Here is a 115,343-nt window from a genome sequence, read left to right as displayed (position 1 = left end):
GCTACGGTCGATCTGTCTGGTGGTGGCGAACTGTTTGCTTACGAGTGGGTCAGTGGTGGCGTTGGCGGCACCCAAGATATTTTGGCGCAACCGAACACCTATGCTTTGATCCCGACCATGGCGTCTGATTATTCTGCTACCGATCGTACTTATAGCGGCAGTTCAGCGGGTGTCGATGTTGGTCAGAGCATTTACATTACGGGTGTTGCCGGTATTCCAACAGGCACCTATACATTAATGCCTGCCAGATATGCATTAGTACCAGGTGCTTTTATTGTGCAGCGCAGCGATGCGGCTTTAGTCCGTGGCCAGACCTCTGCCATGCAGGATGGCAGCATGCTGACCACGGGTTACATGTCTGATTTGAGCACGGGTGCTAAAGACGCGCAGTGGTCTACCTTCCGTGTGATTGACGGCAGTGTGCTACGCCCTGCTGAGGGCGCGGTTTCAAAAGCGCCTTCACAATATGTGGTGACCAATGCCAGCACTTATTTTTCTGACCCGCTGCATACCGGTGGCGCCGATGTCAAAAATACCCAGGATGCAGGCAAGCTGACCTTGCAGGCACAGCAGCTGGCACTGGAGGGAACTGTGACTGCCCGCAAAATCACAGGCGCAGATGGTCTGATGGTTGATATCAGTGCCAATAGCATTCGTGTTGTCAGCCACGTAGATAGTAGTGATCAAAGCAGTTTGCAGTTACAGGCCAGCCAGTTAAATGCGCTGAACGCGGACAGTATCCTGCTGGGGGGCGTACGTAGCCAAAGTAATAACACGACCAATATTAATACCATTGCCAGCACGGTCAGTATTGAAAACGATGCCAGCCAGGTGTTACATACCGTGGAGTTTATGGCGACTGCGCGTGACAGCGTCAGTATGGCGGCTGGGGCACAAATTGATACCGGCACGCGCAATGCGAACGCTAAAACGGTGAATATCAATACCAGTGGCGACGGTGCATTTTTCGGTGCATCTTCGGTGAATCAGCTGCAGTACACCCGCACCGGCACATCAATTAACGCACAAAGTGGCGTATTGAATATTGCACAAAATGCACAGATTTCTGCAGGTAATTCGTTAGTGATGGATGGCAGCCAGAATGTCAGTTTTGCTGGCAATATCACCTTGGCTGATGGTGCCAGTGCCACCCTGGGCTCTAACCGCATCCTGATTGGCGATGCACCAGCCGGGGAGTCAGGCTTGCATGTGAATGACCAAACCCTGTCGCAACTGGATAATGTGGCTAACCTCACTCTGAACAGTTACAGCACCGTCGATACTTATGGGGATGTGACGTTTGGTAATGACAAACTGAACCTCACCGTAAATGCAGCGGGCATTGCCGGGCATCTGGCAGACGGTGAAACGACGGCGCCTGTGGGGAGTACGGTGACTTTTAATACCAAGACCTTCACCCTGAAAAATACAGTGGATGCCAATTATGCGGGTGTGGCTGATCCATCGGGCAGAACCTTGCAGATCAATGCGGAATCAGTGCGGTTGGAAGGCGACCCATCAGGTGTGCTTGAAAATAATGCCATTGCCAGTGTTGATAAAAATACCATCGGTGGTTTTGACGGTGTGCAGATCAACGCCAAGACCTTAACCGTGGCCGAGCGTGGCGCACTTGACTTGCAAGTGAATCAAACGCAGTTGAATGTGGGCAGAATCACCACTGAGGGTTCTGCCAACTACACCGTGGCGACGGCAGGCACGTTGACGACGACGCAAGGCGATACGACAGGTCTCACAGCCAATAGCAATATCGGCGGATCGCTGACCTTGCAAGCGGATCAACTGCATGTGAACAGCCGTATCGAAGCCTTGTCTGGGCAAATTAATCTGCAGGGTGGCAGCCAGTTACAATTGGGTAGCCAGGCTGCGGTGGTTGCATCGTCTTCGAGCAAAACCTATGCAGATAAAACCACGTATATTGATGCTGGCAAGGTACAGCTCAGCAGTGGTGGCAATATCGTTGTCGATAGTGGTGCCGTGGTCAACGTGAGCGCACAAGGTGATGCGGATGCAGGCAAAATCAGTTTGTCAGCGACTACCGGCAATATCCAGTTGCAAGGGCAGTTAGATGGCCGTGCACTGGGCACCGGGCAGGGTGGGGCGCTTGAAGTAGATGTTGGCACATTACCTTCTGTTGTTGCGGTTGATCAGCAGGCACAAGGCTTTAGTCAAAGTCGCAGTTATCGTGTACGCACCGGCGATGTCAATGTTGACGGTACTGGTACACAAGCACTCACGGCCAAACAGATTAGCGTGACGGCAGACCAGGGGGCGATTAATGTGTCTGGCACAGTGAATGCCAACAGTGACAAGCAAGGCAGTATTGGATTGTATGCTGCAGGTGATTTAACGCTGGAAAGCACGGCACAGTTAACCGCTAACTCATCAAAAGCCGGTGCAGAAGGCGGCAAGGTGGTGCTGGCAACTAGCAACGGTGCGCTCAATTTGAATCAAGGCTCTAGCATACAGGTCGCTGGCGGTAGCAATGGTGCCGGCGGCACTGTGAATTTACGCGCGCCGCGTACGGGGGCTGGCTCTGGCACAGGGGTGGCGGTCAATAGTCTGGATACCACGATCACCGGTGCACAGTCTGTGGTGCTGGAAGCATTCAGGGTATTTAACAATGTGACTACATTGACCACAGGCAGTGGTAATGGCAGTACTTTGGGCTATACCACCCTGGCAAACGATGTCAGCAGTTTTATGGGCAACCAGGCCAGCATACTGGCCAGCCTTGGCAAAACGGGGGATAGCAGTTTCCATCTGCGTGCCGGTCAAGAAGTTCGTTCTAACGGTAACCTGACTGTCAGTACCGACTGGAACTTGTATTCAGATTCCCGCACCGGTAATGAGCCGGGCATTCTCACCTTGCGTGCAGCCAACAATCTCACCTTGAACGGCTCGCTCAGTGATGGCTTCGCTAATGCGGCGACCACGGCCACCATCGGTACAGGTGACTCCTGGAGCTACCGTCTGGTGGCGGGCGCTGATATGACGTCGGCCAATGTGATGAATACAACACCCTCTACCATCGGTATCGATGGTAATAGTGAGTCAGGCAATTTGACGCTGGCCAGTAACAAGCTGGTGAGAACAGGCACTGGTGATATTGAGATCGCCACCGGTGGCGATCTCGTGATGGGCAATGCCAGCGCTGTTATTTATACAGCCGGGGTTGAAGCGGCTGCGTTGCCCGGTTTCACGCCGCCAGTTGTCGCACAACGTCCGTTGTACCTGGACAATGGGGGTGATATTACGCTGAATGTTCGCGGTAATATCAATGGCTCAGAAAACGATAGCCGTCAGGTGATTAATCAGTGGTTGTTCCGCCAGGCGGGTAACACTCAATTGAAAGATGCCTCCTGGTGGATACGCAATGATCAATTCAAGCAAAGCCTGGGTGCGCTGGGTGGTGGTAATGTGACCATCAATGCTGGCGGTAATATTGCAAATTTCTCAGCCTCTGTGCCGACCTCTGCTCGTTACGATAACTTCGGTGACGGCGCTACAGGTAATAGTGTGGTGAATGGTGGCGGCGATTTGCATGTCACGGCAGGGGGTGACTTGTATAGCGGTGTCTATTTTATTGGCAAGGGTGAGGGGACCATCAAGGTTGGAGGCAGTATTACTGCGCAACCAGATAAACTCTATGGCACCGTGCTGGCGATGATGGATGGCAAGTTTGATGTGAGTGCGGGTAAAGATGTACGTATAGAAGCCACGTTTAATCCGACGCTATTACCGCAATCAACCACCAACTCACCGAATAGTGACAGTGCTGCGCACAACAGCTATTTCAATACTTACAGTGAAACAGCGGCAGTCAGTCTGACTGCGTTGACCGGTAGTATCAGCTATGCAACACAACTCAACGATTTGATTGCAGCTTCTACAGGACTGCGGGCCAATGTCTTCGGTGGAGTCAGTTTGAATCCGGGGACGGTATCCATGGCTGCACATAACGGGAGCATTACGTTGGGGCAGGCATATCTGGTCTCGGCCAGCCAGGGCAATCTGTCATTGTTGGCAGATCAGAATATACAGATTGGCCGGTTGATGATGTCTGATGCCAATGTTAGCGACTTGCCTACAGTGAATACCCCTGTTAGGTCTTCAGACTTAAATGACGAAACGAGATTGTTGGCGAATGATCTGCCTTACTTCAATAACCATGCCAATAGCCTGTTACATGCTAACGATTTTCAAACTTCTCTGATCGTCACTAAAACAGGTGATATTAGTGGATATGACAGCCTGATTCCTGGGTTGGTTTATTTGCCAAAAGTGACTCAGATTGTGGCTGGCCAGGATGTGACACGCCTGAATATTGCGCTGCAAAATAACCGTAGCAGTGATATCAGTGTGATTGCCGCTGGCCGTGATGTGAATACCAAAAATGTGGTGATTGCTGGTCCTGGCGAGTTGCTGGTGCAAGCTGGCAGAAATGTGGACCTGGTTTACAATGATGTGAGCACTATTCAGGCAGTAGGCAGTACGGGCACCAGCAATGGCGACTTTGAGTTTACCCCGGCTTACCGTGCCAATACTTTACTGCCTACCACAGGTTCGTCTATCAGCCTGTTAGCGGGGGTAGGGGCGGGTGGCAAAGTGCAAGACTACATTGATCGCTATATCGCACCTGCAGGCGCAGGGCCGGAGGTGATTGAGGATGATGCTAGCGCCCTGGCAACTTACAAAGAAAAAACGGCCGCGTATTTGCTGGCGTTTATGAAAAAACTCACCGGTAATAATGACTTGACGCAAGCACAGGCTTACACGCAGTTTAATGCGCAGTCTACAGCGATTAAAACCGTGTTCGTCAACCGTCACCTGACGACTGAGCTGATTAACTCTGCCCAAAACTTTGCCAAAACGGATAGTCATCAGCGTGGTTATGATGCCTTGGATACCTTGTATCCGACCAAATATGCTGGCGATATTTTGTTGTTTAACTCCAAGATTTCAACGAACAGTGGCGGCAGTATTGATCTGATCGCGCCTGGTGGCTTGATAAACGTCGGGGTGCCAGGACAAGGTGGCGACGATATTGGCATCATTACCGAAAAAGGCGGTGAGATTCGTGCGATTGCCGATGGTGATTTCTCTGTCAATCAGTCCAAAGTGATTACGCAGTTTGGGAGTGACATTGCCATCTGGTCTACAAACGGTACGATTGATGCAGGGCGTGGTTCCAAAACAGCCACCTCCGTGCCTGAGCGTATCGTGCAGACCGATGTATACGGTAATACGCGGGTAGAAGTCAGGGGCGTTGCCTCAGGTAGTGGTATCCGCGCACAAACCTATGACCCGGATGGTCCAAATGGGCCGGAGCAGGCACCGACGCAAGGCAATGTGTATTTGACAGCGCCTATTGTTGATGCGGGTGAGGCAGGTATTCAAGGCATTATCCAGATTGTTTCACCTGTGGTGCTCAACGCAGGCAATATCCAGGCCGGTAATGGTTCTACAGGCATTCCTGTCGCCGCCACAACGGCGATTGCAGGGCTCGGCACCACCACTAACCCAGATAGCGTGAATGCGGCAAGCCAGGCGGTTGCACAAAATGTGGCCAACTCGGCGGTCAATAGCGCTTTGGTCAAACCGGTGTTGCCATCTATTATTTCGGTCGATGTGCTCGGGTTTGGTCGATAAAGCTAACAATAACAACAGTTCATCATTTCCTCTTAACGCCCACCTCTGGTGGGCGTTTTTATTGCTGCCAGATTAATGTCTGGCTTTGAAAGCATCGAAAGCCTTGCGCAGTTCAGCAATCGCAAACACTTGTGCTTCCCTGGCTTTGGCGACTACATCAGCCATGCCAAAAAACTCATGTACCACGCCATCAAAATGGCGATAAGCCACTGGTACGCCATCGTTTTGCAGCCGTTCGGCAAAGGCTCTGCCTTCTTCATATAAAGGGTCGATTTCTGCCGTGATGATAGTCGCAGGAGGTAACTCTTTCAGTGACTGTGCTTTATCGGGTAGCGCATAGGCGCTTTCGGCCTCAGCAGGTTGGCTGTAGTGTCCAAAAAACCAGTACATCATGGCGGCATTCAGTGGTTTGGCATGGGCATTATTTTCATAGGATGCATTCTGCGTGTCGTTATTGACTAACGGATAAATCAGCAGTTGATGTAAAGGCAAGGGTACATCCTTGTCTCGCGCCATGAGTGAGGTCACTACGGCAAGATTGCCCCCTGCGCTTTCCCCGGCCACGGCAATGCGCTGGCGGTCACCATTTAACTCTCCAGCATGTTGACGCAACCATTGGTAGGCTGCAAACGCCTCATTAGGCTGGGTCGGAAATGGGTGCTCAGGTGCCAGATGGTAGTCGACTGACACCACAATCGCCCGCGCGCCTTGTGCCAGGGCAATGATGGATGCCTCATAGACTTTACTGTCGGCAAGGACAAACCCACCACCGTGAAAATACAGGATAACTGGAAAAGGCCCTTCGCCTACTGGCGTATACACATGTGCAGGCATGCTGCCTAGCGGGCCACCCGGGATGCTGATTTCGTGGCTGGACACTTGAGCGGTTGCCGGGAACCGGCCTTGTTGCTGTAGCACGCGCTTGACGGCATCTGCTGGTGTTGGCTGCTGGCGGGCTTCAGTGGGTGACAAGGTTTCAATTGGCTTGCCACCCAGCGCGGTCAATGCATCAAGTACTAATTGCATGTCCGGGTCTGCCTGCGGTGGTTCAGGCAGCGGAGGCATTATTTCAGCCAAAGGGGCGGCGCCCTCAATGCTGGGTACCATGGCCACGACTTTGTCGAGTAAAGATTCATGTGGATGTGTGTTCGCCATTTTGCGTCCTTTCTTGGTCTCAAGCTTGTAAAAATAAAACTTTAGACCAGCTTGTGGGGCATGGCTGTCCGGTATGGGAGCAATCTGATGTAGGACAAGCCATCCGGCACAATGTTGGTGCATGTGACTAGTGAACTGCTCTGGTCATTGACCAAAAACTGTACCAATTGTGGCTGGTTTTCTAGTCCGACCTGCCTAGTGCATTGGTATGAAACTTAATATTGACGGCAATCTAAATTGCTAAAGTGTTCAGGCTTTTATCGAGTTAAAAAACTTCGGAGTCCTGAATGCAATTAAAAAAAATCCATTGGGCACTGGCCTGGCTAGGCCTGTCTTCCCTAAGTCTTCCTGTCTATGCCGAGGTGGTCATTAGCCAGATTTATGGCGGCCAGGGCAGTGTTTATAACCAGGACTTTGTTGAGTTATTCAATGCCGGTGCAGCCGCGGTGAATATCAATGGCTGGTCGGTGCAATATGGCAGTGCGACTGGCAACGGTAACTTTTCTGCTAACGGTGTGACCACGCTATCAGGCGTGTTGCAACCTGGCCAATATTACCTGGTGGGTTTGCGCAGTGCCGCCAATGGCCTCGTCTTACCAACCCCTGACGTGGGCAATAACGCCACCGACATGAGCGGCACCAATGGCAAAGTGGTGCTGGTCAATAACAGCACTGGCCTGGCCTGTAATGGCGGCTCTGTGGTGTGTAGCCCGGCCCAGTTAGCACAGATTGTGGACCTGGTCGGCTATGGCACAGCGAATTTTTTTGAAGGCGCGGTGGCACCAGCTATTAACAGCAGCACAGCATTATTACGTAAAAACAATGGTTGCCAAGATACCAACCAGAACGGCAGTGATTTTGCGACCGGTGCCCCTGCACCACGCAACAGCGGTAGCGCTGTCAACGTGTGTGGTGGCGGTACGGGCACTAATCAGCCGATAGTCACCTCTTGCCCGGCAGTCACATTGCAAGTGGGCGAAGTTGGTTCAGTGTTATTGCAAGCGTCTGACGCCGACAGCATCGTCAATGCGGCCACGCTGTCTGCCTCTGCGCCAGCCGGGGTCAGTTTGAGCAACTTTGTGGCTGCCGGTAGCGATGGCCAATCTGCCAGCACCAGCCTGCAACTCGATGGCAGCTTGCCCGCAGGTAACTATGCGGTAGATGTGCAGTTTGCCAACAATGAAGCGCAAACCGCCACTTGCAGTGTGAATGTCACGGTACAAAGCAGCAGCATTACCCGTATTTTTCAGATTCAGGGCAGTGAGTTGGGTGTGAGTTCTGTCAGCCCGCTCAATGGTCAAACGGTGACCACCGAAGGCGTAGTCACCGCCGTGTTCCCTGGCTTGAATGGTTTTTACATGCAAGATGTCAGCGGCGATGGTAATCCACTGACTTCTGACGGTATTTTTGTCTATCTGGGCACTGGCGTGACACCAATGGTGAGTAAGGGCCAAAAAGTCCGCATGACTGCCAGCGTAACTGAATTCAACACCATTACCGAGCTGATCAATATCAGCGGCTTGCAAGTACTCAGCAGCAACAATGTCATTCTGCCCACAGACATCACGCTGCCAGAAGTCACAGAAGGTGATTTAGAAGCCTACGAAGGCATGCTTGTGCGCATCACCACGCCAATGACCGCTTCACAGAATTACTTTCAGGGTCGTTATGGCCAGGTGACGCTGTCTGCCGATGGCCGCATGATCAAGCCAACCAATCTGTATGCTGCAAACTCTAGCCCGGCGGCGCAACTGGCCGATGAAAATGCCCGTCGCCGTCTGGTGTTGGATGATGGCAGCAGCGTACAAAACCCTAATCCTATCCCGTTTATTGGTGAGGATGACACCTTGCGCGCTGGTGATGTGGTGGAAAACCTGACCGGTGTGATTGACCATGGCTTGATTACCGCCTCTAACCCAGGGCCACGTGACTACAAATTGCATCCGACTGAGCCGGTGACTTTCAGCCGCGAAAATGTGCGTACTTCAGCGCCAGGCAGCGTGGGCGGTAACTATAAAGTGGCCAGCTTTAATGTGCTCAACTATTTCACCACGTTTACCAATGGCGCTACCGCCAGTGGTCAAACCAGCCAGGGTTGCCGTTTAGGTAGCAGCACTTCAGCTTCGAATTGCCGCGGTGCCAACAATCTGGTGGAGTTCAACCGTCAGCGTAACAAGATCATCCGTGCGCTAACTGCGATTAACGCGGATATCGTTGGCCTGATGGAAATCCAGAACAACGGCACAGTGGCGGCACAAAACCTGGTCGATGGCCTGAATGCGGTATCGGGTGCTAATACCTACAAAGTGATTGCGGACCCAGCCAGTGGCACCGGTACCGATGCGATCAAGGTGGCCATGATCTATAAACCAGCCAAATTGACACCCACAGCGGCGGCCTTGTCAGATACCAATAGCATCAATAACCGTCCGACGCTGGCACAAACCTTTGAGGCGGCTAATGGTGAGCGCTTCTCTGTGCTGGTGAATCACCTGAAGTCTAAGAGCTGCTCTGATGCAGCAGGTGGCGATGCTGACCAGGGTGACGGGCAAGGCTGTTACAACCCGCAGCGTCTGGCACAAGCCAACCAGTTGGTGCAATTCATCCAGACCGTTAAAAACCAGGCCAATGATCCAGATGTGATGGTGATTGGTGACTTGAACGCCTACGGCAAGGAAGACCCGGTGCTGGTGTTGGAGAACGCCGGTTTGCAAGACCAGATTGCACGCTTTAATGGTCAGGCCGGTTACTCCTATGTGTTTGATGGTGAGTCAGGTTACCTGGACCACGCACTGGCAAATGCTGACCTGGCGGCGCAAGTCACTGGCACCGTGCACTGGCATATCAATGCAGACGAACCGTTTGTCATTGACTACAACACCGAGTTCAAGCCACAAGACCTTTACACCGACAGCCCTTACCGTTCTTCTGACCATGACCCAGTGATCGTCGGCTTGCAACTGGTGAAGTCTGTGCAAGGCAGTGGTCAGCGTGACACCTTAATCGGCACACCTGGGGATGACGTGCTGACCGGTGGCTTGGGTGCAGACACCATTACTGGTGGTGCAGGCCGTGACACCTTTGTCTACCAAAGCATGCGTGATGCGACTGACACCATCACTGACTTTACGCCGGGCGAAGATCAACTGGACATCGCTGAGCTGCTGCAAAGCATAGGCTACAGCGGTAGCCAGCCGTTTGCCGATGGCGTTGCCCGTTGGGTGAGTGTGGCCGGTGGCGTGCAGTTGCAAATCGACACCGACGGCACAGCGGGTACGGCGACCGCCAAATCGCTGGTGACCTTAAAAGGATTAGCCATGAATCAACTGGATGCACACAGACCAGAAATGCAAGGTTTGGTGCGCTGGTAATTCAATATAAGTAGTTAAGCAGTATCAATCAAACCATAACCAATCAACAACTTGTTTTTAAATATCCAGTGAGAGGGTAGTTTTATGAAAAAAATCAGTTTAATCGCAGCGTTGCTGCTGTCCAGCCAAGCCAACGCGGCGCTGAATGCCGGTGACATCATGTTCACGGCTTTTAATGCCGACGAAGATGGGTTGTCCTTTGTGACCTTTGTTGACATCGCCGCCAATACCACCATTTACTTTAGCGATAACGAGTGGACCGGCAGCGCCTTCAATACTGGCGAAAGCTATAACCAGTGGGTATCCGCTGATGTGGTTGCCGCAGGTACTGTGGTGCGTTTCTCTGCTTATGATAAAACCACGCTGTCAGCTTCTGCAGGCGTGTTGTCCCGTGTGAGTGTGTCTGGCAGCAGCAACTGGGGCATCTCTAACAGCAACGAAACTGTATACGCCTACCTTGGTTCTGGTGCAACAGCACCAACCACGTTCCTGTCTGCCATCACTAACGGCAAATTTGTGAATGATGGTTCTTTGGCCAACACAGGGTTGACAGCCGGTGTCAATGCCATTGAATTAACCGCCAAAGCCGGTGCTTCCAGCGAGCCCGACTATGCCGAATATAACGGTGTGCGTGATGGCCTGAACAATTTTGCCGATTACAAAGCGCAAGTGGCAAACGTGAACAACTGGAACGTAGACACTGTAAATAACAGTGTTTCTACCGCGTTGGTGCCTAACACCACTGCGTTTACCGTGGCTGCAGTGACCCCTGTGCCAGAAGCGGACAGCGTAGGCATGTTGCTGGCTGGTTTGGGTGTGTTGGCGCTGGTACGTCGTCGCCAAGCACGTTAATCAGACACGTTAATACTTGAATGAATGCGTGCCGTGATGCGTCACGGCACGGCATGGAGAAAACAATGTTTAAACTGAAACAATTAACCGCTTGCGTGGCACTGGCATTAACCGCCAGCGCCGCCTGGGCTGAGGGTGTGACGGTGTTGCACGTGGGCGACCAGGAAAGCTGGTTGTTGTCTGCACAAGGCAACCTGCGCGATAACGCTGGTCAGGCGATTTCTTACTATGGCGGCATAGACCGCCTGGCGTCTGTGATTAAAAATGCCGAAACAACAGCCGTTGGCCAAGGCCGCACCGTGCTGAAATTAAACGCTGGTGATGCCTTTTTGCCTGGCCCGCGCTTTACCGCCAGCCTGAATAACCTGTCGAATAGCTACAGCGATGGCGGCCAGGACTTTTACGATGCAATCGCTTTGCGCCAGATTGGCTTTGACGCCATGGTGTTTGGTAACCACGAGTTTGACCTGGGCCCGCAAGTGGCTGCCCGTTTTGCCAAAGTCTCTGGCAGCACCTATCTTTCCAGCAACCTCAACTTCAATGCGACCGCTGAATTCAGCGCCTTAAAGGCTAGCGGTAAAGTGGCGCCTTCTAAAGTCATTACAACCACTGCCGGTCATAAAATTGGCCTGGTGGGTGCAACCACCCCTTTGTTGCCTAATATCTCCTCACCTGGTGCGGTGAATGTGATTGGCTACGACGCTGGCAATACCGAGGCACAAAACCTGCAAGCCCTGATTCCGCTGATTCAGGCAGAGGTGAACCGTCTACGCAGTGAGCAAGGCGTGACCACGGTGATTTTGATGAGCCATTTGCAAAATGCGGCCAATGAAATCAGCGTGGTGGTGCCGGCCTTGACTGGCGTTGACCTGGTGCTGTCCGGTGGTGGCCATGAGTTAATGGTCGACCCAGATGATGCCTTGATCAACGGTGGTGTCGCCGCGACTTACACCTCTCACCCAGTGAATGCCACGGATGCGCATGGCCGCACCGTGCCAGTCCTCACCAGCCACTTTGGTAACCGTTACGTCGGCCAGGTGAATTTCACCATAGACGACGCACACGGCACGTTTGTGGCGATTGAATCGAGCAAAATGATGCGCGTGAGCGGTGCTGCTGCGGATGCAGACCGCGTGGGTGGTGACGCCACAATTCAGGCGCAAGTGGTTGCCCCCGTGCTTAACTATATCTCTGCCTTAAATGCGCAAATCATCGGCACCACCGCAGTGAAATTAAATGGCCCGACCCATACTACGTGTGCCGCATTACCTTGTACCTTTGTGGCCGGTGTGCGTAACGCTGAAACCGGCCTGGGCAACCTGGTGGCTGACGCGATGCGTTTTGCTGGCAAAACCGAGGTCGCAATCCAGAACGGTGGCGGTATCCGTACCAACATTGCGACAGTGGGTAATGTCTCTATCGGTGACACCTTCAATGTGCTGCCATTTACCAACCTGGTCAAACGCGCACCAGAAGTGAATGCGACGCAGCTGAAAGACCTGCTGGAACACGGTTATGGCGACACCAGCCCGACCGGTCGCGCCAATGGCCGTTATCCGCAAATCTCCGGCATGCAAGTGGTGTATGACAGCCGCAATACCGCCAGAACGACCCAAGGCACAGGTAACCGTATTCAACGCGTGGTGCTGGATGACGGCACCGTGCTGATTGATCACGGCGTGGTGGTGAACAATAGCCGCACCTTCTCTTTCACCACGATCGACTTTACTGCCGCAGGCGGTGATGGCTTCCCATTCGTGCCCAATGCAGTTGTGTTTGAAGACAGCCCATTCACCATTACCTACCAAGAGGCATTGGCTAATTATATTCAGTCACCTAAAGCCGAAGGCGGTTTGGGTCGCTTGAATAATGCCGATGGCGACGAAATCACCGGCAATTTGTACGGTCTGGAAAACCAGTACGACAACGGTGGTCGTTTGATCGATCTGGCCATTGCCGCGACCACGCCTGGCGTGACGCGTAACGGCACTGCCAGCCGCGATGTGCTGGTGGGCACAGCAGGTGATGACGTGATGAATGGTGGCCTGGGTGTGGATACGCTGACCGGTGGTGCTGGTAATGATGTGTTTGTTTACAGCAGCATGCGCGATGCCGGTGACACCATCACTGACTTCACGCCTTATGCCGACAAATTACAGCTGACGGCCTTGCTGTCTTCACTCGGTATTTCTGCCAACACGGTATTAACAGGCGGCTATTTGAGCCTGGTTGATGTGACTGGTGGCGTACAGGTAATGGTTGATACTGACGGTGCCGCAGGCCCGGCAGCCGCCAAATCATTAGTGACTCTCAAAGGCTTGACCGCAAAACAAGTGTCACCAGCCAGAGATTTCATACTTTAATGTTTACTAAAGGAATTTTGCAATGAACACATTCATGAAAAAAATCACGCTGGCAGCCTTATTGGCAGTGGTCATGCCAGCCCAGGCAGCGATTCAATCCCTGCAGTTTGCAGGCCAGGTCGAGTCCGGTTATTACAACGGGACCAGCTACCAGGGCCAGTTTAGCTTTGACGATGCCGGTTTGCTGGCATCAGGCACTGAGCTGATCAACCTGAGCAGCTTGAACTTTAACTTTGGTGGCAGCCTGTTTAACCTGGCCACCCCAGCTTTGGCTGATGCGACTGCTGTGTTTCAAGATGGCGTGTTTACTGGCCTGGAATGGTCTGTAGACTCAAGCAGCCCAGCCATCGGTTTTAGCCTGATTGCCGGTTATGCCGATAACTCAGATGCTTTCTTTGCTTACGACACCGCGTTGGGACTGTCTGGCACCGGTAGTCTGGCCTATGCCGCTAATGTGCCAGAGCCGACACAATCCGGCCTGATTCTGGCTGGATTGGGTCTGATTGGCCTGATCGCTGCCCGTCGTCAAGCATAGTGACATCAGCGTTTATCGCCCAATGACAAGCCCGGTTCGCCGGGCTTTTTTGGTCTCTGCCAGCAATGTTTCAACACATGATAGTCCGACTAGTCCGATCTTAATTTGTCTGCAACATTCGCTCTATAGACTTGCTGCTCGAATTAACTCGTCAGCGAAGCTATGAAGAAAACACTTGGTTTATTGGTTGGATTATTAGGGCTCAGCCTGTCTACGACAGTCATGGCAGCATGGAATGCCGATTGGGCGACACAACAAAAAATTTCGATAGAAACCGCCAATATTAAAGAGGCAGTGAATCAGGCGCCTGTATTAATCCGTTTGCATTCTGGCAACTTTGATTTTACCGGTGCCAATGTAGACGGCGCTGACCTGCGTTTTATCGCCGCAGATGACAAGACAGAACTCAAGTTCTCACTTGAAAAATATGATGCTGTCAACGAGCTGGCCGTGGCCTGGGTTGTGCTGCCGCAAGTGTCTGCCGCTAATAAAGAGTTGGCGATCAGCTTGTATACCGGTAACGAAGGTGCCAAATCGGTCAGTGATGGTCAAGCCCTGAATGATTCGGCTTTACTGGCCCGCTTTGCGTTTGCCGATAACGCGTTGCTCAAAGACAGTGGTCCTGCCCAATTGACCGCAAGAGGCAATGCAGTGGTGCAAAAAGCGGGTTTGATTGCCGAAAGTGCCACTTTAAGCAACAGCCCGTTAACGATTGCCTTGCCAGCTGAACCAGTCTTGGCCAATGGCATGACCTGGTCTGTCTGGCTGAAGCCGGCCAATTTGCCACAAACTGCTGAGATTTTCAAAAGTGGTAACGTGAAGTTAACCCTAGAAGGCAGCGCCCTGGCGCTACATGCTGGTGCTGCCAGCACCCAAGCTGGTGAGTTGAAGGCTGGCCAGTGGCAGCATCTTGCCGTGGTATTCCAGGCGGGTCAGGCTATTGTGTATGTCAATGGTCAAGTGGCTGGGCAAGTGGAAGCGAGCGATGCGCAGGCGAACGCGGAATTCACTTTAGGGCAAAACTTGAATGCAGAAGTAGATGAGTTGCAACTGGCTTCCACGGCACGTAGTCCCGCCTGGCTGACTCTGGTGGCTAAATCTCAAGGCGCAGATGCCAGCATGGTCAAAGTCATCGCCGCCGATGGTGAAGAAGAGGGCGAGGGCGGTGAAGCTAACTACATGGGCATTTTGATCGACAGCCTGACGATGGACGCCAAGGTAGTGATTGGCATTCTGGCGGTGATGTTTTTTATCAGCGTATGGGTGATGTTTAGCAAAGCGCGTCTGGTGGTGTTGACGGATAAAGGCAACGCCTTGTTTCTAAAACGCTTTCAGCAAGCCTCTGCACAGGACTTATTAGACCTGGACAAGAGCGGGGCTTATGCAAACTCCAACCTGTTCGGTTTATACAAAGCTGGTTTACGTGAAATCAAAAAACGTGAGCATGACGGCAAGGTGCAGTTGAGCGGTGCCTCGATTGATGCGATTAAAGCGGCCGTGGATGCTGACCAGGTACGTGAAACGCAACGCCTGAACAGCCTGATGGTATTGCTGACCATTGCGATTTCTGGGGGGCCTTTCCTTGGCCTGCTAGGCACGGTGGTCGGCGTGATGATTACCTTTGCGGCGATTGCGGCGGCAGGTGACGTTAACGTGAACGCGATTGCGCCTGGTATTGCGGCGGCTTTGTTAGCGACGGTTGCAGGTTTGGGCGTGGCGATTCCGGCCTTGTTTGGCTACAACTACCTGGCTAGCCGCGTCAAAAACATCACCATCGCCATGCAGATTTTTGTCGATGAATTCATTACCCGTACCGCCGAATTGTACGGTAAGGAATAAGGCTTAAGCGATGTCAGAAGGCGTCAAAGAAGAGAACCAGCTATACGATGAAATCAATATTACGCCCATGCTGGACCTGGCGTACGTATTGCTGGTGATTTTTATCATCATGACCACCGCGTCAGTGCAAGGCGTCAAAGTCGATATGCCGCATACCGTGAACTCTGCCGCGCTGGCCAAACCGCAAATGCGGGCCATCACCGTCACCAGTGATGGCAGTGTTTACCTGGATGCGTTTCCGGTCGACATGGCACAGCTGGAGCAACGCTTGGCCGCTTACAAAAGCAGCAACCCCGAGGTGCCGGTGGTGCTTAAAGGCGATGCCGCTGCGCATTATGAAAAGGTGTCCGAAGTGCTGGAAATCTGTAAACGGCTGGACATCACCGAAGTCGGCCTGGTGACGAAGAAAGTGGTGGAGTAAGCCATGCAGGTTCAAAACGACGCCCAACCTTACGACACCATCAACATCACGCCCATGCTCGATCTGGCCTATGTGCTGCTGGTGATATTTATTTTGATGACGACCGCGGGTGTACAAGGCCTGACCATGAATTTACCCAAGCCGTCTAACAAACCCAGCACCGAAAAACACGACATCAAAATCGTGCAGGTGCAGCAGGGCGGCACGCTCACCATTAATGGTGTGGGCGTGAGCCTGGCCGAGCTGGAAGCACAGCTTAACCAGGCCAAGGTCATGGACCCGAAGTTCAACGTCATGATCAAAGGCCAGCCACAGGCGCCATATGCTGGCGTCATCGGCGTGATTGACCTGGTCAACCGTCTGCAAATTGAAAATGTCGGTTTAGTGACCGGCAAGATAGGGACATAAGCATGGCATTGCATGACATGGATGCCATGGCAGAAGAAACACCGGTGTCTGCCACACGCTTATGGACGACACGCATTGCCATTGCGTTACTGGTGCTCGCCGTGTTGGCAGGCATTGGCTATGGCATTAAAAAAATGTTTTCAGGCGGTGCGACGCATAAAAAGCAAATCACCACAGTGAAGTTATTGCCAGATACACCACCCCCGCCGCCACCCCCGCCGCCAAAAGAGCAGCCTAAGGAAACGCCCAAAGAGCAGCCTAAGGAAATTAAGGCCCCTGAGCCAAAACCAGCAGAAACACCCCCGGCCGAAAATCTGAAAATGGAAGGCGCGGCCGGGGATGGCCCTAGCCCGTTTCAGGCCGGGGCAGTAAACAATGAGTACAAAGGCGGTGCGGTGGCAACGATAGGCTCAGATGGCGGCGTCAAGTTTCGTTGGTATGCGGGGCTAGTGAAGTCACAGATTGAGCGCGCGATTGAGCGCGATAAAAAGCTGACTCAGGGGCAATACAAGATCGTGGTCAGCGTTTGGTTAAAACCCAACGGGCAATTTGAACGGCTGTCTGTTGAGCAGTCAGATACGACGCCCGAAATTGAGCAAGGCATACGGGAAGCCTTGAATGATTTACCGGCGATGCAGGAAGCACCGCCTGAAAGTATGCCTATGCCTATCCGGTTGCGGATTACGGCAAAGAAAATGGGCTAATTCATGAATACACATATCAATGTGACAAACCATAACACTGTGAGTGAGGATATGCAGACTCTCAAACCATCATTAAAGAAAATGACACTGGCTATCTGGCTGTTGTCGCCCTTACTGGCCGCGGGGAATCTGCAGGCCGGAGAGCGCGAATCGCTGGAGCAATTGCGGGCCACGACGACCAACCTGATCGAACTGCTGGTACAAGAAGGCGTGTTGTCCAAGCAAAAGGCCGATGCCTTATTGCAACAGGCCAAGGCTGACGCCACCAAGTTAGAGGCGACCAGTGCCGAGGCTAAGCAAGCCGATTTGCAAGACAATGTGAAGTCTGAAGTGAATAAAGCACTGGATGAAAAAACCGTGCGCGTGCAATATATTCCACAGCATGTGAAGCAGGCCATGCGCGAGGAAATTGAGCATGATGTGATGGAGAAGCTCAACTATAAAGCAGGCGAGCGCCTTGGCGTCCCTGAGTGGATTGACCGCATCAGCTTTCACGGTGATATCCGTTTGCGTGGCCAGGCCGATGAGTTCCCTGGCGATAATGCCGACTTCCAGGCGTTGAGCGACGACCCTACGCGCGCCATGAACCTGAATAACTCCAGTGAAGAGCGCCGCCGCTCCAGGATACGTGCGCGTTTGGCTGCTGATGTGCGTATTAACGATTGGTTGACGGGTGGCTTGCAGTTTGTCACCGGGCAGCAAAATACGCCTGTGACACCGAATCAGACTGAAGGCATTGCACAGGGCAAATACCTGTTTACGCTCGATCGCGCCTTCTTGCAGGCAAAACTAACCGATTGGGCAACCGTCACTGGCGGCCGTTTTGGCAACCCGTTTATGTTTACCGATATGTTGTGGGATCCTGACTTGGCGTTTGATGGTTTTGCAGCCACGTTTACACCAAAAATCAATGAACGTTGGTCTTCATTTACCACGGTGGGCGCATTCCCGATTGAAGAAGTCGAGTCTTCTTCAATCAACAAGGCAAAAGATAAATGGCTGTATTCGGCGCAAACCGGCATTAAGTGGACCGCGGATAACAAATCCTCTGCAAAGATTGCAGTGGCCTATCACGATTTCACCAATGTTGAGGGTAGACCGAACCCTGTGACCGGGGAAAACTATTACGATGCGACTGCACCGATTTGGCGTCAGCGTGGTAACAATACCTTTAATATCAACGAGTCTAATGGGGGCACCTCTATCATCGGCCTGGCTTCCAAGTTTGAGCTGGTTAACCTGATGGCGCAAGTGGATTTAATGAACTTTGACCCGGTACATGTCACGCTGACTGGTGACTATGTGCGCAATATTGGCTTTGACCAACAGGAAATTCTCAAGCGGACTGGTAATCTCTATAAAAAAGAGAATGAAGGCTATAACTTCAGGGTTGATGTGGGCAATAACAGTTTTATGGGGCCGTACGTGCAAAACGTGATGCCACATGAGTGGCAAGTGTCAGTCGGCTATAAACGCCTGGAGGCAGATGCGGTCATGGATGGCTTTACTGATTCCAACTTTAGGTTGGGCGGCACCAATGCCAAAGGTTGGTATGTGTATGGTAACTATGCCATTGATAAAAATGCCTGGATCAGCGGCCGTTACATGAGTGCAGATTCGATTAGTGGCTTGCCTTTCTCGGTCGACGTGCTGCTATTAGATTTGAATGCTAGGTTCTAGGAGGCATGATGAAACAGATTCTGGTGATCATGATGGGTACTATGCTGTTAAGCGTGCACTTGAATGCCCCTGCCGCCGAAAAGCAGGACAAAGCAGCCAAACGGGCGGCGATCTTAATGCAAAAGATGAAACAGGATCTGGAGGCTGAGAAGTCGGCGCTGCAAACGCAGTTTGAGCAGGAGAAACAAGGCCTGTCTCAGGCACTGGATCAGGCGCAGAGCGCGCAAAAAACGCATTCGGTGAAGCTGCAAGGCCAGGTTGTACGTAATCAACAGTTACAGACGGATAACCAGAAGCTGGCGACAGAAAAAACGGCTTTATCTGCACAGTTGCAGCAGTTGCAAGCGCAACTGGCCGCGCAATCCCAACAGCTAGAAGCCACCGAGCAGCAGCTGAAAGTGGCTAAAGCTGACCTCGACATGAATGACAACCAGCGTAAGGGGTTGGTGGCCAAGGTGGGTACGGCGCACCAGCAATTGTTGTCTTGCGAAGAAAAAAATAGTCGCTTATATGCTTATGGGCATGATTTGGTCGGCCTGTATGCAGATGCCAGCGCTTATCAACGGGTGATGCGTGCCGAGCCGTTTTTTCAGCTCAAGCGGGTCGAGCTAGAAAATATTTTGCAGGCTAAGCAGACGCAACTACTGGAAAATAAAGTTGATACAATAGCGTCACCTTGACGGTTTTTAAGTCAGGCACTTATGCTTTTTGAGAATAGGCTGGCATGATGACTGCGTTATTGGATTCCTGGTTTACCCGGCACGAGCGTGCCCGCATTTTTCCGTTCGTCGGTTTTATTCTGCTGTTGGCGCTAGAGCCATGGCTGGCCGCTGCATTGACCTGGTTGGGTGCCGGTGCCGAACCGACTTATTTGCTGCGCAGTGTGTGTGCACTGTTGCTGTTACTGTATTTTCGCCGCGACTACCTCGAGCTGCGCGTCACCCCCACTTTTAATCAGGCATTGGCTGCGTTGCTGGCTGGCTGGCTGGTATTTTTACTTTGGATCATCCCTTACCCTACCTGGCTGGGGGGGCATGACGGGCGTATTGTCGCTGCGATGCCCATGCAAAGTAGTGCTGATGTGTTCTGGTTAATGTGCCGCTGGAGTGGCTCGGCATTGGTGGTGCCGGTGATCGAAGAGTTGTTCTGGCGTGCGTATTTGATGCGCAGGCTGGATAGTGCTGACTTTATGTCAGTGGTGCCTGCTACCGTCACCGCTTATGCAATTGCAGTAAGTAGCGTATTATTTGCAGTGGAACATCAGCTCTGGTTAGCCGGGCTGTTGGCCGGATTGGTATATGCCTGGTTATACCGTCGATTTCAGGTGCTCTGGGTGTCAATACTGGCCCACGTGACCACCAATGCCGTGCTTGGGTTATGGGTGGTGTATGGCGGTCACTGGCAGTACTGGTAACCAGAGTGTGTTAGCATGTGTTTTGAATTTTGGAGCAATGAGTGCTCAAGACTCGTCGCAAGTAAGCCGTAATGAGTGGGGCGTACTGTCGCAACAGAACACAAAAAATACCAAAATATTTAAAGGGTGATGATGAAAAAAATCGCATTAATTGTGCCAGCACTGATGCTGGTGATGGCCGGATGTAGTAAACATGATGACGCTGCCAAAGCAGGCTCGCAAGTGGTGGCCAAGGTCAATGGCAGTGAAATTACCGTGCATCAATTGAATTTTGCCTTATCCAAGCTGGGTAAGCTGGATCAGTCACAAATCAAGGCTGCGTCTGAAAAAGTATTGCAGCAAATGGTCGACATGGAGCTGCTCAAGCAGAAGTCTGTCGATGAAAAGCTGGATCGTGATCCGAATGTATTGCAGGTGCTGGAAGCCACCAAGCAGCAAGTGTTGGCGCAGGCTTACATGCAAAAGATCGCAGCCAAACAAGCGGCACCATCAGCCGATGACATCAAGAAGTTTTACGATACGCATCCTGAGTTATTCAGTGATCGTAATGTGTATGTGATTCAGGAGTTTGCTGTTAAAGATGGCAACCAGCATGTGAGCGAGATTGAAGCTGGTATCAGCGCTGCGAAAACGGCCGATGATTTAGCCAAGTGGTTAAAAGACAATAACTACCTGTTTAGCGCAAATGCCAGCCGCAAAGCCGCAGAACAATTGCCATTAGAGCTGCTGAAAAAACTAAATACCTTGAAAGCGGGCGATACGCTGGTGGTGAAGAGCCCACAGGCGCTGGTGTTGCTGTTCTTGGCCAAGGTTGATCGTCAACCGGTGGATTTGGAAAAAGCTAAACCAGTGATTCAACAGTTTTTGGTGAATTCTAATCAGCAAACGGTGATTAAAAACGAAGTGTCTACCTTGCGTAAAGATGCCAAAGTAGAGTTTTACGGCGACTTTTCAAAACTGACGCTGGATAGTGGCGCAACCACCGCGCCGGTAGCGCCTGCTGAGGCCAAACCGGAATCAGCTGTGGCTTCACCTGTGTCTGAAACCACCGAGCAGCCAGCGCACCATAATCAGGCGATCGAAAAAGGACTGTCTGGTTTGTAATTCAGGCACTGTTCTTGCGAAAACCCCGGCGATGCCGGGGTTTTTTATTGCAAAAATAATATGGGCTGTAGTGCCTATGGCAACAGCGTTATTGCTTTAAACACATTGCTTAAACGCGCTGCTTTCTGCGCCAGCTTAGCCAGCCTGCCCATAACAGCATGGCTGGCAGACCAAATTGAAAGCTGTTAAACAACACCATCAGCCAGGTTTGCGTGGCAGGCAGGGCAATCACGCTGTCTCGTAACGGGGGCGCGGCCAAACTCACACTCGGCTGATTATTGACAACCCACTGCAGGCTTTGCATGCCGAGCGCCAGATTGCCACCACGCTGTAACTGCGCATTGGTGAAAAACTGGCGACTGCCTATGATCAGCACCCGTTGCCGCTCGCCGGTTGCACGGTCTTTTTCTAATGCCAGCATGACGGTGGCCGGGCCCTGGGTGTCGGTTTTCGGATTAAATAGTGCTTGGCTGGCTGGTTGCATCGGCTGGTAAGCTGCGCTGACCCAGCCATGGTCAGCCACTGCGACCAACGGTAGTGTGCGCCATGCGTCGCCGGCCTGGCGGGGGCGTTGAATGGCATGTGCGCTATCAAAAAAAGTGCGCAGGGCAAAGTCCTGGGTCGGGCCTTGTGAGGCATAGCGCTGGGTGCTCAAGGCATGCAGCGGAATATCAAACTGGCGATTGGCGGGGTCAATAATCAGCCCTGGGCTAAGCGTGAAGCCTAGCTGTGTGGCCAGGGTGTCTAATCCTTGTTGTTGCGGCGTGTCCAGCAGCCAGACCAGGTTGCCGCCGTGATCAATATGCGCTTGAATCACCTTGTTTTGTGCCGCCGTATAGGCGTGGGTTGCCCCGGCCAGCACCAAGGTGGGCAACGATGCCTGTTGGTTAGGCAGTGTTGTCAGCGATGTGGCGCTGAGCGTGCGTAATCCGGCGGCTTGCAGGGCTTGCCCCAATTGGCTGGCGCCTTGCGGCGAGCTGTCTTGCAAAGCGGGCTCACCATTGTCAGCAGCAAAAATGAGCGGTGCACGCGCACCGTGTTGCAGTTGCAAGAGCACGTTGGTGAAGGCTTCTTCGGTGTAGGGTAAGTAAAGGTGTTGCTGTTGTCCGCGATAGCGAATGACCATTTCGCCTTCTTTTTTGATCTGCCACTCGCGCGCCAGGGTGGGCGCGCTGGCCGGGTCTATAAATTGCACTTGCAGGTTGGGGTGCACAGATTGATAGCGCTGTAGCAAGGCGCTAATCGACTTTCTGAAATAGCGGCCTTTGTAGGGGCTGTTGCTGCAAAATGCCGTGACTTCTATGCGGTCTGGCAATTGTTGTAGCACCTGTATGCTGGCTGCTGACAACGTATTGCGGTGATTATGTGTGGTGTCGGCCATGACCTTAAACTGCCAGGCCGCCGCCCCTAGCGCTAAGGTCAATAGCAAGAGTGCAGGCACGGCTAGCCGATGGTGCCACCAGTTTGCCAGGCGCTTGAATGCGGTGCGTGCGAATGACAGGCGGCGCGCCTGAAGAGTGTTAGCCATAGAGTCGGTCAGCATGGAGACGGCGAATAGAAAGCAGCACAAAAAACACGGCAAACAGCACAAAAAATATCAGGTCGTAGCTGTCGAGAATGCCCAGTGCGAATTGGCGGTAATGCTGCATGAGTGACAGGTTGTGAAACAACGCCTGGTGATCGTCACTAAAAAACTTGTCCAGCAACAGGCAGATGGCCAGCGCCGTCATGCTGCAAAAAGCGGCCAGAATCGGGTTGGCGGTTAGGCAAGAGACATACAGCCCGAGTGCACTGCTAGCCACCATCAGCAGCCACAGCCCAAGCGCATGTGTGAGCAGATACGGCAGGTCAATTTCGGCCCACGGTAACAGCATGGCAATCATGACCACCATGCTGGCAACCAGCAGGCTCAAATAGCTGACGATGCCCAGCAGTTTGCCCAGAATCAGCTCGCTCATACTTAAAGGGGCGCTCATGAGCAGGGCCATGGTCTGGTTTTTACGTTCTTCGCTGATGAGTTTCATGCTCACCAGTGGCACCACAAACAGCATTAAGACTGCTGCTACGCCAAACACGCCTTCGGCCATAAACTGGGTAATGCCTATGCGCTGCACCTGCCATTGCGCACTGTGCATGATTTCAAAATACTGGTTAAAACTCAGGCTGTAATAAGTGCCAACAATGGCTTGAAAAATGGCCAGCACCAGCCAGCCCATGGGGGTGGCAAACAGGCTGCGCAGTTCTTTGCGGGCGATGATTAAAATCATGATAGGCGCTGCCGCTACAGGCCTTTGATAATGCCAAAGCGCACGGCAATATGGACCACCTGGCCAGTGGTTTCTACCCCCAGCTTTTGCCTGACACTGGTCTGGATATTAGCTACGGTTTTATAGCCGATATGCATGCCCTTGGCGATGGCTGCCAGCGCTTCGCCCTGTGCAATCCGGCGGAATACCTCAAACTCGCGCGGTGATAGTTTCTGGATCGGGTTTTCCTGGCTCTCTAGATGGTACATGGATAAGCTTTGCGCCAACTCGTTGTTAATGTAGCGCCCGCCCTTGAGGATTTTCTGCACCGCCTCCAGCACCACTTCTGGTGGCTCAGTTTTGGTCACATAGCCGCGCGCACCGGCCTGAATGGCGCGCGTGGCATAGATGCAGTCATCATGCATGCTAAAAATCAACACCCGCATCTGCGGCTTGCGATGCAATATACGCTTCAAGGTTTCCAGACCACCTATGCCGGGCATGTCGAGGTCTAAAATCAACAGGTCAGGGTGGTTTTTTTCAACCAGCAGGCAAGCCTCTTCGCCACTCAGCGCATCCGCTGTCACTTGGTGATTGGCTTGCTCCAGCATGGTGCGCAGACCTTGCCTGAGCATGGCGTGGTCATCGGCGATCATTACTTTTGCCATCGGTTTGCGTGCGCCTTACTTTTTATTAGCAAAGGTGATGTTCACGCATTTGTCATTGGCAAAGGTGAGCTCGGCGGTATTAAAAAACTTGCTTGGCGCATATTGGATTTTGCCGCGGTAATACCACATTTCAATCTGCTCGCCAGCGCCCGGTGCCGCTTGCTGTTGTGCCTGCAAAATCTGATCGGCATTGTGCGGTTTGACTGCGACGTCTTTTTTAACTGGCTTGCCTAGTTGTTCTTCGACAAACTGGCGCGATTGACCACTATAGGCTTGTAAAAACAGTTGTTCTTCTGTTTGCAGGTCTTTTGCAAGCAGTGACAACGGCGCCGCCAGTAAAGGCACAACAAGTGCAATCAGGCTTAACCATTTAGGGTGTTGCATAGTCGTTCACTCCCGGGTCTGATAATAAAGATGAGGCAGGGCGCGCCTGCTTGCTCAAGTTGAGTGGCAACAGGCCGGTAATCAAGGTGCCTGCTTGCACGCCACTCATGAGTTTGAAGCTGCCTTGCAGCGATTCTATGCGTTCGCGCATGCCGACCAGCCCGACGCCTTCGGTGGCTTGCGTGGTATCCATGCCTTGTCCGTTGTCACGGATTTCAATTTTTAGCGTGGCTTTATCAAGGCGTTTGATGATGTGAATATCTATCCAGACTTCGCTGGCATGGGCATGGCGCGAAATATTGGTGAGCGCTTCTTGCACGACCCGAAAGGCAACAATATTGGTGTCTTCGTTCAAAGTCTGTTCGCCTGTGTCTAGCGCCAGGTGGCAGTCAACAGACACATTGAGTTTTTTCCAGTCATTAACCAGGCGCTCAACGGCGCCAATCAGCCCCAGCGAGTCGAGTGCCGGTGGCCGCAAGTGCTTGATTAACGCACGTATGGACTGCTGCACATGCTGGGTATTAGAGGCAATTCTCACCGCAATCACATGCGCCTGATCGGGGCTGCTTTTTTGCAGGGTGAGTGCATCCATGCGGATGGCGGTCAGGTATTGGCCAGTTTCATCATGAATTTCGCTGGCAATATATTTGCGCTCTTGCTCCTGCATTTGCATGGCGTGGCGGGCCAGCACGCGGTTTTCTTTGAGCGTGCGCTCTAAGTCGAGCTCCACCAGGCACTGCTCGGTCATGTCTACCAGGTAACCATGCAGTTGTGCCGGTTTGCGATCTGCTGCCGGCACATGCACAAAACGCGCGCCGACAAAGCAGGGCAGGCCATCTGGCCGCCGGATTTGCAGCTTGTTGAAGTTGAGCTCCTGGTGGTATTGCAGTTGCGAGACAAACGTTGGCCAGTCGAACGAAAACAGCCCGCAGGCGTTTTTATGATCGCTGGTCGGGCGGCAGATACGATCAAACGCACGATTGTGCATACCAATATTGCCATCAATATCCAGCACGACATTGCCGGTCAGGTCGCCGTCAAACAATGTTTTATAGAGCTGCTGGCTACTGCTTAATTGCGCCTCTGTGCGTTGCCGACGCTGAATTTCGGCATGAATCTCCCGCATGCGGCGCTGGCTGAACCACACGCTCAACAACACAAATACAAACAAGGTGAGCGGTACTTCGTCCAGTTGTGCGTATTCATAAGTTAATAGCCAGGCATTGACCCGCTCGGCCAGGTCAAATTGCGACGAGCAGGCAAATGTCAGCGCCACGCCCGTCATCACAATGAGCGTGTCCTGACTGGCCCGGCTTAATTTGCCGAGTTTGTGAATAGCAGCAATGACTGGCATAGATCGTTGATAAGAATGCATGACTGGAGTGACTAAACGCTTTATGAAGCTTTGTTGCAGCAGGCACATTGCGCCCGCCCTGTGTAAACCTGCGTCACTATAGACCACATCCCTTTTCAATACGACGTGAAAGATTCCCGTTGTTGGCTAGTTTGCACAAATGAATTCTTGAACCAATGAAAGGGAATCTTTCATCTATTACCAATGTTACAAATTATTAACAATTTCGGTCGTGCAGTGGGGCATTCGGGGGGATGTCCACGACACCACGTAAAACGCATTCTTGAGAGATTAGGAGATCCTATGAAAGTAACATCATCTAGCGCCATTCTTGGTGCTTTGGTCGGAGGCTTGTTTGCAAGTTTTTCTGGCTTAGCCATGGCAGATGCGGACTTGGACAAGCAGGTGAATACCGCCGGTGCTTGGCCAATCGCAACGGGTGGCTATTACAGCCAGCACAATAGCCCACTGGCACAAATTAACAAATCCAACGTTAAAAACGTAAAAGCGGCCTGGTCATTTTCTACCGGTGTATTGAATGGTCACGAAGGTGCGCCATTAGTCATTGGTGACATGATGTATGTCCACTCTGCGTTCCCAAACAACACTTATGCTCTGAATCTTAACGATCCAGGCAAAATTGTTTGGCAACACAAACCTAAGCAAGATGCTTCAACCAAGGCAGTAATGTGCTGTGACGTGGTTGACCGTGGTTTAGCTTACGGTGCGGGTCAAATTGTTAAAAAACAAGCCAATGGTCACTTGCTGGCGTTGGATGCCAAAACCGGCAAAATCAACTGGGAAGTAGAAGTGTGTGATCCAAAAGTGGGTTCAACACTGACACAAGCGCCTTTTGTGGCGAAAGATACCGTGTTGATGGGGTGTTCTGGTGCTGAGCTGGGTGTACGTGGTGCTGTGAACGCATTCGACCTGAAAACAGGTGAATTGAAATGGCGTGCATTTGCTACGGGCTCTGATGACTCTGTGCGTCTGTCTAAAGACTTCAACAAAGACAATCCACACTATGGTCAATTCGGCCTGGGTACAAAAACCTGGGAAGGCGATGCCTGGAAAATTGGTGGCGGTACAAACTGGGGTTGGTACGCATACGATCCTAAATTGAACCTGTTCTACTACGGTTCAGGTAACCCTGCACCATGGAACGAAACCATGCGTCCTGGTGACAACAAATGGACCATGACCATTTGGGGTCGTGACCTGGATACAGGGATGGCGAAATGGGGCTACCAAAAGACGCCGCATGACGAGTGGGACTTTGCTGGTGTGAACCAGATGGTACTGACCGACCAGCCAGTCAACGGCAAAATGACGCCATTGCTGAGCCATATCGACCGTAACGGTATCTTGTACACCCTGAACCGTGAAAACGGCAACCTGGTGGTGGCTGAAAAAGTGGACCCAGCGGTTAACGTATTCAAAAAAGTGGACCTGAAAACCGGTACACCAGTACGTGATCCAGAGTTTGCAACCCGTATGGACCATAAAGGTACCAACATTTGTCCATCAGCGATGGGCTTCCACAACCAGGGCGTTGATTCTTACGATCCTGAAAGCCGTACTTTGTATGCTGGCCTGAACCACATTTGTATGGATTGGGAGCCGTTCATGCTGCCATACCGTGCTGGTCAGTTCTTCGTTGGCGCAACATTGGCGATGTACCCTGGCCCTAACGGCCCAACCAAGAAAGAAATGGGTCAGATTCGTGCATTTGACCTGACCACTGGTAAAGCAAAATGGACCAAGTGGGAGAAATTCGCGGCTTGGGGCGGTACTTTGTACACCAAAGGTGGCCTGGTTTGGTATGCAACGCTTGACGGTTACCTGAAGGCTTTGGATAACAAAGACGGTAAAGAGTTGTGGAACTTCAAGATGCCTTCCGGTGGTATCGGATCTCCAATGACTTACTCCTTCAAAGGTAAGCAGTACGTTGGCAGCATGTACGGTGTAGGAGGCTGGCCTGGTGTTGGTCTGGTGTTTGACCTGACAGACCCAAGTGCTGGTTTGGGTGCGGTTGGTGCGTTCAAAGAACTGCAAAACCACACACAAATGGGCGGTGGCCTGATGGTGTTCAGCCTGTAATTTCATGCAGTGAACCTGTTGATGTAAGTGACCAGGATGGCCGTCAACCGCAAGGATGGTCGGTCATCCTGTTCTCTAGCACGGAGAAGAGAGCAAATGTTTCCTGAAGTGAAAGAAAATCGTCGTACGTGGTTAACCCTGTGTTTATCCGTGGCGCTCAGCGTTTTAGCCTTGCCTGCGCTGGCGGCCAATACACTGAATATTTGTGCCGGTAAATCCGAGCTGCCGTTTTCAAATGACCAAAAACAAGGCTTTGAAAACAAGATTGCAACGGTGATTGGCCAGGCCTTGAATATGCCTGTCAATTACTTCTGGTGGACCAATCCGCTCACGCTGCAAAAAGACATGGAAGAAGGTAAGTGCGATGTGCTCATCGGCACAGACCCCCATGATCCACGCGTGTTGGCAACCAAACCTTATTATCGTTCTGCCTATGTGTTTATCACCCGCCAGGACCGTGAGATTGATGTGACCGCCTGGGATCATCCTTATCTGAAAGAAAAGAATTTCCGCATTGGTGTGATGCCGGACAGCCCGGGCAAAAACATGTTGCTGCAAATTAATCGCTTTGACGACATGTTTGATTACTTTACTGAAATCCAGAATTTTCAATCTACCCGTAACCGTTACGTCCATGTCGAGCCTTCTCGCCTAGTAAACGATGTGGCCAATATGCATTTGCACATGGCGATGTTATGGGCACCAGAAGCAGCGCGCTATGTGCGTGCATCTGAAGTGCCGCTCAAAACAGTGATCGTAGAAGACAACGCACAAAAAACCAATGGCGAAAAAATCCCCATGCATTACAACGTGGTGATGGGGGTGAACAAGCAACGCCCTGAGTTGGTAGAGGCGCTGAATCGTGTCATTGATGCAAACGGGGCTGAAATTACTGCCATCCTCAAGGATGAAGGCATCCCTTTGCTTCCTCTTAATTAATCAAGTGTTTGGAGTTTGAATTGAAAGAATCTCAACAACCGCAATCGCGCCGCCTGAAACAACAACTTGCCATGGCTTTGGGCGTCTCTAGCCTGGTGATGGCGGCTTTTCTGACGGTGGCCTGTGCCAAAGATGAGTCTGCTGCTAACGCCGATGGCGCTGCCAAGCAGGCACCGGCGCAGCTGGCGCTGAAAGACGGCCCGGCAATCGAGTTCCGCGGCACGCTGTCGGGCGATGTGCTGGACCTGGCGCCGATGGAAGGCGAAACCTTTACGCCGGAAGCGAAGCACTTTATGGCCACCGGTGAAAATCCATACAAAGGCAACGATGCGGAAATCAAAAAAGGCTATACGATTTTCTCGACTGCGTGTTCCGGTTGTCATGGCCATCTGGCCGAAGGCAAGCTAGGCCCTGCGCTGGCGGATGATTATTGGACCTACCCTAAAAACGAGACCGATAAAGGCATTTTTGAAACCATTTATGGCGGTGCTGCCGGCATGATGGGCCCGCAACAAGGCCGTATGACCGTGGACGAAATTTTGCATGTGATTGCCTGGATTCGTCATCAGGCCGAAGAAAACCTCAAAAACGGTGGCGCTGCGCCACACGGTTAATCCCATTATCGGATTGTTAGGCTGGTGGGCAATCCGTTAATTGAAAACAATACACCAGCTAATGTGGAATGAAGGAGAAAGTGATGAAACACGTATTGGCATTACTGGCAGTCGCCAGTGTGTTTGCAGTGTCCAATCAGGCTCTGGCTTACGACGGTCAAAACTGTAAAGAGCCAGGTAACTGCTGGGAAGCCAAACCCGGCTATCCGGAAAAAATTGCGGGTTCCAAATATGACCCAAAACATGATCCGGTAGAACTCAACAAGCAAGAGGAGTCCATTAAAGCGATGGACGCACGCAATGCAAAACGTATTGCGAATGCAAAATCCAACGGCAATTTCGTGTTTGACGTGAAGTAATCTTAATTCCCCCCAGGAAACTGACATCGTTTCCGGTGTCAGTTTCATTTCCCTTGTTGATGTGGCAACCCGGTGCCGACTGTGAACAGTCGGTAGTGGCTTGCTTCATTCTGAATCATGGATAGTGTATGCAAAAACAAATAGAGTTGTCGGTGTGGCGTGAGCGCGCGCTGGCGTTTGAGCAGGCCTTAAACCAGGTCGTGCTCGGCATGCCCGAGCAGGTGAGAGCACTCACGATGGCCATTTTTTCGCGCGGCCACGTGCTGCTCGAAGGCGATGTTGGCGTTGGCAAAACCACGTTGTTGCGTGCAGCGGCGCAACTGTTGGGTGGTGGCTACCAGCGTATTGAAGGTGCCATTGACCTGATGCCGAGTGACTTTCTTTATCATGCCTATATCAACGAGCAAGGGCAGGCCGCCGTTAAACCTGGCCCTTTGTTGCAGCATGATGAGGCACTGGCAGTGTTCTTTTTTAACGAAATTAACCGTGCCAGGCCACAAGCACATGCTTTGTTTTTGCGCTTGATGGCCGAGCGCTCAGTCAATGCGTTTAACCGTGAATATCATTTTCCGCATTTGACCGTGTTTGCAGATAGAAACCGCCTGGAGCGTGAGGAAACGTTTGAAATTCCAGCAGCGGCACGAGACCGCTTTTTAATGGAAATTTCGATTCAGGCGCCGGACGCGCGTGATCTGCAACGCGCACTGATGTTTGATACGCGCTTTTACGATGTGGATGCCCTGATTGGCGAGTTGCCTGCCGGGCTGACCCCTTATGACCAGCTCAATGCAGTGGCGGCGACGGTGCAAATTACGGTGCGCGCAGAGCTAGCCTTGCAAGACTATGCAGTAGAGCTATGGCGTTGCCTCAAAGACCCGCTGGCGGCAGGGATTGTGCTGCCAGACGTAGATATGAGCCGTTTGTTGGCCGGTGGGGCCAGCCCGCGTGGCATGGCGATGCTGATGCGTAGCGCCCGCACACGTGCCTGGCTGGAAGGCCGCGATTATTTAACGCCGGACGATATTCGTGCGGTGTGGCCATTTGTGGTAACGCACCGCGTGTTTTTTAATGGTGCTTATGCCTTGCAGCATGCGCGCTTGGCGCCGTTGTTGCTACAAGCGGTGCTGGATAAGGTCTCTGCGCCTTAATGGATGCTTAAGTGATGGTTTCTAGCAATTTATTGCAGCAAACGCTGCCATTTGAGCCGCGCCAGTTTTTTTACAATATTCACTGGCGTGCCCGCACCTACCATGCCGGGGCTACCCTCACTGCGCATCATGGCAATGGCAGCGATTTTGCCGGATTTTCTTCATTGCTGGCCTGCCCCGACCCGAAGCGGATTGATATTCGTGCCAGCGTACGCAGTGTGCCCAGGCAGTGGCTGGTCAGAACCTATTTAGAGCGTGCCGCGATTCACGTCTATGCCGTGCTCGATGTCTCCAGTTCATTGTTTTTTCAGCCTGCCACCGCGCAAGCCGCAAATAGTATGCGCCAGCAAATCACCGAGTTTGTGGCCTCACTCGCCTGGTCAGTGACGCGGCAAGGTGACGCGTTCGGTTTGCGCGCCGCCAATGATAGAGAGCAGGCAAGTTTATTGAGAATGCCCAGTGTGCAACCTGGCACTGCGCAGCAAGTGTCGCAGCAATTGGGTGCTTATTGGCAGCAGGCCTTGGCGCAAGGTCAGCAACAAGGGCAAGGCGCGACGGCGATACCTGCCGCGATTGAGTCTATCGGCGCACAGCGGGCACTGGTGTTTTTGATCTCTGACTTTTACTGGCCAGAAGCCTTGTTGCAACACACACTCAAAGCCGCACAACCACACGATGTGGTGCCGGTGGTATTGCGCGACCGCGCCGCTATGCAAGACTTGCCTGCCTTTGGCTGGGCCAGGTTTCGCGACATGGAAAGCGGCGCGGAGCGTAGCTGGATGTTGCGTCGCGGCTTGCATCAACGCATTCAGGCCCATGCCCAACAACAGCAACAGGCCTTGAATGCTTTGCTAGTGAACGCCGGGACGCGTGCGCCCTTGTGGTTAGGCCCGGACTGGCGTGCCGAAACGGTCAGCCGACATTTGATGGAGACAATGGCATGACGGCGCTAGTGAACGTTTTGTTGCACACACTATTAGTGTGTGGGGGATTGAGCGCATCGGCCATGGCGGCCACTGCCGAGCATGTTCGCGCTGAAAGCGTCACCCGCGAGGTGGATTACACCCTGGGTAGCATTGCCAAACAGCATGTGACCGTACATGTGCCACCAGGCTTTGAGCTGGACCCTGCTAGTTTGCCCGCCCCGGCACAAAATGAGGCCATCGAGCTGCGTGAAGCGCATTGGACCAGCGAAGACGTCAATGGCGAGCGTTTGGTCCGGCTAGACATCGACTGGCAGATTTTTGTCGCAGGCGACAGCGTCAAAATCATGCCGCTTAAACAGCTGCATCTGGTGTTTAAACATGACCAGCAACAGCTGACGGTGGATGTGCCTGCCGACAAAGTGATTGTATCCAGCCTGTTGCCTGCGCGCATTGATCAAGCGCATGTGCAGCTCTACCCGGATGTAGCCATGCCTGCTTGGCCGCTGGCGCCACAATTATGGTCACTGGCTGGCTGGGTTGGTTTGCTGTTGCTGGCTTTGGCTTATCTGGCTTGGGTGGCGGGCTGGATTCAGCTGCCACAAGAAAAACGCATGCCTTTTCGCCTGGCCTGGCGGGCGATGCGCACGCTGGATGCGGCACAACCTGCGGCAAGTTTGCAGGCCATGCGCCTGATTGTACATGCCATGGACCAGTTTGCAGGCCATGCGGTCACCGCTGAAAACTTGCCGCGCTTACTCTTTGCTACGCAAGCCCTGTGGCCTTATCAGCCAGCATTAGAGTCGTTTTACGGTGAGGTGCAACAGGTTTTCTTTGCCGGACAACCAGCGACGCTGTCACTGGTCTCTCTCAGGCAATTGGCCAAACAATTGAGTCAGTTGGAGCTTGCTTAACCATGTGGTCAGCGTGGGGGCAATCCCTTTCATCAGCCACCGGCCTGGGTACTTATTGGGGCATCAGCCAAGGCTGGCCGTTGTTGCTATTGCCGTTGGCATTATTGCCCTGGGTGTTGCGCGGGCAACAGTACTTGTTACACCCGGCCTTGCAGGGCTTGCCGCAAGACCCGCTGTCAGTCTGGCTGGAACGCACCTGGAAAATTGCCCTGAGTCTGCTGATTGTGGCTTTGAGCGTTGCGTTGGCAAAGCCGTTTTTGTACGCGCAAATGGTGGAGAAGGTTGGTCGCGGCGCCCATGTCATGATTGTGCTCGACCGCAGCGCCAGCATGAATGAGCCATTTGTGAGCAAGGGGGATGCGCAGACACGACAGCCAAAAATGCAGGTGGCACGAGAGGTGCTGAAGTCATTGGTGACCCAGGGGCGCGATGATTTGATGGGCATGGTGACCTTTAGTACCTCGCCCATTTTGGCCGCGCCATTGGGTAATGACCGCGTTTACGTGCAGGCCGCGCTGGACGCCACTGAGGCGGGCGGCATGGGCTTTACAGCAGTGGCGCGCGGGGTTGGCATGGCACTGGATTATTTTGCCGACCAGCCGGTGACGGGCGCGCGCGCCATTGTGCTGGTGTCGGATGGCGGCGCTCACCTCGATGGCAAAACACAGGACATGTTGCGCGCCATGTTTATGCGCCAAAAGGCTGCGTTGTACTGGATCTATCTGCGCTCTGCCAATGGAGTGAGCCTTAAGCAGAACCTGGCCGACGGTGAAAATATTGATGCCTACCCAGAAGTGGCATTGCATGAGTACTTTCAGACCCTGAATGTGCCTTATCGCATGTATGAGGCTGAAAACCCGCAAGCGGTGAAGGCCGCCGTGCGCGATATTGCTAAATTAAAAAATAAACCCACGCGCTATCTTGAGCCGGTTTCACGACAGGATTTAAGTCAATACGCCTATTGGCTGGCATGGCTGGCGGCGTTCATGTTGGCGGGCATGGTGCAACTGGAGCTCAAACAATGGCAAGCCTGAAGATTCCCTTAACCACGATGATGCGTCGAGGCTGGCCATGGGCCGTGCTGCTCGCATTGCTAGCGGTCGCCATGCTGCTCAAACAGGCTGTCAGCCTTTATCAATCGGCCGTGTATCGGCATAGTTTGGCGCCGCATGTGCTGGTAGAGCACACATTCTTAGGCGCCAACCAGACGCCACAAGCGCTGTTTGCCAATGCGGTATTTTATGACCGTCAGCTCAAGTCAGACCTGGCCTTAACGCAGTATGCAATATTGATTAGTCAGTTGTCAGACGACAATCCGCTACGCAAGCAGGTCTATTTTAATTCTGGCAATGTGTATTTACGCACGGCGATTCGCTTATTGGAGCAACGTGGCTTGCCCGCCTGGGATGAAGCCGGGCCGTTGGTGGCGTTGGCCAAAGAAAGTTACCAGAAAGCGTTGCGCATAGACCCCTATTGGTCTGAGGCAAAATACAACTATCACCTGGCATTGCGATTAGCACCCACCACGCATGGCATGTCTGGCCCGCAGCAATATGAAGATGAGCAGATTAAAGCCGAAGAGCAGCCGAGTGGCTGGCCTGCGATGCCGGGCAACCCGAGAGGCATGCCTTGATGCAGCATTGGCGTTTGAAAAATGCGCAGGCCTGGCGTAGGCGCAGTGTGTTGCTGTTGTGTGTGTTGTTAACCGCGGCTTTGTTTCGCCCGCATTTGTCGCTGCCTAATCGCGTCTATGACTGGTATTTTGTGGTCGATATCACGCAAAGCATGAATGTGCAGGACTATACGATACAGAGCTATACGACCGCAGGCAACAGCCACAGCCGTTTGCAAATGGCCAAACAAAGCATACGCCAGGCATTGTCGGCATTGCCTTGTGGCTCGCGCGTGGCGCTGGGGATGTTTACCGAGCGGAATACGGTCAATGTGGTCAAGCCGGTAGAAGTGTGCAGCCACTTTGCCGCGCTGGACCAAACCGTTGCCAGTATGGATTGGCGCATGGCCTGGGCGGCCGACTCATTTATTGCGCATGGCTTATACAATGCGCTGGAACAAGCACCTGCGTTAGGTAAGCAGATGCGGGTGATGTTTTTTACCGATGGTCAGCAAGCCCCGCCAGCCAACCCCACCTATATGCCCAAGTTTGCCGGCAAGCCAGGCCAGGTGCAAGGCTACCTGGTAGGGATGGGTAGACCAACGCCCAGCCAGATTCCTAAGCTGGATGAAAAAAATGCGGTGGCTGGCTATTGGGAGCAAGAAGAAGTGCAGCGCTTTGGCAATTTTGGCATGGCCGAGACCTTGTCAGTGCTGGCCATGGAGCAAGGGCAGCATGATCGTAACGGCGGCCATGGCCCCGGCAATGCATTATTGAGTAACGCGCATTTATCTGCGCTGGATGAAGGCAATCTGCAACGCTTATCTGCCGAAACCGGTTTGCCTTATGTGCGGCTTGAGCAGGGCAAACAAGGCGCTGACTGGGCAACCAAATTGGGCATGACCGCCTGGCGCTGGGCAGACACTGACTTGCGGCCATGGCTGGCTTGTGCGGCGAGTGGCTTATGGCTGGTGTTTTTGTGGCTGACATTTGCCCATCACCCGTGGTTAAAAAGGTTAAACAACCGTTGGCAGCAGTGAGCTGCATGCGCAACGGTCACCCTCAGTTTTATTCAAAAGGAGTCAACATGAAGTGGTCTTTATTAGTCGTGACAATGCTGTTAAGTGCGAATGCGTGGGCACATGGGCCTACACCGCAAAAAACAGATGAGTCTATACAGGTGAATGCAACGGCTGAAGCCATTTGGCAGCGGATTAGCGCGCCTTGTGCCTTGGCACAATGGCATCCGCAAGTCACGGCCTGTGAGGCAGTCAACGACAAACAGCAAAAAATTACCCTCAAAAATGGCAAGCAACTGCTACAAGAGATTGATGAAGTGTCTGCCGCAGAGATGACTGTGGCTTACCGTTTGTCTGGCGAGATCGACCTGGAAGCACTGCCTGTGAGCTCACTGAACGGCAAGATCAAGGTCAGCGCCGATGGCAGCAACGCCAAAGTGGTATGGACTGCGCGTTATTACCGTGCGTTTACCGGTAATGAGCCGCCAGCCGGGCAAGATGACGAGTCCGCCAAACGTGCGGTGGATAGCTTTGTGAAAGACGGTTTGCAGGGCTTGAAAGACGGCCGCCAGAACGCGGCTGCCAATCAAAGCGGTTGGCGCAAAAAGGTCTGTGCCAGTTTGCGCCCGTTGTTTAAACGCATAGGGTCCACCTTGTGCGCCTGACCCTGCGACTGATCAGTGTCTGGCTGGTATGCGTGAGCATATCTGCCATTGCTGCCAGCGCAGCAGACTGGGTGACCTTGAGTGAAAGTGACGACAGCTTGTGCCTGGCGCATGGTGGCCAGCTGGTTTCGCTGCAACTCACAGCGGCGGCCATGGCTGATCAGACTGGTGACATTGAGGTGTGGGTCGATCGCTGGTTTATGCAGGTACAAACGGCAGACCATACCCGCCATGTGCTCAGCGCGCAGGTGCCAGAGGCCGAGTTAGGCTGTTCGCAGAGCATGGCCGGCCCACAGCATTGGACACTGAGTGTGATCAAACGCCTGCCATAGGCAGGCAACCGTTTTTAGGATATGCCATGAATACAAACAATCTCCATGCCATTGATAGCCAGGCTGCGTTTAACCAGCAGGTGGCTGACCATGATTTTATGATCGTGTTATTCACCGCTCAATGGTGTGACCCCTGCCAGACATTTGCGCCGCTTTTTGCCGACATTGCAGCGCAAACGCCGGCTATTGTGTTTGCCACCGCCGATGTAGACGTGGCGACAGACCTGGCGGCTAATTTTCAGGTCACGCAAGTGCCCGCGCTGATGGTGATACGTGAGCGCGTGGTGGTGGATATGCTGCGCGGCGCCATGCTGGCGCACGAGCTACAGCATCATCTGCGTATGTGGCAAGCCCTGGATATGTCAGCAATTAATGCCCATTTTTCTCAAAAAATGACCGCTGCAAGCTGATTGCAAGGCTTTGTTCCCCCGTTTTTTATGCACCGGCGCACAGTGAAAAAATCCCTGCTAGTTGCAGGAGACTGTCTCACGCCCTGAAGCAGATAAACCCCTATAGTTGATCATCGCTTAAGAAACATACCCTGAGAGTGGAGTGCTGTTTTGAGGCTGTTAAAAATTGCGTCGGCCTTGTGGTTATTGAGTATCAGCTTATGTGTGCAGGCCGCAGAGCTCGCTTATATCACTAACCAGGGCGACCATACGGTGTCGGTCATCGACCTGCAGCAACACACGGTGCTGACTACCTTGGCCGTGGGCAAAGCGCCAGTTGGCGTGGCCGTTGATCATCATCAGCAACAGGTGTATGTGAGTAATGTTGAAGGCCGCTCGTTGTCTGTGATTGATATGTTGAGCCAGCAGGTCACCCGCACGATTACATTACCCATTGCGCCAGTGGGCCTGGCCGTGAGTAACACCGGTCAGCATGTATACGTGGCAGACTGGTATCACGATCATTTGCTGGTGCTGGCCGCAGCTAGCGGGCAAGTATTGGCCAATATACAGGTAGGGCAAGCGCCGGGCGGCTTGCAGCTAGGCCTGGATGGCCGCACCTTGTATGTTGCCAACCGCGATAGCAACGATGTGAGTGTGATTGATACCCGTACCAACAAAGAGCGTTTGCGGGTCAAGGTTGGCCAGCATCCGTTTGGGTTGAGTTTAAGCGCCGACGGCCAGCAGTTGTTTGTAGTCAATGTGTACTCTAATACGGTCAGCGTGATTGAGACGCGCAGTCATCAGGTGGTGGCGACATTGCCGGTAGGCGCGCACCCGTATTGTGTGACGGAAGACGCTCGTGGCCAGCGCTTGTTTGTGAGTAACACCGGTGATGACAGCGTGAGCGTGATTGACCTGGTGAGTCGGCAAACCATACGCAAGATTCGTGTGCCGGGCACGCCGGAAGGCATTGCCTTTGACGCGCAGCACCAGCAAGTTTTAGTCGCCAGCTGGATGGATAACGTGATGGCGGTGATCGACAGCGAGCGCCTGGTGCTCAAAACAACGATTGCCGTCGGGTCACAGCCGCGGGCGTTTGGTGCATTTATCGGGCAAAGCCGCTAAAAACTGCTGGTGTCAGGAGTTTATCCTGATGAAATCGGGAAGGCTGCCGCTATTGATGCCGCCGTAGGATGTTTAAGATGCAACTGTCAATTTAAATTGCTGAATTTTAATTGATTTGCATAAAGTATATCTCCATGTTCAGGCCAGTTGTTGCAGCAACTGGTCGATTTTTTTGAAGGACACTCTATGCAACAAACACTGCAACAGCTCCTGTTCGCAGTCGCTTTAGCGATTGCCTGTTCCCCTGCTTTTTCCCAACCTTTTGCCTATGTGCCCAATGAAAAAGATGGCACGGTGTCGGTGATTGATACGTCCACTGATGCGGTGGTCAAGCGCTTGCCGCTCAAAGGCAAGCTAGGCAATAAAATTCAGGCGGCTGCCATTCATCCCAGTAATCAAAAACTATATGTGGTTGTGCGTGATAAAAACGCGGTGGCGGTGATTGATGTGGTGCAGGGCAAGCAAACCGCATTGATTAAAGTCGGTGACGAGCCTGAAGGCATTGATATTTCCCCGGATGGCAAGTTGCTGGCCGCCTGCCTCGAGGAAGAAAATGCGGTGTCACTGGTGGATCTGCAAAGCAACAAGTTAAAACATACCATCGCCACCCAGGGCAGAAACCCCGAGCATTGTGTTTTTTCACCTGATCAGCAATGGTTGCTGGCCAGCAATGAAGAAAGTAACGATGTCGATGTGATTAATCTCAACACACTCAAGTCTGAACATGTGATTGCTGCGACCAAACACCCGCGCGGCGTCGGCTTTAGCCCCGATGGCAAATGGGCGTATGTCGCGAACGAAGCAGCCAGCTTGCTTGAAATTGTGTCCACCGCGGATTGGAAAGTACAAGCCAATATCAAGGTTGGTTTGCGCTCTAACGGCGTTAAAGTAAATGCCGATGGCAGCCGGATTTATGTCAGCAATGGCGGCGATCACAATATCAGCGTTATCGACACGGCCAGCCGCCAGGTGATTGCAACCATTGCCGTCGGGCAGCGCCCCTGGAACATGGCGCTGACGCCGGACGGCAAAAAACTCTATGTCGCCAATGGCCGCAGCAACAGTGTGTCTGTGATTGATACCCAAACCAATCAGCGCTTAAAGGATATTGCCGTAGGCAACTTGCCTTGGGGTGTGGTGATCCACTAGTGCAGGCGATTAAGGCTGTGTAGTGCGTGTTTAAGTCTAGCCTCTTATAATGTCCTGGCACGCTTGGGCATGAATCGGGAAAAATTCCCGACAGTTTTTGGTGAATCGACTTTAAAATCCACACAGCATGATGAAATCTCTCAGCCTTCAGTTCAAACTTAACCTGATTATCACTTTGTTATTGCTTGGGTTATTACTCACCTGGGCGGTCTCTGTGATTAAAAATGCACGTGAAGACGTGTTGGCCGAGGTCGACTCCAGCACTAATTTGGTCATGCATTTGCTGGATGCTGAAATCGCGCATTACATGACGGATTTTGGCTGGTTGAACCCGAATGAAAAAGGCCAGACTAATCTGTTCAGGTTGGATGAGTTAACTAATATCCGCCATTTGAAAGTGGATTTTTTTGATATGCGAGGCCATTTGCGCGAGTCTAACCGCTCGTCGCGCATGGCGCATGCGGGTGAAGATCCGCCGACCTGGTTTGTGCGCCTGCTGGATATTTCCAGTGTACTCAATGAGCCCAAACGCAAAAATATCATTTTGAATGGGCGCTTTATTGGTGAGCTGGTGATTACGCCTGACCCCAGCTTTGAGCTGCGTGAAATTTGGGATGATACCTCTGGCTTGCTGGCAATTGTGGGCTTGTTCGGCCTGAGCGTATTGCTGTTTGTGTATTGGACAGTGCGCGCCACCTTTAAGCCAGTCAAACAGATTATTCATGGCCTGAACCAGATTGAGCGCGGTGAGTATCAAAGTCGTTTGCCTGGTTTTGAGCAGATTGAATTGAGCGAAATCAGTGACAAGTTCAATAGCATGGCCAGCACGCTGGAGCAAAGCATACGCAACAACCACCGTTTAACGCAGCAGATTATTCATCTGCAAGAAGAAGAGCGTAAAAAACTGGCGCGCGACCTGCATGATGAAATTGGCCAATATCTGACCGCCGTGCATGTGGATGCCAGTGCGCTGGTGGCGGCAAAAAAACTCAGTGTGGCGCGTGAGAGTGCACAGGCAATTGCGCAGATTACGCGGCAGATGATGGTGACTATCCAGGATATTCTGGCACGTTTGCGCCCGCGGGTGCTTGATGAGTTGGGGCTAAGCCTGGCGCTGGCCGAGTTGATTCATCACTGGCATGACCGTAACCGCGGCATCATGGTGGTCAACGCGATCTCCAACCACCTTTCGCAACACGATGAGGCTGTTTCTGTCACCATTTACCGTATTTTGCAAGAGTGCCTGACCAATATCAGCAAGCATGCGGCAGCCACTCGCGTGACCATAGAAGTGACAGAGGGCGAGCAAGGTCTTTATTTGATGGTAGAAGATGATGGACGTGGTTTTGATACCAGTGTGCAAAGTCGCGGCTATGGCCTGGCTGGCATGCAAGAGCGGGTAGAAGGCTTGATGGGTAGCATGAACATTACCAGTGCAGCAGGGCAGGGCACGCGTATCGAAGTCCGTTTTCACACAACAGAAGCATTTCAGAAAGCAGTGACATGACAGTCAAAGTAGTGTTGGTGGATGATCACACCGTGGTTCGTTCGGGGTTGCGTCGCTTGCTAGAGAGCCACAAGTCGATTGAAATTGTGGCCGAGGCCGATACCGGCGAATCTGCTTATCAGGTCTATGGCGAGATATTGCCGGATGTGATGTTAATGGATATTTCTATGCCTGGCATGGGCGGGCTCGAAGCCGCCAAACGTATTTTGCAACGCTATCCGCAGGCAAAAATCGTGATTTTCTCCATGCATGAGGCGGTGTCGTTTGCGGCGCAAGCGCTTAAAACCGGCGTCAAAGGCTATGTGACTAAAACCGGTGTGGCAGAGGATTTGGTGCAAGCTGTGCTGGATGTGGCGAAAGGCCGCACGTTTTTGAGTCAGGACGTGGCGCAAAAGGTGGCCTTGCAAACCTTGATTGGTGAAAGTAATCCTTTACAGCAACTCACCTCACGCGAGTTTGAGGTGTTCCGCTTGCTGGCAGAGGGCAAGCGTGTAGAAGAAGTCGCCGATATGCTCAAAATCAGCCAGAAAACAGTGGCCAATTATTACACCTTAATCAAACAAAAACTGTCGGTGAATAGCCCGGTGGAAATGGTCAGGCTGGCCATGAAACATGGCTTGATTGATGCCTCGTAATCATCACTAAAGTACTTGCGCCACTCATCATTGCTAAAGGGCTTGCGCTATTTCTTTATAACTAGAGGGCTCGCGCTAACTTGTTATTTCTACAGGGCTCGCGCCACTTCTTCAATCAATGACCGTAACCAGCGGTGCGCCGGGTCATGCCGGTATCTGACGTGCCAGGCGATATCGACCGGAAAAGTGCCAAGGTCGACTGGGGTAGGCAAAATCTTCAAGCGGGCATCATTCGCCAGGCGGCGGCAAATCTGAATAGGCAGTGTGGTGCAATAATCGGTGACGGCAATGACTTCCGGCACCGAGAGGAAATGTGTCACGGACACGGCTACCTCGCGCTTTAAACCATGCCGGTCTAATGCTTGAAACAACCCCGCGCGCGTGCGCCCTGGTGGCAATACATTGACGTGTTTGAGTTGTTCATATTGCGCTTTACTTATTTCAGTGCCTATTGTCGGGTGGTCCGCCCTGACCACGCACGCCAAGCGATCATCCATCAAGTGTTGCACAATCAGGTTGTCTGGCGGGTCGACGAAACGCCCCATGACCAGTGCCGTGCTGCCTGAGATGACGCCGGTTTCAGCCAGGTCATTGCCGTAAGGGGTAATGCGCAGCTTGATGCCAGGCGCCAGTACCCGTAATTTTGCAACCACCGCCGGAATCAGCACGTATTCAACATAACTATTGGGCGCAATGGTGAATAACAGGTTGGCGCTGGCCGGGTCAAAGGCCTGCTGTTCCAGCACGATTTCGTCCAGCTGGCCAATTGCTTGCATAATCACAGGCGCCAATGCCTCCGCTTTTTGCGTTGGCTGCATGCCATAACGTTCGCGAATAAAAAGCGGGTCGTGCAATATGTCCCGCAGGCGGTTTAGTGCATTTGATAGTGCTGGCTGCGTAATCCCGAGCCTATCCGCGGCGCGCGTCACGCTGCGCTCTTCCATCAACGCAATAAATACTCTTAATAAATTCAGGTCGTAGCGCATTTAACTATTCATTATGTGAATAACTAAAATATACATAATAAATTTCAAAAATGGAATCAAAGCGTTCATGATGGCTACACCAGATCACTTAATTTTGAAGGAGCGTTGAAATGAATATTCTGATTGTATTAACTTCGCACGATACGCTGGGTAATACCGGCCACAAAACCGGCTTTTGGCTTGAAGAGCTGGCAGCGCCTTATTATGCGTTTAAAGCAGCGGGTGCGCAGTTAACGTTGGCATCGCCCAAAGGCGGGCAACCGCCGCTGGACCCGAAAAGCAATGACCCTGCTTTTCAAACCGCAGACACAAAACGGTTTGAAGCCGATGCAGAAGCAGGCCAGGCCTTGGCGAATACCGTGCCATTAAGCGCGGTGTCACATGAGGCGTTTGATGCGGTCTTTTATCCAGGTGGCCACGGCCCGTTGTGGGACCTGGCGGAAGATAGCGATTCCATTACCTTGATTGAGTCGACACTCAATGCTGGTAAGCCCGTCGCGCTGGTTTGTCATGCGCCAGGCGTGTTGCGTCATGCCAAACAGCCTGATGGCAGCGCCTTAGTCGCAGGTAAAAAAGTTACTGGGTTCACCAACACCGAAGAAGAGGCTGTCGGCTTGACCAATGTGGTGCCTTTTTTAGTGGAGGATATGCTGACCAATCATGGCGGCCACTACTCAAAAGGGGCTGACTGGCAGCCTTATGTGGTCGAGGATGGCTTGTTGATTACCGGGCAAAATCCAGCATCGTCTGCCTTAGCGGCTGCGTCGCTGATTCAGTGGTTGCAAAAAAATAAATCATGAGTGCCTATGTGGTCATGCTGCGTGAGCAGACGACGAACCAGGCCGACATGGAGACTTATGCCAGCCATGCCCTTCTCGCCCGAGAGGGGCATGCGGTGACGCCGCTGGTCAGGTATGGCGCGTTGACTATCCTCGAAGGGCCGGCATTTGAAGGCTGTTTGATACATCGTTTTCCGACGGTTGAGGCCGCCGAAGCCTGGTATCACAGTCCGCAATATCAGCAGGCTGCCAGACATAGGCAGCATGGGGCGCAATATCGGGTCTTTATTGTTGAAGGCATTGATGACTGAGGCTGTACTTTATGGCGTTGTAATGTGAAGATGTGACCGGCGCTGGCATGTTGCCTGGTTGCAAGCGTGTCGGCACTGAATGCCTTGGATTGTATTGAGAACATAAAATGAGCAAGAGTAAAGTCTATTTGATGGCCATCATGGCAGCGATTTTCTGGGGAGCCAACTTTAACCTGGCGCGCCCGGTGATTGCTGAAATGGGGCCTTATATCGCAGGGGCTAGCCGTTATGTGCTGGCTGCAGTCGTCATGATTATCATCGCGCAGATCAGAAAAGACAGGATTCCTGTGCGCCATTGGCAAGCCTATTTAACGCTGGGGGTGGTCGGCGTGTTTGGGTTTAACCTGTTTTTCTTTTTAGGCATGGAAACTTCCTCTGCCATCAATGGCGCCCTGATCATGGCCTTGAATCCGTTGTTAACCGCTGTGCTGGGCTATGTGATTCTGAGAGACCGGCCAAGCAACCAGCAATTAATCGCTTTTCCAATCGGTATTGCGGGCGTGGCGATTGTGGTTTTGGGCGCAGGTGCGCAACTGACTATTTCGGCCGGGGATATTTATATTTTGATTGCTTCGCTCAATTGGGCGCTCTATAACGTATTGGTTAAAAAAATGATGCCAAAAAATGTGAGCGGTATTGCGAATACTGCAGGCATCATGAGCGTTGGCGCGCTGGCCTTGACCCTCGCGGCATTATGGCATGGCGATCATTTCGTGTTGCCGACCGTGCATGCAGGGGCCGCGCTGTTAATGATGTCGCTAGGCGGCGGGGTGCTGGCTTACCTGTTCTGGAACGCCAGTATTTCAACGCTGGGGCCCTCAAAAGCCGCCATTTTTATGAACCTGGTGCCAGTCACCACTATGGTGATTGCTGCATTTGAGCATATGCCACCTAACCATGCGCAGCTGATAGGCGCCATGCTGGTCATCAGCGCAGTCACCTTTAGCTCGGTGTCACTGTCTAAAGCTGCTGAAAGATGGCGGGAGTAGTCCACCTTTAACGGCGCCTCGGTCCATTCTATGTATGCAAGATAACTATCTGCAAACCATATATTAATTCTTTACATCCGCTATTTTGTATGCATAATGTATTGTATGAGGCACATTAATTTTGCAAATCAATTTAAAGCACAACGCATTGCAGCTGGTCTTACTCAGGAGGATATGGCTGAGAATGCACACGTCACAAGAATGAATGTGCATGATTTAGAAACGGGCAAGAACGTTGGTTTTCACATAGTGGCTAAGATAATGGCGGCTTTAAATCTTGAACTGACTAAAAAGAACACGCTAGAAACAGTAGAAAAAGCCAGGTTAGGCGCAATAACGAAGAAGAGAGTAAGAATCCCCAGGGTTGATGGCACAACGTATCCTCAATTGCGCTTATTGTTATGGGACAGGAGTAATAAAAATCTGACAGAAAAGGAGGCTTTTTATATCTATGAGAAGAATGCGAGATATTTAGAGCATGATACGCTCACGCCTGAAGAAGCAACGTTTTTAGATAGACTTACCCATAAATATGGCAACGGAGTCATGCTATGAAGCTCGTGCGTCATCATCATATAAGAATCATGTCTGTTCTACAGAGTTTCAATACTGAAATCATGCGCGCTGCAGAATGCTACTTTGGCGGTGGAACTGCAATCGCACTCATGATTGATGAGTATCGGACATCCGTTGATATCGATTTTTTGTGTTCAAGCCGGGAGGGATACTCCGACCTTCGAGAGTTAGTCCATCAAAAGGGCATAGAGGGTTTGTTCCTTCAGGACACCCCAGTGCAGTTGCGAAGCCCTCGAATAGATAAAGAGGGCATCCGAACTATATTTGAGGTTGAAGGCCAACCAATAAAATTTGAAATCGTTTCAGAGGGAAGAGTTGATCTAAAAGGTGAAGCATCAGATCTTCCACTGCCGACGTTATCAAAAGCGTGTTTGTTTGTAGAAAAGTTAATGGCTAATGCGGATCGGGGAATGGATAAGTCTGGCTTAAGTAAAGACTTTTTAGACTTGATTATGATGCAGCACAAGTGGGGTGAAATACCAGATAGCGCTTTGCTCACTGCGAGAAAAGCCTATAAATCAGCCGTTGCCGATTACTATGAAAAGGTTTTTAATTTACTGGAAAAGGACAGGGCACATTTGGCGTATTGCTTTGATCGGTTAGATATTAATGAAAAGGGAGTAGAAATAATCTCTGATTATTTTATGAATAAAGACAACGCTAATTATATAAGGCGAAGACTGCAGGCGATCGATTCAACGCATCCAATGTGATTGGACTTTAATGCGGGCATATTCATTTGCATGAGGCGCGTTTCATGAAATTCCCTAAACCCTGTTCATGATCCGCAATAGCAGGATTCTTTGTGCCTGGGCCGATAATACATTCACACGAGCCAGACATGGGGTCGGTTCGGGGAAACAAACAAGGAGATCATTATGTGGACTAAACCAGCTGCTACCGAAATGCGTTTCGGCTTTGAAGTAACCATGTACGTGATGAACAAGTAACTTCGTTCATCTGTGTTCAGAAAGCCCGGCAGCCTAGGCCGGGTTTTTTGTTGGCTAATTAAAAAAGAAGGTTAGTCAGCCTGGCAGATTCAATATTCACTTGGCAATCATTAACAGCACAAGCAAAGCAAAGATTACCATTGAGCAGGTATACTGTTGCGCTTTCAACGGATGAGTGTCGCATGGATTGGATACAACTATTTTTTGAGCAATATGCTTTGTTTTGCCTGATCGGCGTGATCGTTGGTGTATTGTCAGGCTTGCTCGGTATCGGCGGCGGCATTGTGCTGGTGCCTATGCTGCATGCCATGCTGGTTGCTAAAGGTTTTTCGGCCGATGCGGCGTTTCATATGGCGCTGGCGACGTCGATGGCGTGCATTGTGTTTACTTCGCTCTCCAGCATCCTCGCGCATCATAAAAACCAGAATATTGTCTGGCATTATGTCTGGGCCATGGTGCCAATGGCGTTTATGGGCTCTTTACTGGCAACGCTGGTGGCGATTCACCTGGATGCGTTTTACTTGACGCTATTTTTTGCCACATTTACTTTTTTTGCCGCGACTCAACTGTTTCTTGACCGTAAACCGACTCAGCACAAAGTGCCAGGCAAGATTGAAATCAGCCTGGTGTCATTGTTGATTGGTATGGTGTCTGCGCTGGTGTCGATTGGCGGCGGCACGTTGACTGTGCCTTATCTCGCCATGCGTAATGTGTCGGTCAAGCAGGCCATTGGCACCTCAGCTGCGTTGGGGTTCCCGATTGCATTGGCGAGCACGGTGAGTTATTTGCAAGACGCCGTCCGACAGTCTAGCCATGCGCCCGATACTTTTGGTCTGCTTTATTTACCTGCCATTATGCTTATCACCCCGCTTAGCGTATTGTTTGCCCCAGCGGGCGTGGCCTTGACCAAGCGCTTGCCGGTCAAAGTCTTAAAGCGCATTTTTGCGGTCTTTTTGATGGGCGTGAGTCTTAATCTGTTGTGGTCGCAATTTGCTTGATCGCTGATAAGGCAGGCAACAAAAAACCGCCGAAATTCGGCGGTTTTTTGTTCAGCGCAATCTTGTGACTTAACACAAAACGCTGATTATTTGTTCATAACGTACATTGTCACTTCAAAGCCAAAACGCATTTCAGTAGCAGCTGGTTTAGTCCACATAATAATCTCCTTGGGTTGTTTGGGAGTACATCGTGTGATGCACTTGTATGACTCTCACTATACGCCGCTGTTGCAAAATGACCCTGAAGTGAATCCGTAAAAACGGCTCATGATTTTACGTAGTTTGATGACGCGTAAAAGATAAAAAGTGTGAAGGAATCGGCACAATTGCAAAAAAACTGACATGAATTTGTAATACAATCGAAGCAGTCCATTAATACAAAAGAGTGTGCTTGCATGTCGATTCAAACTGTCGCAACCAATCCCTTTTCTGACCAAAAACCAGGCACTTCGGGCCTGCGTAAAAAAGTACGGGTGTTTCAACAGCCGCACTACCTGCAAAACTTTGTGCAGAGTATTTTTGACACGCTGGAGATCCCGGCGAATGCCGCGCTGACCCTGGGTGGTGATGGCCGCTTTTTTAACAAAGAGGCGATTCAGGTCATTATTAAAATGGCGGCTGCCAATGGCTTTGCCAAAGTGCTGGTCGGGCAAAACGGTATTCTTTCAACGCCTGCGGCCTCCCACATCATCCGTAAATACCAGACCTTTGGCGGCATTATTCTCTCGGCCAGCCATAATCCAGCCGGGCCAGACGATGACTTTGGCATCAAATACAACACCAGCAACGGTGGGCCGGCGCCAGAAAAAATCACCGACGCCATTTTTGCCAACAGTAAACAGATTACGCAATACGCACTGGCCGATTTACCTGAGGTGGATTTATCCAGCATAGGCGTGACCACGCTGGATGGTTTTGTTGTTGAAGTGATTGATTCGGTGGCTGACTACGCTGACCTGATGCAAAGCATGTTTGACTTTGCAGCGATTAAGCGCTGGCTGGCGGCAGGCCATAGCTTGCAGTTTGATGCCATGCATGCCGTGACCGGGCCGTATGCCAAAGTGATTTTGGGCGAGCGTCTGGGCGCACCGGCCAGCAGCCTGATGAATTGCGAAGTGTCTGAAACCTTTGGTGGTGGTCACCCGGACCCCAATCTGACCTATGCTGAAGACCTGGTGAAAATTGCTTACGGCACACAAGCGCCTGATTTTTCGGCCGCGTCTGATGGTGACGGCGACCGCAATATGATTTTGGGTAACCACTTTTTTGTGACCCCTTCTGACAGCCTGGCGCTGATTGCCGCCCATGCCAAACTGATTCCGGCCTATGCACAAGGCTTATCTGGCGTGGCGCGCTCCATGCCGACCAGCGGCGCTGTAGACCGTGTGGCGGCCAAACTGGGGATCGACTGCTACGAAACACCGACCGGCTGGAAATTTTTTGGCAACCTGATGGATGCTGGCCGTGTGACGCTGTGTGGTGAAGAAAGTTTTGGCACGGGTAGTGATCATGTGCGCGAAAAAGATGGCTTGTGGGCAGTGCTGTGCTGGCTCAACTTGCTGGCAGTGACCGGTGAAAGCGTCGAGTCATTAGTGCGCAAACACTGGCAAACTTACGGCCGCAATGTGTATTCACGCCATGATTACGAAGGCGTGCCTACCGAGCCTGCCAATGCCGTGATCGCGCATATCAAAGTGCAATTTGCCAGCTTGCCGGGTCAAGTGTTTGGCAGCTATACCGTGAAAACAGTGGATGATTTCAGCTATACCGACCCTGTAGATGGCTCAGTCAGCACCGGCCAGGGTTTGCGTATTTTATTCGCTTGCGGCTCGCGGGTGGTGATTCGCTTGTCAGGTACTGGCACGGAGGGCGCAACGATTCGTGTGTACCTTGAAGCGTTTACTGAGGATGCCGCCCAGCAGCAGCTAGATGCACAAGAGGCACTGGCTGAACTGATCACCGTCTCACACCAGATTTCGCAACTGCCGCAGCTCACCGGCAGGCAGCAACCAACGGTAATCACCTAACAATAATAGCCGCGGGGAAATGGCTGCATGACAATGATTAAAAAAAGTATTCTTTGCCCGGTGGTGTTATCTGCAGGTTTACTGGCCTGTGGCGTCAATCCGGTGACTAAGGAACGCGAGTTCCAGTTTGTGTCGCAAGACAAAGAGATTCAGCTCGGTCAGCAAAACTATAGCCCGGCACGGCAGTCGCAAGGTGGCGATTACACCCTGGACGCAGAACTGACCCGTTATGTGCAGCAAGTTGGGCAAAAGCTGGCCGCAGTGTCTGATCGACCTGATTTACCTTATGAGTTTGTGGTGCTGAATGACTCGGTGCCCAATGCGTGGGCGATGCCAGGTGGCAAGATCGCTTTTAACCGTGGTTTGCTCTATGAGCTGCACAGCGAAGCAGAGCTGGCGGCGGTGCTAGGCCATGAAATTGTACATGCCGCTGCGCGTCATGGCGCCAAAGGCATGGAGCGCGGCATGTTTATGCAAGGTGCCATGCTGGCGGTGGGCTTGGCGACGCGTGACTCTAATTACGCCAATCTGGTGGTGGGTGGGGCGCAGCTGGGGGGACAATTGATCTCCAGCAAATATGGTCGTGATGCCGAGTCAGAATCTGACCACTATGGCATGAAATATATGAAACTGGCCGGTTATGACCCGGCTGCGGCCGTTATTTTGCAAGAGACGTTTGTGCGCTTGAGCGAAGGCAAGCGGCAAGACTTTATTGCTGGCTTGTTTGCCAGCCATCCGCCGTCACAAGAGCGTGTGGATGATAACAAGAAAACGCTGGCAGAACTGGGCGCTGGCGGCGACATGGGCAAAGAAGTGTACGCGCAAAAAATCGCCAAACTGATGGCGACGCGTGAGGCTTATAAAGCCTACGATGAGGGCAAAGAAGCCTTGCAAAAAGGCGATGCGGAAAAAGCCAAAACCTTGGCCAAAAAGGCGATGAGTCTGGAGCCGCGCGAACCACGTTTTCAGGAGTTGCTGGGTGATATTGCGCTGACCAAAAAGAATACCACCGAAGCACTGGCGTTTTACGATAAAGCGATCCAGATGCAGCCTGACTACTTTAAGCCTTATGTGCAAAGTGGCATAGCCTTGTTTAATGAGGGTAAAAAAGCGCAGGCCGAACCTTTCTTGAAAAAAGCCAACGCCTTGCTGCCTACTGCGCCAGGCTATGCCTTGCTAGGCCAGATTGCCGAAGGCCGCGGCGAGACCTCGCTGGCCTTGCAGCATTACCAGCTCGCTGCCAGTTCGGATTCCGAGATTGGCAAAGAGGCCGCTGGCCGTGCCATGCGTATAGATTTACCACGCAACCCCGCGCGCTACCTGCCTTCAGGGCCGTTGGCAGATAACACTGGTATGGTGTATGCCGCGGTGCAGAACAATAGCAGCGTGCAGGTTGGCCGGGTGCAGGTACGTATGTTGCAATACGATAGCCGTGGCCGCCTGGTCGACCAAAGCCGCTCTATGCTGATTAATGGCGGTATCGCACCTGGCAAGCGCGGCTCGGTGGCGACTGGTGTACGCATTCAGGATCAGGCTGCATTGCAGTTTTTCCGGGTGGTGGTTGAAGGTGCCGAGCTGGCGAATTAATCACCGTTCTGATTTTTAAGCGAATATTTTTACTTCATGGCCACGTCAGATACCTGCTGTTCAGTTTCCCCTTATTTTGAAATTCACCCTGGCAAGGCTGATGCTTTTCGCGCCATCTGTGAAAAATATGTGGCATGGTCATCCCGTGAACCGGGCTGCTTATACTATGGCTTTAGTTTCAATGGCGACCTCGCACACTACCGCGAAGGCTTTGAGAATGCGGCGGCTTTGTTAGCGCATATTGAAAACCTGCGCCCCATTTTGCATGAGATGGGTGAGGTCTCTCAACTGGTGCGTATTGAGGTGCATGGGCCAGAGGCGGAGTTGGCAACGCTACGTATAGCGCTGGCTGGCATGAGTCCGCAGTGGTTTGTGCTGGAGTATGGTATTAGAAAGTAAGGCTGCTCAACATGGCTTTGCCGCTCAAAATCTGCTAATGTCTCGCTCAATTGGGTTAACCAATTTTTACTTAATAATTTGAAAGAATAAGAATGAATATAATAAAAAAAATCGCTAGCGCCGGTTTAGTTGCGTTAGCAATCACTGCCTCTGGTTGTTCAACCATGCAAGATGTTGTCAAAGTGAAACAAAGTGGTGCAGAAGGGACAACGCAAAATTATGCTGTGACCGAAGCGCAAGCTTGGGAAATTGCCAAAACAGTATTCAGATGGGAAGGGGCTGATGCGATTGAAGAGCATAGAGACCAGCATTACATGCTCACCAGTAGCGGTGTGAACCTGGTGTCATGGGGTGCCGTCATGGGTGCCTGGGTAGAGCCGGTGAAAGATGACGACACCAAAGTGACTGTCGTGACCAAGCGTCGTGTCACAGTCAACGTGGCAACCACATTAACCGAAACGACTTTTCATAAACGTTTTGCACAGGCTGTGAGCATCATCAAGCAAGGTAAACCATTGCCTGCTGAAGCGCCTTAATCTTTGCGTGCGGGCAACTGGGTTGCCCGCGCAAATCACTTACTTTTCTGCTTCTCCATCCCGTATCGTCATCACTCCTCGATACAACCTCACATCCATCCTGCCCAAGAAACTCATGCCGAGCAAGGCATCGCCTTCTAGCCCCGGCGAAATGGTAGCCGCCACATCCTGCGCGACAACACCCCCCAATTGCACGCTTTTTAAGCGCACCAGGTAAGACACGGCATTGCCATTGGCGGTGTGGGTGTTAATGGCATCGCGGCTGACTAGCCCTAAACGGTCAGCGACATGCTGTGAAATGGCGACGCCGGTGGCGCCAGTGTCGACCAGTACGCGCACGCGCTCGCCGTTAATCAGGGCTTCGGCGCTGTAGTGGCCATCGGGCCCGCGTTTGAGGCTGACGACTTTTGGCTGGCCGATTTGCTCTAGCGTGTTGGGGTGTTGTACGCGGTCAACCAATAGCCACACCAGTGCGGCCAGGCCTAACCAGGTGAGGGTATATAGCAGACTGCGTCCGCGTGAATAGAGTCTTTGAGTAGCATGGCGCATGCTCATTCAATGGAGGCTTAAAAAGGAATTTTCAAGTCTGGGTTGGCCTGGCTTAATACTTGTTTAAACACTTGTTGAATACGGCTTAATGCGGCCTCGCTGTCTGCTTCAAAGCGCAGCGTGAGCACCGGTGTGGTGTTTGATGCGCGGATCAGGCCAAAGCCATCGGTATATTCCACACGTAAGCCATCAATGGTGATGATGTCTATGGCATCCTCGAACTGGGCTGATTGTTGCAGGGCGGCGATAAAAGTGTGCGGCTCACCCTCTTGCATGGCAATCTGCAGTTCTGGGGTGTTAATGCTATCGGGCAAGGCTTCGAGCACAGCGCTGGCATCGGGGCCACGGCTGACGATTTCGAGTAATCTGGCTGCGCTGTACAGGCCGTCATCAAAGCCAAACCAGCGTGGCTTACCTTGTTTGGCATCGTTAAAAAACAGGTGGCCAGAGAGCTCGCCGCCAATGGCTGCGCCGGTTTCTTTTATTTTGGCTTTCATTAATGAGTGGCCGGTTTTCCAGATTACCGGTTTGCCGCCGTGCTCGCGTATAAACGGCGATAAACGGCGGGTGGACTTCACGTCAAACACCACCTTGCTGCCTGGCTGTTCTATCAGCACGTCTTCAACAAACAGCATCAATTGGCGGTCACTGCGGATGATTTGGCCAGACTTGGTGACGACGCCCAGACGGTCTCCGTCGCCATCAAAAGCGACGCCGATGTCGGCATCGCCCGCCTGTAATGTGTTAATGACATCTTGCAGGTTTTTTGCGTCGACCGGGTCCGGGTGATGGTTAGGGAAGTGGCCGTCGACCTCGCAAAACAAGGGCTCAACCTCGCAGCCCAGTGCTTTAAATAAGGCCGGAGCATAGGCGCCAGCAACGCCGTTGCCGCAGTCGACCACCACACGCATTGGGCGTACAAGTTGGATGTCTGACACAATGGCTGCCTGGTAGGCCGGATAAATATCGAAAAATGATTGCTTGCCCGGCGCTTGTGGCGGCACAAACTGCTGCTGGATAATGCGTTGCTTGAGTGCCTGAATAGCATCACTACTGAGTGTTTCGCCAGCAATGACTATTTTCAGGCCGTTGTATTGTGGCGGGTTATGGCTGCCAGTCAGCATGACACCACTGCTGGTTTGTGCCAGATAATGCGTCGCAAAATACAGCATGGGGGTGGTGACCATGCCCAGGGCAATGACGTTGGTGCCAGTGTCTGCAATGCCTTCAGTGAGCGCGGCAGCCAAGGTGGGGCTGGATAAGCGGCCATCGTAACCGACGCACAGGCTGTGCTCACCGTGCGCTTGCGCCAATGTGCCCAGCGCCAGCCCAATCTGGCGCACAATCTCTTCTGTCAGCGTGTCACCGACGATGCCACGGATATCGTAGGCTTTGAAAATGGACGCGGGCAGAAAAGTGGTCATTTACTCGGCTTCTTCTATCCAGGCCAGTTGAATCGCTTCGAGGATTTTTTCACCGCAATGCGCAGCCTCATCATCAAAGCCATCGAGTTCCAGCACCCATTGCATCAGGTCAGTAAAGCGGATGGTTTTCGGGTTCACCTCGGGGTATTTGTCATACAGGTCTTCAGCAATCCGCTGGCTGTCGGTCCATTTCATTGTCATCACTCCATTTTTTAAGGACATTAGCATGTTAAGGGTATTCGTCGCCTTATTATAACTGACAGCCAGCGCCGGATTTGACAGAATCCACCTACGCGCGTGTCAGACTGGCGGGACTGGTCAGGCGCTAAGATCAACGGCATGATGGCAAGTTATGAATGAGACCGAGATAACAACAAAAAAATCTGCAACTGTCACCAAGTGGGTCGCTGGTAGTTTGCTGGCGCTGATACTGGCTGTTGTCACCTGCGAAATAGCTGGCTGGCCTTTTTTGCGTCAACCTTTGCAACAGTTGTTGCAAGATAAGTTGCACCGTTCGGTGCAGATTGAACGGCCGTTTCACTTGCAATTGCTGGGTGGCATGCGCTTGCAGGTAGGCGGGCTAACCCTCTCGGCACCAGCCGGCTTTGATGCGCCTTATTTTGTGAACGCGCATGGACTGGATTTATCCTTGCGCTATCGTGATCTGTGGTCGTTAAAAGAAGGCGATCCTTACCGCATCCAGGCCATTCGTGCCGATCAACTCAATGCTTATTTAATCCGCCATGCGGACAAGCAAGCGACTTGGGATTTTGAGCTGGAGGATAAAAGCCCGCCACGTCCTTTTCCACTTATTGAGCAACTGGCTGTGAACCAGGGGCAGGCTAAGGTAAATGATGCCGTGGCCAATGCACAGCTGGCCGTGACCTTTTTTACCGAAGAGGGGCAGCATCTGACAGCGCCTGAATCTAGCGTGAAGGTCGATGGCAAACTGCGCAAGTTGCCTTTGCAAGGGGCACTGGTCACGCAGGGCTTTTTGCCGGTTGCCACACAAGGCAAAGACTCAGCTCCGATTAACTCACAAGGCTGGTTAAAGTATGGCGCCGTGAATGTGAAGTTTCGTGGGGCAGTGGCTGACTTGTTTGGCACGCAGCGCGTCAAAGGGCAGGTGGATGTCAGCGGACCTTCGTTGGCAGATGTGGGCGATTTGCTGGACATGACTTTTCCGCGCACTTCTGCGTTCAAGGTGAGCGCAGAGGTTGAAAAGGGCGTCGATCAATGGCGGGTCAATATTCCTTTCGCGCACATCGGGCATAGCCGGTTATCCGGGCAGTTTGTCTATGATCTGGCCCCTGAAACGCCCATGCTGAGTGGCAAGTTGCAAGGGTCACTATTGATGCTGGCTGACTTGGCGCCTGCCTTTGGCGCTGCCCAAGACCATACGGCTAATGCCCACCCTGGCAAGCTGTTCCCGGATGAATCGCTGGATTTTAGTAGCTACGGGCGCATGAATGCCGATATTGATGTGCATCTGGATGCGGTGGATTTAGGTCACGCGTTTAAACAGCGCATTGCCCCGTTGAAGTTGCGCTTAACGCTGATTAAACATAAATTAAGCTTGGCTGAACTCGAAGCCAGTACAGCGCAGGGCACGTTATCTGGTGCGCTGAGTATTGATGCGCATGACTCCAGTAATGCTGATTTATCGCCGCCACCGGCACCAGAGTGGGATATTCAATTGGCGGTGCGTGATATTCGCCTGGAGCAATGGCTTAAAGTGACACCAGACGCCAAAAAAACACCAGGCAAACAACCTTCGGCCCAGCAATCGTCAACCAACCCGGCACCGGCGTATATCTCAGGTAAGTTAAATGGCAAAGCTAAGTTACAAGGGCGCGGGCGCTCCACGGCAGCGTTGCTTAAGTCACTGGATGGTCAGTTGGCGCTGATGGTGCGTCAAGGTGAAATTTCACATTTGGTGGTAGAAGCTGCAGGCCTCGATATTGCGCAAGCGGTTGGCGTGCTGATCAAAGGCGATCAGCCCTTACCCATGCAATGTGCGGCGATGGGCTGGCATGCCAAACAAGGTGTGCTAACGCCTGATGCGGCCTTGATTGACACCCCAGTGACCACCGTTACGGTGCAAGGCGAGGTAAACCTGGGGCAGGAGCAACTTAATCTTAAACTACAGGCTAACCCTAAAAATTTCTCACCCTTTACCGTGCGTTCGCCCATCTTGGTGACCGGGCCCTTTGTTGACCCTCAAGTATCACTCAGCCCAGGCCCGATTGCTGCGCGTGTCGCTGGTGGCGTGTTGCTCGCGCTACTTAATCCTTTTGCGGCAATTCTGCCGTTTCTTGACCCCGGTAGTGCATCTGAAGTGGCCGATGACGGCTGCCAGCATACGCTGCAACAGCTTAAGACGCGCCAGCATTAGCTTTGGTCGGCGCCATAAAAAAAGAACCCAACCGAAGTTGGGTTTAGGGAGCGATTTTGGAGATATACGCTTACGGTTACTACTAAGCATAAGCTGTGCCATGTTTTGTAATTACATTTAAATCAATAAGATAGCTTGTTTTTTAAGTTTTTATACCTGCTGCTGGTTCAGCAACTGTTTGATTGTTTGCACCGATTTGGTGCAGTGCGTGCAATGCTGGCGCATCTATTCTTTGTAGACGCCCAATGACTGTTTCTATCACCAAAAAAGAGTATGTCTTTCGCTGACTGACGCTAAAGGTGCATGCCATGGTCGCCTCATGGTAAAATTACGCTTTATTGTTATTGATACGGAAACTTGATCGTCATGTTTAGCTTTTCAAGAAACTTAAGCGTTGCAGACCCAGCTTTGGCCACAATGATTTCTTCCGAAGTCGAACGTCAGCATCAACATATCGAGCTGATTGCCTCAGAAAACTACACCAGCCCGGCGGTGATGGAAGCGCAAGGCTCGCAATTGACTAACAAGTATGCAGAAGGCTATCCAGGCAAGCGTTTTTACGGTGGCTGTGAGTTTGTTGACCAAGTGGAGCAATTGGCGATTGACCGCCTGAAAGCGCTCTACGGCGCTGAGTATGCCAACGTGCAGCCGCACTCTGGTTCACAAGCCAACCAGGCCGTGTATTTTTCTATTTTGAAACCAGGCGACACCGTGATGGGCATGAACCTGGGCCACGGCGGTCACTTGACGCATGGTTCACCTGCTAACCTGTCCGGTAAGTTGTTCAACATTGTGCCTTACGGCCTGAACGACAAAGAAGAAATCGACTACGACGAGATGGAGCGTATTGCCATCGAGTGCAAACCAAAATTGCTGATTGGTGGCGCTTCTGCTTATGCGCTGCGCTTTGACTGGGCACGCATGGCCGAAATCGCCAAAAAAGTCGGTGCTTATTTCATGGTCGATATGGCGCACTACTCTGGCCTGATTGCCGCCGGTGTGTACCCTAACCCGGTGCCACATGCTGACTTCGTTACTTCTACTACGCACAAAACCTTGCGCGGCCCACGTGGCGGTATCATCATGGCTAAAGCCGAGTTTGAAAAGTCAATCAACTCCAACGTGTTCCCAAGCTTGCAAGGTGGCCCGTTGATGCACGTCATCGCCGGTAAAGCGACCGCTTTTCTAGAAGCGGCACAGCCTGAGTTCAAGGTGTATCAAGAGCAAGTGCTGAAGAACGCTAGCGCAATGGCCAAAACCCTGGCTGCACGTGGCCTGCGCATTATCTCTGGCCGGACTGAGTCACACGTGTTTTTGGTCGACCTGCGTCCTAAAGGCTTGACCGGTAAAGCGGCTGACGCTTTCCTGGGCCAGGCGCACATCACCGTCAACAAAAACGCGATCCCTAACGATCCTGAAAGCCCATTCGTGACTTCTGGTATCCGCATTGGTTCGCCAGCGATTACCACGCGTGGCTTTAAAGAAGCTGAAGCCGAGCAAGTGGCTAACTTGATTGCCGACGTGCTGGACAACCCGGAAAATGCAGAAGTGATTGCCGCAGTGAAAGCCAAAGTGCACGCCTTAGCCGACCAGTTTCCGGTATACGGCAAGTAATCTCTACGGCCATTTTTAGCCATGAAATGTCCTTTTTGCGGTGCTGACGATACGCAGGTGGTGGATTCCCGACTCAATGAGGAGGGAAACTCTATCCGCAGGCGTCGTCGCTGCCAGGTCTGCGATAAGCGCTTTACTACCTACGAAACGGCAGAGTTGCATCTGCCGCAAGTGGTTAAGCAAAATGGCAACCGTGAAGAGTTCAAGCGCGAAAAGTTGCGCGTGTCATTCACACGTGCGCTGCATAAGCGTCCGGTGCCTACCGAATATGTGGATAAGGCCATGGACAGGATTATTCAAAAAGTACTCGGCTTGGGCGTGCGCGAAGTGCCTGCGCGCCTGCTGGGTGAAACGGTGATGCAAGAGTTAAAACAGATGGATCAGGTGGCGTATATCCGCTTTGCTTCTGTGTATAGAAGCTTTTCGGATGTGGATGATTTCCATAACGCTATCCGTGACCTGGATGTAACCGATAGCGATACATAATCCGAAAGGCGGCGGGGGCATGAAACTGATCAAGTTGTCTGCAATTGCGTTAGCGGTATTCACTGTGATTCTCACCATTGTGTTTTTTACCTGGTGGGCGTTTAAAGATCAAGCGGTGTTTGGCAGTGACAAGTTTGAGCAGACACGCTGGATGGAACTTGCCAATACGGTGCAAAAAGAATGCCGCCGCGGTGATATGGCCTACGATCTGAAAAACCACATTTTGATCCGTGGCGCCAAAAAAGAAGCGGTGATGGCGTTGCTGGGACGCCCTAGTCTTGAAGATGCCAATGCCCTGGAGTATGACCTTGGCAAGTGCATGCATGTGTACCATGCCTTGCGCATTTATTTTGACCAAGATGGGCGTTTAACCCATAGCCAAATCTCATCTCACTAACCGCATGTTAAGCGTAGGCAGGCGATGAGGCTACAGTAGCTGTTGTCGCTTTATAGCGCTGACGAAATGTCTGCATAAATGCCGCCAGCTGCTCAGCGGCTGCAATCTCTAATCCGTTATAAATCGAAGCACGGATGCCACCTATGCTGCGGTGGCCATTCAAGCCTGAAAAGCCAGCCAATTGTGCTTGCTGAAAAAACGCTTGCTCAATCTCGGCGGTTGGCAAATTAAACACCACATTCATCTTAGAGCGGTCGGCCACGGCCGCACGTCCACGGTAAAAGTCGGCGTGGTCGTCCAGTACCTGATACAAACAGTCTGCCTTGGCCTGGTTGCGTTTGGCCATATTGTGCAAGCCGCCCATTTCATCACGTAACCAGCGCGTGACCAGCAAGACACTATAAATCGCAAACACCGGTGGCGTGTTGTAAATAGAGTGCGCATCGGCTTGGGCGTGATAGTTGATAAAGCCTGGTAAATCATCAGGCAGGCTATTCATAAAGTCATCGCGCAGAATCACCACGGTGACCCCGGCCGGGCCGATATTTTTCTGCGCATGGGCGTAGATCATGGCGTAGCGGTTAAAGTCACCAGGCGCAGACAACAGGTCTGACGACATATCACAGATGCGCGGCACGTCGTCGCGGCCAGGCACGCGGTGAAACTGCAAGCCTTCTACCGTCTCATTCGATATGTAGTGAAAATAAGCGGCATCTTTAGAGAGCTGTAACTCGGCATCTGTAGGCAAACGGCCAAATTGGTCCGCTTTACCGCTCCAGGCCAATTGCAATTTTCCGGATTTCTCCGCCTCATTAATCGCCTTGCCGCTCCAGTAGCCACTATGGATGTAGTCTGCCGACTGCCCATGGCGTAGCAAACTCATCGGCAACATCGAGAATTGCTGGGTGGCACCGCCCTGCATCATCAGCACGCGCGTGGTTTGCGGCAAACCCATTAAGTGACGGATATTGTCTTCCAGCTCATGTACCACTTGCGCAAACCATTCAGAGCGATGGCTGATGCCTAAAATAGACAAGCCGACTTCTGGCACACACAGCATAGCGGTGTGCAATTGTTGTAACACGCTTTCAGGCAGGGCACCAGGGCCGCCAGAAAAGTTGAGTTGATTGGCATTTAGTTTCATCATGCGCTCTCCAATAAAGGTTGCGGCTGTAATGCATATAAATATTGCTCAAAGGCTTGCTGTAATTTGCCGATCTGCCCAGCTTTAAACGGGAACAGGCTGGCAGAGTCCATGGCGTGGACGGCCATGATGTGGTCGATTTCAAATACCAGTAATTGGCCGTCTTGGGTTTCAGCGCAATCTATGCACAAGTAGTCGAGCTGCAAACGCTGGTAAATGGCGGCTAGCGCCGATTGGTGGCGCGTGGCAAAGCTGGCAAAATTTTGCATAAATGCGCCTTCTTCCGCCCGCTTGTCGGCAGAGTCGTACATGCCGGCATTGACGTAATGCACCATCCAGTCACTCGAAATCGCCATGTGGCAAATAAACGGCTGGCCGCACAGCATGGCAATACGGTATTTACGAAACTGGCCATCCTGGCTGCTGTAATCGACAAAGCGCGATACAAAAAAGGCAGTGCTTTGGACTTGTTTTAAATAGTCTGCCAATTCGGTAGGCTGTGTGATTCTGGCGAGGTCATTACCGGCCTGCGAACCCACCGGGCGAATAATTAATGGCAAGCTAGGTAAGGCATTCGGGTCAGCTACGTCTACTGGGCGTTGCATGCTCAGACGCGTGACCACCTGGCTGCGGGTCAATTTGTGTGTGCGTGGCATATCCAGGCCGGTGATGCCTTGTAATAGCTCACTTAACTGGTCGCGGTTGACGTTAGGCAGCAGGTGCGGCGGGTTAATCACTGGTCGTGCATGATCAAGCAGGCTGGCTTGTACCGCCAGCAACAACGCGCGGTTGGCCTGGCTATCTGAGAGGGCGACCATCACCGCGTCATGCACAGGCATAGGGGATGGCAAAGGCTGCTCGACCGACGCGTAGTAATAAAGTAGCTCGACCGGGCTGTTTTCCAGCAAACAATCAATCGGGGTGTTTTCAGACAAATCGCCTGGCGTCATAATCATCAGCAAGCGGAAGCGTGGCGGCTGACAGTTGGCCGGGCGGCGGTATAGCCGTTGCAAGGATAATGCTTGTTCCTGAATTGCGAGGCCCATGTCGCGCATTTTCAAGCATAAAAAGCCAATGGCCAGGTTCATCCACAAGATGGCATTTTCCTGATCCTGATTGGCCTGTACCAATAGCGATTGTGCATGCGACCGCAAGTCTGCGCCGTTGAGGCTCATGCGTAGAAAAGGCGCGAGCCCTTGAAACGTATGGCTTGCATCATTATGAGCTAAGGCTTCAAGCAAGTTTTGCATGTAACGCTTTTTTTCGCTGGTACGGGGCGACGCCCAGAAATCATCACTGCGATAGACCGGGCTGCCGCCAATTGTCAGCTGCATGTGGTATGGCTGCCCCAGTAATTCTGTATGCACATAGGTGGCAAAGCACTCGGCAAAGTCTTCTTGTACATCCATGCTGGCGTATAAGGTGGGAAACGACGTTCTGGCCAGGTCACGGTACAGGTCTAATGCCTGGCTTGCGTGCAGTGTCGGCTGGCGATAGAAGCTGATCTTCTCCCGATGCGGAAAATTTTGTTCTGGCCGGATAGCCTTGCTGCCACTGGTTTGCCAGCTTAGCTTGCTAAAGTTGCCTGCCAGCTTGGGTAACGAGAATGACCAGTCCTGCGGACAGAGGTCCGTCATCGTGGCCAGTATATGGCCGAACTCATGCAATAGCAGAAAGCGCAGTGCCTGTATGCGATGATCGTTTTCCGGCGCGGCGATCTCTACACTGATTTGAACCTGCGGGTCTGCAATAAAGGCTGAGTTTTCTTTCCAGCTGGCCCAGGCATTTGCCGAGGTATGCGCAAATGCCTGACTGTCGAGCACAATAATAAAGCCAATATTGTTACTGCCATCCCCTAGTGCAACCATGTCGGTAAAGCCCGAAGCATCCAGGCCGCTGGCAAAGAAAATACCGAGTATGGATTTGCTCAATGTATCCAGCAGGCTCTCAGGGAGCGGTGCCAGTGCCTGCGCAAGGTCGTTCTGCCAGTCTGTGCTTGAGGCCAGCTCCACGGGTTCAGCTAGCCCGTGCGTGCGGCCATATTCTGAGAGGAAGTCTTGCAAGTCAGTGGTGGGCGGGCTCAGGCGTGTATGCAGTGGTTGCGCATACAGGGCCAGCCATGGATTGGGATCGGCGATATAAATCATAGCCCAGTGTAGCGCCCTCACGCGCGCGGTCTAAGCTTAAAAAAACTGGCAAATACCACGGTATTCGACAGTTCGCGCTTGTGCGTGAGTCTAGGTGCTCAAAAAAAGCGGTGTTGTGTACAAAAAAACCGCAAGCACGGGATTTTTTGTATCATAGGCAACCTATGCAAGTGACTTCACAAGATATTGAATGGATGACGCGCGCGTTGCGACTGGCTGCGCGGGGCCTGTATACAACGACCCCTAATCCGCGTGTGGGCTGCGTGATTGTCAGCAATGGCCAGGTGGTCGGCGAGGGCGCACACCTCAAAGCCGGTGAGCCGCATGCCGAGGTGTACGCCTTGCGTGCGGCTGGTGAGCAGGCGCGTGGCGCAACAGCCTATGTGACACTGGAGCCGTGCAGCCATTTTGGCCGCACCCCGCCTTGTGCCGATGCCTTGGTCAATGCAGGCATCAGCCGGGTAGTGGTGGCGATGCAGGACCCTAATCCGTTGGTGGCAGGCAATGGCATTGCCCGCTTGCAGGCGCAGGGTCTCGCGGTGACTGTCGGCGTGTGCGAGGCACAGGCTCGCGCCTTGAATCCGGGCTTCATCCAGCGCATGACGCAGCAGCGGCCTTACGTCCGCCTCAAGGTAGCTGCCAGCCTGGATGGCCGGACCGCGCTAGCCAATGGTGACAGCCAATGGATTACCTCGGCGGCGGCCCGCAAAGACGTGCATCACTGGCGTGCGCAAAGTTGTGCCATTGTGACCGGTATTGCCAGCATATTAAAAGACAACTCCTCCCTGACTGTGCGTGAGGTTAAAACGCCCAGGCAACCGTTGCGCGTGATTGTTGATAGCCAGTTGCGCATCCCGATTGATGCTAAGGTGTTGCAGGATGGTAACGCGCTGGTAGCTTATGCACAAGGCGATGCGGCCAAGCTGGAGGTATTGCAGGTGATGGGCGTACGCACCTTGCATGCGCCAGATTTACTGGCGCCCCAAGCACAGGTCGATCTTGCTGTGCTCATGCAGGCTTTAACGGCCTTGCCATGCAATGAGGTGCTGATTGAGGCTGGAGCCACGTTAAGCGGCGCGTTTCTGCAAAGCAGGATTGTTGACGAGTTATTGCTGTATTACGCGCCTAAACTGATGGGGGATACTGCCCGTGGCATGTTTGCTTTGCCCGAGCTCACGCAGATGTCCGCGGTGCGTGAGTTGAATATGCTCGATGTGCGCCAGTTCGGCCAGGATCTGCGTATCCAGGCTAAATTGCAATCTTGATTTTCAATGCTGATAGACACCCATTGCCATCTTGATGCCAGCGAATTCGATGCAGATCGCGACCAGGTGTGGCGGGATGCACAAGCGCAAGGCGTGCGTGCCGTGGTCATCCCGGCGGTGACGCAAACGACTTTTCAGCCCATTATGCAGTGGTGCGCACAGCACCCGCAGGCTGGGTTTGCACTGGGCTGGCATCCCATGTATGTTGCGCAAGCGCCAGAGGATGCCTTGCAGCAGTTGCAGGCGGTCGTTGCGTCGGTACTGGCAGGCCCGCAGGCGCATCAATTACTGGCGATTGGTGAAATCGGCCTCGATTTTTACCTGACACGTGATAACGAAGCCAGACAAATCGCTTTGTTTGAAGGGCAGCTACAAATTGCCAAACAATTTGAGTTACCTGTCATTTTGCATGTGCGCAGCGCGATAGATAGCATCCTCAAATACTTGCGCAAGCATCGCGTGCGTGGAGGCATTGCGCATGCGTTTAATGGCAGCATGCAGCAAGCGGCGGTTTTTGAGCAGCTAGGATTCAAGTTAGGCTTTGGCGGCGCCATGACCTGGCCGCGCGCATTAAAAATCCGTCAGTTGGCGGCAGAGTTGCCGTTGGAACAGCTGGTGTTAGAGACGGATGCCCCTGATATTCCCCCGGTCTGGATCGGCCATCAGGGGCGAAACAGCCCGGCACAATTAAAAAGAATAGCGGCGGAATTATGCCTAATTCGTGGCTTGGAAACTTCGCAACTCCTTGAAATGATAGGCAAAAATTCTACACAAGTTTTACCGAAAATAGCCCATTTATGCACATGACTTAAAGTGACACATTAAGAATGTGTCGAAAGTGTTTCAATTATAGTGGTGCATTGTAAGTTATTGATTTTATTGAATAAAAAAATAGATTAAAAAATGAACTTTCGGAAAAAGTCCTTTTAAATTGGTAAGTTACGGAATTAAGACACAGCAATCCACAAAGTTATCCACAGATTTTGTGGATGGAAAAATACGGTGTTTGTCCTACAGGAAAAGCAAGGCCTTTTACAACTTTTACAATTAATGGCGACTCGTCAGTAAACTCCTTTTTATGCGTATCAAACAACAACATTTTCGTACCATCTGGCAACAAGGCGATGCCGTCTGCCTGATTGATCAAACCCGTTTACCGTTTGAGTTTGTGACGCTTGACGTGACAACTCTGGCACAAATGTGTCATGCCATTCGCAGCATGCAAGTGCGTGGTGCGCCTTTGATTGGTGCCGCCGCCGCTTACGGTGTGGCGTTGGGGATGCAGCACGCTACCAGCGATGCGCATCTGCATGCGGTCGTTGCTCAGTTGTGTGCGACCCGGCCAACGGCAGTGAATCTGGCATGGGCCGCGCGACGTATGCAGCAAGCGTTGCTGGCATTGCCTGAGGCTGCACGTGCGGCCGCTGCCTGGCGACTGGCACAAGCGATTGCCGACGAAGATGTGACACAGAACCTGGCCTTGGGCCAGCATGGCAAGGCGCTGATTGCGGCGAAGGGCACGGTCAACGCGCAACAGATGGTGAATATTCTCACCCATTGTAATGCGGGCTGGCTGGCAACGGTGGATGGCGGCACTGCGCTGGCGCCGATTTATGCGGCACATGATGCAGGCCTGAAGGTGCACGTGTGGGTAGACGAAACGCGTCCACGTAACCAGGGGGCAAGTTTAACCGCCTGGGAACTGGCGCAACATGGCGTGCCACATACGGTGATTGCCGATAATGCTGGCGGCCATTTAATGCAGCACGGGCAGGTGGATATGGTGATTGTGGGCGCTGATCGCGTGACGCGTGAGGGTGACGTGTGTAACAAAATAGGCACTTATTTAAAGGCGCTGGCGGCGTTTGACCAGAACGTGCCATTTTATGCGGCGGTGCCTACGCCGACCATTGATTGGCAACTGGCGCGTGGCGCGGATATTGAAATTGAAATGCGTGATGCCGACGAGGTGGCTTATATGCAAGGGCAGGCTGTGGATGGGCAAGTGCAGCGCATACGCGTGATTCCGCATGAAAGCACGGCCCTTAACCCTGCATTTGATGTCACGCCGGCCCGGCTGGTGACCGGCATTATCACCGAGCAGGGCGTGTTTACCCCTGAACAGCTAGAACGTCTGGAGCCATCATTATGAGCACGCCTACCCCCGCACAACAATTGCTGCATACCGCCCAGCAGATGGCACAGGCTGGGCTCAATAAAGGCAGCTCTGGCAATGCCAGCATCCGCCTGGATGATGGCTTTTTGATTACGCCGTCTGGCGTGCCTGCGGAGCAGCTCAGCAAGGACAGCATGGTGTATATGGATTGGCAGGGCAGGCCAGAGGCTGGTAAAAAACCATCGAGTGAGTGGCGTTTTCATAGCGATATTTTGCAAGCACGGCCAGAGGTGAATGCGGTGCTGCATTGTCATAGCATGTTTGCGACGACTATTGCTTGCATGGGGCGCGCTGTGCCGCCATTTCATTATATGATCGCCACCGCTGGCGGTGACGATATTCGTTGTGCGCCTTATGCCTTGTTTGGCACACAGGCCTTGTCTGATGGGGCGATGGCGGCGTTGCAAGACCGTAAAGCCTGTTTACTTGCGCATCATGGCATGATCGCTATAGGCAAGAGTTTGCCGCAGGCACTGGCGATTGCAGTTGAGGTAGAGGGTTTGTGTGAGCAGTATTGGCGGTTATTGCAGTTTGGTGAGCCAACACTGTTAACACCTGAGCAAATGCGAGCAGTGCACGCCCAGTTTAAAGGCTATGGCCAATGGGCCAGGTAGCCGTTACAACTTGGGAAACAGCCCCAGCGTGCTCAAACGCAGTAATCGTGCGGGGTCGCAAATGAATACATTGTCTTGCATCGCCAAAATGGCCTCCGCTGGCGCATAGCATTTGAGCAGCACACCACCGGAATCTACCGCATTGAGGCCTTTGGCATAAGTCGTGGCGATGTCCTCCGAGGCGGTCCAGCAAAAACCAATCTGGTCATGGTCAAATAAAAACCAGCTTTCACCGCGATATAAGGTCCGGCTATCGCCGTGATACCCTGGTAATGCGCGTTTGAGCACGGCCAGCACCAAGGCATCCTGTTTGATTTTTGCGCGCAAGTCGCCGCCATATTGCGCCCACAAGGCAGCAATCGCGCTTTTATCAAACACGGTGTCGTCTTTGCGTTTGGCAAGGTACTCGAAGGTTTCTCGCCAGAGCGACGCATCTACCGTATTGACATACGCGCCCAGGCAAAACTGCTTGGCGAGTGATTGTGGCGTATATTTCATTGTTGATTGCAGCGCCCATGCATGGCTGCCATGGTTAGCATTAGGCGACCCACTCGCCATCCACCAGTTTTTCTTGTGGCTGAAACTGCTGCTTATAGGCCATTTTCTGGCTGTCGGCGATCCAGTAGCCCAGGTATAAATAGGGGAGGCCTAGTTGTTTGGCCCAGGCGATTTGCCACAGAATGCTATAAGTACCGTAGCTGGCTTTGTCAGTCGTGTCGTAAAAGGTGTACACCGCAGACAAACCATCCATCACGATGTCGATCACACTCACCATTTTGAGGGTGCCCTGCGCATCGCGAAACTCCACCATGATGCTTTCAACATTGCTCTGACACAAAAACTGCTGATACTGCGCAGCGTCGTCTTCCTGGTCTGCAATATGGTCCGGGCCATGGTGATGGCGCTGTTGCTGATAAGCTTGATACAGCGCGAAATGCTCAGCCTCATAGCTGGCTTCAACAATGGTTACTTGCAACTCAGCATGTTTTTTAAAGGCACGTTGCTGGCTGCGGGTGATTTGAAAAACATTGACGGGCAAACGCACTGAGATGCAAGCACTGCAGTGTTCGCAGTGCGGGCGGTAAGCAAATTTGCCGCTACGCCTGAAGCCCTGTTGAATCAGTCCACTGTAGACGGGGCCATCGACCAGGTTTTGCGGCGTGGCAATCAGGCTTTGCGCCAGTTTTTTTGACAGGTAGCCACACGGGTAGGCCGTGGTGACATAAAACTGCAGCTTTTGTAGTGGAGCATCGTTAGGTAACGTCATATTGCACCAGCGCGTTTAATTGCGCGATAAATCGGTCTCTGGGGATTTCATACGCGCCAAAGCTTGCCAGCAGTGGCGTATGCATCTGACAATCAATCATACCGACTTGTTGCGTGTTTAACCATTGCACTAAATGCGCAAATGCGACTTTAGACGCATTGCTGACATGGTGAAACATGCTTTCGCCATAAAACATGCGGCCAATTTTCACGCCATAGCAGCCACCCACCAGTTGGCCGTGTTGCCAGGCTTCTACGCTATGGGCATAACCTAGCCGATGCAATTGGTGATAGGCATCAATCATGTCGTCAGTGATCCAGGTGCCAGGCTGGCCGGGGCGCGGTGTGGCCGCACAGGCTTGTATCACGCCTTTAAAGTCTGTGTTAAAGCGAATTTCAAAAGCATGTTGCTGTATGACTTTGCGTAATGAGCGGCTGATTTTTAAGGTGTCAGGAAACAACACCATACGTGGGTCTGGGCTCCACCAGAGCACGGGTTCGCCCGGGCTAAACCAGGGGAAAATGCCTTGCCGGTAAGCAGCCAGCAGCCTGTGTGCAGTTAAGTCGCCACCAATCGCAATGAGCCCGTTGGGCTCGGTCAATGCCTGCTGCAATGGTGGAAAAGGCGTCTCTGTATCCAGAATGAGTACTGGCCCGCCGGGTAGCGGGTAGTAATGTTCGCGCATAAACGTTAGTTAAATTGATAAGGATCGTGCTTGCTTGCCCATTCTATTACCTTGTTGCCTGGCATGCCACGTGAAATGCCAAAGCCTTGTGCGTAGTCGCAGCCCAGCTCGGCCAGAATATGCGCCTGCTCAGCTTTTTCCACGCCTTCTGCCACCACTTTACGACCAAAGTCCCGGCACAGCGTGACCACGCCTCTAATCACAGCCAGGTCCTCCTGGTTGCTTAGCATATTGTGTATAAACGACTGGTCGATTTTGATAATGTCTACCGGCAGGCGACGCAGATAAATTAATGAGGAGTAGCCTGAGCCAAAGTCATCAATCGAAAAGGCGACACCAAGCGACTGACATTGTTGAATCACGCGGTTGACGCGGGCAAAGTCACTGATGGCTGCGCTTTCGGTAATTTCAATATGCAGTTGTTGCGGTTTGATGTCGGGGTACTTTTTAAACAGGCTCGCCAATTGGTCGGTAAACTGTTTATGCATTAAATGTTGTGCTGCAATATTCACTGATACCTGGGTGTGCAGGCCCTGCGTTTGCCATTCTGTGAGTTGTCGCAGACTTTCTTCAATCACCCAGTGACCAATGTCAATAATCAGGCTGGTGTGTTCAACCGCGTTAAGAAAATCATTTGGATACAACAAGCCGCGCAACGGGTGCTGCCAACGCAGCAAGGCCTCAAAGCAAAACAGTTTGCCCGATTGCATACACACTTGTGGTTGGTAAACCAGCCTGATATGGCTGTTTTGAATGCCATTGAGCAGGTCGCGCAATAGTAGTTGCTGTTGCTGCGATTGTTGTGCCGAGGCCAGGTCAAACAAGTGGAACTGATGTCCGCCATGTGTTTTGGCGTGATACATGGCATGATCCGCATGCCGCAGCAGGGTGTCAGGCGGGTTGTGGTCAATCGGGTAAAGCGTGTAACCAATGCTGGCTGAAATCGAAAATTTGAATTTATCAATCGAAAACGGTTTTTCAATCGCGCTCAGCAATTTTTTGAGTAAGCGGGTGTATTCGGTTTGCGTGCGGCCACCACACAACAACATGGCAAATTCATCGCCGCCCAGGCGGGCCAGTGTATCCTGCGGTTTAAGGATGCCAGTGAGACGGCCCGCCAGTTGCATCAGTAGTTTGTCACCAAACTCGTGTCCGTACTGGTCATTCACAATTTTAAAGTCGTCGAGGTCTATGTAACAAATTGCCACCAGCGATTGTTGACGCTCAGCCTCCAGCAAGGCTTGTTGCAGGCGGCTCGAGAAGAGTACGCGGTTAGGCAACTGTGTTAATACATCATGATAAGCCAGGTGCTCCAGCATGTTTTGCTGCTCTTTGGCACGCGTAATGTCTGAAAACAAACCTACATAATGTTGAAACCCGCCCGCCTGGTTCATTACCGGTGACAGCTCGAGCTCTACCAGGTAATCGTGCCCTTGATGATGCCTGTTCCATACCTCGCCTTGCCATTCTTGAAACGCATGCGCCCCGGTATACAGGTTTTGAAAAAAGTCAGGCTGTTGGCAGGCCAGGCCTAATGCCGCAGGCGATTGGCCAATCGCCTCTGCTTGCGCATAGCCGGTGACGACACTAAACGACGGATTGCATTGCACAATCAGGCCGCGTTCATCGGTAATAAAAATGGCATCGTGCGCATGGTCAAACACACTGGCAGACACTTTCAGCCGATTGGCACTGGCTTGTATCTGGCTCACCATTTCACGCAGGCGCCGCCGCATTTTGACCATATTGGCGATCAGTGTGTCTGGTGTGGCCGAAATATGGTCCTCGGCAAAATCGCCACTTTCTATGCGCATCAATAGCAATTTTGCCGTCTCTGGCTCGCCGCCCAAAGGGTTTAAAACAAAGCGTTGCAGGCCACTGATCATGGCGATTAACACCACCAGGGTCAGAATTAATGCGATGATCATCACCGGTGACAGCGCACCCAGTGCCGACCAGTAAGCCTCATTGACGGGATACAATATATTGATCTGAAAGTCCCACTCAGGCACTTCTTTAGTGACTTTTTTCCAGCGCTGCTGTTTGTCCTCCAGCGCCGTCACTGCTTGCAGTTTGCTAATGCCCCCGGTTAAAAAGCGAATCTTGCCATGGCCATCGGTGATGGCGACAAAGCCTTTTTCTAAAAACCCCCATTGGCGGATCGCCTGGTCAATAGCATTGAAATCCAGTTTATAGCCTACATACCAGGCGCCAATGACGTGGCCTTGGTTGTCGTGCATCGGTTCATAGCGCGATAAATAAGCTTCGCCCAGGATATCGACCACACCATAGTAGGTTTCATTTTTTTGTAGTTTTTCTATCGCCTTGCCATAAGGGTTTAGCTCGGTGCCAAAGGCGTTGCTGCCGTCCGCTTTTTTCACGTTGGTGGCAATGCGCAAAAACTGCTGGCCGCGTTTAACAAAAATGGTGGCGGTGCCACTGCCAATACGCGTCACCGAATCAACCATGATGGTTCTGCCGGTTTGCGGGCTGTCACCAAAGCGCAAATCTGGCACCTGGGTGCCCAGCATATCGGTGACACCATGTATATTTGGTGCGCCCTCTACCGAGGCGTATTGCTTGAGCAAAGCCATGCTGGAGAGCACATGCTCACTGACCAGTGTTCTGGCCGTGACTAACAGGTTGGCCAGTTTTTGGGTTTCTTCATTGGCCTTGGCTTCAATGTTATTAAGGTGGTGGTTAAAAATAAAGGCAAATGAAATGAAGCCGATGAGCAAGCCAAAGGCTGCTAAAGGTAATAGAATTTTTTTGAATAACGTGTAATGCTTCATTGTTAATTTAATAATTATTATGTAAAAAAATACCCCACATTTGATCATGGTTATACAGGGCTTTAACTATCGCTGCAATCACAAATACACCTGTTAAGCGCGAATGCCTGTCTTTTTGAACTGAGCGTCTGATTCAGCACACAGTTTGCCTGGCGCCATGCATTTTTTATGCAGGTGCATGCATTTAGCGGCTGTTGTGATTGTGGCTAGCTTGCCGTCTCATTATTTTTGAGAAAAATGATTTCAAATCAATCAATTAACGCGTAAAATGCGCAACTCTCAAGCATTGCTGGTCACCCGCGTGGAAATCTATACCTCCCTTATTGCCAAACCTGTTAACAGCTATCGCCCGTATTGGGCCAAACGCTTTGGCACGGCACCTGTGCTGCCAATGAGCCGGGCAGAAATGGATGTGCTGGGCTGGGATAGTTGCGACATTATTTTGGTGAGCGGCGATGCCTATATTGACCACCCAAGCTTTGGCGCGGCCTTGATTGGCCGCTTGCTGGAGGCGCAGGGGTTTCGCGTAGGCATTATTGCGCAACCTGATTGGCAGTCGGCAGCCGCGTTTAAGGTGTTGGGCAAACCCAATCTCTATTTTGGTGTGACCGCTGGCAATATGGATAGCATGGTTAACCGTTACACGGCAGACCGTAAAATTCGTTCTGATGATGCCTACACGCCCAATGCCGATGCGAACAAGCGCCCGGACCGTGCAGTGCTGGTGTATTCGCAGCGCTGTAAAGAGGCTTACTCTGACGTGCCACTGGTGATTGGCAGCATTGAGGCCAGCCTGCGCCGCATTGCACATTATGATTACTGGTCAGACAAAGTGCGCCGCTCAATACTCATCGACTCTAAAGCCGACTTGTTGTTGTATGGCAATGCTGAACGTGCGATTGTTGAGGTGTCACACCGTATTGCGCGCGGTGAGCCGATACACGAAATTCAGGATATCCGCGGCACTGCATTTATCCGCAAACAGGTGCCTGCAGAATTTGTAGAAGTGCCTTCAACCCGCTTGGATAGACCGGGTGTGGTCGAAAAACATGAAGACCCTTATGCCATGAAAATGGGCAAGGGCGATGCCAGTTGTGCGACCGATGACAAGGCAGCGGATGCGGCGCCTGTTGCGCCAACCATCAGTTTGCCATTGCCACTCAAGGCGGCTAAAGTGCCGCGTGACCGCCAGGTCATCCGCATGCCCTCTTATGAAGAGGTTGTCAGTGACCCGGTAATGTATGCGCATGCTTCGCGCGTGCTGCATCTGGAGGCCAACCCTGGCAATGCGCGGGCGCTGGTGCAAAGGCATGGCAGCCGCGAAGTGTGGCTCAATGCGCCGCCGATACCGCTCAGCACCAAAGAGATGGATTACGTGTACGACCTGCCTTATGCGCGCACTCCACATCCAGCGTATAACGGCGCCAATATTCCGGCATGGGAAATGATCCGTTTTTCAGTCAATATCATGCGTGGCTGTTTTGGTGGCTGTACGTTCTGCTCGATTACCGAGCACGAAGGCCGCATTATCCAGAGCCGTTCTGAAGATTCTATTTTGCGCGAGATTGAAGAAATCCGCGACAAAGTCGATGGATTTACCGGTGTGATTTCAGACCTTGGCGGGCCAACCGCCAATATGTATCGCTTGTCTTGCAAGTCTGAAGAAATCGAAAAAAACTGCCGCAAATTGTCTTGCGTTTACCCTGGCGTATGTGAAAACCTGAATACTGACCATTCGTCGTTGATTCAGCTCTACCGCAAGGCACGTAACCTGCGTGGTGTTAAAAAAATTCTGATTGGCTCTGGCTTGCGTTATGACCTGGCGGTGAAGTCGCCGGAATATGTCAAAGAGCTGGTGCAGCATCATGTGGGTGGTTATTTGAAAATTGCGCCTGAGCATTCTGAAGAGAATGTCTTGAGCAAAATGATGAAGCCGGGCATGGGCGCTTATGATGAGTTTAAGCGCATGTTTGAAAAGTTTAGCGCCGAGGCCGGCAAAAAGCAGTATTTAATTCCCTACTTTATTGCGGCGCATCCTGGCACCACCGATGACGATATGATCAACCTGGCATTGTGGCTGAAGCGCAATGATTTCCGCCTCGACCAGGTGCAAACTTTTACGCCAACACCGATGGCCATGGCAACCGCCATGTATCACAGTGGCAAAAATCCTTTGCGTAAGGTCACGCCTGATTCAGAGACGGTGCCGGTGGCTAAAACCGGCAATATCCGTAAATTGCATAAAGCGTTTATCCGTTACCACGACCCGCAAAACTGGCCCATGCTGCGCGAAGCGCTCAAAAAAATGGGCCGCGCCGATTTGATTGGCAATGGTAAGAAGCATTTGGTGCCAGCCTATCAACCGGCGGTATTGCAACAAATTGTGCAATCAGATGGCAGCCGTTTTCAAGCCAAGCCTTTGCCCAAAGGCTTTAACCAAACCAAGAATCCGGCTTATAAGCACAAAGCCAAAAAGCCGGGCGCGAGCCGCTAATAAGGCAAGCCCAGCACTTGATAACCGAGTGTTGGGCTAACCAGCTTTTGCGCTCCGGCCGCCAGGTCATTCGTATTCGGGAAATCGATGGTTTCATAATGCCAGTTGACCCACACCTTGTGGTCACCGCCTTCATGCATGCAGGCGTAGTTGCGATGGAATAAAAAGCGATTGCCTGCTGCGTCTTTGCGTATTTTTGCCGACAATATGCAGCCTCCGCCCAGGTCTATGTCTGGTTGCTCTATGCTTGAGGCAAGCCTGATCACCGATTGCTCTATGCTAAGTGGTGGCGGGTGCACAATGCCAGAAGAAATCAGTTGTACTATATTGCCCGTGCCAGACTGCTCGCGATAGGCGCCGCTGGCCGCCACATGCACATCGCCAGAAATAATAAATACTTTGCTTGGTGTTTGCGCCTGCAAGGCCGCTTGAAACTGCAGCAAGCGCTGCAAAATGCTGCACATTTCATCGTAATGCGTGCTAAAACGCCAGTGGTCCGCCATATCGTCATAGGCGTCAAACTGGATGCTGAGGCGGATATTGCGGTCGCTTTCAGAAAAGTGCCGGTATAGAAAAGGCACGCCACTCAAGACCAGCAGTTTCTGACCGGCTTGCCAGCCTGCTTGTAAATCAGCCAACCCCTGAATGAAGTCTTGTTTGCCACTGCCCATAATGTTGTGCAAAGTGCGTTGGCTGCGATTGTCCATCACGAGCAAACCGTAGTCACGGAAACGCAAAGTCATGCCAAAGTGCGCAGATGCTGCGTTGTTCTGTTGCAAGGCACGGTTGTTCCCCCTTACTTGAAACAGCGTGAAATATTTTTTTGCGCTGTCAAACATGGCCTGGTAAGTTGGGCTGGTTTCCAGCCGATAGGGCTGTGAACCCCAGCCGTCGATAATGTCGTGGTCATCCCACATCATGATGGTGGGGATGCTGGCCAGGCAGTAGCGTAAGGCCGCAGATTTCGTCCAGCTTCTGATATAGGTGTCGAGGTAGAAATGATCTATACGCTGCCTGAGTGTGTCAGAGACGGGTGCCGATAATTGTTCTTTGAGTGGCTTGAGAGACCAGGCATACAAAGGCTGTTTTTCATTGAAAATCGCATCTGCATAAATCTGGTCACCGCCCATAATGAGCGCCGCATAAGGTGCATCAACCACTTCTTTATAGGTTATAGCAGCCATATGCAAAACCTGTTGCTGTTGCATGCGTTGCCACAGGTAGTCGATAGGCGCCGGATGCTGTGCGCGTAGTTTGTCGGATGAAAAGCCATTGCATGACGCGAATGCCAGTTGTACGCGCTGATTAGCCGCCGGACAGAAAAAGGCCCAGTCAGTGACCAGGGCGTTGCGCGTTTGTGCATCACTGGCAGGCTGCGCATCTATTAATATCTGGTAATGGCAGACCTGGTCTCGCTGTGCCAGCGGAATAGTGATTTCTGCGCGCCAAAACTTACCGCGATTGAGGCTGCTGATGAGGGTGAACTCGCTCTGCAAGCTTTGCTGGTCTATGCGATAAGAAAGTGTTGCGGCATCGACATCGGTTTCTGACAAAAAGCAAACACTGTAGGTGGTGGCTTTGTTGTGCTCACCTTCCAGCCCCAGTAAGGGTCCTAAGACAATATTGTGTGATGACATGCGTGCTCCGTGTGTCAGTGATGACTTAAGTCGTACTCTCCAGCAGGCCTGGTAATAGGGCTTGTATCTGTTCGGCTACTATTTTATCCGTATGATTGGCAGGCAGCTTGAGGTTTTGCGCAATATGCTCGCCTAGTCGGCGATAGCTTTCAAACTGTGATTCGCTAAAAAACTGGTCTACCGTGCTATGGTGCGGAAAACTCGGTTCTTGCAGTTTGAAGTTGATCAGGTCGCTAGGCTCATCGCCAGTCAATGAACTTTTAATATAAACCAGATAACCCATATGCGCCGGGTTGCCATCGCCCAGGTAATCAATACTGCCAATGGCAAAGTGACGTGTGCCGCATTTAAACAGGCCATATTTGCAATCGTTAACCGGCAGCAAGTGATTAATGTCGAGTTTGATGGTGATACCAAAGTCGACCTTGCATTTACGAATAGCATTGCCTAAGTCTTCAAATTCATAGCAACCATCAGCACCAGCATCCACCGCCACGATCAGTTTGCAGCGGCGGCGTACCAGTTCATAAATGCCCAGGTTTTCAAAATGTCCGCCATCAGATAAATACAGGTAGCCAGAGGTAGAGCCGGTGTTGGTGATCAGCTCTTTAATCAGGTAAAACAGGTTCCAGAACGGTGATTGCCGCTGCGGCGGATTACGCAACCGCAGCTTGCACTGCATGCGCATTAATAGGCTGTTAAAGTAATTTTCATGTAGCGGGTTGCCAAACCAGCGACCAAGCCGTGCATTAAAAATAGTCATAATAAAGCCCATGACCGGGTTGGTGTGATAGCCCATATTGGGGCTGGCCGCTGCACCGCTGGTTGAAATCAGGCTGCCTAATTCTGGCCCGCCTTCGCCAGTGTAATGGTGGGTGTCATACCAGACTTCGTTGTCTGGCAGTTTAAAGCCACAATAATAGGGGCTAAACATAAAAGAGGCCGCTTTACGCTGCTGCCAGGCCAGTTGCGATCCATCGCTAATATTAACCGCCGTATTGACGATGTGTGTTGGTCGTTGTCCGCGCAATGCAGACATGGCGACATCATCATTGTTATCAAACCCGGTGAAGCTGTTTGGTTTGCGGTTGTTATTGGTTGCGCCCAAATAGCAGCGCGTCAGGCGGTTACGATAAAAGTTGTGCAATGAAAAAACGTTAATATCAATACGCCAACTGCCTAGCACCACGATGAACAGAGCACTTGCAAACCAAAGATGGCGGTAGGGTGAAATATACAGGCTGAAGCTCAGGTAGCCGGATACCAGTAAGATCAGTGCCACCACCATATAGGGGAGCAAATAGGTGAATTTGCCTTTGAGGCTGCTTGGCGGCTCTGTCGCCGTGGCCCGGCTTTTGCCCAGTCTGGCGGTCAAAAAAGCCAGTAGCCACGAGCTGAGCCCGGCCAGGCTTTTTCCCGTGTTGCCCAGACAGTCCAGCAAGTGATGAATGAGGTAGGGAATATAGAGCGCGCAACTGAACAGTGCTAGCCAAATGACGCAAAAACCAAGGTTAATGCCACCAATGCGATGCCACCACTCACGGGTGCTTACCTCAATGTCGCGCCCACCCAGCCCCATGAGTGCCACCAGCCCGGCCGAAATCAACAGTGAAACCACAGGCACACCGAGTCCTATGCCGTAATTAGGCGTGATGGGACTGCCCTGATTCGCTGTCTGATGGGTGATGAATAGCTGTTGCCAGTTGTGTAGCGGAACCATCCAGAACAAGAGCATGATGCCAGCGACGCCAGCAAGAAAGGCCATGATAGGGTAGATGGCGTGTGATGCGCGCAGGCAGGGCTGGCGGCTAAAGTAAAAGGAAGTGGCCAGGCTGAGCAGTGCCAGCACGATGCCGCTTTTGCCGCGTGTTGTGCGCCACGCATTTTCAAACATGTGCAGCAGTAGTTCGCTGTTGAATGTAAAGCTTGGCAACAAGCTGCCATAAATGTCGGAGTGGCTGAAAAAAATGACCGACATCATCAATGTAATCAATACACAGAGCAGCAACACCTGGTTAAGCAGGGTGTTTGCCATCCATTGTGCCAGTGCAGCCAGGGTGTCGCCGGTGAATAAGCCGGTTTTTGGCGTCAGGTAGTTGCTGTAACTGCGTAACCAGAGAATGGCTTTTTCGGTGGCTGTGAGTTGGCGCGACGCACTGCCTTGCGGCTGGGTTGATAGCACCAACTCAGCCTGCACAGTATTGACATGGTTGCTATGTTTAACCAGGCTGGAAAACCAGGCGCCAATGTAACCGCCGCCAGAGACGGTTGAAAGATAGTCAAATTGATTGAGCAGGCCTTTTTTTGCCAAGCCTTGCAGAATGCCGAGGTTAAGCGTGGCGCTGCGGATGCCGCCGCCAGAGAACGCCAGCCCAATCAGGTTTTCGCGATGCATTTCTTTGCGCAAATGCGACATGCCACGAATCTCCGCATCCAGCACTGCTTCAAAACAATGCGTTTTATGCGGGTCTGTTTCAAGCGGCTGGTCGGTCGGGTGCATGGCAATCTCCCTGGGTATCTTGTTGATATTATTTAACATATGGTAGCGCTGTATCATTTTTGTGACAACCCTGGTTTGTTTGGCGCGCGGCACAAAAGGCCGGTCAAAATGGCAGGCGTCAGATATTTATGAGAGGATATGCGCTGGCCGCTGCTTGCGGCCGATGTGGGTCAATCAGTGTAGGGCTGCGTCCAATGGATGAAACAGTGAACAGATGAGGAATGCGATGCGAGGATTATGGGTATTAGCTGCGGTATGTGTATGGCTGAGTCAGCCGTTAAAAGCGGCTGAAAAAAGCCTGTTTTGGCAGCTGGATTCGCCCAGCGGGCAGGTGAGTTATTTGTTTGGCACCATGCACACTGACGATAACCGCGTTACTGATTTTTCTCCTGCGGTGCTACAAGCACTCAAACAAGTGGATACATTTATGCTCGAAGTGGCAGAGGCACCGCCAGCGCCATTGCTGCAGTTGCCGCAAGGCAGTTTGAAGCAGTATTTATCAGACGCCGAGCTGGATAAAGTTGCCAGTTTGGCCGATACGCATGTGATGCCGATGGACCGGGTGCTTAAAATGAAGCCGTGGCTGCTGGCCGTGATATTCGACCTACCCAAACCGCAAACGCCGTTCGCGCAAGACTTTTTACTCAAGGCCAAAGCAGAAGAGCTGGACAAGCAAGTGCTTGGACTGGAAAGCCCGCAGGAGCATTTTGGCGTGATGGACAGCATGACGCTGGACGAGCAGCTATTAATGTTGCGTGCGGTGCTCAAGCGTAGCCAAAAACAAAAAGAGCATGATTTTGAAAAACTGATCAAAGCTTATCTGGCCGGGGATGCGGAGCAGGTGGCCAATATGGATGATGCCATGACGCGCGGTATTTTGCCTGCTGCGTTGTGGCAGCGCATGCGGGTAAAGTTACTGGATGAACGCAATGTGCTGATGGCCGCGCGCAGTATTGATCAGGCCAGGCAGCGTCAGGTGTTTATTGCAGTTGGTGCTGCGCATTTGGCTGGGCAAAGTGGGCTGTTACAGGCGTTTAAACAAGCCGGGTTTAAGCTCACGCCGCTTAAAAAGTAATTGTTTGGTTTGAGCCCACCGTGGCCTAAGTGACTGAGCTTAGTGGCGGTGGGGCGTGACTTCTTGTGCGATACGCGTGATGTGCGCGACAAAATCAGCATCTTCGCCCACTAACAGCCTGGGCAGGTGTTGGCGAAAATCTTCACGGATGCACCATTCACGCATATAGTCTTCCCATGACATCCAGCGCCGTAAACGTTTTCCGCGCATATCCGGGTCGTAAGCCAGCAAATAAGCACGTTCAAACAGTGAAATCAATATCTCAAACAATACAAGTTTGCGCTCTTCCTGCTCGGCAGACATGGTGAGCGGTTCGCTGTGCGAGCGCAATTGCAGGTCAGGGTTAGCCATCACCAGTTTTAAAAAGTCGGTGTAGTTGTCTGCCAGCAATTGGTAGACTTCTTCGTCTTCGTTTTCACGCTCTTTGCGTTGCTCAAGCATAAACGTCACAATCGCCAGCGGCAAGCCGACCACCGTCACCACATAACTGAGTAATTCCCACGTGTCTTTGTCTATCAATTTAACGGTCCTTATCCATGCAGGCATCCTTGACCATGCCGTTACAGGATACTCTCAAAAATACGCGATGACTGCTGTTTAATCTTTTGCCATAGCGGGCGCTGCTGCCATTGTTTTAGCTCAATTTTTTGCGCATTTTTTAAATCTTGCTCAAAGCGGCTTTCGAGCAAACTGGCAGTTTCATTACCTAACATCACCACATCAATTTCGGCATTGATACCTGCACTACGATAGTCGAGATTGGAGCTGCCAATCACTGACCATACACCATCAATTGACACCATTTTGGCGTGCAACACCTGGTCCTGCATTTCGTAAATGTCTACACCATATTTAAGCAAGTGGCTGTAATGTGAGTGTTGTACGTTCATCGACAAGGTGGAGTCGCTGATGCTGGGCACCAGCAGCGACACTTTGACGCCACGCTTTGCTGCGTTAACCAGCGCCTCTTCCTGTGCGCTGGTTGGCACGAAATAAGCAGAATTTAAAATAATGTGATGCTCGGCATTTTGTATTGCGGCGATCAGTGTCAGGTAATACGGCGAGTCGGTATTTTTGCGTTTGCTGGCCGGGGTGGTGATCACACGCACAAATTGTCCACCCTGTTTAGACAGGGCTGGAAAAAAGCTAACGGTGTCCAATGGCTGCTCTGTATCCCAGTGGTCGAGAAACGCCTGCTGGATATTCGCCACCACCGGCCCTGTGATCATGACATCGGTATCTCGCCAGTCAGCCTGGTTCAGGTCAGGCATTTTTTGTTTGCTAAAAAACCGTAGCGAGCCTTTGCTTTGGTAGGTTTTGCTTAAATTGACACCGCCTACAATGGCTAGCCTGCCATCGACAACCAGGATCTTGCGATGGTCTCGCTGATTGATGCGCGTGAGCGTACTGGCTTGCACCGGGTGAAACACTGTGATTTTGGCCCCGGCTTTTTTCAAGGTATCGAACAGCGCCAGCGGCGTATCGGCTGAGCCGATCGCATCATAGATGATATGCACGCGGACACCTTGCGACAGTTTTTCTAATAGCAGTGCCTGCAGCGTGATACCGCCCAAGTCAACATCCTCAAAGGTAAAATACTCCAGATGAATATGTTGTTGTGCCTTTTGTAAGGCCTGGCGCATGCTGCCAAATGTCAGCTCGCCGTTAAACAATAAAGTCACTTTGTTATCGGCATACAGGCTACTCCCGGCAATCGCCTGTTCTACACGTAAGTGCTCAGCCAATGATGCACGTATGCGTTCGTCAGGCGACAATTTCTTTAACGCTTGATCGACTTTGCCGGGCGCTAACGATTGTTTGGCCGTGACCACGCTAATTGGTTGGGTTTGTGCAGCGATCTCGTCGAGCGCCTGTTTTGAGTCGGGGATAGAGGCGCAGCCCGGCAGCCATACACTGGCTAAACACAGGAGCAGTAATGCCCAGTGTTGGTAAAAACGATTAAACAATTGGCGGGGATCAATATGCCCCAGAAGTGAGAGGAGGCGGTGCGTGCAAATTGTTGTGGGCATGGTGTGCACCATCACAGTGTTAAGCACGATGCCTAACAAAGCGTGCTTAGGAAAGATGGCTGGCGTGTTGCTGAATCACGTCCATGCACTCGTCAAACTGCAAGGATTTATCGAAAAAATACTCTACACCCATGTTGTGCGCCAGGTTGCGGTAATAGCTATTGCCATGGTTGGTGAGCATGACAATGTCCGGCACTTTAAACGGGTAGCCCTGCTGACGGGTGTGGCGTACCACATCAAAGCCAGTGCCTTTGGCTAACTCAATATCCAGCACAATCATGTCGTATTGGCGTGCATTGAGCAAATCAATGGCTTCGTCACTGGTGGTGGCAATGTCCTTGACATCCAGTTGTTCACAATCGTGCAGCATCTCAACGATGACATCACGGATCAGTGCGGAATCTTCAACTAACAATAATCTATACATGACGGTTTAACCAGTGACTAATGTCAAATAGGGGGTTAAAACAGGCTGCTTGACGGTTGTATTCATGCCTATACTCAATCGCATCGGCTTAATTAAGCAAACCGTATTTAATGGCATAGTAGGTCAAGTCAGCATTCGATTTCATGGCCATTTTTTCTAAAATCCGGCTGCGATAAGTGCTCACCGTTTTAATGCTAATAAACAATTCGTCTGCGATGGCAGTCGGCGTTTGGCCGGTCGCCAGTTTGACGAATACCTGAAACTCACGGTCAGACAAGGTTTCATGCAACTGTTTTTCTGAGGGGTGGCTGAGTTCATTCGTCATCAATTCTGCCAGTTCGGCTGAAATATAACGCTTGCCGGCGGCCACGGTGCGTATCGCCAAAATAATTTCATCCGAGTCGGCGTTTTTGGATAAATAGCCTTTGCAACCGTTACGCATTAAATTCAATGCATATTGATCCTCAGCATAACCGCTCAACACCAGCACGGGCAAGTCGGGCGACACATGTTTTAATTCATGCAAGGTATCGACACCGTTTTTGTCTGGCATGGAAATATCCAGCACCATGGCATCATATTCATGCTTACGCACCAGTTGGATCGCTTCTGCCCCTGACGAGGCTTCACCAGTCACTTGCAGATCAGTTTCCAGTTCAATCAGGTTACGTAAACCATCACGTACAATACTGTGATCATCTACCAAAAGAATTCTTTTCATGCGGTTCTCTTAAACGTGTTAGTCAGGGTTATTAAATCAGGTTGCAGGGTTGGCGCCATCTTTATCCGGCGCAGTTGCAACATCAGTTTGCTCCGTGGGTGCCATTTCTTTTCTAAACAGTCGCCAGTCTTGGCTGATCATGCCTAGCGAGTCAGCAAACAATGGTTTTTTTTGCCAGGTGGCGCGCACCACAATAAAAGCAATCACGCCAATCAACGTCGGCACCAGCATCGCCAGGCCGAGAATCAGGGAGCGATGCGGATGTTGCCACAACAGCGAAAACAACCACATCAGTCCCAATAACCCGGTAAAAATGAACATACTAAACACCACCAGCATGCCTACCATGCTGGTAGCCAGACGTTCAGTTTCCTCTAAAAAGTCCTGTTTTAACAGTTGAGCACGATCTTCTGTGTAATCAGCCACGTGATGACGCAAGTTGAAGAAACTACCTTTCAATGCGCTCACTTTGCGATTTAAAAACAAAACAGCGACAAATTTCAAGAGGTTTACCCACATAACTTTCCTTACTTATTCACGACGTTTGGTGCCTAACAGGTATCCTATCAGCAAACCGACACCAGCGGCTACCAGCACAGTGCCCAATGGATGCTCCTGCACAGTATCAGCCGTTTTGTCTTTAATAGAGTGATAAGTGTCGCTGACTTCACGTTGCACTTGCTCTTTAACGCGGCCCGCTTTTGAGCTCAGGTCAGAGGCTATGGCTGCGGCACTTTCTTCGCTGGTTAAGCGGTCAAGGTTGCTTTTCAAGGTTTGAATCAGTTCTTTTGCCTTGTCTTGCGTATTGTCTGCCGTGTCATTCACCGCATCCAGTAATTCATTGGCGGTCGACTTCACCTGTGCAGCGATTTGTTCGATGGCCTGATCGGATTTTTTTGCCAAACGATCAGTCGTGTTCTCAACATTGTCTTTTGAAAAATTAAACATTTTGAAACTCCTTTTTAAATCGTGGTTACATATCAATGAAAACATGTGCGTCCTGATTGGACAGTTGATTAAACTAAAAGTGTTTTCAACATGTGTCCATAGTACGCAACAGGCCGGTGATTCTCCTATCGGCCAGCCACCGATAGTCAGGTCAGAATTCTCTGACAAATGTTAATTGATTGGTCAGCCCATCTTTACGTTGCTGTTAACCCGCAACACCGCTATGATGCGTTTGATATATTGTGAACAATACATGTAAAAAACGTTACGCCGGATTGCCTGATTTTTCAATCTTTTCATTTGACCGCCATGCAAAAAGTTAGAACCCACCTTATCGCCCTGCTTGACCGACTGGAAAAGATCAGTGATACCTTTGGCGGTAACACGGTGGCCTTGCTTACGGTGAGCCTGATGCTGGCGGCAGCCATGCTGGTGGTGAATGATCGTTTTATTGTCACCACGCGTGAAAAAACCGATGTGTTGGCCATGCTAGACCAGTTGCTGCTAGAAACCTGGAAAACCCAATCTAACCTGGCCATTGCCGAGAGTGCACAGCGCGGCTACCTGCTGACGCGTTCAGAAAACTACTTTCGGCCTTATGACGATGCCACCAAACAAATGGGCCAGCAGTTGCAAAATATCAACCGACTGCTCAACCACACTAATCTGGTGCGGCATCCGGTGATACAAACCACCATGAATGAGTTGGTAAACAGTATTATTAAAAAGTCGGCCGAAATGAGCGTGACGATTGATTTCGCCAAAAAACGACAGTTTGATAAAGCGTTGGCGGTGGTGAGGCTGGATTCAGGGATTAAGGAAAGCCGTAATATTGAAGTGTTGTCGCGCCGGTTTGAAAAGCTGGTGCTGGATTATCGTGATGAGGTGGCCGATACGCGCGACACCACACGTAAACTGATGCGCTGGTTTGTGATGGCTTGCCCGCTTATTTTTGTCTCGTTGGTGGTGCTGGTGATTCGGCGCTTGTTACGCGAGCTGGCCGAGAAAGCGAATTTATATGTGCGCCTGACGGACGAGAACGCCGAGTATGAGCGCAATATCCAGCGCCTGACCACCACGGTGCAGGGCCAGGCCTTGCAGGCGCAAACCAATATTGAGCATGAGCGTTATCAGTTATCCCGCGAGTTGCATGACGAACTGGGCTCTTTACTGACGGCGATTAAGATGGATATCTCCTGGGCGATTAAACATTTGAAAGATCAATTGCCGCAGGTCACTGAAAAACTCAAAAAGACCAATCAGTACCTGGATCGCAGTATTAATTTTAAACGTGAGATTGTGCAAAATCTGCATCCGGCCATGATCAAGAGTTTTGGCCTGATTGCGTCATTGCAAAACCTGATTGACGAAGCCAAGGTGCGCAACCAGTGGCAGATGGACATCATTATGCCCGAGCAGGAAATGGCGATTAACGAAACGGTGAGCCTGATTGTTTACCGCTTGGTGCAAGAAAGCCTGAACAATTGCAGCAAATACGCCCAGGCGACGGCGGTGTCTGTGCATTTGATGCATGACGAGCAGCATATCAAACTAGAAATTGTCGATAACGGTATTGGCTTTGACCCAGAAAAACTGACCAATAGCACCCATGGCATCAGCGGTATGTGTAACCGTGTGGAGTCTATCGGCGGCCATTATGAACTCTCCAGCGCACCACAACAAGGCGCCAGCACGCGCGTGCTATTGCCTTATCTCAAAACGGATTCTGCCACCCTCTAAAGGCGGTTCTAGCCGCCATGTAGTCTTATTCTGACATGACTTTCAGTCGTTGGACGACTGACCCGACGCACGTGCCTCATTAATATGGCTACACAAGACAGCAGAACTGTTTTGTGTAACGCGTGAAAAAGGAGACGCTCATGTTAATGTCAAAATACACACAAGCAACAATCTTTGGCGGCCTGTTGGCGACCACGATTACATTAAATGCTTTTGCATTCGATCTGCAGGAAGTCCAGAACGGTGAAAAACCTTATCTGGAAGAGTTTAATTCCCTGGACAAAAATGCCAATAATTCACTGACCTGGTCTGAGCTACAAACAGACAAAGGCGTTAAACAGCAAGATTTTAAAGCGTTTGACCACGACAAAGACGGTAGTTTGAGCTATGACGAATATGCAGAGCTTAAAACACAAACTGGCCAAAAAGCGATTAAAGGCGCAATGTCGGATAGCTGGATTACCACTAAAGTCAAAGCCCGCTTGCTAGAAGAAGAGTCGTTGAAGTCACTTAAAATCAGTGTCGAAACACATAAAGGCGAAGTGCTGATTAGTGGTTTTGTGAGCGAAGCTGCGCTTAAAACCAAGGCTGAGCAGTTGGTGGCGAGTGTAGAAGGCGTCAAATCTGTGAAAAACGCCATTGTGGTTAAAGGCTAATAAACACCCCCTCGCAAGCTACAAATTCTCTCCCAAGTGCGTAGCTTGCTTTTTTCTTGCGGCGGGTTGTTCTTCATGTGTTGGCTGATTCATCCTCTGTACAACTTGAACAACTCGCCTCCTTACTTTAACAGGCCTATTTAATAGGCTTATGCAACAGAAAGGAAACATCATGAATAAGATGAATCATTATCTGGCGACAACGACTTTGGTCGCATTATTGGCTGGTGGCAGCGCGCATGTATTGGCGGCTGATGTGTTGGCAAAAGGGGATGCCATGTATCGCTTTTTACCCAGCGACACAGTGGTTGATAATGTGAAAAATAATTTGCAAACGCACGGTGTCGATGCTTCAAGCATTCAGATTGATGCTGATGCGCAAGGCGTGGTGCAGTTGAGTGGTGAAGTGGCGTCTAAGCAGGACGTTGAAACTGTGACGCAACTGGCCAAGCAAGCGGATGGCGTTTACGCTGTATTAGGCGCACTGCGTTATAGCGCTGGTGAGGCAGTGCCCGCACCCGTGCCTGCAGGGTTGGATCCAGTGATGGACAGTACGCCGACAGACACTGAACAACCGGCGAATACACAATGAACAGAGCGGGAGGGGCAACTCTCCCGCGGCTTAACACAGCAAGAGTTAGTGATGCTGGGGCATCACATGTCGACCGGATTCGTACTCAACCTGGTTGGACTGGCGGATGAATAATAGTTGGTCAGTAGCAAACCCTAACTCTTTGGCTTTGGCCATTAAGTGTTGTTTAATCGGGTAAGTCAGCTGCGGTGTGCGTGACAATATCCATAGGTAATCGCGACCGCTACTCACCAGTGCATAGTTGTAATATGGCTGGTCAATGTCGAGCAGGGTGTAGTCGCCATAAAATGGCCCGAAAAAAGACACTTTGAGGCGGCCAGTACGGCTGCCGTCAGCGTTAGGCGGGTCTACAAACTTGGCCTTGCCTATGGCTTCACTCCAGTCATTTTTGTCAGGGCTAAAGCCACGGTTGACCACTTTGAGCGTGCCGTCTGCCTCTAGGCTGTAGTTGGCCGTGACTTGTTCAAGCCCTTTTTCAAAGCGGTTGTCCAGCCTGGCGATTTCATACCAGGTGCCCACATATTGGCTAGGGTCAAAACGGCGCACGACGGCCTGCTCAGCTTGCGCTGGCAAAGGTTCTGAGCAGGCACTCAGCATGAGTGCAAGCAATGGGTAAAGCAAGGCAGATAAACGGATCACGGGCATGGGCTAAATATAAAATAATTGGCGGATGAAATAAATCATGTCTGACAAGACAGTTTAAAATAACATAAATTCAATCAAGGTAACATTCAAGCAAGCCGCACATTTACATAAGCGGTTTATTCAAACTAAGGGAAAGTAATGAAGTTTTTAACACTATGCAAGGTATGGGGCGTGTTGGCATTGCTGTCAACACAAGTGATGGCAGATAACCTGGAAACAGGGTTGGGTGGCGGTGTTGGCGCCGCCGCTGGCACGGCTGTGGGTAGCGTACTCGGTGGCAGCACCGGTGAAGTGATTGGCGGCGCTGTCGGCGGTGGCTTAGGTGGCGCGGCGACTACAGGTCGTTCTGGCCGCACTGGTGCGATTTTGGGTGGTGCAGCCGGCGGTGCTACAGGTGCCATGGTTGGCCGTAAAGTGAGCGGCACCACGACGGGTGCGGTCGTGGGTGCCGGTGTTGGCGGTGCCGGCGGTGCGGTCGTGGGTAAGGTGATTGATGAGCCGGATCCATATCAACGCAGCTATCGTGGTAAAAAAGGCAAAAGACACGGCCACCATCATGGCCGTGGTCATCGTGATCACGATTAACATCGGTTTGCGTTGAGCAAAAAGACAGTTTTAGTCGTCAGTTTTCCCCAAGCCCGCTTATATTGCGGGCTATTTGCTGTTTAGGGCTGCGGTGGATTTTTTTAGTTGATACATCAGCGAATCGCCTTCAAGCAGCAGTTGTTCTACCGATTTAGGCTGTTTTGGGTCAAACTCGACTATGCCTTGTGCAAACGCAATCTGATAAGGCTGGCGTTGTTGCTGCCTGATCATATCCAGATGATTGTGCAGTCGTTGCGTAAAAATGTGTGCTTCGTTCTGGCGCGTACAGGCCAGCAAAATGACAAACTCATCCCCACCCAGCCGGGCAAAAATATCCGAACTGCGGCCGACGTGTTTGAGCGCTTTGCCAAACGTTTGCAAGGCGCGGTCTCCCTCATCGTGGCCATAAGTGTCGTTGATGATTTTAAAGTTATTCAGGTCTAAAAATACCAGCGATGCATACACCTGGTGGCGACTAAAATAATGCAGGTATTTCTCAGTGAGCATGATAAAACCGCGCCGATTGCTTAAATCGGTGAGTTCATCCATGGTGGCGAGTTCAATCGCTGCCAGTTCACTCTCTACCATGGTCGCCAGGTCATCGAGATCTTCCACATCTCTGGCCGGAAAGTCGCGTGGTTGCGAGTCAATCAGGCATAGCGTGCCGACTTTAAAACCATGTGTGGTGCGGATAGGCCGACCCGCATAAAAACGGATGTGTGGGGCCTCTGTGACGAGCGGATTATCGAGAAACCTGGGGTCTTTGGACGCATCATTAATGACAAAAGTATCATTGCCTAAAATCGCATGGCCACAAAATGAAATATCCCTGGAGGTTTCTAATGCCGGCAGGCCGATGCAGGATTTGAACCATTGCCGATTAGTGTCTACCAGGCTCACCAAGGCAATTGGCACGTTAAACATACGCGTCGCAATTCTGGTTAAACGGTCAAAGCGTTCCTCTGCTTTGGTGTCGAGAATGGCGAGTGCGCGTAACACATGCAAGCGCTCTATTTCATTTGCAGGAATGGCCGGTGTTTGCAAAATGCGCGATCCTTTGAGTGGGATGTGATAACGATCATACCGCGTTTTTTGTTGTTCATACAAAAAAATACAACTGTTTTTGCCAGTGAGTTTTAGGTAAGCGTGAGGCTTGGCCTATGCATGTGTCGATGCGAGTTTTAAGCCGATAATGCCCGCCATAATCAAGCCCAGGCTCACAATGCGCAAGGCCGATACTGGCTCGTTAAAGAGCCATATGCCACCAATCACAGTGCCCACTGCGCCTATGCCTACCCAAACCGCATACGCGGTGCCTACGGGTAAGGATTTGACGCACAGGCCCAGTAACCAGACGCTGATAATCATCGCCAAAATGGTCCAGAACGAGGGCCAAAAGCGCGTGAATCCTTCGGTATATTTGAGGCCAATCGCCCAGGCCGTTTCAAACAAGCCTGCAATTACCAGTATGAGCCAAGTCATGGAAGTCCTTAAAGTTGTATATGATTAAGCCAGAATGCGAAAGCGCACTAAGACTGCACAGCGATTAAATCCTCGGCAGACATCCAGCGCCACTCGCCCGCCGCCAGGGTATCGGACAGTGTCAATTGCCCGATTTTGATACGCTTAAGTGCCTCAACCCGGTTGCCAATCGCCGCAATCATGCGCTTGACCTGATGGTATTTCCCTTCAGCCAGGGTCATGTGGATCACCGTTGCAGAAATACGCGTGACCGCCAGTGCTGCAATGGTTTGCTCTTCGTCAATCAGCTTCACGCCAGACAACAAGTGCTCAAGATCGGCCTCGCTCAAGGCGTGTTTGCACGTCACTTCATACACTTTAGGCACATGGTGTTTGGGTGAGCTGACTTTATGGATAAATTGACCATCATCCGACAACAGAATCAAGCCAGTCGTATCTTCGTCTAAACGGCCTATACATTGCACGCCGCGTTCAACCAAAGGTTCAGGCAGCAGCGTGTAAATGGTCGGGTGAAACTGGGTTTTGTGCGTGCATTCATAATGCGCAGGTTTGTGCATGAGCAAGTAACTGTGCTCACGATATTGCCAAGCCTCGCCATTGACGGTGAAATGCAGCGTGTCGTCCAGCGCAAACTTGGCATCAGGGTCGTCACATGTTGCGCCGTTAACGGTGACCTCTCCGTGAACAATTAAAATACGGCACATTTTGCGTGTGCCAAAGCCCTGGCGTTGCAGGATACGTTCTAAATCTAGTGTTTTTGCCATGATGGGATTATACGTGAATTGGATCGGTGCTTTAGCGTCACTGGTTTTTTGATGTGCGAGAAAGTCATTCTTTCATTTTTTGACTTTGATATTTGTAAGCTGTTTTCGTTATTCTTACCTAGGGTGGGCATTGATGCCCACGCGGATGGTTTTGCGTGTTTTGTGGTCGTTTGAGAGATTGCTTTTCGCTTTTTCAGCGAGTTACTTTTCTTTGCTTGCCCAAAGAACAAGTAACCAAAAGAAAGTGCACCCCAGCTTCCGCTTGATTCCTGCGTTGCTCGACCAAGGACTTTCGTCCGTTAACGGACGCCCACTTTGTTGAGCAACGCAAGGGAGCCGCAGGCCGTGATGGCTGGGTGCCCTCTTTTTGGTTACTTTTTTGGGGCAAGCAAAAAAAGTAACTCGCCAACAAGGCGAAAGGAAATGTGATAAATAAATACAACTACTAGCAACATTCACTTTGCCAGGATTTATGTCTATAGCAGAGTGATTCCAAGACGCTCCTTAAAAATCAAAAGAATAATCTTTCTTCCCAATCCCAAATCAGTCACTCAATCAATTCACGTATAATCCGACCATGGCCTTTAAACACATAACTTCCCGCGATAATCCCGTCTTTAAACAACTACGCAAACTGGTTGATCAGTCGCGTGAGCGCAGAAAAACAGCGTCGACCTTGCTCGAAGGCGTGCATTTAATCGAGGCTTATTATCAGACTTATGCTGAGCCACGGTTGCTGATTATCCCTGAAGGGCATAGCACGGTTGAGGCAACTGGGTTGATTCAACAATTGTCTGATGTGGATACCATGCTGCTGCCGACCTTAATGTTTGCTGAGCTGGCGCCGGTAGCTTCTAGTAGTGGTGTGATGGCATTGGTGGATATTCCTGAGCCAGCCTTACCAGAACACGCCGACTTTGCCTTATTGATTGAGGATATTCAGGACCCCGGCAACTTAGGCAGTATGCTGCGAACAGCCGCAGCGGCGGGGGTGCAAGTGGCCTACCTGACGCAGGGGTGTACCGATGCCTGGTCACCCAAGGCCTTACGTGGCGGGCAGGGGGCGCAATTTGTGCTGCCAGTGGTTGAAGGGGTCGATGCCATCGAGGTGGTTGGCAGTTTTGCGGGTCATACGCTGGCGCTAACCATGCACGGCGATAGTTTGTATCAGCAGGCGTTAGCTGAGCCGGTGCTGTTTGCGGTGGGGAACGAGGGGGCGGGTATTTCTGCTGCGCTGCAAGCGGCTGTGGGCACTTGCATTACGATTCCGATGGCACATCAGAGAACGTTGGCATTGGAGTCACTCAATGCGGCGGCAGCCACAGCGGTGGCGCTGTTTGAGTGTCAGCGCCAACGCTTGTCGCGTTGAGTTACCGTATTAGTGAGTGACCTCGTGGTCATCATCTTCGTCAAATAAGGCGAGGGCTTCCTGCTCGTCTACCACGTAGTGTTTGTTGCAAAAGTCACATTGAATTTGCACACTACCTTGCTCTTCAACAATGCTGCGTACTTCGGCCATGCCCAGCATTTGCAGCATATTGGTGATGCTGGTTTGTGAGCAGCTGCAAAATGCCTGTACCGGGCGACCATTAAACAATCGCACGTCTTCTTCTACAAACAGGCGTTGTAACAGGGTGACTGTGTCCAGGGTTAACAATTCTTGCTGGGTAACCGTGCCCGCCAGATACTGCACGCGGTTCCAGCAATCCAGGTCGCTTTCTTGTTGTTGCGGCAGCTTTTGTAGCAGCAAGCCTGAGGCGCGCTCACCATCTGACGATAGCCATAAACGCGTATCAATTTGCTGCGAGCGTAGCATATAGTTTTCTAGCATGCTGGCAATGCTGTCACCTTCTAGCGGCACAATGCCCTGATAGGGTTCGCCTTCTTCTGGCATTAAGGTAATCACCAACTGTCCTTGTTTGAGCCACTCAGTGAGGCTGTCACCAGACAGCTCGCCATTGACTTTGGCGGTGGCGCGAATGTTAAGCGCTGAGGTGCATTCCACCACCAGTAATTGCAGTGCGCCCTGGCTTTGCAATTGCAAAATCAGCTTGCCCTGCATTTTGAGGGTGGCGGTGAGCAGCACACTGGCCGCAGTGAACTCGCCGATGGCTTTTTTCAGGGCAGGCGGCAATGTCTGGTGCTCAAGTGCAGTCGACAGGCTTTGGTGTAGTTGGACACAGTTGCCACGGACGGCAGACTGCTCAAAAATAAACGGGTGTAATTGGTCTTGGTTGTGTACTTGGTTCATGCCACCATTTTACCATTTGGATGACGCCCTAATTGTTAATCACTGGTAATTTTCGGTAGTTGCCAGTGGGCGAATGCCCATTGCCACAAGTGTGCCAGTGGCAATGACAGGGCATTATCTGGTAATGGTTGTTGCAAAAAAACGAGGGCTGCGATGAGTGTGGCGACGATATTATCGTCTGGCAATGCCGTCGCCAGCGTTTGCTTACTTAGTTTTTGACCGTCTGCATTCAACACGAGCGGAATGTGGGCATAGGCGGGCGTTGGGTAGCCCAGTAATTGTTGCAGGTAGATTTGCCGCGTGGTCGAGTTAAGCAAATCTGCACCACGCACCACATGCGTCACGCCCTGTAAGGCGTCATCTACCACCACCGCCAATTGATAGCTGAACAGCCCATCGGCACGTTTAATCACAAAGTCACCAATGTCTGTAGCCATATTATTTTGTTGATGGCCTTGAATAGGGTCTGCAAAGCCAATGGGGGAGCGGTCTGTTTTAATGCGCCAGGCGGCAGGCGTGTCTGGCTTGGTTGGGTGTTGCAGGCAAGTGCCCGGGTAAATGACACCTTCTATGCCATGCAGCGTGCTGGAGTCGGCGATCTCTTTGCGCGAGCAGGTGCATGCGTAAGCCAGGCCAAGTTGGCGTAATTGGGCTAGCGCCGCTTCGTAGTATTGATCACGCTGGCTTTGGTAAACAATCTCGCCGTCCCAGGTGAAGCCATAGCGTTGTAAGGTCTGGATGATGTTTGCACTGACGCCTGCCACGCGCCTGGTTTGGTCTACATCTTCAATGCGTAACCACCACAGACCACCTTGACTTTTGGCGTCGCAATAACTGGCGACGGCGGCCACCAGTGAGCCAAAATGCAGTGGCCCGGTGGGGGAGGGAGCAAAGCGGCCAACGACCATTATTGGTGCGATCAAACGCGCTAATTAAACACTATTGCGCCGCGTAGGGCGGAATATGCCAGGCCACCAGTTGTGCGCCGCGCAGTTGTAAATGGCAGGCCATGCGTTCTATACCCTGGCTGGAAACGTCAAAAGTATAGGTGCGCTGCACTTGCATGCGGCCATTGCCATCTCTGGCAAAGCCCACGCGCGAGCAGGCCACGGTTTCATCTAAAAATTGCAGGTGGCAACGCTCTGCCAGTTGGCGCCCAATTTTTAGCGCCGTTTCGCGTTTGGCCACAGAGTCCATCCAAAACCATGCGCCAGCAATTAAAATGGCCAATAAAGCCCATTCAGCCATTGTTGTTCTCCAGTAAAGCGATCATATGTTTCAGTGTATGATGTTTCAAGTTCATATTCCTATATCAGTGCAGCCTGTCATGAGTTCAAGTCGCGAAGCAGACGCTATTCAAGCTTATTATAATTTATTGCATGGCAAGGGCGCGGATGACGCCATTATGGCGCAGCGCGATGCCTTGTTGGCAGAGTTAAGCCCTTTGCTTGCGCATCAGGAGTGTACCAGCACCGCCTACCGCGTGGCCGTGGATGATTGCCTGGCCGATAAACCAGCACAGCGCTGGCCAGAGTTGCTCACTATTATCCGCGAGTTTTATCCGTTTTGGCGCGGCGATGTCAAAGCCGTCATGCAATATGCGGATACGGTTGGTTTTGAGTTGCATCCTATCGGTTGGCAACCGGCTGTGATTGATCTGCAGTCAGTGTGGCCTGCCTTGCAGTCTGAAAAATTTGAGACCTCAGAGCTATGGGCGCTCAATGGCTATGTTAAAGCGCTTAAATCCATGGAGCACAAGCAAGAGATGGATATTGAGCTGCGTACACGCATGGCAAAACTGATGCTACTGCGTTTGCGTGAAGCACCGATGACAGAAAAAAATGCTTTTCGTATCACTGCTGATGCTACGTTGCCGCTATTTAACCTCAAAAATACCCGCCACCTGTTTTTAAACGCCGTGCGCGAGTTCTACTATTTTTGGGCCGCACATCCCGATGCTGCTGAAATGCTCAAACAATTGCAACCGCCAGAAATTATGTAATTTTGCACTAAAATTGTGCAATGCACTTTAGGTGGTTCAATTTTGGTGCATTTTTGTCTGCGCCCTCAAGTAAGCGCCTTTAAAATCAATCACATATAAATGGTCTGATATTTGCTTTAGCCATGCGCATTAAATTGATGCGCATTTTAATAGTGCGTATTCAATATAAGGCGTGCCTGTCAGGCAAAACGCCAACTTTTACTACTATTAGTCGGAGAGCGAAATGGAAGCATTAGTGTCAGCGAATGACGTCTTGTTTGTGTTGCTAGGGGCCATTATGGTGCTGGCCATGCATGCCGGGTTTGCCTTTTTAGAAGTCGGCACCGTGCGTCAAAAAAATCAGGTCAACGCCCTGGTTAAAATCATGGTGGACTTTTCTGTGTCTACCATCGCCTATTTTTTCATTGGTTACAGCATTGCCTATGGCATCAATTTTTTCAGTGGTGCCGACGTGTTGGCCGCCAAAAATGGCTACGACCTGGTTAAATTCTTTTTCTTACTCACCTTTGCCGCCGCTATTCCGGCGATTGTGTCCGGCGGCATTGCCGAGCGTGCCAAATTTAATCCGCAAATGGCCGCGACTTTTCTGATTGTCGGTTTTGTTTACCCGTTTTTTGAAGGCATCGCCTGGAACAACCATTTTGGTTTTCAGGGCTGGTTAAAAGCCAGTTTTGGCGCTGGCTTTCATGATTTTGCCGGTTCTGTTGTCGTGCATGCCATGGGCGGCTGGATCGCACTGGCCGCTGTCATTTTGCTTGGTGCGCGCACTGGCCGCTACACCAAAGATGGCCGCTTGCACGCTTATCCACCGTCTAATATTCCTTTTCTTGCGTTGGGCGCCTGGATACTCACCGTCGGCTGGTTTGGCTTTAATGTCATGTCTGCGCAGTCGATTCAAAATATTACTGGCCTGGTGGCTGTTAACTCGCTAATGGCATTGGTAGGTGGCACGCTGGCCGCACTGGTGCTGGGTAAAAACGACCCCGGTTTTGTACACAATGGCCCCTTGGCGGGGCTAGTGGCTGTGTGTGCGGGCTCAGATGTCATGCACCCGCTGGGCGCATTAGTCACCGGCGCGGTCGCAGGCACCCTGTTCGTATGGGCGTTTACGGTGACCCAAAGCCGTTTGAAAATTGATGATGTACTCGGTGTGTGGCCGTTGCACGGTTTATGCGGCGCCTGGGGTGGGATAGCCGCCGGTATTTTTGGCTGCTCGGCACTGGGTGGCATGGGCGGCGTGAGTTTGATCAGCCAATTAATCGGCACACTGCTAGGTGTCGTGGTCGCGCTGGTTGGCGGAGCTATCGTCTATGGCCTGATTAAAAAAGTAGTTGGCTTAAGGCTGGATGCCGAATCAGAATTTGACGGCGCGGATTTAAGTATTCATAAGATTCCGTCGGTGTCAGGGGACTGAGTTTTAGACAGAAGCCTTTAACTACCTGATACTGCGATTTAAAATAAACCTGCCAAATGGCAGGTTTATTTTTTTGTGCGGCTAACGTTAAGCTTAGTCCGCGGTCGGGCTTCTATATCTTGCCAGCCAGTGCGCATAAGGTGCTGGTAATACCCAGGCTGGATTTTCCTTATTCAACGCTTTGGCGGCAAAATATGGCCAGTGCGGGTTTTCCAGATGCGCACGCCCAATCATCGCCAGGTCCAGATGTTCTTGGCGAATCGCGTTATCAGCCAATGACGGCGCACCAAAACCCCATGCGGATGAGACGGGAATGCCTGCTTCATTGCGCACACGTTGGGCAATCGGTGCCAAAAATGCAGGTCCCCAGGGGATATTGGTCTCGGGAATAGTGAAGCCGACACTCACACTCAGCATATCCAGGCCGCGTTGTTTCCAGGCTTTCACCAGTTGAATTGATTCACTCAAGGTTTGTTCATCGTTGCCATCGTATTCAATCACACCGAATCGTGCCGTGAGTGGCAGGTTTTCGGGCCACACTTCGCGGATGGCTTCCACGGTTTCAATGGTGAAACGTGAGCGATTTTCAAAACTGCCACCGTAACTATCGGTGCGGTGATTAGAATGTGCCGAGGTAAAACTTTGCCCGAGGTAGCCATGCGCAAAGTGGATTTCCAGCCACTCAAAGCCTGCATCCAGTGTGCGTTTGGCCGCGGCCGCAAAATCATTTTTTACGCGTTGAATATCTGCAATGGTCATTTCTGTTGGCACGCGTGGTAAGTCACCACCAAACGCAATCGCCGAAGGCGCAATGGTTTGCCAGGCGCGTGGGTCGTTCTCTGCGATATGGTCATCGCCCTCCCAAGGTTTGTTGGCGCTGGCTTTGCGGCCTGCATGCGCAATCTGGATGCCGGGCACTGCACCAGCGGCTTTGATGGCTGCCGCAATTTCACGCAGCTTTTCAGCTTGTGCATCATTCCATATGCCCAGGCAGCCCGGGGTAATGCGGCCTTCTGGCGCAACGCCAGTGGCTTCTACAATCACCAAACCGCTGCCACCACGGGCGAGGGTGGTGTAATGCGCCAAATGCCAGTCATTTACCACGCCATCTTCGGCCATATATTGGCACATGGGCGGAATCGCAATGCGGTTTCTGAGAGTGACATCTTTTAATTGGTAGCTTGAAAATAAGTCAGCCATGATGGTCCTTTTATAGTTAAAGCGTATTTACGCAGGTGTTGAATGAGGGCGGCTTGAAACCAGTCGTAGTTCGACCACCGCCAATACGAGTCCGACAAATACAATGCAGGCGGCAATCCAGCCTATCGAGGTGAGCCCTAATCCTGAGGAAATCACCAGCCCACCGACCCAGGCGCCTGCGGCATTACCCACATTGAAGGCGCCGATGTTCATGGCAGAGGCCAGGGTAGGGGCACCACTGGCTTTTTCGAGGATTTTTATCTGTAGTGACGGCACCATCGCAAAGCCCGCAATGCCGAGTAAGCCAACCAGGCTGACGACTGCAATCTGGTTATGCGAAAACAGCGAGAACGAGGCCAAAGTGGCGATGATGAACATCAACGCACCTATCAGTGTTTTATCGAGGTTGATATCTGCAAGCTTGGCGCCAATGATGTTGCCAATCACCATGCCTACGCCAAATAATAAAAATACCGGCGAGATGGCGGCGGGTGAAAAATGGGCCACATCAGTCAAAATCGGCGCGACATAGGTCAGGATAGCGAACAAGCCGGTATCCGCAATAATGGTCAGCAGTAACCCGGCAATCACCTGCGGTTGCAACAAGGCATTGATCTCAGACTTAACCGCCACTTTTTCTGCATGATGGTCACTAGGCACCAGAAAGTAGATGGCTGCCAACGCCAACGGGCCTATCATGGTCACTGCCCAAAAGGTTGATCGCCAACCCAACAATTGGCCCAACCAGGTGCCCGCAGGCACGCCAATCACATTGGCCACTGTGAGGCCGGTAAACATTAATGCAATCGCCAGTGCGCGCTTGTCTTTAGGCACCAGGCTGGTGGCCACCACTGCGCCTATGCCAAAAAACGTCCCATGCGCAAATGAAGTCACCACTCTCGCGATCATCAGCGTGGTGTAATCCGGCGCGATGGCGCAGATCAGGTTGCCCAGCGTAAATATACCCATCAACCACAGCAAAGACTTTTTGCGCGAAAACTTGGCCATTAATATAGACATAATCGGCGCGCCAACGGCGACACCCAAGGCATAGCCACTGATTAAGAGCCCTGCCATGGGAATAGTGACCTGTAAGTCGCGGCTGACTTCGGGCAACAAACCCATAATCACAAACTCTGTGGTGCCTATGCCAAACGCACCGGCCATTAATGCATATAAGGCGAGGGGAATGCCTTGAGACGATTTTTGTTTATTCATCACGCTACTTTATGTTTTAGGTTAACTTCTAATGTTCGAATATAATCGAACTATAGAATAATATCAAGCGTTGTGATAAATTTTAAACATGCGGCAAATTAAGCATCCGAGTATTGATCAAGTAGAGCTGACAGACATCATGTATGCCCTGTCTGACCCGACGCGCCTTGAGATTGTTGGCCGTTTGGCTAATGCTGGCCGCAAACTCACATGCGGTGAGCTGGATTTAAATCGCCCTAAATCCAGCATGTCGCATCACTTTAAAATCCTGCGCGCAGCCGGATTAGTGGAAACCTTAATTGAAGGCACAGAGCACATGAATGCGCTCAGAGTGGCGGAGATTGAGCAAAAGTTTCCTGGGGTGTTGCAGTCGGTGTTAACTGCGCTTAATAAATCATAAAGCTATGATTTATTTGTTGAAAAACACCTCAAATTAAGAGGTGTTTTTTACTTTTCTGACCTTATGTTTTCTCCTCCAGATAATCAGATCGATTACAGAGTCACGAGTGTATAGGCGGGAAATCTAGCTGTCTCACAATGTTGTATCTGGACTCACGTCAAGCCAACAAATGGCTAATGATCTCAGCCGGGATTACCGTCGTATCCGCTAGCCGCTGATTGTTTGGCTAGTCGCTACCATTGTTTTTCCGATGAGTCTTTAACCAGCAAATAAATAAAAATAAACCATAAAACTGTATAAAAGGTACAGAAATAAATACTGCTGAATTCGGTTGATGAGGGCTACTTCCTAGGATGGCGCCTGCCAGGTGAGGGAGAAAAACTAAAGGTTGTAACAGTGTTTGAATTGCCCCTAACAACAGCATGCACATCATCATGTGTTCATTGCTGCACAGCACGTACATTTAGACCATGAGCATTGCATGGAAACAGTCATGCTAAAGGGCAAACTTGCTGAAGTAGAAAAATGCGTCGATGCCATCTCTTCTCAAACAGGCATTACGCACGTCAAACTAAACATTATTCCGCGTTAGAAATTATTGCATTATTTGCTAAGTTTTAACCAAGACGAAAAAAACGCATAAAAAATGCCAACCTCAACTGAATCATCAGCATGAGATTGGCAATTACTTAAGTGTTGAACGCTGACCTATTTAATTACGCTTAACTACCACTTGTATTGCAACCCTGCATAAGCAGCACGGCCAGTGCCTGGGTTAAATATTTCCATCGTCGGGTCTGCAGTTCCAGCAATCGCAACGTTTGCGATATAGCGTCTATCGGCAAGGTTTCTTCCTTCTAAATAACCTGACCAACCTTTGGCCTGCATATAACCAAGTCTTAAGTTCAGCAACATGTATCTGTCCACAGTGGTGGAGTTAACATTGTCAGCGTAATAAGAACTAGGTGACCACTCGATATTAGGTCCAGCATAAAAACCATTCGGGTGTTTATAAACGACCTCTGACCTTAAGAAATGCTTAGGCACACCGGGCAAACGGTTGTTGCCGTAATTAGGGTCATTATCGAAGCGGAAGTCATTAAGCGAATATGCAGCATTGAATACGAAGGTATCGCCTTGTGTAAAAGTAGATTTCAGGAATGGCAAACCAATACCAGCCTCTAAACCTCTATGCTGAGTCTTCCCTGCATTCACTACAGAACAAGGTGCCCATGGCGCAGTAGTCAAACACTGTAATTCGTTTTTGATATCTGCATGGTAAATCGCAAAATCCCAAGTGAAATCGGGACGTGTACCGCGTGTGCCAATTTCGTATGTGGTTGCCGTTTGGGCATTCAGGTCTGAGGTGGCCGTCGAGACAAAGGTATTCGCATCGTAGGTAGGTATTTCAGCGCTACGGGAAATATTCGTGAATACTTGCCATGAGGCATCTACATCCCATAACAGGCCAATCTTTGGACTAAAAAGATCATATGTACGGCTACCGGATTGGTCTCCATCAGACAGGAATCTGTCTTTTCTGTCACGCTCTGCATGTAGATATTGCACGCCTGCCACCAGTGCTACATTTGGTAGGAATGAAAAGGTATCCTCTGCATAAGCCGAGATATTCTTTGACCTATCAATGTTAGATGCAGCGAGTGCTCCCTTGATGCCGCCGGTTAGGTTAACGTACTGATCGTTGTCGATCTTCCCGTTATGTATATTGGCACCGACCACTAAGCGATTATTAAAGCCGCTGATTTGGCTGTCATCAGTGGCACGTATAAAGCCGCCATAATCGCGCACTGTGTAATCCAGGTATTGAAAGATCGGATGGTCTACGTGACGATTGACCCCAAATACTCCAAGTTCCACAGTGGTTGAACCGAAGCGCAGAGTGGTTTTATTGGCTAAACGCTGAGAATTGATATTGCGCTGCTGATCTACACGGGTGAATTCTGATGCGGCTGTCCTAGGTGAGTGCAAAGCAGATGCTTTGGATACTTCTCCTGGCAAGCGTTGGTCAATTGCATTCAAGTTCACATAGAAACGCGTCTCTGCATCCGGCGAGAATTGATAGCCTAAATTCCCGCTCAGTCGCTGCTGGTCACCATCGCTATGTTGGCGATAACCATTAAACTCTTGTGCTGAAGCAGTAATAAAATAATCCAATGGGCCACTCACACCACCTGTACTAGCTTGTGCTCTTTTATAGCCAAAACTGCCAATATCAACACGGCCAACGAATAAATCTGCATCACGACCTGTGGGTGTGACATAGTTGATTGCACCGCCCAAGGTATTCGCGCCATATCGCATCGCATTTGCGCCCTTGTATACCTCGATATAGCGGAAGGCCGTTGGATCAATTTCAAAGTTATCTACCAAGCCGTCAGCAGTATTAATTGGGATGCCATCCATATACATGTTGATGCCACGGTTACCATAATTGCGGGAAAGACCCGAACCTCGAATGGAGATACGTGCATCATCGCCATATCGGGATTGCGCGAAAATGCCAGGCACCCATCCCAACATATCTTTGACTGTCTGTGCAGGCCCTCCCTTATAGGCTGTATCTGGTACAACTTCTACAGCTCCAGGTATGCGTTGAATATCGACTGTCGCTTGTGCAGTATTTGGAACAGTCAGCGATTGGGCACCGCTCTTAACCAAGGCTTTTTCTGTCACACTTACTTCAGGCAATGAGTCTTCAGCATTGACTACTATTGGTGCCACAATCAGGCAGGCACTCGCCATTACTGCGTATTTTTCGCAGATTGAATAAATCATTTTTTAACTCCAAAGTACTACAACTTGTAAATGTGTTATCTCTTAAAAGCTGACTGATACACCAACGTTCACTGAACGTCCCATCGCACGTACAGGCTTAGGAGCATTTGTCATGTTGCCGCTGACATATTCCAAACCGCCCAATGGCAAGTTGTACTGACGATCAAATACATTATCTATACTGGCATCCAACCTGATTGTTTTGTTTAGCTTGTAGGTTGTGCGGTAGTTTGCAATGCCATAGCCTTCTGTGGCTTGCTCAGCACGAATAGCACTCAAATGATCCTTGGCACTAACGGTAACGGCCTCAAACGTGTTCGACCATGCACCTAGGCTATGATCAATCGCCAAACGTGTGTTCAAAGGCATGATGTTATAGAGGTTGTCACCACTGGTCGTTCTACCACGGGTGTAGCTTAACGCCGCACGCACTGTCCACTCACCATAGGCTTGACCAAGAAGCTTCTTGCCGGAAACATCGACGCCGTAAAGTTGGGCATCTTCATTCGTGAATGTCAGAGACTGGCGCCCTAACAGCCCACTCATGTTGAACGGATTGGATGAGGTGTTTGCCGTGGCGTTGATATAGTCTTTCACGTAAGTATAGAAAGGGGTTACTCTCAACTGCCAATTCTGGCGTTCCGCGTCATGCCAATCAGCGCCCGCTTTAATGCTATAAGCTACCTCTGGTTTGAGATCCAAGTTGCCGACATACGAGTTTAGGTCTCCAAACCAGTTATTCATCAGGCCTGCCATCATCGCTTCGCTTGACCATGTATAGCGTTCATGTAGGTTAGGTGAACGGGTCTTGCGTGAGAATCCAATATCGTAGGTTTCGTTTGAGTTATTCACATAACGCGCTGAGGCGGTCAGGTCCCAATTCAAGTCTCTCCGTTTGTGCTCTCTGGCATTAAATGCAGCCGCATCCGTTTCATAGGCATCGCCAAAAGGTGCGCTAGCGTCGTAATACCCTTGAACATCACCTGTATTCATAGTGACTTTCTCAACACGAGCACCAACTTGCGTGGATAACTTGTTACTGACTTTGGTATCCAACTCAGAGAACAATGCCAACCGATCACGTCTACCCCCGTTGACATTCCAAAAAGTATTAGGCCCCATCGCCGTAGACCCAGCCAATGGAGGCCACCAGTCATCCAAGCTATAGCGATGGAACTCATGGCCTAAGCGGGCCGTTTGATTTTCATTTAACGGTGTTGTACCCATAATTGAGTAGCCAAGATCAACAGCATCGGTGTCCATTGGCATATACGAATCAGCAACGGCAAAGCCCGCCGCCGCAGCTTTGTCTGACAATACGTCCATCTTATGGCGTACACGCTGGCGGAAAGCACGCGCTTCCAGAATCCCCCAATCAAAATTTCCGCTGTAACCAACATTGATAGACATGCTCTTGTTGTATGTCATATCCATCGCTTGATTAGGGTAGCCTTGTAAGGGGATATCTTGCCAGCCAAGCGCTACGGTCCAGAGATCTGAACCTGAAGCAGCTGCAAATTTCAATGTGTTATTTCGTACCTTATAACGACTGGCTACAACCTTATTGCCATTGCCATCATTGTAATTACCGGCATCAACCGTATTGCCTACATACCCAATGCTAAAATTTTCGGTGGCAGCATTTGCCTGAACACTTACGCCATTCACGCTCCCATTGCTGCGATGAAAGGCAGTGACATTCCCGGACGTTTTAATACCTTCGCCAGTTTTCGCAAACACAGGTGGTGCAGACTTAACGGCTATCGCTCCACCAATAGAATCCCCGCCTTGGCTAACAGGCACAATCCCTGCATATACGTTTATTTGGCCTACTGCGGCTGGGTCGATGTACGATAATGCAGGATTCATGTGGTTTGGACATGCCGATGTAATGCTCATGCCATCAACTGTGACTTTTAAACGGTCATCGGCCAAGCCATTGATCACAGGCAAACTTGACACCCCTCCACCGGTATAAAAGCTGACGCCTGGGATGCCCTCCAATAATGTACTCGTGTCATTAGTAGCAAAACGTCGTGCATTCAAAGTTTCGTCAGTTAATAAAACACCAAATGCAGGCAATCTTTCGCCAATGACTTTAATTTCTGGCAACTGCTGGACTTCCTCTGCCCAAGCCCCGGAACATAAGGCCAAGCCAATAGCCACGTTCAATATCGACAAACGAGGGGCTACGACAATTGGATTTTTCTTTTTCATAAATACTGCTTTCCTGTAGTTAATTACGGCGCTGCTTGGCCACGCCAACACTGCTAGGATCAATACGTTGTGTATGTACATATTCAATACAACATTTTGGAAGTCGATAGCAGGCTATTCCCCGAATCGAGTTAGCGACTTTGCTAAACACGATGGACGGCCAAGCACAAATATCTCTCTGTCTAGGTGAGCCAGGCAGGAAATAGAGCGAACTGAATTAGGAAATGACTGGCGGTGCGCGGGAGGTGTGCGCAGTAGGGTAGAAATTGGAAACTACAGGTGGCTGATACTCGCTTAGAGCGATGCTAGCCTGGGCTTGTTGAAAAAGGATGTATGCTGGACTATATGTAGGTAGCGCGACTTGATCCAATGCCATATTACAGAAAGGACAGTGGTTCAAGTGGTGATTTAACGATACTGGTTTCTCAGAAGGCTTAAAGTTGATCTGGGTAGATAACTGCTTACCTTGAGTAGTGGTTACTATGACTAATAACTTGCTACGTTGTGTAGAGCACACCTCGCCCATGAAAGTTTTACCACTTTGCATCGGGAATGCAATGCTCAGCGTCGGCACAAGACTGACCAAAAGCATAGCCAGTATGGCAAGCCTAGCAATCAGTTTATGTGTCGCTGAGTAAAACATTTTTCGATTTTAGCTGGATTGTTAATGAATGAATATCAATTTTTCCATTTAATGTCTCATGCTCACGGAGTCCTCAAAGGTACTCGGTGCAGTGATGCTTGCCCTTTACCATTCGTAACTAAGTAACTGACGGAATTAACCTTGAACCTCTCCCTAAAAGCCCAACAACCCTCATGGCAAATTAACATAAAGGCCTAAAAGCGCAGTTGGTTTATTAATGGCGTAACCTGCGCCAGCCGAGCACGACTCCTGCGACGCTTACGAGGATGCCGCCAAGAGAAAGCGCAATAATAATTGCTTGACGACTAACCTCATCGTTTCGGAGAGGAGGGAAATCCATACAGTGCAGTGCATTGAATAACCATCTGTAGAGTCGGCTATCATTGTTGTGGGACGATACAACTTGTCCTGTCTCAGGGGCTAGGTAATATGTTGTTCTTTCGTTATCGGCAAACTCCACTTTAAGTACTTTTGAAATTTTGTGTTCAGGGTTAGAGCGATAGTACATGTCGCCATCGTTTAACCATTCAGCAGATATTTGCGTTACGCCAGGCTGCATAGCTTGTGCCCGATGGGCAAGCACTGTCTGATCAAAAGTCGCTACAGCTGCACCATTTGAGATGTCGAGGAGGTATTTACTATCTGCTGTATACGCCAACAACCGAACTTTTCCATCGAACTTGGCCCATTCGATTTCCTTAATCTCTTTCATAGCCAACTGACTGGGTAACTTCATTTCGCCTAGACTTATCTTGCCTCCCGTCCATGCAAGAGTTTCCTGTTCGCTCATTTTACGAGAGGATATCCAGTCAAAAGGCTTGACCGACAGCCAGCCACTAAAAAGCCATGTGATGCAAAAGATACCTGCGATCAAACCTGAGAAATGATGCCAGCGTGCCCAGCCACGGTATGGTGAGACACGGTTATTGCTATACCTGCGCTTGATGCGAATCCTTTGTATTCCCAGCCACATACCTAATGCTGTTAATACAAAAGCTGCGCCTGAAGTCCACATGATCACTTGTCGCCACAATTCACGCTCCACACGCAGAGGAGTGAAATATATCCAGTGAATAACAGACCCCAGCCAGTTCCAAGTACGTTCATTTAGCTGCGTGTCCAGCACGACTTCACCGGTATGACTGGATACGTAAAGCTCAGTGCCCTTATCATCTTTCAGTACGATTTTATGCAGTGGGCGATGTGCATTTAAACCGGATGAAATTGACCATTGATCTCGGGTAATGAGATGGCTGCTCTGAATGCCAACATGTGGAGAAAACTCTCTAATACTGCCTCTAATCAGGTCATTATCGACTGCAAGCCGCTGACCAGTATCCGCCCAGATTGATAGCCATGAGTCGCCCTGTAAAAAATGATAGGTGGGCCTATCATTGTGCATATTCAGCCTGACTATTTCGGGTTCATTATGGCTTCCGGCGATAGCCCATGCTTTTTCAGCACTGAATTTAATCTTGCTTAAGTCAACTGCCCTTAGTGTTGCAAGGCGTTCCTCTTGATTCAGTTTAGGATAGCCTACGTAAAGCATCACGAGGCCTGAGATAAACCAGAGTAGTACAAACAACCCTAAGCTTATCCCTAGCCAACGATGCCATAGATGCAGATTGCGTAAAGTAAATAATCGCATCGAATGACTTTTAGTACTTGAACTCAGCAGTTAATTCCAGCTGCCTTGGGGCTCCAATAATTTGCTGAGTACTTCCGTAAGCCAATGCAGCGTAGAATTTATCCGTAAGATTACGCAAATTTGCCCGCAACGTTATCTGCCTGTTGATATTCCAGGCTGCACTCGCATCGTAAACGGTATAACTGTCCATAGTAATCGCGTTGGCACTATCGGCATAACGTTTACCCACGTATCTGGCACCTACACCGGCCTCCCATTTAGGTTGCTGATAATATAACCAGGCGTTAGCCACACGCTCTGGAACATTGGAAGGCGTATTGCCTGCACGTGATATACCGGCATTACCTTCCTTGAGCTCGTCAAAACGAGCATCCAGTATGGCTATATTGAAATCTGTGCGCCAGTTTTCAACGGGAAACAGCGTAGTTGCAAATTCAATACCTCTTGAAGATTGCTTACCGCCCTGGATAGAGATGGATGGGGTGATTGGATCACGCGTGATGATGTCATCTTTAGCTATGTGATATAAGGCAAGTGTCATTTGGCCTTTCGCATCAGGCAGTAGGTGCTTAATACCTATTTCCTCCTGACGGGACTTAGTCAGGTCAAACTGAGCGTTTGCCAAATTCAAACCTAATAAGTTAGCAATAGGATCTGTTCCTCGGCTCATCTGCCCATACAATGTAGTATTTTGCGTCAAATCAAATACAGTACCTGCGCGCCAGGTTAACGGTGAGAAATCCTGATTAACATTGGGGCCTCCTCTGTAATCTTTACGATATGTATCTATCAGGTCCTTTCGCAAACCAACTACCAGTTTTAATGTATCAGTAGCATTAAATGCATCCTCAACAAAGAAAGCTTGCTGCTTGAGATCAGCATCATAGTTTTTCAGGATAGCAGTAGTGCTTAAAAATAGGCCAGGAGAGAAGTTAGACACAGGGACATTGTCTGAAGCAGTGTTGCCTGCATTGCTGCTATGAAGAAAATCCGTATGAGATATTTCCCAACCCGCTGCTATGCGATTCTGATGTCCAAACACGGTATCAATTGAGGCCAACTCCATACGGTTGCCATACTGGGTCTGGTCATGTTCGATAGCTAAGAAACTAGTGCGTGTTACTCGATTAGTCGTGGTATTCAGTGCATAGTTTTCCGCGTTACGCCATTCCCGATCCGACTTAAACCAGTATGTCTCATTTTTGAATTTTAATGAGGGGGTGATATCCCATTCAACCTTGGCCCGAGCCCGTGTATCAATGAAGTCCATTTTGTTATTGTCTACATTGAAGTTGGATTTACGTAATGAGCGCGAAATTTTGCCATTCACTAATGGAGAGCCATAGATGGCTGTCGGTGAATCCTCTGCATGGTCAAGAGTAAAACCAACCCGTAGATTTTCTGTAGGGGTGAATAGAAACGACGACATGATTTTTTTACTTTTATAATCGCCGCGATCTATGTACCCATTACCCCCTAATGCAGATGCGTCAATACGAAAAGCACCAACATTACCTATTGCACCTGATCCACCAACACCGGTCCGATAGGCACCCCGTGTTCCCAATCCGAACAAAGCTTCAAGAGATGTTTCCCTGCTGGCTTTTTTCCTGACACTATTAACAACACCTCCGGCCGAACCATCGCCAAATATGACGGAAGCAGGCCCGCGTAGCACTTCAATTTGCTCGTAACCCCAAGTATCTGATGGATAGGTAAGTGTGCCAGCCCCAGTCACAAGCCGAACGCCGTCTTCTGCTTGTGCTACAGAGTTGTTTCCTGTGAATCCACGTGATGAAAAGGATTGCCCATTGCCGGGGGTGCTAATATCAGTAATGCCAGTTGTACGAGTAACGGCTTCTTTTATGCTGATATCTCCACGTTGGCGAATGGTTTTGCTGTCGACTACTTCGACGCTAGCTGGTGTCTCTTTTGCGGTCAACCCCAATCGAGTTGCCGTACTATTGGTTTTATTGAGATTGATTGCTGCCTTAGGTTCTGCAGGTGCGTTAACTACCACCTCTTCTAGTACATCATCTTCTGCGAATGCAGTGCTGGACAGCGCTGCCAATATGGCCACGCTCAAGACCTTTTGTTTAAACATTATTGTATCTTCCCTGAAAACTATTCAAATTAACGTGACCAATCCGTCACGTACTTTGCTAGTAGCAGGATTCAAAGAATGGACAGCCTGATTCATGCCGGTGAGCGACATGACATAACTGCTGTATACGGTGTTATAGATGTGTAAACGATGAATTGATATTCACTTCTATCAGGAGCACCCCGCCCTAATTCGAACTCTGCGACTACACCAAGGCAGGTCTCCTGACTTTCGGGTCACGGTCTATTCGCAGCCTTCCCAAGTGATGGACTCAGTGGCTAGATGAGCGAACAGGCTATCCGATTACAGTTGCGGGGGCAGTTCCGGAATGGTCTCGTAGTAAGTTAAGACGGCACCGGATTCCCTTTTAATCCGCTTGGCTTTGTTTAAGTATTGCCAAGCTGAACCATGGTGGGGCGAGTGTAAGTCTGTAGTACTTTGATGTCAATGCACAAACAAAAACTTATACACCTGATAATCAACTGGCTGAATGGAGTCAATGCTTTACATCAAAAAAAGACCCAAGGCGTTAACCTTGAGTCTCTCTATCAATGGTGGCCCCTCTGTGAGTCGAACACAGCACCAACGGATTTATGCGACGCTCTGCCAGCAAATTATTGTGCTATAGGCTATTTTAGTAAACATCCCGCACGTATCGTTTTTCCTGGGACATTTTTGACACATAGTCAGCGGCATCTTCTGCACTCATCTTGCCGTGCGTTTGCACAATCGTTTTCAAGGCTGCATCCACATCTTTTGCCATACGGCTGGCATCGCCGCACACGCAGAAATGGGCACCTTGTTGCAGCCATTGCCATAGCTGTTCGCCTTGTTCCAGCATGCGGTGTTGCACATAAATCTTGTCGGCTTGGTCGCGTGAGAAGGCGGTATCCAGGCGGGTCAACACGCCTGCTTGTTGTAGTGTCTCTAATTCTTCGCGGTAGTAAAAGTCGGTGGTGGCGTGTTGCTCACCAAAAAACAGCCAGTTTTTACCTGGCGCTGCGGTGGCCTGGCGCTCTTGCAAAAAGGCGATAAATGGCGCGATGCCGGTGCCGGGGCCGACCATAATCAGCGGTGCATCCGGGTTTTTTGGTGGGCGGAAATGTGCTGAGAGTTGTAGAAAAATAGGCACATTGATATCACCTGCGCGGTCAGCCATAAAGGTGGAGCAAACGCCGCCACGCGCGTTGTCTTTACCGTAACGCACGGTGGAAACAGTCAGGTGCACCTGGTTGGGATGTGTTTTCGGGCTGGACGAAATGGAGTAAAGGCGCGGTTGCAGGCGTTTTAACACTGCCAGCCATTCGCTTGCTTCGACTTTGATGGGATATGCCTGTAATACGTCGATGATTTGTTTACCCCATAGCCAGTCTTTGAGGGCTTTGTCGTCGGCCATCAAACTGGCAAGCGCGCTGCTAGCACTGCGCTCTTGCACAAATTTGAGCAGGTCAGGCGTGATGCGGGCAATCTCATAGTGATGTGATAGTGCATCCACTAAAGCGATGTCGCCGTGATCTTTGACGCTCACCATGGTGGAGGGTGAGAGTTTGAGCGCACTCAGCATGTCGCCTACCAGTTCAGGGCAGTTGGTGGGCCAGACGCCGAGTGCATCGCCCGCTTCATAGCTGAAGCCACTATTGGTGAGGTCAAAGCCAAACTGGCGTATTTCTTTCTCTGCGCCGTGGGCATTGAGGCGCTGGTTAATGACTAATGGCGCTTTGAGTGGGTGCTGGCGGGTATAGCCTGAAGGCGTTGCTGCGGCAGTTTCTGCCACTGCTTCATCTGCATCCCCGGCCAGTGCCATGGCGGGTTGCGCCACGCTGGCGGCACTATTGGCTAAGGCAGTCATCACTTTGCCCAGCCATTCGTTAGCGGGTTGTTCAAAGTCCGGCTCACAGTCCACACGATCGCTCAGGCGTTGTGCACCCAGCGCTTCTAGTCGCGCATCCAGTTTACGGCCAAAGCCACAAAATTGATCATAGTTCGAGTCGCCAAAGGCCAGTACCGAAAACTGCGTATTTTGCAGATTTGGTGCATTGTCTGCCTGTAGCGCAGCCCAAAACTGATGAGCATTATCAGGCGGATCGCCATCACCAAAGGTGCTGGTGAGTATGAGCAATTGCGTGGTGGAGGCCAGGTCTGTCACTTTGAAACTGTCCATCTGACTGATATTGACACGACGGCTTTGCGCTTTGAACTGTTCTGCACACTTTTCGGCAAAGCCTTCTGCATTACCGGTTTGCGAGGCCCAGAGAATGGTCATTGGTGCGCTGGCTGGTGCTAGCGGCAGGCCAGCTAAATGGCTCTCAGCAGGCAGCCAACTGCGTGCAAATAGCCCTGCTAATATGCCGTTGACTAATAAATGCTTGGTGGGGGCCAGTGGCGCACCCTCTGGCAATGTAGGGACACCGCCTAGCTTGCGTGATTCTTCTGTACGCAGGCCAGTAATAAATCCCTGTAAATACAACTGCTCCTGGGCATCCAGGGTGATTTCCGCTGGTGCATCCAGGCCAAGCAGTCTGGCGAATGCGTCAATATCTTTCATCTCTAATTCCTTGGCGTGATTGATTGCATCACTGGTACTGATCTCTGCCGGGATGTGTTTATCTGACGTGCGTGGGGCGGAGACGCGTGTCATGGCCACGGCGCAGAATTTGAATTCGGGTTGTTGCGAAATGGGGTCTATGGCATCACTGGTGACGGCATTAATGGTTAAATCATCCCCAAACACATCGTTCCAGTGAAAAGGTGCAAAGCAGTTACCTGCGCGCACGCGGTCGGTCACCACGGCCGGTAATACGGCACGGCCACGCCGCGAGCGAATCTCGACCTGATCTTTGTCTTGTATGCCTAACGCAGCAGCATCTTCGGGGTGCAGCTCTACAAACGGGCCAGGGTTGAGCTTGTTCAGCGTGGCAATCTTGCCGGTTTTGGTCATGGTGTGCCATTGGTGTTGCAGGCGGCCGGTGTTGAGTACAAACGGGTAGTCTGGGTCTGGCAGTTCGGCTGGGTCCATATGCGGGCGGGCAAAAAACACGCCTTTGCCGCTGGCGGTGGCAAACGCAATACGCGGTTGGCTACCATCTTCGCGAATGGTCAGCTTTTGGCTGATGCCGTCGTTGAGATAGCGAACCGGATGGCGATCTTCTGTGTTGTCTGGCGCGCATGGCCATTGCAGAGGTTGCTGGCGTAACTTGTCATGGCTCACACCGCGGATGTCGTAGCCGGTTTTCAGGTTAGAGGCGCGAGTGATTTCTTCAAACACTTCAGCGGCAGAGGTGTAGCTGAAGCCTTCGCTAAAACCCATCTCACAAGCGACTTTGGCAATGATCTGCCAGTCTGCCATCGCTTCACCCGGCGGGTTCACGGCATGCTGCATCAAGGTCATATTGCGTTCTGAGTTAATCATTACGCCTTCTGCCTCGGCCCACAACGCACCAGGTAGCAGAATGTCAGCATAGCGGTTGGTTTCAGTATCCAGGAAGGCATCCTGGGCAATCACCAGCTCGGCTTTTTCCAAGCCCGCAATCACATTTTTACGGTTGGCCATGCTCGCCACAGGGTTGGTGCAAATGACCCAGCATGCTTTAATTTGGCCTGCCATCATTTGCTCAAACATAGCGACGGTGCCGCCACCCAGGCGAGTGTGCAGTGTGCCTTCGGGCACTTGCCACAGGTTTTCTATAAACTGGCGATCCTGTTCGACTAGCACTGAGCGCTGGCCTGGCAGGCCAGGGCCCATATAGCCCATTTCGCGGCCGCCCATGGCATTAGGTTGCCCGGTGAGAGAGAACGGGCCACTGCCAGGGCGGCAGATGGCGCCGGTGGCCAGGTGCAGGTTACAAATCGCGTTGGTGTTCCAGGTGCCATGCGTGCTTTGGTTGAGGCCCATGGTCCAGCAACTGATCCAGTTTTTGCTGGTGCCTATCCACTCTGCGGCCTGGCGGAGTGCGTGTTCATCGATGCCGGTGATCTCTGCGACTTTTGCTGGTGAATATGCCTCCAAAAAGTCTGGCATGACTTCCCAGCCTTCGGTGAATTCGGCAATAAATGCGGCGTCGGTGTGGCCATTTTTTACCAGCAGATGCAACAGGCCATTGAGTAAGGCTAAATCTGTGCCCGGCTTGATCTGCATAAACAGGTTTGCTTTGTCAGCCGTGGTGTTGCGGCGAGGATCCACCACAATCAATTTCGCCCCGGCTTTGACTCTATCCATCATGCGCAGGAATAAAATCGGGTGGCAATCGGCCATGTTGGCACCAATGACGAAGAACAAGTCGGTCTGGTCAAAGTCCTGGTAAGAGCCGGGTGGGCCATCAGCTCCTAGCGACAATTTATAGCCACTGCCTGCGCTGGCCATACACAGGCGTGAGTTGGATTCAATATTGTTGCTGCCGAGATAGCCCTTGACCAGTTTGTTGGCGAGGTACTGCGATTCTATCGACATCTGGCCTGAGACATAGAGGGCAATCGCATCCGGTCCATGGTCGTCCAAAATGGCGCGCAGGCGGCGGGCGGTTTCCTTAATGGCGGCATCCATGCCGGTACGCACTGACTCTTGCCCGCGCGCTGGGCGCACATAGGCATATTCCAAGCGGCCAGAGTCGGCAAGGGCTTGTGCGCAGGTATTGCCTTTGGTGCACAGTCGGCCAAAGTTGGTCGGATGCTGCTTGTCGCCGTAGACCTTGATCACTTTATGGTTTTCTACTTCCATCACAATGCCGCAACCGACACCGCAATAAGGACAGACTGATTTTACCTGCGTGACCATAGACCGCTAACCCCGATGTGACCTAGACCTGCACCCAGACTGCGCCATCACGCAGTTCTACCGGGTAAGTCTTGAGGCAGATGCTGGCATCCTCTACACAAACACCGGTACGCAACTGGTAGTGATGCTTGTAGATAGGCGAGGCGACTACACGTTCGCCGCCTAAATCACCGACGATGCCACGCGACAGCACGTTGGCGTCGCTGTGCGGATCGTAGTTATCCATAGCGTAGAGCTGATTGTCCTGCAGGCGGAAAATGGCAACCTGACGGCCGTCGAGCAATGCGCAGACGCCCATATTCGGCCAGATGTCTTCCAGGGCACACACTGAGTGCCAGGTGCCTAAATTGTCTGCGATTTGATTCATGACAGCATCTGATGACACTGCTTGTTGTAACTGACTCATCTGTGACTCCATTGATTATTCTGTGGTGGCGAGGATAGGGATCACCTTCGCAGCCTGTTTTTCCTGTACCGTCGCCGGGCGCATTTGTTCGCGTTCGTTGACAAAGACGATGTTGTTATCGCCAGCCGCGCTGTTTACAAAGCTGCGGAAACGTTTGCGCACTTCAGGGTCGTTGACAGCGGTTTTCCATTCGTCCTGATAGTTGTCGACCACGTGTTGCATTTGTGCTTCCAGCTCAGCGCCCAAACCGAGCGAGTCATTGATCACGACGTTACGCAGGTAGTCCAGGCCACCTTCCATGTTGTCGCGCCAGGTGCTGGTGCGTTGCAGGCGGTCGGCGGTGCGGATATAGAACATGAGGAATCGGTCTATCATGCGGATCGCCTCTTCTTTAGTGAGGTCGCTGGCAATCAGCTCGGCGTGGCGTGGCTTCATGCCGCCGTTACCACACACATAGAGGTTCCAGCCGCTTTCGGTGGCGATTAAACCGACGTCTTTGCCTTGAGCCTCGGCACATTCACGCGTACAACCTGAGACACCAAACTTGATTTTGTGCGGTGCGCGCAAGCCTTTGTAACGGTTCTCCAACTGCACGGCGAGGCCAACGCTGTCATCCACACCATAACGGCACCAGGTCGAGCCAACGCAGCTTTTTACTGTGCGCAATGATTTGCCATAGGCATGGCCGGACTCAAAGCCAGCGGCGATCAACTCTTCCCAAATATTAGGTAATTGCTCAACGCGGGCACCAAACATATCAACCCGTGCACCGCCAGTGACCTTGGTATACAAATTATATTTTTTGGCAATCTGGCCAATCGCAATCAGGCCGTCAGGGGTGACTTCGCCGCCTGGCATACGTGGCACCACTGAGTAACTGCCGTCTTTCTGGATATTGCCGAGAAAGTAGTCATTGGAGTCTTGCAGTGAAGCCAAGTCTTTTTTCAGGATAAAGTCGTTCCAGCACGAAGCCAGCACACTGGCTGCGGTTGGTTTACAAATGTCACAACCCATGCCTTTGCCATGTTTTTCCAATAGTTCGTCAAACGTGCGGATTTGCTCAACACGCACCAGGTGGTAAAGCTCCTGGCGCGAATATGGGAAGTGTTCGCACAGATGGTTATTCACTGTCATGCCCAGTTTCACCATCTGTGCTTTCATCACTTGTGTCACCAGTGGCACGCAGCCGCCGCAGGCTGTACCGGCTTTCGTACAGGATTTGATGGCACCTATACTGCAATTACCCGCAGCCACCGCCTCGCCAATTGCGCCTTTGCTCACGTTGTTACAGGAGCAGAGCACCGCCGTGTCTGGCAGGGCATCCACGCCCAGGCCTGGTTTTTCTTTGCCATCGCTGGCAGGCAGAATCAAAAACTCCGGGTTTTCCGGCAAAGGCATCTCATTGACGGTCATCTGTTGCAGCGTGCCATATTCATCGGCATTGCCGATTAACACCGCGCCCAGCAGTTTTTTGCCATCTTCGCTAACGACGATTTTTTTGTAGATATTGCGTACTTCATCCGTGTACTGATAGCTGCGGCAACCATGGGTCTTGCCATGCGCATCACCAACACTGGCCACATCGACGCCCATCAGTTTGAGTTTGGTGCTCATGTCTGCACCCTGAAAGGTGGCCGTGGTTTCACCTGACAAGTGCGCACATGCGGTGCGCGCCATATCGTAACCAGGTGCCACCAGGCCGTACATCTCGTCGTGCCAGCTGGCGCATTCGCCAATCGCGTAAATGTCGTGGTCACTGGAGCGCGAGAAATCATCAATGGCGATACCGCCGCGGGCGCCGATGGCCAGGCCAGATTCGCGTGCCAGTTCATCACGTGGGCGGATACCGGCGGAGAACACGATCATGTCGGTTTCCAGCCAGGTTTCATCAAAAAACACCATGCGATGACGTGCGGTTGCGCCGTCCACAATCGCGGTGGTGTTGCGGCTGGTGTGCACGTGTACGCCCAGTTCTTCAATCTTGCTGCGCAATACTTTGCCGCCAGCCTCATCGACTTGTACTGCCATCAGGCGTGGGGCAAATTCCACCACATGGGTGTCGAGACCCATGTCGCGCAATGCTTTGGCGCATTCCAAGCCCAGCAGGCCACCGCCGACCACCACACCGCTTTTGGATGTTTTGCCGGCTGCGGTCATGGCTTCCAGGTCTTCAATGGTGCGGTATACAAAGCAGTTGTCACGATCACGCCCGGCGACCGATGGCACAAATGGGAAAGAGCCGGTCGCCAATACCAGCTTGTCATAGGGCAAGACGGTGTTGTCTGTGAGGGTGACGGTATGCTGGTGGCGGTCAATGTGGCTGACGCGGGCATTCAGGCATAACTCCAGGCCCGGGCGGTCATAAAAACCAGGTTCGACTAATGAAAGATCTTCAGCCGTGCTGCCTGAGAAAAAGCTGGAGAGGTGCACACGATCGTACGCAGGGCGTGGCTCTTCGCCCAATACGGTGACTTGCAGGTTTGCGGCTGTCAGGTCCGGGTGGCGCTTGACCAGCTCCTGCATAAAATAATGTCCCACCATGCCGTTGCCGACCACTACTACGCGGGTAAGTTGATTCATCGTGTGTTTCCTATCAGAGGCAAGCATGTGCATGCATTGCGGTTTACTAAATATTTACTAGGCTTAAAAACGAAAAAAGGCGTCCACAGCTTATCGAGCGACTACCTGAGGCAGTACGAAAATAAGCTATGAACGCCGTTGTCCATAAAGGGATTGCCTGACTAAAGCATCCCTTATTAAATAAAGTAATCATCGTTAATCAACGAGATTTATTGTCATAAAAGCAATTGGCGTGCCAGAAATTTAGGTGGTGCTTCTGAGCGGGATGGGAATGTGATAAGTGACTGTTATTGATTGGATTATTTCTGGCTAATCTGTCATTTATTTGCTGGCCAGACAGCAACGCAGGGGTATGGTAATAGTGCGGCGCACAATAATGGTGCGCATTGAGCTGATTGCACCAGCATCGACCTTTACTTTATATGCAGGCGCTGGCGCACTTGGCTTGTTATCAAAAAAATAAGCATCGCCCGTGTATCATCATATGGGCCAAGAGCGTCTCGGCAATTCAAGTGAGCACATCAAGCGTGCACCTTGCCATGCAATTTGACCAGGCGTTTTAGCTCAGGCAGGCATGAGCCACAGCTGGTGCCGCACTTGAGCTTGTTTTGCAGGGTGGGCAAATCGGCGCCCATTTCCAGTGTTTCGATAATCTCGTTTTCCGAGACATCCAGGCAGTTACAAATAATTTTGCCACGGCTAT

The 115,343-nt window shown here is 51.3% G+C and carries 102 protein-coding genes, 1 pseudogene and 1 riboswitch (2 of these 104 running past the window's edge); of the genes and pseudogenes, 60 read left to right on the top strand and 43 right to left on the bottom strand.

The window, feature by feature from the left end:
* A protein-coding gene (locus METH5_RS0101990) for a filamentous haemagglutinin family protein (RefSeq protein ID WP_029146929.1) crosses the window boundary here: on the top strand, nt 1-5,670 show its 3' portion. It extends 4,311 nt beyond the left edge of the window; 5,670 of the gene's 9,981 nt are visible here — the last part of the coding sequence; its start codon lies beyond the left edge, outside the window; its stop codon occupies nt 5,668-5,670.
* Between the two features lie 72 nt (nt 5,671-5,742).
* Here METH5_RS0101990 and METH5_RS0101985 read toward each other — a convergent pair whose 3' ends face one another.
* A complete protein-coding gene (locus METH5_RS0101985) occupies nt 5,743-6,825 on the bottom strand; it encodes an alpha/beta hydrolase (protein ID WP_232410904.1) in 1,083 nt (360 codons plus the stop codon).
* A gap of 287 nt (nt 6,826-7,112) precedes the next feature.
* Here METH5_RS0101985 and METH5_RS0101980 point away from each other — a divergent pair, with 287 nt between their 5' ends.
* From METH5_RS0101980 to METH5_RS0101925, 12 genes are all read left to right on the top strand, one after another.
* The gene (locus tag METH5_RS0101980) at nt 7,113-10,196 is read left to right on the top strand and encodes an ExeM/NucH family extracellular endonuclease (protein ID WP_029146927.1); all 3,084 of its coding nucleotides are present in this window, start codon (nt 7,113-7,115) and stop codon (nt 10,194-10,196) included.
* A gap of 84 nt (nt 10,197-10,280) precedes the next feature.
* Nucleotides 10,281-11,048: a PEP-CTERM sorting domain-containing protein gene (locus METH5_RS0101975; RefSeq protein ID WP_029146926.1), complete on the top strand. Its 768-nt coding sequence runs from the start codon at nt 10,281-10,283 to the stop codon at nt 11,046-11,048.
* A gap of 65 nt (nt 11,049-11,113) precedes the next feature.
* Nucleotides 11,114-13,411: a 5'-nucleotidase C-terminal domain-containing protein gene (locus METH5_RS0101970; protein ID WP_029146925.1), complete on the top strand. Its 2,298-nt coding sequence runs from the start codon at nt 11,114-11,116 to the stop codon at nt 13,409-13,411.
* 34 nt (nt 13,412-13,445) lie between these two features.
* The gene (locus METH5_RS0101965) at nt 13,446-13,946 is read left to right on the top strand and encodes a PEP-CTERM sorting domain-containing protein (RefSeq protein WP_232410903.1); all 501 of its coding nucleotides are present in this window, start codon (nt 13,446-13,448) and stop codon (nt 13,944-13,946) included.
* Nucleotides 13,947-14,108: 162 nt separating this feature from the next.
* Nucleotides 14,109-15,785 carry a DUF2341 domain-containing protein gene (locus METH5_RS0101960; RefSeq protein WP_029146923.1) on the top strand — a complete coding sequence of 559 codons (1,677 nt, stop codon included), beginning with the start codon at nt 14,109-14,111 and terminating at the stop codon, nt 15,783-15,785.
* A gap of 10 nt (nt 15,786-15,795) precedes the next feature.
* Entirely contained in the window at nt 15,796-16,206 is a 411-nt protein-coding gene (locus METH5_RS0101955) for a biopolymer transporter ExbD (RefSeq protein ID WP_029146922.1), read from the top strand.
* A 3-nt stretch (nt 16,207-16,209) separates the two neighbouring features.
* A complete protein-coding gene (locus METH5_RS0101950; protein WP_029146921.1) occupies nt 16,210-16,614 on the top strand; it encodes a biopolymer transporter ExbD in 405 nt (134 codons plus the stop codon).
* A 2-nt stretch (nt 16,615-16,616) separates the two neighbouring features.
* Complete coding sequence (locus tag METH5_RS0101945) at nt 16,617-17,318, top strand: TonB C-terminal domain-containing protein (protein WP_029146920.1); 702 nt, start codon at nt 16,617-16,619, stop codon at nt 17,316-17,318.
* 3 nt (nt 17,319-17,321) lie between these two features.
* Nucleotides 17,322-18,998, top strand: a complete 1,677-nt coding sequence (locus tag METH5_RS0101940; protein ID WP_232410902.1) for a putative porin — start codon at nt 17,322-17,324, stop codon at nt 18,996-18,998.
* A gap of 5 nt (nt 18,999-19,003) precedes the next feature.
* A complete protein-coding gene (locus tag METH5_RS0101935) occupies nt 19,004-19,678 on the top strand; it encodes a hypothetical protein (RefSeq protein WP_232410901.1) in 675 nt (224 codons plus the stop codon).
* A gap of 44 nt (nt 19,679-19,722) precedes the next feature.
* Complete coding sequence (locus METH5_RS0101930) at nt 19,723-20,412, top strand: CAAX prenyl protease-related protein (protein ID WP_232410900.1); 690 nt, start codon at nt 19,723-19,725, stop codon at nt 20,410-20,412.
* Between the two features lie 129 nt (nt 20,413-20,541).
* Nucleotides 20,542-21,516 (top strand): EpsD family peptidyl-prolyl cis-trans isomerase, encoded by a 975-nt coding sequence (locus tag METH5_RS0101925; RefSeq protein ID WP_232410899.1) that lies wholly within the window; start codon nt 20,542-20,544, stop codon nt 21,514-21,516.
* Between the two features lie 109 nt (nt 21,517-21,625).
* On the opposite strand, the gene METH5_RS0101920 is transcribed toward METH5_RS0101925, so the two are convergent.
* The 5 genes from METH5_RS0101920 to METH5_RS0101900 are packed head-to-tail and all read right to left on the bottom strand — an operon-like array spanning nt 21,626 to nt 26,168.
* On the bottom strand, nt 21,626-23,044 hold the full coding sequence (locus METH5_RS0101920) for a DUF4350 domain-containing protein (RefSeq protein ID WP_088177779.1): 1,419 nt from the start codon (nt 23,042-23,044) through the stop codon (nt 21,626-21,628).
* On the bottom strand, nt 23,037-23,783 hold the full coding sequence (locus tag METH5_RS0101915; RefSeq protein ID WP_029146914.1) for an ABC transporter permease: 747 nt from the start codon (nt 23,781-23,783) through the stop codon (nt 23,037-23,039). Before METH5_RS0101915 ends, METH5_RS0101920 begins: the two co-directional genes overlap by 8 nt.
* 14 nt (nt 23,784-23,797) lie before the next feature.
* A complete protein-coding gene (locus tag METH5_RS0101910; RefSeq protein WP_029146913.1) occupies nt 23,798-24,430 on the bottom strand; it encodes a response regulator transcription factor in 633 nt (210 codons plus the stop codon).
* A gap of 15 nt (nt 24,431-24,445) precedes the next feature.
* Nucleotides 24,446-24,814, bottom strand: coding sequence for a hypothetical protein (locus METH5_RS0101905; RefSeq protein ID WP_029146912.1), 369 nt, complete (start codon nt 24,812-24,814; stop codon nt 24,446-24,448).
* Nucleotides 24,801-26,168, bottom strand: a complete 1,368-nt coding sequence (locus METH5_RS0101900; protein WP_029146911.1) for a histidine kinase — start codon at nt 26,166-26,168, stop codon at nt 24,801-24,803. Before METH5_RS0101900 ends, METH5_RS0101905 begins: the two co-directional genes overlap by 14 nt.
* 303 nt (nt 26,169-26,471) lie before the next feature.
* Between METH5_RS0101900 and METH5_RS0101895 the strand changes: the two genes are divergently transcribed.
* The 17 genes from METH5_RS0101895 to METH5_RS0101815 all read left to right on the top strand — a co-directional run bounded on the left by METH5_RS0101895 (nt 26,472) and on the right by METH5_RS0101815 (nt 41,601).
* Complete coding sequence (locus METH5_RS0101895) at nt 26,472-28,268, top strand: methanol/ethanol family PQQ-dependent dehydrogenase (protein ID WP_029146910.1); 1,797 nt, start codon at nt 26,472-26,474, stop codon at nt 28,266-28,268.
* Between the two features lie 96 nt (nt 28,269-28,364).
* Nucleotides 28,365-29,207 (top strand): methanol oxidation system protein MoxJ, encoded by an 843-nt coding sequence (gene moxJ, locus METH5_RS0101890; protein ID WP_029146909.1) that lies wholly within the window; start codon nt 28,365-28,367, stop codon nt 29,205-29,207.
* A 20-nt stretch (nt 29,208-29,227) separates the two neighbouring features.
* On the top strand, nt 29,228-29,821 hold the full coding sequence (gene moxG / locus METH5_RS0101885; protein ID WP_029146908.1) for a cytochrome c(L), periplasmic: 594 nt from the start codon (nt 29,228-29,230) through the stop codon (nt 29,819-29,821).
* Nucleotides 29,822-29,904: 83 nt separating this feature from the next.
* Entirely contained in the window at nt 29,905-30,180 is a 276-nt protein-coding gene (locus tag METH5_RS0101880; RefSeq protein WP_029146907.1) for a methanol dehydrogenase [cytochrome c] subunit, read from the top strand.
* Between the two features lie 128 nt (nt 30,181-30,308).
* Nucleotides 30,309-31,328: a MoxR family ATPase gene (locus tag METH5_RS0101875; RefSeq protein ID WP_029146906.1), complete on the top strand. Its 1,020-nt coding sequence runs from the start codon at nt 30,309-30,311 to the stop codon at nt 31,326-31,328.
* A 14-nt stretch (nt 31,329-31,342) separates the two neighbouring features.
* Nucleotides 31,343-32,272: a DUF58 domain-containing protein gene (locus tag METH5_RS0101870; protein WP_051412812.1), complete on the top strand. Its 930-nt coding sequence runs from the start codon at nt 31,343-31,345 to the stop codon at nt 32,270-32,272.
* A complete protein-coding gene (locus METH5_RS0101865) occupies nt 32,269-33,165 on the top strand; it encodes a hypothetical protein (RefSeq protein ID WP_029146904.1) in 897 nt (298 codons plus the stop codon). The genes METH5_RS0101870 and METH5_RS0101865 overlap by 4 nt, the downstream gene beginning before the upstream one ends.
* 2 nt (nt 33,166-33,167) lie before the next feature.
* Complete coding sequence (locus METH5_RS0101860) at nt 33,168-34,199, top strand: VWA domain-containing protein (protein WP_029146903.1); 1,032 nt, start codon at nt 33,168-33,170, stop codon at nt 34,197-34,199.
* Nucleotides 34,187-34,798, top strand: a complete 612-nt coding sequence (locus METH5_RS0101855) for a hypothetical protein (protein ID WP_029146902.1) — start codon at nt 34,187-34,189, stop codon at nt 34,796-34,798. The genes METH5_RS0101860 and METH5_RS0101855 overlap by 13 nt, the downstream gene beginning before the upstream one ends.
* Nucleotides 34,798-35,817 (top strand): vWA domain-containing protein, encoded by a 1,020-nt coding sequence (locus tag METH5_RS0101850; protein WP_051412810.1) that lies wholly within the window; start codon nt 34,798-34,800, stop codon nt 35,815-35,817. The genes METH5_RS0101855 and METH5_RS0101850 overlap by 1 nt, the downstream gene beginning before the upstream one ends.
* A 47-nt stretch (nt 35,818-35,864) precedes the next feature.
* Nucleotides 35,865-36,461 carry an SRPBCC family protein gene (locus tag METH5_RS0101845; protein ID WP_029146900.1) on the top strand — a complete coding sequence of 199 codons (597 nt, stop codon included), beginning with the start codon at nt 35,865-35,867 and terminating at the stop codon, nt 36,459-36,461.
* The gene (locus METH5_RS0101840) at nt 36,452-36,793 is read left to right on the top strand and encodes a hypothetical protein (protein WP_029146899.1); all 342 of its coding nucleotides are present in this window, start codon (nt 36,452-36,454) and stop codon (nt 36,791-36,793) included. The genes METH5_RS0101845 and METH5_RS0101840 overlap by 10 nt, the downstream gene beginning before the upstream one ends.
* Before the next feature lie 26 nt (nt 36,794-36,819).
* Entirely contained in the window at nt 36,820-37,203 is a 384-nt protein-coding gene (locus METH5_RS0101835; RefSeq protein WP_029146898.1) for a thioredoxin family protein, read from the top strand.
* A gap of 150 nt (nt 37,204-37,353) precedes the next feature.
* Nucleotides 37,354-38,310, top strand: coding sequence for a beta-propeller fold lactonase family protein (locus METH5_RS0101830; protein ID WP_036307473.1), 957 nt, complete (start codon nt 37,354-37,356; stop codon nt 38,308-38,310).
* 186 nt (nt 38,311-38,496) lie between these two features.
* Complete coding sequence (locus tag METH5_RS0101825; protein WP_029146896.1) at nt 38,497-39,459, top strand: beta-propeller fold lactonase family protein; 963 nt, start codon at nt 38,497-38,499, stop codon at nt 39,457-39,459.
* Between the two features lie 127 nt (nt 39,460-39,586).
* Nucleotides 39,587-40,966 carry an ATP-binding protein gene (locus tag METH5_RS0101820; RefSeq protein ID WP_029146895.1) on the top strand — a complete coding sequence of 460 codons (1,380 nt, stop codon included), beginning with the start codon at nt 39,587-39,589 and terminating at the stop codon, nt 40,964-40,966.
* On the top strand, nt 40,963-41,601 hold the full coding sequence (locus METH5_RS0101815; RefSeq protein ID WP_029146894.1) for a response regulator transcription factor: 639 nt from the start codon (nt 40,963-40,965) through the stop codon (nt 41,599-41,601). Before METH5_RS0101820 ends, METH5_RS0101815 begins: the two co-directional genes overlap by 4 nt.
* 89 nt (nt 41,602-41,690) lie before the next feature.
* Here METH5_RS0101815 and METH5_RS0101810 read toward each other — a convergent pair whose 3' ends face one another.
* Nucleotides 41,691-42,587: a LysR substrate-binding domain-containing protein gene (locus tag METH5_RS0101810; RefSeq protein ID WP_029146893.1), complete on the bottom strand. Its 897-nt coding sequence runs from the start codon at nt 42,585-42,587 to the stop codon at nt 41,691-41,693.
* 110 nt (nt 42,588-42,697) lie between these two features.
* Here METH5_RS0101810 and METH5_RS0101805 point away from each other — a divergent pair, with 110 nt between their 5' ends.
* The 7 genes from METH5_RS0101805 (at nt 42,698) to METH5_RS0101780 (ending at nt 47,190) form a co-directional block, all read left to right on the top strand.
* Nucleotides 42,698-43,387 (top strand): type 1 glutamine amidotransferase domain-containing protein, encoded by a 690-nt coding sequence (locus tag METH5_RS0101805; protein WP_029146892.1) that lies wholly within the window; start codon nt 42,698-42,700, stop codon nt 43,385-43,387.
* Nucleotides 43,384-43,677 (top strand): DUF1330 domain-containing protein, encoded by a 294-nt coding sequence (locus tag METH5_RS0101800; RefSeq protein ID WP_029146891.1) that lies wholly within the window; start codon nt 43,384-43,386, stop codon nt 43,675-43,677. The genes METH5_RS0101805 and METH5_RS0101800 overlap by 4 nt, the downstream gene beginning before the upstream one ends.
* A gap of 107 nt (nt 43,678-43,784) precedes the next feature.
* Entirely contained in the window at nt 43,785-44,666 is an 882-nt protein-coding gene (locus tag METH5_RS0101795) for a DMT family transporter (RefSeq protein ID WP_029146890.1), read from the top strand.
* A gap of 105 nt (nt 44,667-44,771) precedes the next feature.
* On the top strand, nt 44,772-45,221 hold the full coding sequence (locus tag METH5_RS0101790; RefSeq protein WP_029146889.1) for a helix-turn-helix domain-containing protein: 450 nt from the start codon (nt 44,772-44,774) through the stop codon (nt 45,219-45,221).
* Nucleotides 45,218-45,955, top strand: coding sequence for a nucleotidyl transferase AbiEii/AbiGii toxin family protein (locus tag METH5_RS0101785; RefSeq protein ID WP_029146888.1), 738 nt, complete (start codon nt 45,218-45,220; stop codon nt 45,953-45,955). Before METH5_RS0101790 ends, METH5_RS0101785 begins: the two co-directional genes overlap by 4 nt.
* A gap of 165 nt (nt 45,956-46,120) precedes the next feature.
* A complete protein-coding gene (gene pqqA, locus METH5_RS15965; protein WP_081624291.1) occupies nt 46,121-46,192 on the top strand; it encodes a pyrroloquinoline quinone precursor peptide PqqA in 72 nt (23 codons plus the stop codon).
* 182 nt (nt 46,193-46,374) lie between these two features.
* Nucleotides 46,375-47,190 carry a sulfite exporter TauE/SafE family protein gene (locus METH5_RS0101780; RefSeq protein WP_029146887.1) on the top strand — a complete coding sequence of 272 codons (816 nt, stop codon included), beginning with the start codon at nt 46,375-46,377 and terminating at the stop codon, nt 47,188-47,190.
* 86 nt (nt 47,191-47,276) lie between these two features.
* On the opposite strand, the gene pqqA (METH5_RS15580) is transcribed toward METH5_RS0101780, so the two are convergent.
* Entirely contained in the window at nt 47,277-47,348 is a 72-nt protein-coding gene (pqqA, locus tag METH5_RS15580) for a pyrroloquinoline quinone precursor peptide PqqA (protein ID WP_081624291.1), read from the bottom strand.
* Between the two features lie 237 nt (nt 47,349-47,585).
* On the opposite strand from pqqA (METH5_RS15580), the gene METH5_RS0101775 reads away from it, so the two are divergent.
* The 4 genes from METH5_RS0101775 to METH5_RS0101760 all read left to right on the top strand — a co-directional run bounded on the left by METH5_RS0101775 (nt 47,586) and on the right by METH5_RS0101760 (nt 51,739).
* Nucleotides 47,586-49,217 (top strand): alpha-D-glucose phosphate-specific phosphoglucomutase, encoded by a 1,632-nt coding sequence (locus METH5_RS0101775; protein ID WP_029146886.1) that lies wholly within the window; start codon nt 47,586-47,588, stop codon nt 49,215-49,217.
* A 33-nt stretch (nt 49,218-49,250) separates the two neighbouring features.
* Nucleotides 49,251-50,804, top strand: a complete 1,554-nt coding sequence (locus tag METH5_RS0101770) for a M48 family metalloprotease (protein ID WP_029146885.1) — start codon at nt 49,251-49,253, stop codon at nt 50,802-50,804.
* Between the two features lie 36 nt (nt 50,805-50,840).
* The gene (locus METH5_RS0101765) at nt 50,841-51,203 is read left to right on the top strand and encodes a putative quinol monooxygenase (protein WP_029146884.1); all 363 of its coding nucleotides are present in this window, start codon (nt 50,841-50,843) and stop codon (nt 51,201-51,203) included.
* Nucleotides 51,204-51,295: 92 nt separating this feature from the next.
* The gene (locus METH5_RS0101760; protein WP_029146883.1) at nt 51,296-51,739 is read left to right on the top strand and encodes a hypothetical protein; all 444 of its coding nucleotides are present in this window, start codon (nt 51,296-51,298) and stop codon (nt 51,737-51,739) included.
* Between the two features lie 39 nt (nt 51,740-51,778).
* On the opposite strand, the gene METH5_RS0101755 is transcribed toward METH5_RS0101760, so the two are convergent.
* The 3 genes from METH5_RS0101755 to iscX are packed head-to-tail and all read right to left on the bottom strand — an operon-like array spanning nt 51,779 to nt 53,907.
* Nucleotides 51,779-52,294 carry a TIGR02281 family clan AA aspartic protease gene (locus METH5_RS0101755; RefSeq protein ID WP_029146882.1) on the bottom strand — a complete coding sequence of 172 codons (516 nt, stop codon included), beginning with the start codon at nt 52,292-52,294 and terminating at the stop codon, nt 51,779-51,781.
* Nucleotides 52,295-52,305: 11 nt separating this feature from the next.
* Nucleotides 52,306-53,712 carry a phosphomannomutase/phosphoglucomutase gene (locus METH5_RS0101750; protein ID WP_029146881.1) on the bottom strand — a complete coding sequence of 469 codons (1,407 nt, stop codon included), beginning with the start codon at nt 53,710-53,712 and terminating at the stop codon, nt 52,306-52,308.
* The gene (iscX, locus tag METH5_RS0101745; protein WP_029146880.1) at nt 53,713-53,907 is read right to left on the bottom strand and encodes a Fe-S cluster assembly protein IscX; all 195 of its coding nucleotides are present in this window, start codon (nt 53,905-53,907) and stop codon (nt 53,713-53,715) included.
* 157 nt (nt 53,908-54,064) lie between these two features.
* Here iscX and METH5_RS0101740 point away from each other — a divergent pair, with 157 nt between their 5' ends.
* The 4 genes from METH5_RS0101740 (at nt 54,065) to METH5_RS0101720 (ending at nt 58,604) form a co-directional block, all read left to right on the top strand.
* A complete protein-coding gene (locus tag METH5_RS0101740) occupies nt 54,065-56,107 on the top strand; it encodes an AsmA family protein (protein ID WP_029146879.1) in 2,043 nt (680 codons plus the stop codon).
* A gap of 366 nt (nt 56,108-56,473) precedes the next feature.
* Entirely contained in the window at nt 56,474-57,721 is a 1,248-nt protein-coding gene (glyA, locus tag METH5_RS0101730; RefSeq protein WP_029146878.1) for a serine hydroxymethyltransferase, read from the top strand.
* 21 nt (nt 57,722-57,742) lie between these two features.
* The gene (gene nrdR, locus METH5_RS0101725; protein WP_029146877.1) at nt 57,743-58,207 is read left to right on the top strand and encodes a transcriptional regulator NrdR; all 465 of its coding nucleotides are present in this window, start codon (nt 57,743-57,745) and stop codon (nt 58,205-58,207) included.
* A gap of 19 nt (nt 58,208-58,226) precedes the next feature.
* Nucleotides 58,227-58,604, top strand: a complete 378-nt coding sequence (locus METH5_RS0101720) for a hypothetical protein (protein WP_029146876.1) — start codon at nt 58,227-58,229, stop codon at nt 58,602-58,604.
* A gap of 7 nt (nt 58,605-58,611) precedes the next feature.
* Here the strand turns inward: METH5_RS0101720 and METH5_RS0101715 are convergent, their stop codons facing one another.
* Both METH5_RS0101715 and METH5_RS0101710 read right to left on the bottom strand, forming a co-directional pair.
* On the bottom strand, nt 58,612-59,751 hold the full coding sequence (locus METH5_RS0101715) for a phosphoserine transaminase (RefSeq protein ID WP_029146875.1): 1,140 nt from the start codon (nt 59,749-59,751) through the stop codon (nt 58,612-58,614).
* Nucleotides 59,748-61,895, bottom strand: coding sequence for a RimK family alpha-L-glutamate ligase (locus METH5_RS0101710; RefSeq protein ID WP_029146874.1), 2,148 nt, complete (start codon nt 61,893-61,895; stop codon nt 59,748-59,750). The genes METH5_RS0101715 and METH5_RS0101710 overlap by 4 nt, the downstream gene beginning before the upstream one ends.
* A gap of 164 nt (nt 61,896-62,059) precedes the next feature.
* On the opposite strand from METH5_RS0101710, the gene ribD reads away from it, so the two are divergent.
* The 4 genes from ribD (at nt 62,060) to METH5_RS0101690 (ending at nt 65,950) form a co-directional block, all read left to right on the top strand.
* On the top strand, nt 62,060-63,160 hold the full coding sequence (ribD, locus tag METH5_RS0101705; RefSeq protein WP_029146873.1) for a bifunctional diaminohydroxyphosphoribosylaminopyrimidine deaminase/5-amino-6-(5-phosphoribosylamino)uracil reductase RibD: 1,101 nt from the start codon (nt 62,060-62,062) through the stop codon (nt 63,158-63,160).
* A gap of 6 nt (nt 63,161-63,166) precedes the next feature.
* Nucleotides 63,167-63,967 (top strand): TatD family hydrolase, encoded by an 801-nt coding sequence (locus tag METH5_RS0101700; RefSeq protein ID WP_029146872.1) that lies wholly within the window; start codon nt 63,167-63,169, stop codon nt 63,965-63,967.
* 271 nt (nt 63,968-64,238) lie between these two features.
* Nucleotides 64,239-65,312 carry an S-methyl-5-thioribose-1-phosphate isomerase gene (gene mtnA / locus METH5_RS0101695; protein ID WP_029146871.1) on the top strand — a complete coding sequence of 358 codons (1,074 nt, stop codon included), beginning with the start codon at nt 64,239-64,241 and terminating at the stop codon, nt 65,310-65,312.
* Nucleotides 65,309-65,950, top strand: a complete 642-nt coding sequence (locus METH5_RS0101690) for a class II aldolase/adducin family protein (protein WP_029146870.1) — start codon at nt 65,309-65,311, stop codon at nt 65,948-65,950. The genes mtnA and METH5_RS0101690 overlap by 4 nt, the downstream gene beginning before the upstream one ends.
* Before the next feature lie 3 nt (nt 65,951-65,953).
* On the opposite strand, the gene METH5_RS0101685 is transcribed toward METH5_RS0101690, so the two are convergent.
* Genes METH5_RS0101685 through METH5_RS0101670 form a run of 4 tightly spaced genes read right to left on the bottom strand, consistent with a single transcriptional unit; the run spans nt 65,954 to nt 70,640 of the window.
* Nucleotides 65,954-66,448: a hypothetical protein gene (locus tag METH5_RS0101685; RefSeq protein ID WP_029146869.1), complete on the bottom strand. Its 495-nt coding sequence runs from the start codon at nt 66,446-66,448 to the stop codon at nt 65,954-65,956.
* Between the two features lie 40 nt (nt 66,449-66,488).
* Nucleotides 66,489-67,217: an arginyltransferase gene (locus tag METH5_RS0101680; RefSeq protein ID WP_029146868.1), complete on the bottom strand. Its 729-nt coding sequence runs from the start codon at nt 67,215-67,217 to the stop codon at nt 66,489-66,491.
* Nucleotides 67,204-67,902, bottom strand: a complete 699-nt coding sequence (gene aat, locus METH5_RS0101675) for a leucyl/phenylalanyl-tRNA--protein transferase (RefSeq protein WP_029146867.1) — start codon at nt 67,900-67,902, stop codon at nt 67,204-67,206. Before aat ends, METH5_RS0101680 begins: the two co-directional genes overlap by 14 nt.
* Before the next feature lie 5 nt (nt 67,903-67,907).
* Nucleotides 67,908-70,640, bottom strand: coding sequence for an EAL domain-containing protein (locus METH5_RS0101670; RefSeq protein WP_232410897.1), 2,733 nt, complete (start codon nt 70,638-70,640; stop codon nt 67,908-67,910).
* 322 nt (nt 70,641-70,962) lie between these two features.
* Between METH5_RS0101670 and METH5_RS0101665 the strand changes: the two genes are divergently transcribed.
* Entirely contained in the window at nt 70,963-73,188 is a 2,226-nt protein-coding gene (locus tag METH5_RS0101665) for a YgiQ family radical SAM protein (RefSeq protein WP_029146865.1), read from the top strand.
* On the opposite strand, the gene METH5_RS0101660 is transcribed toward METH5_RS0101665, so the two are convergent.
* Nucleotides 73,185-74,825 carry an alkaline phosphatase D family protein gene (locus METH5_RS0101660; protein ID WP_029146864.1) on the bottom strand — a complete coding sequence of 547 codons (1,641 nt, stop codon included), beginning with the start codon at nt 74,823-74,825 and terminating at the stop codon, nt 73,185-73,187. The genes METH5_RS0101665 and METH5_RS0101660 overlap by 4 nt on opposite strands.
* A gap of 25 nt (nt 74,826-74,850) precedes the next feature.
* Nucleotides 74,851-77,364: a patatin-like phospholipase family protein gene (locus METH5_RS0101655; RefSeq protein ID WP_232410896.1), complete on the bottom strand. Its 2,514-nt coding sequence runs from the start codon at nt 77,362-77,364 to the stop codon at nt 74,851-74,853.
* A 175-nt stretch (nt 77,365-77,539) separates the two neighbouring features.
* On the opposite strand from METH5_RS0101655, the gene METH5_RS0101650 reads away from it, so the two are divergent.
* Nucleotides 77,540-78,400, top strand: a complete 861-nt coding sequence (locus METH5_RS0101650; protein ID WP_036307469.1) for a TraB/GumN family protein — start codon at nt 77,540-77,542, stop codon at nt 78,398-78,400.
* A gap of 39 nt (nt 78,401-78,439) precedes the next feature.
* On the opposite strand, the gene METH5_RS0101645 is transcribed toward METH5_RS0101650, so the two are convergent.
* The 6 genes from METH5_RS0101645 to METH5_RS0101620 form a co-directional block, all read right to left on the bottom strand.
* Nucleotides 78,440-78,919 (bottom strand): hypothetical protein, encoded by a 480-nt coding sequence (locus METH5_RS0101645; RefSeq protein WP_029146861.1) that lies wholly within the window; start codon nt 78,917-78,919, stop codon nt 78,440-78,442.
* Nucleotides 78,920-78,960: 41 nt separating this feature from the next.
* Nucleotides 78,961-80,430 carry a phosphatidylserine/phosphatidylglycerophosphate/cardiolipin synthase family protein gene (locus tag METH5_RS0101640; RefSeq protein WP_088177795.1) on the bottom strand — a complete coding sequence of 490 codons (1,470 nt, stop codon included), beginning with the start codon at nt 80,428-80,430 and terminating at the stop codon, nt 78,961-78,963.
* 46 nt (nt 80,431-80,476) lie between these two features.
* On the bottom strand, nt 80,477-80,857 hold the full coding sequence (locus tag METH5_RS0101635; protein WP_029146859.1) for a response regulator: 381 nt from the start codon (nt 80,855-80,857) through the stop codon (nt 80,477-80,479).
* An 88-nt stretch (nt 80,858-80,945) separates the two neighbouring features.
* The gene (locus METH5_RS0101630) at nt 80,946-81,578 is read right to left on the bottom strand and encodes a response regulator transcription factor (protein ID WP_029146858.1); all 633 of its coding nucleotides are present in this window, start codon (nt 81,576-81,578) and stop codon (nt 80,946-80,948) included.
* 36 nt (nt 81,579-81,614) lie between these two features.
* Nucleotides 81,615-82,097: a phage holin family protein gene (locus tag METH5_RS0101625; RefSeq protein WP_029146857.1), complete on the bottom strand. Its 483-nt coding sequence runs from the start codon at nt 82,095-82,097 to the stop codon at nt 81,615-81,617.
* 12 nt (nt 82,098-82,109) lie between these two features.
* On the bottom strand, nt 82,110-82,526 hold the full coding sequence (locus METH5_RS0101620) for a YqjD family protein (RefSeq protein ID WP_029146856.1): 417 nt from the start codon (nt 82,524-82,526) through the stop codon (nt 82,110-82,112).
* A 309-nt stretch (nt 82,527-82,835) separates the two neighbouring features.
* On the opposite strand from METH5_RS0101620, the gene METH5_RS0101615 reads away from it, so the two are divergent.
* From METH5_RS0101615 to METH5_RS14690, 3 genes are all read left to right on the top strand, one after another.
* A complete protein-coding gene (locus tag METH5_RS0101615; RefSeq protein ID WP_029146855.1) occupies nt 82,836-84,266 on the top strand; it encodes a CHASE3 domain-containing protein in 1,431 nt (476 codons plus the stop codon).
* 140 nt (nt 84,267-84,406) lie between these two features.
* Nucleotides 84,407-84,922: a BON domain-containing protein gene (locus tag METH5_RS0101610; protein WP_029146854.1), complete on the top strand. Its 516-nt coding sequence runs from the start codon at nt 84,407-84,409 to the stop codon at nt 84,920-84,922.
* Nucleotides 84,923-85,094: 172 nt separating this feature from the next.
* Nucleotides 85,095-85,514, top strand: a complete 420-nt coding sequence (locus METH5_RS14690) for a BON domain-containing protein (RefSeq protein ID WP_051412808.1) — start codon at nt 85,095-85,097, stop codon at nt 85,512-85,514.
* A gap of 45 nt (nt 85,515-85,559) precedes the next feature.
* Here METH5_RS14690 and METH5_RS0101600 read toward each other — a convergent pair whose 3' ends face one another.
* Entirely contained in the window at nt 85,560-86,159 is a 600-nt protein-coding gene (locus METH5_RS0101600) for a lipocalin family protein (RefSeq protein ID WP_029146853.1), read from the bottom strand.
* Nucleotides 86,160-86,297: 138 nt separating this feature from the next.
* Here METH5_RS0101600 and METH5_RS0101595 point away from each other — a divergent pair, with 138 nt between their 5' ends.
* Nucleotides 86,298-86,744, top strand: a complete 447-nt coding sequence (locus METH5_RS0101595) for a glycine zipper domain-containing protein (protein WP_029146852.1) — start codon at nt 86,298-86,300, stop codon at nt 86,742-86,744.
* 69 nt (nt 86,745-86,813) lie between these two features.
* On the opposite strand, the gene METH5_RS0101590 is transcribed toward METH5_RS0101595, so the two are convergent.
* From METH5_RS0101590 to METH5_RS0101580, 3 genes are all read right to left on the bottom strand, one after another.
* Nucleotides 86,814-87,788, bottom strand: coding sequence for a diguanylate cyclase (locus METH5_RS0101590; RefSeq protein WP_029146851.1), 975 nt, complete (start codon nt 87,786-87,788; stop codon nt 86,814-86,816).
* Between the two features lie 114 nt (nt 87,789-87,902).
* A complete protein-coding gene (sugE, locus tag METH5_RS0101585) occupies nt 87,903-88,226 on the bottom strand; it encodes a quaternary ammonium compound efflux SMR transporter SugE (RefSeq protein ID WP_029146850.1) in 324 nt (107 codons plus the stop codon).
* A gap of 47 nt (nt 88,227-88,273) precedes the next feature.
* Complete coding sequence (locus METH5_RS0101580; protein ID WP_029146849.1) at nt 88,274-88,990, bottom strand: pseudouridine synthase; 717 nt, start codon at nt 88,988-88,990, stop codon at nt 88,274-88,276.
* A gap of 577 nt (nt 88,991-89,567) precedes the next feature.
* Between METH5_RS0101580 and METH5_RS0101575 the strand changes: the two genes are divergently transcribed.
* Nucleotides 89,568-90,359, top strand: a complete 792-nt coding sequence (locus METH5_RS0101575) for an RNA methyltransferase (RefSeq protein WP_029146848.1) — start codon at nt 89,568-89,570, stop codon at nt 90,357-90,359.
* A 9-nt stretch (nt 90,360-90,368) separates the two neighbouring features.
* On the opposite strand, the gene hslO is transcribed toward METH5_RS0101575, so the two are convergent.
* The 3 genes from hslO to METH5_RS0101560 are packed head-to-tail and all read right to left on the bottom strand — an operon-like array spanning nt 90,369 to nt 92,489.
* A complete protein-coding gene (gene hslO, locus METH5_RS0101570; protein ID WP_029146847.1) occupies nt 90,369-91,241 on the bottom strand; it encodes an Hsp33 family molecular chaperone HslO in 873 nt (290 codons plus the stop codon).
* A gap of 35 nt (nt 91,242-91,276) precedes the next feature.
* Complete coding sequence (gluQRS, locus tag METH5_RS0101565) at nt 91,277-92,149, bottom strand: tRNA glutamyl-Q(34) synthetase GluQRS (protein WP_029146846.1); 873 nt, start codon at nt 92,147-92,149, stop codon at nt 91,277-91,279.
* A 31-nt stretch (nt 92,150-92,180) separates the two neighbouring features.
* Nucleotides 92,181-92,489, bottom strand: coding sequence for a DUF3301 domain-containing protein (locus METH5_RS0101560; protein WP_029146845.1), 309 nt, complete (start codon nt 92,487-92,489; stop codon nt 92,181-92,183).
* 79 nt (nt 92,490-92,568) lie between these two features.
* On the opposite strand from METH5_RS0101560, the gene METH5_RS0101555 reads away from it, so the two are divergent.
* Together METH5_RS0101555 and METH5_RS0101550 are read left to right on the top strand one after the other, a co-directional pair.
* Nucleotides 92,569-93,243 (top strand): hypothetical protein, encoded by a 675-nt coding sequence (locus METH5_RS0101555; RefSeq protein ID WP_232410895.1) that lies wholly within the window; start codon nt 92,569-92,571, stop codon nt 93,241-93,243.
* A gap of 223 nt (nt 93,244-93,466) precedes the next feature.
* Entirely contained in the window at nt 93,467-94,657 is a 1,191-nt protein-coding gene (locus METH5_RS0101550) for an ammonium transporter (RefSeq protein WP_029146843.1), read from the top strand.
* A gap of 93 nt (nt 94,658-94,750) precedes the next feature.
* Here METH5_RS0101550 and METH5_RS0101545 read toward each other — a convergent pair whose 3' ends face one another.
* Nucleotides 94,751-95,857 (bottom strand): NADH:flavin oxidoreductase/NADH oxidase, encoded by a 1,107-nt coding sequence (locus METH5_RS0101545; protein WP_029146842.1) that lies wholly within the window; start codon nt 95,855-95,857, stop codon nt 94,751-94,753.
* A gap of 27 nt (nt 95,858-95,884) precedes the next feature.
* Nucleotides 95,885-97,075, bottom strand: coding sequence for an MFS transporter (locus METH5_RS0101540; RefSeq protein ID WP_036307462.1), 1,191 nt, complete (start codon nt 97,073-97,075; stop codon nt 95,885-95,887).
* Between the two features lie 88 nt (nt 97,076-97,163).
* Here METH5_RS0101540 and METH5_RS0101535 point away from each other — a divergent pair, with 88 nt between their 5' ends.
* Nucleotides 97,164-97,475: a helix-turn-helix transcriptional regulator gene (locus tag METH5_RS0101535; RefSeq protein WP_029146840.1), complete on the top strand. Its 312-nt coding sequence runs from the start codon at nt 97,164-97,166 to the stop codon at nt 97,473-97,475.
* 430 nt (nt 97,476-97,905) lie between these two features.
* Nucleotides 97,906-98,067 (top strand): annotated as a pseudogene (locus METH5_RS14685) (nickel-responsive transcriptional regulator NikR); the annotation flags it as partial.
* Nucleotides 98,068-98,201: 134 nt separating this feature from the next.
* Here the strand turns inward: METH5_RS14685 and METH5_RS0101525 are convergent.
* The 9 genes from METH5_RS0101525 to METH5_RS0101480 all read right to left on the bottom strand — a co-directional run.
* Complete coding sequence (locus METH5_RS0101525; RefSeq protein WP_036307461.1) at nt 98,202-100,271, bottom strand: TonB-dependent receptor; 2,070 nt, start codon at nt 100,269-100,271, stop codon at nt 98,202-98,204.
* 42 nt (nt 100,272-100,313) lie between these two features.
* The gene (locus METH5_RS0101520) at nt 100,314-102,488 is read right to left on the bottom strand and encodes a TonB-dependent siderophore receptor (protein ID WP_029146838.1); all 2,175 of its coding nucleotides are present in this window, start codon (nt 102,486-102,488) and stop codon (nt 100,314-100,316) included.
* A gap of 217 nt (nt 102,489-102,705) precedes the next feature.
* Complete coding sequence (locus METH5_RS15300) at nt 102,706-103,131, bottom strand: DUF2946 domain-containing protein (RefSeq protein WP_255337138.1); 426 nt, start codon at nt 103,129-103,131, stop codon at nt 102,706-102,708.
* A 214-nt stretch (nt 103,132-103,345) separates the two neighbouring features.
* Nucleotides 103,346-104,680: a hypothetical protein gene (locus tag METH5_RS0101510; protein WP_369758895.1), complete on the bottom strand. Its 1,335-nt coding sequence runs from the start codon at nt 104,678-104,680 to the stop codon at nt 103,346-103,348.
* Nucleotides 104,681-104,789: 109 nt separating this feature from the next.
* Complete coding sequence (locus METH5_RS0101505; protein WP_029146835.1) at nt 104,790-106,883, bottom strand: TonB-dependent siderophore receptor; 2,094 nt, start codon at nt 106,881-106,883, stop codon at nt 104,790-104,792.
* Nucleotides 106,884-107,079: 196 nt separating this feature from the next.
* A riboswitch (cobalamin riboswitch) is annotated at nt 107,080-107,309 on the bottom strand.
* A 208-nt stretch (nt 107,310-107,517) separates the two neighbouring features.
* Nucleotides 107,518-111,654 carry a sulfite reductase subunit alpha gene (locus METH5_RS0101500; RefSeq protein ID WP_029146834.1) on the bottom strand — a complete coding sequence of 1,379 codons (4,137 nt, stop codon included), beginning with the start codon at nt 111,652-111,654 and terminating at the stop codon, nt 107,518-107,520.
* A gap of 22 nt (nt 111,655-111,676) precedes the next feature.
* Complete coding sequence (gene nirD, locus METH5_RS0101495; RefSeq protein WP_029146833.1) at nt 111,677-112,060, bottom strand: nitrite reductase small subunit NirD; 384 nt, start codon at nt 112,058-112,060, stop codon at nt 111,677-111,679.
* Nucleotides 112,061-112,075: 15 nt separating this feature from the next.
* Nucleotides 112,076-114,640, bottom strand: a complete 2,565-nt coding sequence (gene nirB / locus METH5_RS0101490) for a nitrite reductase large subunit NirB (protein WP_029146832.1) — start codon at nt 114,638-114,640, stop codon at nt 112,076-112,078.
* A 521-nt stretch (nt 114,641-115,161) separates the two neighbouring features.
* Nucleotides 115,162-115,343, bottom strand: partial view of a nitrate reductase gene (locus METH5_RS0101480; RefSeq protein WP_036307460.1) — the end only. Its footprint extends 2,584 nt past the window's final position; the window shows 182 of its 2,766 coding nt (coding positions 2,585-2,766); the start codon falls outside the window, past its right edge; the stop codon is at nt 115,162-115,164.

The sequence above is a fragment of the Methylophilus sp. 5 genome (assembly GCF_000515275.1).
Taxonomy (GTDB): domain Bacteria; phylum Pseudomonadota; class Gammaproteobacteria; order Burkholderiales; family Methylophilaceae; genus Methylophilus.
Note: the sequence above shows the minus strand (reverse complement) of the source record. Positions and strands in the feature narration are given on the sequence as shown.

Excerpts from the sequence above, each read along its gene's own strand:
- METH5_RS0101985 (WP_232410904.1), bottom strand. The coding sequence starts at position 6,825 with ATGGCGAACACACATCCACATGAATCTTTACTCGACAAAGTCGTGGCC.
- METH5_RS0101980 (WP_029146927.1), top strand. The coding sequence starts at position 7,113 with ATGCAATTAAAAAAAATCCATTGGGCACTGGCCTGGCTAGGCCTGTCT.
- METH5_RS0101975 (WP_029146926.1), top strand. The coding sequence starts at position 10,281 with ATGAAAAAAATCAGTTTAATCGCAGCGTTGCTGCTGTCCAGCCAAGCC.
- METH5_RS0101970 (WP_029146925.1), top strand. The coding sequence starts at position 11,114 with ATGTTTAAACTGAAACAATTAACCGCTTGCGTGGCACTGGCATTAACC.
- METH5_RS0101965 (WP_232410903.1), top strand. The coding sequence starts at position 13,446 with ATGAAAAAAATCACGCTGGCAGCCTTATTGGCAGTGGTCATGCCAGCC.
- METH5_RS0101960 (WP_029146923.1), top strand. The coding sequence starts at position 14,109 with ATGAAGAAAACACTTGGTTTATTGGTTGGATTATTAGGGCTCAGCCTG.
- METH5_RS0101955 (WP_029146922.1), top strand. The coding sequence starts at position 15,796 with ATGTCAGAAGGCGTCAAAGAAGAGAACCAGCTATACGATGAAATCAAT.
- METH5_RS0101950 (WP_029146921.1), top strand. The coding sequence starts at position 16,210 with ATGCAGGTTCAAAACGACGCCCAACCTTACGACACCATCAACATCACG.
- METH5_RS0101945 (WP_029146920.1), top strand. The coding sequence starts at position 16,617 with ATGGCATTGCATGACATGGATGCCATGGCAGAAGAAACACCGGTGTCT.
- METH5_RS0101940 (WP_232410902.1), top strand. The coding sequence starts at position 17,322 with ATGAATACACATATCAATGTGACAAACCATAACACTGTGAGTGAGGAT.
- METH5_RS0101935 (WP_232410901.1), top strand. The coding sequence starts at position 19,004 with ATGATGAAACAGATTCTGGTGATCATGATGGGTACTATGCTGTTAAGC.
- METH5_RS0101930 (WP_232410900.1), top strand. The coding sequence starts at position 19,723 with ATGATGACTGCGTTATTGGATTCCTGGTTTACCCGGCACGAGCGTGCC.
- METH5_RS0101925 (WP_232410899.1), top strand. The coding sequence starts at position 20,542 with ATGATGAAAAAAATCGCATTAATTGTGCCAGCACTGATGCTGGTGATG.
- METH5_RS0101920 (WP_088177779.1), bottom strand. The coding sequence starts at position 23,044 with ATGGCTAACACTCTTCAGGCGCGCCGCCTGTCATTCGCACGCACCGCA.
- METH5_RS0101915 (WP_029146914.1), bottom strand. The coding sequence starts at position 23,783 with ATGATTTTAATCATCGCCCGCAAAGAACTGCGCAGCCTGTTTGCCACC.
- METH5_RS0101910 (WP_029146913.1), bottom strand. The coding sequence starts at position 24,430 with ATGGCAAAAGTAATGATCGCCGATGACCACGCCATGCTCAGGCAAGGT.
- METH5_RS0101905 (WP_029146912.1), bottom strand. The coding sequence starts at position 24,814 with ATGCAACACCCTAAATGGTTAAGCCTGATTGCACTTGTTGTGCCTTTA.
- METH5_RS0101900 (WP_029146911.1), bottom strand. The coding sequence starts at position 26,168 with ATGCCAGTCATTGCTGCTATTCACAAACTCGGCAAATTAAGCCGGGCC.
- METH5_RS0101895 (WP_029146910.1), top strand. The coding sequence starts at position 26,472 with ATGAAAGTAACATCATCTAGCGCCATTCTTGGTGCTTTGGTCGGAGGC.
- moxJ (WP_029146909.1), top strand. The coding sequence starts at position 28,365 with ATGTTTCCTGAAGTGAAAGAAAATCGTCGTACGTGGTTAACCCTGTGT.
- METH5_RS0101880 (WP_029146907.1), top strand. The coding sequence starts at position 29,905 with ATGAAACACGTATTGGCATTACTGGCAGTCGCCAGTGTGTTTGCAGTG.
- METH5_RS0101875 (WP_029146906.1), top strand. The coding sequence starts at position 30,309 with ATGCAAAAACAAATAGAGTTGTCGGTGTGGCGTGAGCGCGCGCTGGCG.
- METH5_RS0101870 (WP_051412812.1), top strand. The coding sequence starts at position 31,343 with ATGGTTTCTAGCAATTTATTGCAGCAAACGCTGCCATTTGAGCCGCGC.
- METH5_RS0101865 (WP_029146904.1), top strand. The coding sequence starts at position 32,269 with ATGACGGCGCTAGTGAACGTTTTGTTGCACACACTATTAGTGTGTGGG.
- METH5_RS0101860 (WP_029146903.1), top strand. The coding sequence starts at position 33,168 with ATGTGGTCAGCGTGGGGGCAATCCCTTTCATCAGCCACCGGCCTGGGT.
- METH5_RS0101855 (WP_029146902.1), top strand. The coding sequence starts at position 34,187 with ATGGCAAGCCTGAAGATTCCCTTAACCACGATGATGCGTCGAGGCTGG.
- METH5_RS0101850 (WP_051412810.1), top strand. The coding sequence starts at position 34,798 with ATGCAGCATTGGCGTTTGAAAAATGCGCAGGCCTGGCGTAGGCGCAGT.
- METH5_RS0101845 (WP_029146900.1), top strand. The coding sequence starts at position 35,865 with ATGAAGTGGTCTTTATTAGTCGTGACAATGCTGTTAAGTGCGAATGCG.
- METH5_RS0101835 (WP_029146898.1), top strand. The coding sequence starts at position 36,820 with ATGAATACAAACAATCTCCATGCCATTGATAGCCAGGCTGCGTTTAAC.
- METH5_RS0101825 (WP_029146896.1), top strand. The coding sequence starts at position 38,497 with ATGCAACAAACACTGCAACAGCTCCTGTTCGCAGTCGCTTTAGCGATT.
- METH5_RS0101820 (WP_029146895.1), top strand. The coding sequence starts at position 39,587 with ATGATGAAATCTCTCAGCCTTCAGTTCAAACTTAACCTGATTATCACT.
- METH5_RS0101815 (WP_029146894.1), top strand. The coding sequence starts at position 40,963 with ATGACAGTCAAAGTAGTGTTGGTGGATGATCACACCGTGGTTCGTTCG.
- METH5_RS0101810 (WP_029146893.1), bottom strand. The coding sequence starts at position 42,587 with ATGCGCTACGACCTGAATTTATTAAGAGTATTTATTGCGTTGATGGAA.
- METH5_RS0101805 (WP_029146892.1), top strand. The coding sequence starts at position 42,698 with ATGAATATTCTGATTGTATTAACTTCGCACGATACGCTGGGTAATACC.
- METH5_RS0101800 (WP_029146891.1), top strand. The coding sequence starts at position 43,384 with ATGAGTGCCTATGTGGTCATGCTGCGTGAGCAGACGACGAACCAGGCC.
- METH5_RS0101795 (WP_029146890.1), top strand. The coding sequence starts at position 43,785 with ATGAGCAAGAGTAAAGTCTATTTGATGGCCATCATGGCAGCGATTTTC.
- METH5_RS0101790 (WP_029146889.1), top strand. The coding sequence starts at position 44,772 with ATGAGGCACATTAATTTTGCAAATCAATTTAAAGCACAACGCATTGCA.
- METH5_RS0101785 (WP_029146888.1), top strand. The coding sequence starts at position 45,218 with ATGAAGCTCGTGCGTCATCATCATATAAGAATCATGTCTGTTCTACAG.
- METH5_RS0101780 (WP_029146887.1), top strand. The coding sequence starts at position 46,375 with ATGGATTGGATACAACTATTTTTTGAGCAATATGCTTTGTTTTGCCTG.
- METH5_RS0101775 (WP_029146886.1), top strand. The coding sequence starts at position 47,586 with ATGTCGATTCAAACTGTCGCAACCAATCCCTTTTCTGACCAAAAACCA.
- METH5_RS0101770 (WP_029146885.1), top strand. The coding sequence starts at position 49,251 with ATGATTAAAAAAAGTATTCTTTGCCCGGTGGTGTTATCTGCAGGTTTA.
- METH5_RS0101765 (WP_029146884.1), top strand. The coding sequence starts at position 50,841 with ATGGCCACGTCAGATACCTGCTGTTCAGTTTCCCCTTATTTTGAAATT.
- METH5_RS0101760 (WP_029146883.1), top strand. The coding sequence starts at position 51,296 with ATGAATATAATAAAAAAAATCGCTAGCGCCGGTTTAGTTGCGTTAGCA.
- METH5_RS0101755 (WP_029146882.1), bottom strand. The coding sequence starts at position 52,294 with ATGAGCATGCGCCATGCTACTCAAAGACTCTATTCACGCGGACGCAGT.
- METH5_RS0101750 (WP_029146881.1), bottom strand. The coding sequence starts at position 53,712 with ATGACCACTTTTCTGCCCGCGTCCATTTTCAAAGCCTACGATATCCGT.
- iscX (WP_029146880.1), bottom strand. The coding sequence starts at position 53,907 with ATGAAATGGACCGACAGCCAGCGGATTGCTGAAGACCTGTATGACAAA.
- METH5_RS0101740 (WP_029146879.1), top strand. The coding sequence starts at position 54,065 with ATGAATGAGACCGAGATAACAACAAAAAAATCTGCAACTGTCACCAAG.
- glyA (WP_029146878.1), top strand. The coding sequence starts at position 56,474 with ATGTTTAGCTTTTCAAGAAACTTAAGCGTTGCAGACCCAGCTTTGGCC.
- nrdR (WP_029146877.1), top strand. The coding sequence starts at position 57,743 with ATGAAATGTCCTTTTTGCGGTGCTGACGATACGCAGGTGGTGGATTCC.
- METH5_RS0101720 (WP_029146876.1), top strand. The coding sequence starts at position 58,227 with ATGAAACTGATCAAGTTGTCTGCAATTGCGTTAGCGGTATTCACTGTG.
- METH5_RS0101715 (WP_029146875.1), bottom strand. The coding sequence starts at position 59,751 with ATGATGAAACTAAATGCCAATCAACTCAACTTTTCTGGCGGCCCTGGT.
- METH5_RS0101710 (WP_029146874.1), bottom strand. The coding sequence starts at position 61,895 with ATGATTTATATCGCCGATCCCAATCCATGGCTGGCCCTGTATGCGCAA.
- ribD (WP_029146873.1), top strand. The coding sequence starts at position 62,060 with ATGCAAGTGACTTCACAAGATATTGAATGGATGACGCGCGCGTTGCGA.
- METH5_RS0101700 (WP_029146872.1), top strand. The coding sequence starts at position 63,167 with ATGCTGATAGACACCCATTGCCATCTTGATGCCAGCGAATTCGATGCA.
- mtnA (WP_029146871.1), top strand. The coding sequence starts at position 64,239 with ATGCGTATCAAACAACAACATTTTCGTACCATCTGGCAACAAGGCGAT.
- METH5_RS0101690 (WP_029146870.1), top strand. The coding sequence starts at position 65,309 with ATGAGCACGCCTACCCCCGCACAACAATTGCTGCATACCGCCCAGCAG.
- METH5_RS0101685 (WP_029146869.1), bottom strand. The coding sequence starts at position 66,448 with ATGAAATATACGCCACAATCACTCGCCAAGCAGTTTTGCCTGGGCGCG.
- METH5_RS0101680 (WP_029146868.1), bottom strand. The coding sequence starts at position 67,217 with ATGACGTTACCTAACGATGCTCCACTACAAAAGCTGCAGTTTTATGTC.
- aat (WP_029146867.1), bottom strand. The coding sequence starts at position 67,902 with ATGCGCGAACATTACTACCCGCTACCCGGCGGGCCAGTACTCATTCTG.
- METH5_RS0101665 (WP_029146865.1), top strand. The coding sequence starts at position 70,963 with ATGCGCAACTCTCAAGCATTGCTGGTCACCCGCGTGGAAATCTATACC.
- METH5_RS0101660 (WP_029146864.1), bottom strand. The coding sequence starts at position 74,825 with ATGTCATCACACAATATTGTCTTAGGACCCTTACTGGGGCTGGAAGGT.
- METH5_RS0101655 (WP_232410896.1), bottom strand. The coding sequence starts at position 77,364 with ATGTTAAATAATATCAACAAGATACCCAGGGAGATTGCCATGCACCCG.
- METH5_RS0101650 (WP_036307469.1), top strand. The coding sequence starts at position 77,540 with ATGAGGAATGCGATGCGAGGATTATGGGTATTAGCTGCGGTATGTGTA.
- METH5_RS0101640 (WP_088177795.1), bottom strand. The coding sequence starts at position 80,430 with ATGCCCACAACAATTTGCACGCACCGCCTCCTCTCACTTCTGGGGCAT.
- METH5_RS0101635 (WP_029146859.1), bottom strand. The coding sequence starts at position 80,857 with ATGTATAGATTATTGTTAGTTGAAGATTCCGCACTGATCCGTGATGTC.
- METH5_RS0101630 (WP_029146858.1), bottom strand. The coding sequence starts at position 81,578 with ATGAAAAGAATTCTTTTGGTAGATGATCACAGTATTGTACGTGATGGT.
- METH5_RS0101625 (WP_029146857.1), bottom strand. The coding sequence starts at position 82,097 with ATGTGGGTAAACCTCTTGAAATTTGTCGCTGTTTTGTTTTTAAATCGC.
- METH5_RS0101620 (WP_029146856.1), bottom strand. The coding sequence starts at position 82,526 with ATGTTTAATTTTTCAAAAGACAATGTTGAGAACACGACTGATCGTTTG.
- METH5_RS0101615 (WP_029146855.1), top strand. The coding sequence starts at position 82,836 with ATGCAAAAAGTTAGAACCCACCTTATCGCCCTGCTTGACCGACTGGAA.
- METH5_RS0101610 (WP_029146854.1), top strand. The coding sequence starts at position 84,407 with ATGTTAATGTCAAAATACACACAAGCAACAATCTTTGGCGGCCTGTTG.
- METH5_RS14690 (WP_051412808.1), top strand. The coding sequence starts at position 85,095 with ATGAATAAGATGAATCATTATCTGGCGACAACGACTTTGGTCGCATTA.
- METH5_RS0101600 (WP_029146853.1), bottom strand. The coding sequence starts at position 86,159 with ATGCCCGTGATCCGTTTATCTGCCTTGCTTTACCCATTGCTTGCACTC.
- METH5_RS0101595 (WP_029146852.1), top strand. The coding sequence starts at position 86,298 with ATGAAGTTTTTAACACTATGCAAGGTATGGGGCGTGTTGGCATTGCTG.
- sugE (WP_029146850.1), bottom strand. The coding sequence starts at position 88,226 with ATGACTTGGCTCATACTGGTAATTGCAGGCTTGTTTGAAACGGCCTGG.
- METH5_RS0101580 (WP_029146849.1), bottom strand. The coding sequence starts at position 88,990 with ATGGCAAAAACACTAGATTTAGAACGTATCCTGCAACGCCAGGGCTTT.
- METH5_RS0101575 (WP_029146848.1), top strand. The coding sequence starts at position 89,568 with ATGGCCTTTAAACACATAACTTCCCGCGATAATCCCGTCTTTAAACAA.
- hslO (WP_029146847.1), bottom strand. The coding sequence starts at position 91,241 with ATGAACCAAGTACACAACCAAGACCAATTACACCCGTTTATTTTTGAG.
- gluQRS (WP_029146846.1), bottom strand. The coding sequence starts at position 92,149 with ATGGTCGTTGGCCGCTTTGCTCCCTCCCCCACCGGGCCACTGCATTTT.
- METH5_RS0101560 (WP_029146845.1), bottom strand. The coding sequence starts at position 92,489 with ATGGCTGAATGGGCTTTATTGGCCATTTTAATTGCTGGCGCATGGTTT.
- METH5_RS0101555 (WP_232410895.1), top strand. The coding sequence starts at position 92,569 with ATGAGTTCAAGTCGCGAAGCAGACGCTATTCAAGCTTATTATAATTTA.
- METH5_RS0101550 (WP_029146843.1), top strand. The coding sequence starts at position 93,467 with ATGGAAGCATTAGTGTCAGCGAATGACGTCTTGTTTGTGTTGCTAGGG.
- METH5_RS0101545 (WP_029146842.1), bottom strand. The coding sequence starts at position 95,857 with ATGGCTGACTTATTTTCAAGCTACCAATTAAAAGATGTCACTCTCAGA.
- METH5_RS0101540 (WP_036307462.1), bottom strand. The coding sequence starts at position 97,075 with ATGAATAAACAAAAATCGTCTCAAGGCATTCCCCTCGCCTTATATGCA.
- METH5_RS0101535 (WP_029146840.1), top strand. The coding sequence starts at position 97,164 with ATGCGGCAAATTAAGCATCCGAGTATTGATCAAGTAGAGCTGACAGAC.
- METH5_RS0101525 (WP_036307461.1), bottom strand. The coding sequence starts at position 100,271 with ATGATTTATTCAATCTGCGAAAAATACGCAGTAATGGCGAGTGCCTGC.
- METH5_RS0101520 (WP_029146838.1), bottom strand. The coding sequence starts at position 102,488 with ATGAAAAAGAAAAATCCAATTGTCGTAGCCCCTCGTTTGTCGATATTG.
- METH5_RS15300 (WP_255337138.1), bottom strand. The coding sequence starts at position 103,131 with ATGTTTTACTCAGCGACACATAAACTGATTGCTAGGCTTGCCATACTG.
- METH5_RS0101510 (WP_369758895.1), bottom strand. The coding sequence starts at position 104,680 with ATGCTTTACGTAGGCTATCCTAAACTGAATCAAGAGGAACGCCTTGCA.
- METH5_RS0101505 (WP_029146835.1), bottom strand. The coding sequence starts at position 106,883 with ATGTTTAAACAAAAGGTCTTGAGCGTGGCCATATTGGCAGCGCTGTCC.
- METH5_RS0101500 (WP_029146834.1), bottom strand. The coding sequence starts at position 111,654 with ATGGTCACGCAGGTAAAATCAGTCTGTCCTTATTGCGGTGTCGGTTGC.
- nirD (WP_029146833.1), bottom strand. The coding sequence starts at position 112,060 with ATGAGTCAGTTACAACAAGCAGTGTCATCAGATGCTGTCATGAATCAA.
- nirB (WP_029146832.1), bottom strand. The coding sequence starts at position 114,640 with ATGAATCAACTTACCCGCGTAGTAGTGGTCGGCAACGGCATGGTGGGA.